The sequence below is a fragment of the uncultured Campylobacter sp. genome, assembly GCF_938015785.1.
Lineage (GTDB): Bacteria > Campylobacterota > Campylobacteria > Campylobacterales > Campylobacteraceae > Campylobacter_B.
In genome coordinates this window covers 1-101,073 of the sequence record NZ_CALLWC010000010.1, presented here as the reverse complement: position 1 = coordinate 101,073, position 101,073 = coordinate 1, and the positions used below count along the sequence as shown (strand labels likewise).

General features: G+C 47.2%; 96 protein-coding genes, 5 tRNA genes and 2 pseudogenes. 63 read left to right on the top strand and 40 right to left on the bottom strand.

The features are described 5' to 3' along the window. Positions 1–193: 193 nt before the first annotated feature. Genes Q0393_RS01120 through serS form a run of 4 tightly spaced genes read right to left on the bottom strand, consistent with a single transcriptional unit; the run spans position 194 to position 5,170 of the window. Positions 194–1,561, bottom strand: coding sequence for a sodium-dependent transporter (locus Q0393_RS01120; protein ID WP_298977245.1), 1,368 nt, complete (start codon positions 1,559–1,561; stop codon positions 194–196). 9 nt (positions 1,562–1,570) lie between these two features. Further along, positions 1,571–3,190: a ribosome silencing factor gene (gene rsfS / locus Q0393_RS01115; RefSeq protein ID WP_298977243.1), complete on the bottom strand. Its 1,620-nt coding sequence runs from the start codon at positions 3,188–3,190 to the stop codon at positions 1,571–1,573. Next, on the bottom strand, positions 3,187–3,912 hold the full coding sequence (locus tag Q0393_RS01110) for a hypothetical protein (RefSeq protein WP_298977242.1): 726 nt from the start codon (positions 3,910–3,912) through the stop codon (positions 3,187–3,189). Before Q0393_RS01110 ends, rsfS begins: the two co-directional genes overlap by 4 nt. 7 nt (positions 3,913–3,919) lie before the next feature. Continuing rightward, the gene (gene serS / locus Q0393_RS01105) at positions 3,920–5,170 is read right to left on the bottom strand and encodes a serine--tRNA ligase (RefSeq protein WP_298977240.1); all 1,251 of its coding nucleotides are present in this window, start codon (positions 5,168–5,170) and stop codon (positions 3,920–3,922) included. A gap of 140 nt (positions 5,171–5,310) precedes the next feature. Here serS and Q0393_RS01100 point away from each other — a divergent pair, with 140 nt between their 5' ends. Genes Q0393_RS01100 through Q0393_RS01075 form a run of 6 tightly spaced genes read left to right on the top strand, consistent with a single transcriptional unit; the run spans position 5,311 to position 9,427 of the window. Continuing rightward, the gene (locus Q0393_RS01100; protein WP_297942313.1) at positions 5,311–6,060 is read left to right on the top strand and encodes a DUF4198 domain-containing protein; all 750 of its coding nucleotides are present in this window, start codon (positions 5,311–5,313) and stop codon (positions 6,058–6,060) included. A gap of 12 nt (positions 6,061–6,072) precedes the next feature. Next, on the top strand, positions 6,073–6,780 hold the full coding sequence (locus Q0393_RS01095) for a hypothetical protein (RefSeq protein ID WP_298977238.1): 708 nt from the start codon (positions 6,073–6,075) through the stop codon (positions 6,778–6,780). Beyond that, on the top strand, positions 6,770–7,372 hold the full coding sequence (gene cbiM / locus Q0393_RS01090; protein WP_298977237.1) for a cobalt transporter CbiM: 603 nt from the start codon (positions 6,770–6,772) through the stop codon (positions 7,370–7,372). Before Q0393_RS01095 ends, cbiM begins: the two co-directional genes overlap by 11 nt. Further along, positions 7,369–8,010, top strand: coding sequence for a hypothetical protein (locus Q0393_RS01085; protein WP_298977235.1), 642 nt, complete (start codon positions 7,369–7,371; stop codon positions 8,008–8,010). The genes cbiM and Q0393_RS01085 overlap by 4 nt, the downstream gene beginning before the upstream one ends. Further along, entirely contained in the window at positions 8,007–8,654 is a 648-nt protein-coding gene (locus Q0393_RS01080; RefSeq protein ID WP_298977233.1) for an energy-coupling factor transporter transmembrane component T, read from the top strand. The genes Q0393_RS01085 and Q0393_RS01080 overlap by 4 nt, the downstream gene beginning before the upstream one ends. Next, positions 8,651–9,427, top strand: a complete 777-nt coding sequence (locus Q0393_RS01075; RefSeq protein WP_298977231.1) for an energy-coupling factor ABC transporter ATP-binding protein — start codon at positions 8,651–8,653, stop codon at positions 9,425–9,427. The genes Q0393_RS01080 and Q0393_RS01075 overlap by 4 nt, the downstream gene beginning before the upstream one ends. 57 nt (positions 9,428–9,484) lie before the next feature. Here the strand turns inward: Q0393_RS01075 and Q0393_RS01070 are convergent. From Q0393_RS01070 to Q0393_RS01050, 5 genes and pseudogenes are all read right to left on the bottom strand, one after another. After that, positions 9,485–9,561, bottom strand: a tRNA-Glu gene (locus Q0393_RS01070). 160 nt (positions 9,562–9,721) lie between these two features. Then, the gene (locus Q0393_RS01065) at positions 9,722–10,159 is read right to left on the bottom strand and encodes a PH domain-containing protein (RefSeq protein WP_298063939.1); all 438 of its coding nucleotides are present in this window, start codon (positions 10,157–10,159) and stop codon (positions 9,722–9,724) included. A gap of 506 nt (positions 10,160–10,665) precedes the next feature. Further along, the gene (locus tag Q0393_RS01060; RefSeq protein ID WP_298977248.1) at positions 10,666–11,424 is read right to left on the bottom strand and encodes a hypothetical protein; all 759 of its coding nucleotides are present in this window, start codon (positions 11,422–11,424) and stop codon (positions 10,666–10,668) included. Continuing rightward, a pseudogene (locus Q0393_RS01055) lies at positions 11,407–11,832 on the bottom strand (3-deoxy-8-phosphooctulonate synthase); the annotation flags it as partial. The gene Q0393_RS01060 and the pseudogene Q0393_RS01055, both read right to left, overlap by 18 nt. Positions 11,833–11,883: 51 nt before the next feature. Then, entirely contained in the window at positions 11,884–12,471 is a 588-nt protein-coding gene (locus tag Q0393_RS01050; RefSeq protein ID WP_297881650.1) for a transglycosylase SLT domain-containing protein, read from the bottom strand. Between the two features lie 128 nt (positions 12,472–12,599). On the opposite strand from Q0393_RS01050, the gene Q0393_RS01045 reads away from it, so the two are divergent. The 12 genes from Q0393_RS01045 (at position 12,600) to Q0393_RS00990 (ending at position 16,842) form a co-directional block, all read left to right on the top strand. Continuing rightward, positions 12,600–12,675: transfer RNA gene (locus tag Q0393_RS01045), tRNA-Val, on the top strand. Between the two features lie 60 nt (positions 12,676–12,735). After that, a tRNA-Asp gene (locus tag Q0393_RS01040) sits at positions 12,736–12,812 on the top strand. A gap of 11 nt (positions 12,813–12,823) precedes the next feature. Beyond that, positions 12,824–12,899, top strand: a tRNA-Lys gene (locus Q0393_RS01035). A gap of 94 nt (positions 12,900–12,993) precedes the next feature. Further along, a complete protein-coding gene (locus Q0393_RS01030) occupies positions 12,994–13,329 on the top strand; it encodes a hypothetical protein (RefSeq protein ID WP_298977230.1) in 336 nt (111 codons plus the stop codon). A gap of 76 nt (positions 13,330–13,405) precedes the next feature. Beyond that, positions 13,406–13,792, top strand: coding sequence for an Imm41 family immunity protein (locus tag Q0393_RS01025; protein ID WP_298977229.1), 387 nt, complete (start codon positions 13,406–13,408; stop codon positions 13,790–13,792). A 4-nt stretch (positions 13,793–13,796) separates the two neighbouring features. Beyond that, positions 13,797–14,276: an Imm41 family immunity protein gene (locus Q0393_RS01020; protein ID WP_298977228.1), complete on the top strand. Its 480-nt coding sequence runs from the start codon at positions 13,797–13,799 to the stop codon at positions 14,274–14,276. Next, positions 14,269–14,607 carry a hypothetical protein gene (locus Q0393_RS01015; RefSeq protein ID WP_298977227.1) on the top strand — a complete coding sequence of 113 codons (339 nt, stop codon included), beginning with the start codon at positions 14,269–14,271 and terminating at the stop codon, positions 14,605–14,607. Before Q0393_RS01020 ends, Q0393_RS01015 begins: the two co-directional genes overlap by 8 nt. A 32-nt stretch (positions 14,608–14,639) precedes the next feature. Further along, positions 14,640–15,137, top strand: a complete 498-nt coding sequence (locus Q0393_RS01010; protein ID WP_298977226.1) for a hypothetical protein — start codon at positions 14,640–14,642, stop codon at positions 15,135–15,137. A gap of 231 nt (positions 15,138–15,368) precedes the next feature. Beyond that, positions 15,369–15,641 carry a hypothetical protein gene (locus Q0393_RS01005; protein ID WP_298977225.1) on the top strand — a complete coding sequence of 91 codons (273 nt, stop codon included), beginning with the start codon at positions 15,369–15,371 and terminating at the stop codon, positions 15,639–15,641. Between the two features lie 23 nt (positions 15,642–15,664). Beyond that, positions 15,665–15,937, top strand: coding sequence for a colicin immunity domain-containing protein (locus tag Q0393_RS01000; protein WP_298977224.1), 273 nt, complete (start codon positions 15,665–15,667; stop codon positions 15,935–15,937). 93 nt (positions 15,938–16,030) lie between these two features. Then, positions 16,031–16,417: a phytanoyl-CoA dioxygenase gene (locus Q0393_RS00995; protein WP_298977223.1), complete on the top strand. Its 387-nt coding sequence runs from the start codon at positions 16,031–16,033 to the stop codon at positions 16,415–16,417. 35 nt (positions 16,418–16,452) lie between these two features. Continuing rightward, positions 16,453–16,842 (top strand): phytanoyl-CoA dioxygenase, encoded by a 390-nt coding sequence (locus Q0393_RS00990; protein ID WP_298977222.1) that lies wholly within the window; start codon positions 16,453–16,455, stop codon positions 16,840–16,842. 266 nt (positions 16,843–17,108) lie between these two features. On the opposite strand, the gene Q0393_RS00985 is transcribed toward Q0393_RS00990, so the two are convergent. From Q0393_RS00985 to Q0393_RS00960, 6 genes are all read right to left on the bottom strand, one after another. Beyond that, positions 17,109–17,996: a hypothetical protein gene (locus Q0393_RS00985; protein ID WP_298977221.1), complete on the bottom strand. Its 888-nt coding sequence runs from the start codon at positions 17,994–17,996 to the stop codon at positions 17,109–17,111. Between the two features lie 15 nt (positions 17,997–18,011). Further along, positions 18,012–18,785, bottom strand: coding sequence for a GNAT family N-acetyltransferase (locus Q0393_RS00980; protein ID WP_298977220.1), 774 nt, complete (start codon positions 18,783–18,785; stop codon positions 18,012–18,014). 135 nt (positions 18,786–18,920) lie between these two features. Then, the gene (locus Q0393_RS00975; RefSeq protein ID WP_298834929.1) at positions 18,921–19,211 is read right to left on the bottom strand and encodes a YciI family protein; all 291 of its coding nucleotides are present in this window, start codon (positions 19,209–19,211) and stop codon (positions 18,921–18,923) included. Positions 19,212–19,290: 79 nt separating this feature from the next. After that, positions 19,291–20,544 (bottom strand): ComEC/Rec2 family competence protein, encoded by a 1,254-nt coding sequence (locus tag Q0393_RS00970; RefSeq protein ID WP_298977219.1) that lies wholly within the window; start codon positions 20,542–20,544, stop codon positions 19,291–19,293. Between the two features lie 130 nt (positions 20,545–20,674). After that, a complete protein-coding gene (glnA, locus tag Q0393_RS00965; protein ID WP_298977218.1) occupies positions 20,675–22,102 on the bottom strand; it encodes a type I glutamate--ammonia ligase in 1,428 nt (475 codons plus the stop codon). Between the two features lie 194 nt (positions 22,103–22,296). Further along, positions 22,297–23,085 carry a histidinol-phosphatase gene (locus tag Q0393_RS00960; protein WP_298977217.1) on the bottom strand — a complete coding sequence of 263 codons (789 nt, stop codon included), beginning with the start codon at positions 23,083–23,085 and terminating at the stop codon, positions 22,297–22,299. Between the two features lie 71 nt (positions 23,086–23,156). Between Q0393_RS00960 and Q0393_RS00955 the strand changes: the two genes are divergently transcribed. The 17 genes and pseudogenes from Q0393_RS00955 to Q0393_RS00875 all read left to right on the top strand — a co-directional run bounded on the left by Q0393_RS00955 (position 23,157) and on the right by Q0393_RS00875 (position 39,005). Beyond that, entirely contained in the window at positions 23,157–24,419 is a 1,263-nt protein-coding gene (locus tag Q0393_RS00955) for a peptidase U32 family protein (RefSeq protein ID WP_298977216.1), read from the top strand. Beyond that, a complete protein-coding gene (gene purE / locus Q0393_RS00950; RefSeq protein ID WP_298977215.1) occupies positions 24,416–24,916 on the top strand; it encodes a 5-(carboxyamino)imidazole ribonucleotide mutase in 501 nt (166 codons plus the stop codon). Before Q0393_RS00955 ends, purE begins: the two co-directional genes overlap by 4 nt. 3 nt (positions 24,917–24,919) lie before the next feature. Next, positions 24,920–25,312, top strand: coding sequence for a hypothetical protein (locus Q0393_RS00945; RefSeq protein ID WP_298977214.1), 393 nt, complete (start codon positions 24,920–24,922; stop codon positions 25,310–25,312). Between the two features lie 109 nt (positions 25,313–25,421). Further along, a pseudogene (gene glyQ, locus Q0393_RS00940) lies at positions 25,422–26,255 on the top strand (glycine--tRNA ligase subunit alpha); the annotation flags it as partial. A 221-nt stretch (positions 26,256–26,476) separates the two neighbouring features. Beyond that, the gene (locus Q0393_RS00935) at positions 26,477–27,199 is read left to right on the top strand and encodes a Nif3-like dinuclear metal center hexameric protein (protein WP_298977213.1); all 723 of its coding nucleotides are present in this window, start codon (positions 26,477–26,479) and stop codon (positions 27,197–27,199) included. A gap of 9 nt (positions 27,200–27,208) precedes the next feature. Beyond that, a complete protein-coding gene (locus Q0393_RS00930; protein ID WP_298977212.1) occupies positions 27,209–27,916 on the top strand; it encodes a zinc ribbon domain-containing protein in 708 nt (235 codons plus the stop codon). Beyond that, complete coding sequence (locus Q0393_RS00925) at positions 27,913–29,256, top strand: 3-deoxy-D-manno-octulosonic acid transferase (RefSeq protein ID WP_298977211.1); 1,344 nt, start codon at positions 27,913–27,915, stop codon at positions 29,254–29,256. Before Q0393_RS00930 ends, Q0393_RS00925 begins: the two co-directional genes overlap by 4 nt. Beyond that, the gene (locus Q0393_RS00920) at positions 29,256–30,005 is read left to right on the top strand and encodes an RluA family pseudouridine synthase (RefSeq protein WP_298977210.1); all 750 of its coding nucleotides are present in this window, start codon (positions 29,256–29,258) and stop codon (positions 30,003–30,005) included. Before Q0393_RS00925 ends, Q0393_RS00920 begins: the two co-directional genes overlap by 1 nt. Before the next feature lie 66 nt (positions 30,006–30,071). Then, positions 30,072–31,412, top strand: a complete 1,341-nt coding sequence (ffh, locus tag Q0393_RS00915; RefSeq protein ID WP_295153284.1) for a signal recognition particle protein — start codon at positions 30,072–30,074, stop codon at positions 31,410–31,412. Positions 31,413–31,490: 78 nt separating this feature from the next. Further along, positions 31,491–31,721: a 30S ribosomal protein S16 gene (gene rpsP, locus Q0393_RS00910; RefSeq protein ID WP_297901685.1), complete on the top strand. Its 231-nt coding sequence runs from the start codon at positions 31,491–31,493 to the stop codon at positions 31,719–31,721. A 1-nt stretch (position 31,722) separates the two neighbouring features. After that, a complete protein-coding gene (locus Q0393_RS00905) occupies positions 31,723–31,965 on the top strand; it encodes a KH domain-containing protein (protein ID WP_005873158.1) in 243 nt (80 codons plus the stop codon). Continuing rightward, entirely contained in the window at positions 31,958–32,488 is a 531-nt protein-coding gene (rimM, locus tag Q0393_RS00900; RefSeq protein ID WP_298977209.1) for a ribosome maturation factor RimM, read from the top strand. Before Q0393_RS00905 ends, rimM begins: the two co-directional genes overlap by 8 nt. Next, positions 32,485–33,186, top strand: a complete 702-nt coding sequence (trmD, locus tag Q0393_RS00895; protein WP_298977208.1) for a tRNA (guanosine(37)-N1)-methyltransferase TrmD — start codon at positions 32,485–32,487, stop codon at positions 33,184–33,186. The genes rimM and trmD overlap by 4 nt, the downstream gene beginning before the upstream one ends. Then, positions 33,183–33,539, top strand: a complete 357-nt coding sequence (rplS, locus tag Q0393_RS00890) for a 50S ribosomal protein L19 (protein WP_298977206.1) — start codon at positions 33,183–33,185, stop codon at positions 33,537–33,539. The genes trmD and rplS overlap by 4 nt, the downstream gene beginning before the upstream one ends. Before the next feature lie 294 nt (positions 33,540–33,833). After that, on the top strand, positions 33,834–36,788 hold the full coding sequence (locus tag Q0393_RS00885; RefSeq protein ID WP_298977204.1) for an acyl-CoA dehydratase activase: 2,955 nt from the start codon (positions 33,834–33,836) through the stop codon (positions 36,786–36,788). Further along, the gene (locus Q0393_RS00880) at positions 36,788–38,005 is read left to right on the top strand and encodes a 2-hydroxyacyl-CoA dehydratase (RefSeq protein ID WP_298977203.1); all 1,218 of its coding nucleotides are present in this window, start codon (positions 36,788–36,790) and stop codon (positions 38,003–38,005) included. Before Q0393_RS00885 ends, Q0393_RS00880 begins: the two co-directional genes overlap by 1 nt. A 370-nt stretch (positions 38,006–38,375) precedes the next feature. Next, positions 38,376–39,005: a hypothetical protein gene (locus tag Q0393_RS00875; RefSeq protein WP_298977202.1), complete on the top strand. Its 630-nt coding sequence runs from the start codon at positions 38,376–38,378 to the stop codon at positions 39,003–39,005. 51 nt (positions 39,006–39,056) lie between these two features. Here the strand turns inward: Q0393_RS00875 and Q0393_RS00870 are convergent. From Q0393_RS00870 to Q0393_RS00860, 3 genes are all read right to left on the bottom strand, one after another. Beyond that, positions 39,057–39,147: transfer RNA gene (locus tag Q0393_RS00870), tRNA-Ser, on the bottom strand. 622 nt (positions 39,148–39,769) lie between these two features. Further along, positions 39,770–40,186: a polymer-forming cytoskeletal protein gene (locus tag Q0393_RS00865; protein ID WP_005873147.1), complete on the bottom strand. Its 417-nt coding sequence runs from the start codon at positions 40,184–40,186 to the stop codon at positions 39,770–39,772. Then, on the bottom strand, positions 40,138–41,058 hold the full coding sequence (locus tag Q0393_RS00860; protein WP_306528386.1) for a M23 family metallopeptidase: 921 nt from the start codon (positions 41,056–41,058) through the stop codon (positions 40,138–40,140). The genes Q0393_RS00865 and Q0393_RS00860 overlap by 49 nt, the downstream gene beginning before the upstream one ends. 165 nt (positions 41,059–41,223) lie before the next feature. Between Q0393_RS00860 and Q0393_RS00855 the strand changes: the two genes are divergently transcribed. After that, positions 41,224–41,667, top strand: coding sequence for a DNA starvation/stationary phase protection protein (locus tag Q0393_RS00855; protein ID WP_298977200.1), 444 nt, complete (start codon positions 41,224–41,226; stop codon positions 41,665–41,667). Positions 41,668–42,212: 545 nt separating this feature from the next. Here Q0393_RS00855 and Q0393_RS00850 read toward each other — a convergent pair. Then, positions 42,213–42,569 (bottom strand): histidine triad nucleotide-binding protein, encoded by a 357-nt coding sequence (locus tag Q0393_RS00850; protein ID WP_291939653.1) that lies wholly within the window; start codon positions 42,567–42,569, stop codon positions 42,213–42,215. A gap of 129 nt (positions 42,570–42,698) precedes the next feature. On the opposite strand from Q0393_RS00850, the gene pheS reads away from it, so the two are divergent. The 6 genes from pheS to serA all read left to right on the top strand — a co-directional run bounded on the left by pheS (position 42,699) and on the right by serA (position 51,530). Next, positions 42,699–43,694 (top strand): phenylalanine--tRNA ligase subunit alpha, encoded by a 996-nt coding sequence (pheS, locus tag Q0393_RS00845; RefSeq protein WP_298977198.1) that lies wholly within the window; start codon positions 42,699–42,701, stop codon positions 43,692–43,694. Beyond that, the gene (gene pheT, locus Q0393_RS00840; protein ID WP_298977196.1) at positions 43,691–46,021 is read left to right on the top strand and encodes a phenylalanine--tRNA ligase subunit beta; all 2,331 of its coding nucleotides are present in this window, start codon (positions 43,691–43,693) and stop codon (positions 46,019–46,021) included. The genes pheS and pheT overlap by 4 nt, the downstream gene beginning before the upstream one ends. After that, complete coding sequence (gene aroA / locus Q0393_RS00835) at positions 46,018–47,292, top strand: 3-phosphoshikimate 1-carboxyvinyltransferase (RefSeq protein WP_298977194.1); 1,275 nt, start codon at positions 46,018–46,020, stop codon at positions 47,290–47,292. Before pheT ends, aroA begins: the two co-directional genes overlap by 4 nt. After that, positions 47,282–48,109: a 4-hydroxy-3-methylbut-2-enyl diphosphate reductase gene (locus tag Q0393_RS00830; protein WP_298977193.1), complete on the top strand. Its 828-nt coding sequence runs from the start codon at positions 47,282–47,284 to the stop codon at positions 48,107–48,109. Before aroA ends, Q0393_RS00830 begins: the two co-directional genes overlap by 11 nt. A gap of 121 nt (positions 48,110–48,230) precedes the next feature. Next, on the top strand, positions 48,231–49,898 hold the full coding sequence (locus Q0393_RS00825; RefSeq protein WP_297902399.1) for a 30S ribosomal protein S1: 1,668 nt from the start codon (positions 48,231–48,233) through the stop codon (positions 49,896–49,898). Between the two features lie 54 nt (positions 49,899–49,952). Next, a complete protein-coding gene (serA, locus tag Q0393_RS00820; RefSeq protein WP_298977191.1) occupies positions 49,953–51,530 on the top strand; it encodes a phosphoglycerate dehydrogenase in 1,578 nt (525 codons plus the stop codon). Between the two features lie 38 nt (positions 51,531–51,568). Here the strand turns inward: serA and Q0393_RS00815 are convergent, their stop codons facing one another. The 4 genes from Q0393_RS00815 to Q0393_RS00800 all read right to left on the bottom strand — a co-directional run bounded on the left by Q0393_RS00815 (position 51,569) and on the right by Q0393_RS00800 (position 56,565). Beyond that, positions 51,569–51,769 (bottom strand): hypothetical protein, encoded by a 201-nt coding sequence (locus Q0393_RS00815; RefSeq protein WP_298977190.1) that lies wholly within the window; start codon positions 51,767–51,769, stop codon positions 51,569–51,571. A 393-nt stretch (positions 51,770–52,162) separates the two neighbouring features. Next, positions 52,163–53,113 carry a DUF3137 domain-containing protein gene (locus Q0393_RS00810; protein WP_298977188.1) on the bottom strand — a complete coding sequence of 317 codons (951 nt, stop codon included), beginning with the start codon at positions 53,111–53,113 and terminating at the stop codon, positions 52,163–52,165. A 239-nt stretch (positions 53,114–53,352) separates the two neighbouring features. Next, positions 53,353–55,635, bottom strand: coding sequence for a DUF1007 family protein (locus tag Q0393_RS00805; protein ID WP_298977247.1), 2,283 nt, complete (start codon positions 55,633–55,635; stop codon positions 53,353–53,355). A gap of 3 nt (positions 55,636–55,638) precedes the next feature. Next, positions 55,639–56,565 (bottom strand): zinc ABC transporter substrate-binding protein, encoded by a 927-nt coding sequence (locus tag Q0393_RS00800; protein WP_298977187.1) that lies wholly within the window; start codon positions 56,563–56,565, stop codon positions 55,639–55,641. 113 nt (positions 56,566–56,678) lie between these two features. Here Q0393_RS00800 and Q0393_RS00795 point away from each other — a divergent pair, with 113 nt between their 5' ends. Further along, entirely contained in the window at positions 56,679–57,032 is a 354-nt protein-coding gene (locus tag Q0393_RS00795; protein WP_298105288.1) for an HTH domain-containing protein, read from the top strand. A 134-nt stretch (positions 57,033–57,166) separates the two neighbouring features. Further along, on the top strand, positions 57,167–57,607 hold the full coding sequence (locus Q0393_RS00790) for a hypothetical protein (protein ID WP_005873131.1): 441 nt from the start codon (positions 57,167–57,169) through the stop codon (positions 57,605–57,607). Between the two features lie 871 nt (positions 57,608–58,478). On the opposite strand, the gene Q0393_RS00785 is transcribed toward Q0393_RS00790, so the two are convergent. From Q0393_RS00785 to rpmB, 4 genes are all read right to left on the bottom strand, one after another. Next, positions 58,479–58,709 (bottom strand): YdcH family protein, encoded by a 231-nt coding sequence (locus Q0393_RS00785; RefSeq protein WP_005873127.1) that lies wholly within the window; start codon positions 58,707–58,709, stop codon positions 58,479–58,481. 247 nt (positions 58,710–58,956) lie between these two features. After that, positions 58,957–60,150, bottom strand: coding sequence for a bifunctional glutamate N-acetyltransferase/amino-acid acetyltransferase ArgJ (gene argJ / locus Q0393_RS00780; protein ID WP_298977185.1), 1,194 nt, complete (start codon positions 60,148–60,150; stop codon positions 58,957–58,959). Continuing rightward, the gene (locus Q0393_RS00775) at positions 60,143–61,273 is read right to left on the bottom strand and encodes a potassium channel protein (RefSeq protein ID WP_298102124.1); all 1,131 of its coding nucleotides are present in this window, start codon (positions 61,271–61,273) and stop codon (positions 60,143–60,145) included. The genes argJ and Q0393_RS00775 overlap by 8 nt, the downstream gene beginning before the upstream one ends. Before the next feature lie 18 nt (positions 61,274–61,291). After that, entirely contained in the window at positions 61,292–61,483 is a 192-nt protein-coding gene (rpmB, locus tag Q0393_RS00770; RefSeq protein ID WP_040304421.1) for a 50S ribosomal protein L28, read from the bottom strand. A 144-nt stretch (positions 61,484–61,627) separates the two neighbouring features. On the opposite strand from rpmB, the gene rpe reads away from it, so the two are divergent. Together rpe and Q0393_RS00760 are read left to right on the top strand one after the other, a co-directional pair. After that, positions 61,628–62,269 (top strand): ribulose-phosphate 3-epimerase, encoded by a 642-nt coding sequence (gene rpe, locus Q0393_RS00765; RefSeq protein ID WP_298977184.1) that lies wholly within the window; start codon positions 61,628–61,630, stop codon positions 62,267–62,269. 21 nt (positions 62,270–62,290) lie between these two features. Beyond that, positions 62,291–63,097 (top strand): 3'-5' exonuclease, encoded by an 807-nt coding sequence (locus Q0393_RS00760; RefSeq protein ID WP_298977182.1) that lies wholly within the window; start codon positions 62,291–62,293, stop codon positions 63,095–63,097. 454 nt (positions 63,098–63,551) lie between these two features. Here Q0393_RS00760 and Q0393_RS00755 read toward each other — a convergent pair whose 3' ends face one another. From Q0393_RS00755 to Q0393_RS00740, 4 genes are all read right to left on the bottom strand, one after another. Beyond that, on the bottom strand, positions 63,552–63,785 hold the full coding sequence (locus Q0393_RS00755) for a hypothetical protein (RefSeq protein ID WP_298977181.1): 234 nt from the start codon (positions 63,783–63,785) through the stop codon (positions 63,552–63,554). Next, a complete protein-coding gene (locus Q0393_RS00750) occupies positions 63,754–63,918 on the bottom strand; it encodes a hypothetical protein (protein WP_298977180.1) in 165 nt (54 codons plus the stop codon). The genes Q0393_RS00755 and Q0393_RS00750 overlap by 32 nt, the downstream gene beginning before the upstream one ends. Positions 63,919–63,947: 29 nt before the next feature. Continuing rightward, positions 63,948–65,084: a glycerate kinase gene (locus Q0393_RS00745; protein ID WP_298977178.1), complete on the bottom strand. Its 1,137-nt coding sequence runs from the start codon at positions 65,082–65,084 to the stop codon at positions 63,948–63,950. 395 nt (positions 65,085–65,479) lie between these two features. Further along, positions 65,480–66,856 (bottom strand): GntP family permease, encoded by a 1,377-nt coding sequence (locus Q0393_RS00740; protein WP_298977176.1) that lies wholly within the window; start codon positions 66,854–66,856, stop codon positions 65,480–65,482. Between the two features lie 127 nt (positions 66,857–66,983). Here Q0393_RS00740 and Q0393_RS00735 point away from each other — a divergent pair, with 127 nt between their 5' ends. Then, on the top strand, positions 66,984–67,295 hold the full coding sequence (locus Q0393_RS00735) for a hypothetical protein (protein ID WP_298977174.1): 312 nt from the start codon (positions 66,984–66,986) through the stop codon (positions 67,293–67,295). Further along, positions 67,282–67,428 carry a hypothetical protein gene (locus tag Q0393_RS00730; protein WP_298977172.1) on the top strand — a complete coding sequence of 49 codons (147 nt, stop codon included), beginning with the start codon at positions 67,282–67,284 and terminating at the stop codon, positions 67,426–67,428. Before Q0393_RS00735 ends, Q0393_RS00730 begins: the two co-directional genes overlap by 14 nt. Before the next feature lie 530 nt (positions 67,429–67,958). Here Q0393_RS00730 and Q0393_RS00725 read toward each other — a convergent pair. From Q0393_RS00725 to Q0393_RS00705, 5 genes are all read right to left on the bottom strand, one after another. Beyond that, a complete protein-coding gene (locus Q0393_RS00725; protein ID WP_298977169.1) occupies positions 67,959–68,381 on the bottom strand; it encodes a Sua5/YciO/YrdC/YwlC family protein in 423 nt (140 codons plus the stop codon). 13 nt (positions 68,382–68,394) lie between these two features. Continuing rightward, entirely contained in the window at positions 68,395–69,294 is a 900-nt protein-coding gene (locus Q0393_RS00720; protein WP_298977168.1) for a DMT family transporter, read from the bottom strand. 361 nt (positions 69,295–69,655) lie between these two features. Continuing rightward, positions 69,656–70,291, bottom strand: coding sequence for a GyrI-like domain-containing protein (locus Q0393_RS00715; RefSeq protein WP_298977165.1), 636 nt, complete (start codon positions 70,289–70,291; stop codon positions 69,656–69,658). Positions 70,292–70,558: 267 nt separating this feature from the next. Continuing rightward, positions 70,559–73,069, bottom strand: a complete 2,511-nt coding sequence (lon, locus tag Q0393_RS00710; RefSeq protein ID WP_298977163.1) for an endopeptidase La — start codon at positions 73,067–73,069, stop codon at positions 70,559–70,561. Positions 73,070–73,077: 8 nt separating this feature from the next. Continuing rightward, the gene (locus Q0393_RS00705) at positions 73,078–73,725 is read right to left on the bottom strand and encodes an outer membrane protein assembly factor BamD (protein ID WP_291939567.1); all 648 of its coding nucleotides are present in this window, start codon (positions 73,723–73,725) and stop codon (positions 73,078–73,080) included. A gap of 252 nt (positions 73,726–73,977) precedes the next feature. Between Q0393_RS00705 and Q0393_RS00700 the strand changes: the two genes are divergently transcribed. From Q0393_RS00700 to Q0393_RS00665, 8 genes are all read left to right on the top strand, one after another. Further along, positions 73,978–74,718 carry a type II secretion system protein gene (locus Q0393_RS00700; protein WP_298977162.1) on the top strand — a complete coding sequence of 247 codons (741 nt, stop codon included), beginning with the start codon at positions 73,978–73,980 and terminating at the stop codon, positions 74,716–74,718. Between the two features lie 12 nt (positions 74,719–74,730). Beyond that, entirely contained in the window at positions 74,731–75,789 is a 1,059-nt protein-coding gene (locus Q0393_RS00695) for a type II secretion system protein (protein ID WP_298977161.1), read from the top strand. Next, a complete protein-coding gene (locus Q0393_RS00690) occupies positions 75,789–76,322 on the top strand; it encodes a hypothetical protein (protein ID WP_298977159.1) in 534 nt (177 codons plus the stop codon). The genes Q0393_RS00695 and Q0393_RS00690 overlap by 1 nt, the downstream gene beginning before the upstream one ends. Positions 76,323–76,337: 15 nt before the next feature. Next, positions 76,338–76,880: a ribosome-associated translation inhibitor RaiA gene (gene raiA, locus Q0393_RS00685; protein WP_298977158.1), complete on the top strand. Its 543-nt coding sequence runs from the start codon at positions 76,338–76,340 to the stop codon at positions 76,878–76,880. A 271-nt stretch (positions 76,881–77,151) separates the two neighbouring features. Then, a complete protein-coding gene (locus Q0393_RS00680) occupies positions 77,152–83,352 on the top strand; it encodes a hypothetical protein (RefSeq protein WP_298977156.1) in 6,201 nt (2,066 codons plus the stop codon). Positions 83,353–84,011: 659 nt separating this feature from the next. Continuing rightward, a complete protein-coding gene (gene lepA / locus Q0393_RS00675; protein ID WP_298977154.1) occupies positions 84,012–85,808 on the top strand; it encodes a translation elongation factor 4 in 1,797 nt (598 codons plus the stop codon). A gap of 674 nt (positions 85,809–86,482) precedes the next feature. Beyond that, complete coding sequence (locus Q0393_RS00670) at positions 86,483–87,013, top strand: DUF6882 domain-containing protein (RefSeq protein ID WP_367179157.1); 531 nt, start codon at positions 86,483–86,485, stop codon at positions 87,011–87,013. After that, positions 87,006–87,128, top strand: a complete 123-nt coding sequence (locus Q0393_RS00665; RefSeq protein ID WP_298977151.1) for a hypothetical protein — start codon at positions 87,006–87,008, stop codon at positions 87,126–87,128. Before Q0393_RS00670 ends, Q0393_RS00665 begins: the two co-directional genes overlap by 8 nt. Before the next feature lie 69 nt (positions 87,129–87,197). On the opposite strand, the gene Q0393_RS00660 is transcribed toward Q0393_RS00665, so the two are convergent. Next, a complete protein-coding gene (locus Q0393_RS00660; protein ID WP_298977149.1) occupies positions 87,198–87,368 on the bottom strand; it encodes a hypothetical protein in 171 nt (56 codons plus the stop codon). After that, positions 87,343–88,086, bottom strand: coding sequence for a hypothetical protein (locus Q0393_RS00655; protein WP_298977147.1), 744 nt, complete (start codon positions 88,084–88,086; stop codon positions 87,343–87,345). Before Q0393_RS00655 ends, Q0393_RS00660 begins: the two co-directional genes overlap by 26 nt. A 306-nt stretch (positions 88,087–88,392) precedes the next feature. Between Q0393_RS00655 and Q0393_RS00650 the strand changes: the two genes are divergently transcribed. Then, positions 88,393–88,911, top strand: a complete 519-nt coding sequence (locus tag Q0393_RS00650) for a hypothetical protein (protein WP_298977145.1) — start codon at positions 88,393–88,395, stop codon at positions 88,909–88,911. An 868-nt stretch (positions 88,912–89,779) separates the two neighbouring features. Here Q0393_RS00650 and Q0393_RS00645 read toward each other — a convergent pair. Next, positions 89,780–90,709 (bottom strand): ribose-phosphate pyrophosphokinase, encoded by a 930-nt coding sequence (locus Q0393_RS00645; RefSeq protein ID WP_005873085.1) that lies wholly within the window; start codon positions 90,707–90,709, stop codon positions 89,780–89,782. A gap of 791 nt (positions 90,710–91,500) precedes the next feature. Continuing rightward, on the bottom strand, positions 91,501–93,573 hold the full coding sequence (locus Q0393_RS00640) for a DNA polymerase III subunit gamma/tau (protein WP_298977144.1): 2,073 nt from the start codon (positions 93,571–93,573) through the stop codon (positions 91,501–91,503). Between the two features lie 92 nt (positions 93,574–93,665). Between Q0393_RS00640 and Q0393_RS00635 the strand changes: the two genes are divergently transcribed. The 6 genes from Q0393_RS00635 (at position 93,666) to hemE (ending at position 100,481) form a co-directional block, all read left to right on the top strand. Next, positions 93,666–94,214 (top strand): YajG family lipoprotein, encoded by a 549-nt coding sequence (locus Q0393_RS00635; RefSeq protein WP_297949356.1) that lies wholly within the window; start codon positions 93,666–93,668, stop codon positions 94,212–94,214. Beyond that, the gene (locus tag Q0393_RS00630) at positions 94,215–94,832 is read left to right on the top strand and encodes a ComF family protein (protein ID WP_298977142.1); all 618 of its coding nucleotides are present in this window, start codon (positions 94,215–94,217) and stop codon (positions 94,830–94,832) included. 38 nt (positions 94,833–94,870) lie between these two features. Beyond that, positions 94,871–97,615, top strand: a complete 2,745-nt coding sequence (gene gyrA / locus Q0393_RS00625; RefSeq protein ID WP_298977140.1) for a DNA gyrase subunit A — start codon at positions 94,871–94,873, stop codon at positions 97,613–97,615. Continuing rightward, positions 97,608–98,639, top strand: coding sequence for an aspartate-semialdehyde dehydrogenase (locus Q0393_RS00620; RefSeq protein ID WP_298977139.1), 1,032 nt, complete (start codon positions 97,608–97,610; stop codon positions 98,637–98,639). The genes gyrA and Q0393_RS00620 overlap by 8 nt, the downstream gene beginning before the upstream one ends. 301 nt (positions 98,640–98,940) lie before the next feature. After that, a complete protein-coding gene (locus Q0393_RS00615) occupies positions 98,941–99,432 on the top strand; it encodes a YqhA family protein (protein WP_298977137.1) in 492 nt (163 codons plus the stop codon). Positions 99,433–99,434: 2 nt separating this feature from the next. Further along, a complete protein-coding gene (gene hemE / locus Q0393_RS00610; protein ID WP_298977135.1) occupies positions 99,435–100,481 on the top strand; it encodes a uroporphyrinogen decarboxylase in 1,047 nt (348 codons plus the stop codon). The last annotated feature ends 592 nt before the right edge of the window (positions 100,482–101,073 follow it).

Sequence of the window (101,073 nt, the reverse complement as noted above, 5' to 3'; positions counted from 1 at the left end):
CCTAGTCGCAAGACCGCCGTGCCGCAAGTTTCAATACAATGTGTCGCACCGAGTAAAAACTTACGCCGCAGCGTATGCAACGGAACGAATGAAATTTTAAAATTCTACACGCCTTGGCATAAAATATATTGCGGCGAAGTGAGCCGCAGCGCCGCGGGTAAATTTAAAATTTAAAACTCTCGCGGCTTTAAATTTAGCCGAAAATCCCGTATCCGAAGATCACCGCGATGATAAGCGGCAGGATAAATTTGACGTACAAAAACCAAACTCCCGCGAGCCTCGCGCCGAGATCGCCTTCGTTGGTGAGCTCGTAGATCGCGTCCTTTTTCAGTACCCAGCCCACGTAGATGCAGCACAGCAGCGCCGTTAGCACGAAAAATACGTTCGCGCTTACGAAGTCGAAGGCGTCGAAAACCGAGCGCCCCAGAATTTTAACGTCCGCAAGCACGCTGCTTGAGAGTATGCAGGGCAGGTTGCCAAGCACGAAGACGCCGCCGAGCGTTAAATTTACCGCCTTTAACGTTGAAAATGAAAAGCGCTCCTCGACGAAATTTATGATGACCTGATAGATCGTGATCGACGTCGTAAGCGCGGCGATGAGCAAAATCGAGAGAAAGACCACCGCGACGGCGTTGCCGAACGGCATGTGCGAAAACGCGATCGGCAGGCTCTTAAAAACCAGCGACGAGCCGCTGCTCGGCTCAAGCCCCGCGCTAAAGAGCGACGGGAAGATCATAAAGCCCGCAAGTACGGCGATGAGCGTGTTTACGACTGCGGTGATGGTGGCCGTTTGCATCAGCTTCTCGTCTTTATTGAGGAAGCTGGACAGCGTGATCATCACGCCGAATCCGAGCGAGAGCGCGAAAAAGACCTGACCCAAAACGTCGATCAAAAGCTTGGGCGTGATCTTGGCAAAATCGACGCCGAGATAAAATTTCACGCCCTCCTTTGCGCCATCAAGCGTTAAATTTGTAAGGATTACCGCGATGAAGCACAAAAATAGCGCGGGCATTAGAAATTTTACGAATTTTTCGATTCCCTCGATGATGCCGTTTTTCAAAATATACCAGTTGATCGCTATGAAAACGATCGTGTAGCCACCGACGCTAAGCGGGCTATTTTCGATGTGATCTGCGTAGAATTTCTGCGTAAATGCGGGGTCTGTGATCCGCGCGGAGAGGTCGAAGTTGCCGCTTACGATGTTTACGATATAGGTTAGCACCCAGCCACCGAGAACCATATAGTAGGCTAAAATTCCAAATGCGCCGATTACGCCCATGATGCCTACGATTTTCCATGCGGGCTTTATGCGCGAGCCGTCCTTTTTAGGCGCTGCGAAAGCATCGACGCAGTTTCTTAGCGCGCGACGTCCGATGACATTTTCTACCAAGATCATCGGGATTCCAAGCACGATCATTGCGATGCAAAATATGAGCACGTAGGCGCCACCACCATTTTCGCCGACTAAATACGGGAACCGCCACGTGCAGCCAAAGCCGATCGTGGCGCCCGCGACGGTTAAAATATATGTGAGCTTGCTGCTCCAGGTCTGTCTCGGCACGCTCCCTCCTTAAAATTGCTCTTTTTTGAGCTTGTCGAGGAAGTCCTCGATATTGTATTTGGCGCGGTATGTCTCGCTGATGAGATGGACTATGATGTCGCCGAGATCGACGACACTCCACTCATCGCCGCTTTCGATAGCCAAAAACTCCTCGCCGAGCGGCTTAAGCACGCTTTTTAGCTCCTCGATGAGCGAGGCTGCGTGGCGGGCGGTCAGCATAGTGGCGATAACTACGAATTTCGCGATGTATTCGCGCCCCTCCATATCGATGATCTGGACGTCTTCGGCTTTCTTTTCGTTTAAAATTTCGGCGATCCGCTCCGCCCTTTGCTTTGGATCTTGCATATCTTTCCTTTTATAAAATTTTATGACCTCTGCTGCGATCTTGGGCGGGATTTCGCCTTTGAAATCTCGCCTAAAACCGCTTGAGCTCGCATCTACGGCAATCTCGATGCGCCTTAGGCTCGCCCACTGCCGCGGGATCTCGTAGCCGGGCCTCGTAAGCACGACAAACTCTGCTAATTTCTGCAGCTCGCTAAAGTTGCGCCATTTATGAAGCTCCGATAGGTTGTCGGCACCCACGACGATGTAGAGCTTTGGTATTGTATCCGTGCCGCTTGCGCTACCTATGCAATTTACTGCGTTGCCTGCGCTATGCGCGTCGTTCGTATCATTTATGTCGCTTATGCCGCTCGCATCGCTTACGTTGTTTGCTTGGCCTGCGCCGTTTGTATCATTCGCGCCGTTTGCGTTATCATTTGCTTTACTTGCGCTGCTTACGTTATTTGCTCTACCCATGCCGTTTGTTTCATTTGCGCTACCGCTTACGTTGCGTACGTCGTTTACACTACCGCTTGGAATTTTATTCGCGCCCGAAATTTCATCCGCATCCGAACTCTCGCTCGCTATGCTACTTGGAATTTCGCGGTTTTTTGCGTTTAAAATTTCGCTCGCATTTGAAATTTTATCTGCGTTTTGGATTTTACTCGCGCCGTCCTCGCTGCCCGCGTTACTTTGTGAAATTCCGTCCATTTCGCTTTTGCTACCAATCGAAATTTGATCCGCTATTCCGCCTTGCAGAGCTTCGTTTTTTGCGTTAGCGGGGATGCTAGTCCCGTCCGTAATATCGGCGGTGCAGGCATCGTCGCTTGAAATTTTAGCTATGCCGTACGACAAAACCCTATCCGCCTTGCCGGGCAAAATTTTGCCCGCGCTGCCCAAAATATGAGCACCGGCAGAAATTTTATTCGCAATATTTGCGCCGTTAGGTAAAGCCCTATCCGTTACGGCTGTCGGGGTTTCGCCCGTTCCGCCTGCCGTTTCCGACGTGATTTTGCCGCTTGCGCCGTATTTTTCGAGCAGAAATTTCACGCTTTGTATCGTGGGTACCGGGCGGTTTTGCGAAATTTCATAATCACTCACCTCCACATGCGGGGCATCGCTCCACAGCGCGCGGCACCATCTAAGCCGCAGCTGCGGCGGCGCCGAAAAGCTCTTTTTAAACGGGTTTAGAAACGACGGCATTATGACCAACAAATCAGGCTTTAGGCCAGATAAGATCGCCTTTACCGCGGCATCGTGTCCTGCGTGTGGCGGATCGAAACTGCCGCCGAAAAGCGCGATCTTCACGCGTCCGCTCCGCGCCGTTTCATGCCGCAAAATTTCTCGCCCTTCGCCGCAAATTTTGTGGCATAAAATTTTTTGCGGCGTGATCTTGTTTTATGAAATTTCACGCCGTAAAATTCCGCTTCGTCAAATTTTGTTGCAAAAAATCCTGCGTTTTGCAGCGCAGTAAATTTAAAAGGCGCAGCGGCGCAAAGACTAGGACTGCGTCGTAGCCCTTTTGCGGCGATAAATTTAAAAAGCGCGCCGCTACGAAATTTTACCCCGAGGAATTTCGCTGCGTTAAATTTCATTTTAAGCTCTAAATTTGGCGTCCGAAACTTCATCTCACTAAATTTCATGCCGTGAAATTTGGCCGCATAAAATTTCGCAGCGCGAGCTAAAAAACCCGTCTCGCGCAATCTTGCTTTGTAAAATTTAACGCCGCGCGCCCTAAATTTCGACTTGCAGAATTCCGTGCCGCGAAAGTTCGCTCCTAAAAATTCTGTTCCGCAGGTCGCAAATTTCGCGCCATTAAATTTCTCGTCGCGAAATTTAAAACCGCCAAGCGCGGCAACGTGCGCCTCAGGCTTTGCGTTACAAAATTTCGTGTTACTAAATTTTGTTGCAAAAAATCCTGCGTTTTGCAGCGCGAAAAATTTAACGCCGCGATCCATAAATTTTACCGCGCAAGACCTCGCGGCTACGAATCGGGCGTTAGAATTTGGGTTTTTGTAAGGCTTTTGCACGGGCCGCCTACATATATTTTTCTAAAACGCGCGGAATTTCGATGCTGCCGTCTTTGCGCTGGTAGTTTTCCATCACCGCGATCAGTGTGCGGCCGACTGCGAGCGAGGAGCCGTTTAGCGTGTGAACGAGGCTGTTTTTCTTGCCGTCTTTGAAGCGGATCTTGGCTCTGCGCGCCTGAAAATCGCGACAGTTGCTGATCGAGCTGATCTCTCTGTATTGGTTCTGTCCCGGTAGCCAAACCTCCAAATCCACGGTCTTTGCAGCGCTAAAGCCCAGATCGCCGCTGCAAAGCAGCATGTGTCTGTGCGGAAGGCCAAGGCTAGCTAGCAGATCGCTCGCGCACGAAATCATCTCCCCAAGCATCTTTGCGCTATCTTCGGGGCGCGTGATGGCGACGAGCTCGACCTTTTCAAACTGGTGCTGGCGGATCATGCCGCGCGTATCGCGCCCCGCCGAGCCCGCTTCCTTGCGAAAGCAGTGGCTGTAGCTGGTGAGTTTGATCGGCAGCTCCTCGCTGCGTAAAATTTCATCGTTAAAGAGATTCGTCGCCGTAACCTCGCTCGTAGGGATGAGGTAGAGGTTTTGCTCCTCGTCGTCAACGCGGTAAAGATCGTCTTTAAATTTAGGCAGCTGGCCCGTGCCGTAGAGGATCTGATCGCGCACCAAAAACGGCATATTTACGAGCTCGAAGCCGCGCGAGTTATTAAATTCGATCATGTAGTTGATGAGAGCCATATTCAGTTTCGCGCCCAGCCCTCGGATCGCGGTAAAGCGGCTGCCGCTGAGTTTGACGCCGCGCTCGAAATCAAGCCATCCCAGCGCCTCGCCGAGCTCGAAGTGCTGCTTGGGCGCGAAGTCGAACGTGCGCGGATCAAGCACCTTTTTGATACAGACGTTTTCGTTCTCGTCCGCGCCGATCGGCACGTCGTCGTCGATGATATTCGGCACGCACGCGGCGATCGCTTCTAAGCTTTGTTCGCGCTCGTTTAAGAGCTCGCTTAGGCTTTGGATCTTTTGCTTGTTTTCCTCAAGCTGCGATTTTAGCGCGCCTACGTCTTTGCCTTCGCGCGCGGCGAGGCCGAGCTCCTTGCTCTTTGCATTTTGCACGGCTTGGAGGTTTTCCAGCTCCGTCTTTTTAGATTTTAGCTCGTTGTAGGCATTCAGTAGCGTTTGCAGGGTTTGCGGCGGGACTTTTTTGGCGATAAGTTTTTTATTAAATTCGTCGAAATTCGTCTCGATAAGTTTTAAATTTATCATTTTCTGCCTCTTTTTGGTAATTTAAATTGCGACATTTTAACCAAAGTTTGCTTTAAATACTCAAAATAAACCCACATTTAAGCAATACGGATGAAAAAAAGTGATACAATTCCGTAATATTTTATTATGAAAGGTATTACATGAAGGCAAAATTTGCTTTTTTGGGAATTTTCGCGGCGAGCCTTGCGTTCGCACATTTTGGCATTCTTACGACGGATAAAAATGTCGTAGAGGATCAAAAAAACGCTATCGTGAAGCTAAATTTGGAATTCTCCCATCCGTTTTTACAGGAGTCTATGAATCTACAAAAGCCCGCAGAATTCGGCGTTTTTATTGACGGCGAGAAAAAATCGCTCCTAGGCAGCCTAAAAGAGCAGAAAAAGGGCGAAAATTCCTATTTTGCGGCGGAATTTAAAGCTGACAAGCCATCACTTTTGGCGTTTTATTTTGATCCGAAACCCTATGCCGAGCCGGCTGAGCGCAAGATGATCCGCCATATCACCAAAACCTACGTCGATGCTTACGGCGCGGGCGAAGGCTGGGATAAGCCGCTCGGGCTAGAGGCGGAGATCGTACCGCTAGTGCGGCCTTATGCGCTGTATGCGGGAGAGATATTTAGCGGAGTTTTTTTATTGCACGGAAGGCCCGTCCCGGGCGCGGATGTGGAGATCGAGCTATATAACGATAAGGGCTACAAAGCCCCTAGCGAGGCGCATGTCACGCAGGTCGTTAAAACCAACGGCGCGGGCGAGTTTAGCTTCGTGATGCCGGTTGCCGGCTGGTGGGGCTTCGCGGCTCTTAGCGAGGAGGAAGCCGCCAAAGGAAGCGAGCAGCCCGTAAATGAGCTGGGCGCCGTGCTTTGGATCAAGGCGGACGAGCTGAAAAAATAGGGGAGCGGCTCGGTGAGATCTCTTTTTTCAGGTAAAATTTGCACCGCTGCGGATAAATTTACGCTTGGGCAGAGCTTTGAAATTTTATTTTCGCGCGTTTTGCTTGGCGGTGTAAAATTTCAAGCGAATTCTGCGGCTAAAATTTTAAATGTCAAAATTCCGCCGAGCAAAATTTTAAGAAACGGAGCTCTGCTGCGTGGAATTTTGCTCGGTAGGAATCCGCTCTTAGTAGCTTCGAGCCGTAAAATTTCACATCCGTGGATTTACGAGCGTAAAATACCAGCACGTAAAATTTCGTTTTTTGAAATTTTAAAAACCCTGACTTTTGAAATTTTGCAGGCTCTGTTTTACCGCGCAAGCACCGCACCAAGATCGCTCGGAGCTTTAAATTTTACGTCGCGAAATCCGCTTGCCGCTCTTACAAAAGTAGCAAGCGAAAATTCTTGCGCCATGCAAGCCGTAAAATTTATCAAATTTACTGGTTCCGCAAGCAGCTCCGAGGCTGCTTCGAGTCTTGCGCTAACAGCCGCCGCAAATAGGACGCAAGCCGCGAGTTTTACAGCCGAAAATTCTGTCGCGGCAAAAGCCGTAAAAGTAAGACCTGTAATAATCAAAGCGATTATCGCAAAGGTCGAAAATGCCTTAAATTTAGCTACTTCGCGCGTTTTTGCGCGTCTAAAAAACAGGGGCGATTTAAAGGGGGCGAGCCGTGCACATTAGTGAAGGAGTTTTGAGTGCGCCCGTGCTGCTCGCAGGCTGGGTGGTTACGGCGCCTGCAGTAGCGGTGATTTTATGGCGCGTAAGGCAGTCTGAGATCCCGAGGATCGCATGTTTTAGCGCGCTATTTTTTGTCGCATCTTTTGTACACCTGCCCGTGGGCGTCAGCTCCATGCACCTGATGCTAAGCGGGCTCGTAGGCGCGTTTTTGGGCTCGCGAGCGATCTTGGCGATTTTCGTCGCGCTGTTTTTGCAAGGGGTATTTTTCGGCTTCGGGGGGCTTAGCGTGCTCGGCGTAAATACCGCAGTCATCGGCTTTCCAGCGGTTTTAGGCGGGCTCTTTACCGCCACCGCCTCAAAAGCGCAAGAGCTAAAAGCGCGCACGCAAAAAATTTATCTATTTTTGGCGGGTTTCGTGCCGATCGTTTGCTCGATGCTGCTTCTTGATCTCGTGCTTTTCATCAGCGGACGGGAGTTTTTTGCTATCGCGACGCTCATCTCGCTCGAAGGCGCGATCCTGGCTGTTTTGGAAGGGATCATCACCCTTTTTGCGCTTAGCTTTATTACGAAATTTTACGGCGGACAGAGACGATGAGAACGCTATTTTTCTTAGCGGTTTTTACCTCCTTCGCATTTTCGCATGCGCTTCATCTTTTCGCGACGCAAGAGGGCGATAGAGTGGAGATTTATAGCTATTTTTATAAAAATTCTCCCTGCATGGAGTGCGAAGTTTTAATCAGTGCGGACGGGCGCGAAATTTTGCGCACTAGGACCGATAAAGAGGGACTTGCGAGCATAAAGATCCCGGCTAAAAATTTTACTATTCAAATTTACGGAGGTGCAGGACACGGCGCGCAGATGGAATTTAGCGCCGAGAACTTTGCGCCGCAGAATTCCGGCAGCTCCGAAAATTCCATGCCACAAAATTCTGACGTTTCTAAAAATCCTGTGCCGCAAAATTTGAATGCCGCTAAAAATTCCGCGTCCGAAGACAGCGCGCCCGAAAATATCGCGCCGAAAGCTAGTACGCCTGAAAATAAAATTTCAAGCGTTTCTGAGCCTTTGGAAAATTCCACCTCGCAAAGCATCTTGCCAAAAGAAAGCCCTAAGAGCGATATTAGGAGCATGGCGTTTCAAAGCCAGTCCGCCGAGGCGCCTAAAATCGCGCTTTGTTTGGCATTGATTTTCGGCTTTTTTGCTTTGATGTGGCTAGCGAAAAGAGCGCGCAAATGAGCCCCGCCGTATCACTACTCGCGTTTTTCATCTTCAGCTTCGGTGTCGGACTTAGCGGGCAGCTTTATGCGGCGTTTTTTGCCCCGCCGATGCTTCTTTTTGCGCTTAAAATTTCGATTGCGCGCGCGGTTTGCACAAGGCTTGCGGTATTAAATATCTTTGCGATCTTAAGTGCGTTAAGCCCCGCTATAGTCGGCAACTACGAGCTTGCGGGCGTGATATTTTTGCGCGCGAATTTGATAATGGCGTTTGCGATTTTGCTATTTTACGGCAAGGATGAATATTTTTTCGCGCGCGGATTTTACGGGCTCGGGCTCGGCGAAAAGCTAAGCTCTTTGGTGTATTGCTGCGGGCGATTCGTAAATTTTTTACGCTCGGATCTAGCGAGGCTGCAAGCACTTTTGCGGATGCGCGGATTTGTAGGGACGAGCGGAATTTTCACCTATAAAATTTATGCGAATTTAGTTGGAATTTTAGCGATTTCGGCGCTTGAGCAGGCAAGAAATTTAAGCCTGGTAATGAGCGCGCGAGGGTTTTGCGGTAGGCTATTTTACGAACGTCGCGAGGGCTTTAGCATCTCGGAGGCCTCGTTTTTGGCGTTCGTGCTGGCGTGCGTATCTGTTAAAATCGGAGCTATCTTATGAGCTGTTCGCTTAAGGCGTATGGGATAAGCGCTAAAAACGGTGAGCGAGAAATTTTTCGCGGCGTAAATTTGAGCGTAGGGCATAAGGAAAAAGTGGCGATCTTGGGCGCGAATGGACAGGGCAAGACGAGCCTGCTTCAAATTTTAGGCGGCCTAAGGCAATGGGGCGAGGGCGAGATTGAGCTTTTCGGCGAGAAGCTTGATTGTGCGGAAGATTTTGTAAAATTTCGCCACGAGATTGGGTTTTTGTTTCAAAATAGCGACGATCAATTTTTGTGCGCGAGCGTGTTTGAGGACGTCGCATTTAGCCTGCGTGCGCAAAATGAGCGGTTAAAACGAGCACAAAATGCGGAGCAAAGGCGTGGAATTTTTTCTAAATTTTTTGGTCGTAATTCGCAAATTTTAAGGCAGGGCAGCGAAAACGACCATCTAAAAAAGCTTGAAATTTTAAGCGAAGAGCAGATCAAGCGCAAGGTACTGGAGACGCTACGGCGCCTGGGAATCGAGCATCTGTGCGAGCGGGTGCCCTTTCATCTAAGCGGTGGTGAGAAAAAGCTGGTGGCGCTTGCGGGCGCGTTGGTGTGCGAGCCTAGGATACTACTGCTGGACGAGCCTACGACGGCGCTTGATGAGGCGATGCAGGAGCGCGTGGCGGGGATTTTGGCGGAGCTTGACGTAAGCGAGATCATCGTCTCGCACGATAAAAACTTCATCGATAAAATCGCGGATAAAATTTATTATTTAAAATCTGATGGGCTGTATGAAAGTCCATGATAAAATCATAGATAAATTTATCGTTTAAAATCAAGAGGCTTGTATAAAAGTCCATAATGGCGACCCTTGCGGGATTTGAACCACGCGTTTTCGCACTGAGAATGCAACGTCCTGAGCCACTAGACGAAAAGGTCAAGAAGTCGCATTATAGCGATAAAAACAAAATTTTAGATAAAATGCCGGCGGCGGTGCAAGCATAAATCGCTTGGAATTTTAAAAGCCGGCGCGGCATAGAGTAAAATTTGCAACGTAAAATTTTATGATTTGGCTGAAATTTTATATGCAAGACGGAGCCTAGCCGATCTTTTCCATCGCCTTGTTTTTAAACGCTACGGGATTAGCGATAAATTGGAAGCTAACCGCGGTGCCGCCGGTGCCTCGCACCACTATGGTACCGAATTTTAAAATTCGTCCCAGGATACTCTGCATTACGGATATGCTTTCGATTTTTTCATATTTTAGTTCCACCGTTTCACGGCTAATAAGACCCTTTTTGCCGATTATACGTTGATTCGTGATAGCGAGCTCGTTTGTTTTTAAAACAATAAACCCATGAATTAGCGCCGCTATAAAACCGCCAAAGCATATGAATGAAAGTCTATCGTCTTTATTTATGATTCCAACTATCGCGGGAATCAATATGACGATAGCGGAGATAAAAACCGCCCAGTGAATTTTGGCTTTAGCAATCACATTTTCGCTATTTAGAAGGTTAGACTCTACGTAACCCATAAATATCCTTTAAAAGAATTTTAGGCTTAAATTATATCCCCGCCTCATTAATCTTGACTTAAATTTTATGCGGCAGCAGCTCGTGTAATGACAGATTGGACGATCGGGATTTGCGCGTAAATTTAGATTAAATTTTACGCGGGCGGTTGCGAAATTCAGCGCAAAATTTATGGTTAAATTCTGCGCACTAGGCTTTTAAAATTGTAAATTTAGCGGCGCGAAACTGCCCTGCTCGCGGCCTGGCTATCGCCCTATACTACGTAAATTTTATCAAAACACTAAGGCTTAGTGAAGCTCGCGGGGTAAATTTATAAATGCGCTAAATTTTATTGCAATACATTTGAAATTTTTAGCGCGCGATATGCAAACTCGCTACGGTTGAAGCTCTTCCTTGTGAATATAAAATTTGTTAGCGCAAAGTGCGAAAATCGGCTAGCGTGCGCAACGGTGCGAAATTAAAATTTAAGCTTGCTAGCCTAAATTTGAAATTTTTATAGCCGCCCGCTCTAAAATCCGAGCGCTTTTTGAATCGCGAGCGTCTGCGCTACGACGCGCTCTAGCTGCTGCAAATTTAGCATATTCGGTCCATCCGAAAGTGCGTGGGCTGGATCAGGGTGCGTCTCGTAAAAAAAGCCGTCTACGCCCACAGCCGCCGCCGCTCGCGCGAGATACGGCACGAAGCGCGAGTCGCCGCCGCTCGTAGCGCCGATACTAGGCATCTGCACGCTGTGCGTCGCGTCGAAAATGACCGGCGCAAACTCGCGCATAATCGGCAGCGAGCGCATATCGACGATCAAATTTCCGTAGCCGAAGGTACTGCCGCGCTCGGTGAGCCAAACGCCATAACGGCGCGCCAGATCGTGCATCCCTTCGCCGCTCGGCTGTGGGGCGTCTTGCGCGGCACTTATCGAGCCGTCTTGTGCGTTGCAAGTATGAGAGAAGTTTCGCTGCGAGGCGCTTTGCGCTTCGCTTTTGTTATCGCTTTGTGCGGCACAAGGTGTCGCCGTGCTTTGAGTGGCACTTTCTCTTTCGGCACCGCTTTTAGCGCCGCAAGTATGAATAAAATTTTGTGCGTCCTGGGCGGTACTGCAAGAATTTTGCGTGCCTAGCGCCGAAGATCCGTCATTCGCACCGCCTCTGACGCCGCTTTGCGCGCTGTAAATTTCGGTATCGCTAGAGCAGGCGCTGTTTTGAGCGGCCTTTGTATCGCTAGATGCCGCGCCACTTTGCGGGGTATAAGCCCGCGCACCGCGGGTTTGCAGCACCTTTTCGACGCTGTGTTTCATCGCCTGCGGTGATAAAAACTGACCTTTTTTGATGTTTACTACCGCTTGCGTGCTGGCTGCGGCGACGAGCAGATCGGTTTGGCGGCACAAAAACGCGGGTATTTGCAGCACGTCGGCGACGCGCGCGACGGGCTCTGCCTGGTAGCTTTCGTGGATGTCGGTTAAAATTTTATAGCCGAACTTTTCCTTTACTTCGGCTAAAATTTCGCAGCCGCGCTCAAGCCCCGGGCCGCGGAAGCTTGAGATACTGGTGCGGTTGGCTTTATCGAAGCTGCTTTTGAAGTAAAATTCCACCCCGCTCATTTCGTTAAATTTGCGTAAACTTTCCGCGACTTTCATTATTAGCTCGCGGCTTTCGATCACGCAGGGTCCTGCGATCAATATCATGAAATGTCCTTTTTTAAAATTTGCGCGATTTTAGCGAAATTTTACTAACTCTTAATAGGGCTTGCCGAAAAATTTCTCGTAATGCTCGTAAAAGCGCTTGTAGTAAGGGTTTGAGTAGCGCTTGCGCATGCCGTAGTTGTAGCACTCGATCGTGTCTTTTATATTTTTATTTTTGGCGTTCCAGCATTTGCGCAGGATTTTGGCGCATTTGGTGAGGTTATACATCGGGTTGAATATATAATCTATCTCATTTTGGCTGAAATTTACGGCGTTTAGCTGCCCGAGTCCTACGTCGATGCTAAAGCCGTCCTCGTACAGGTACTTGGCGATCTGCACGGCGTAAATTTCGTTTGCTGGTATGATCGTAACGACCCATTTGCTGGAATTTAGGCTGTAGTTGCTAGTTTTGATGCGGATATTTTGATTGCGCAGGCCTGCAAAATAATCGGCGTTTGCTTTGTTTGTCAAAAAGGAGATCGTGTATGGCTCAAAGTCGCTTTCGATTTTGACGATGGTGTAGAGGATCTCGGGCTTGACGCCTTCATTTTGCGCTACTGCGGCGATGGCATTTACGATCTCATTCGGCGAGTAAGCGGGAGCTTGAAGCGCTAAAAACAGGGCGAAAACCAACTTTTTCATCTAAATTTACCGAGCCTTTGATAAAATTTTATGTCGCAAGTATAGCACAATTTCAGTTTTTTCATCATTGTTTAAGTGAAAATTAATCGTATTGGATATATAATCACATTTCTTTTTTAAACCCAAACGGTCGCTTAGCTCAGCTGGTAGAGCGCCACCCTTACAAGGTGGATGTCGCAGGTTCGATCCCTACAGCGACCACCATTTTGAAATCATTGGATTTCATACTTCTTTAGCACTTGCGTTGCGAGTGTAATTTTTGGTGCGACGGTAGTTCAGCTGGTTAGAATGCCGCCCTGTCACGGCGGAGGTCGTGGGTTCGAGCCCCATTCGTCGCGCCACTTCTTACGATGTCTTGCTAGCTCAGTAGGTAGAGCATCTCACTTTTAATGAGGGGGTCGTTGGTTCGAATCCAACGCAGGACACCACTTTTATCACTAATCAAATCGGCAAATTCTATGATTGATCGTTTATATCTAAAAGCCAAAAATAAGTAAGGATATAATAAAAATAAGAGATTTCATGAAAAATAAAATTTACTTTATTGCCGCCGCTATAATATTATTTGCGTGGATATTTTATCTATATAAAGAGCAAAGCGCCTCTTGCGATATAAAAGATTTTTTCACGGGCGATACTGAAATAACAAAAGAGTGCAGAATTGCTATAATAAGGCAATTTGAAAAGAACGGCAACCCGCGCGCATATAAAAGGCTGAGTTTGGTTTATGGAAAAATTTTAAGCGAAAAACCTATAGAAGAGGTTTTAAATGAGCTAGACCGAGAAGAGATAGAATTTTTAAAAAAATTGTATCCCGATTCAAAAAATTTATCTAAAGAGTTGCCAAGCAGAAAATAATCAATTTTTATAAATATAAATTTGTCATAAAGATGGCTAAATGTTTAATAAAGAATGAAAAAAAGGTAGGTGATTAATGGAGTTAGAACTTTTATGCCAGAATTCAACGAATTCTGATAAATTCAGCATCAATTCGTTTGTCGGGAAATTTATATATCAAAGAACCTGGTCGGATTGCGACTATTGGGAGTTAGATAAAACTTTAATGCAGATTTTGAGCTTTTATCATAAAAAAACGCTTCCAAGAGAAATTTTCATCGCAATACTAGCGATATTTAATGATGTTATCGGCGTGGAGGACAAATCGGAAATTTATGTAAGCAATATATTGTGTGCGAAAAACAGCGACGGCGTAGTGCCTAGCATATATGATAGATTTGAAAGATTAAAGGTTCTGTGCAACAGCATCGTATTCAAAGAAAAGCTTAGCAATAGCGGTTTTTGGTATGCTCCAAAGGATTGATGCAATGAATCTTGTAAATTTTTATAGAAATACCGCATTTGATGATAGATATGATGCAAATTCCTTTATAGGTATGATTTTGGATAATAATCTATGGTCCGATGATGAATATTGGAAATTAGAAACCGATTTAAAAAAGATTTTGCGGCATTATAAAAACAAAGAGTTGGACCCAGAAATAATGCAAGGCATTATTTCTATCTCTAATGATATATTTCTAAACGGAAGTTGGCGCGACGTAGATATAGACGCAAAAAGCGAATGTTTTAAAACGTATAAATATCAAGAAGATACAAAGCCGAATATTTTCGATAGATTTCGCCGTATAAAAAGCTTATTATTGGCGGTTGCATCGGGAGATGAAAATTTTTATAAAATCAAATTTTTCTATGAAAATTGTACGCTGGAGTCTTATGCTAAAAATAGCAAAGACGGTGCGGTAGTTAAAATTCCATTAAAAGGAAATGCGGTTTTAAATGAATAAAAAGACGTTTTTAACTATTTTATCGGTAATAATCGAAGATGGCGATTATATCTCTTTATGGGAAATCGTTTGGGAATTAAATTCTATTAACATTGCCAATTCGCTTAAAGTAGCGAAAAAAATTTTATTGTCCTTATACGAGCAAGGTTATATAAGATTGTTTAGTTCAAATTGGGGTTATGATACAGAAACAAAAGAGATATGTGATAAATCTGAAATTTTAAATATTTTAAGGGATGATAAAAATTATGAGCCGGTCGGCGTAAATAGCAAATACTTTTGTGTGACCGAAACGCAGCAAGGAAGAGCTTATTACGCAAAACAATACTAAAATGTGAAAAACAGTAGTTTGGACGGTATGCAATGAGAATAAAAGCGCTTGATCTAAATTTAAGTCCATACGTATATTTCTTTAGCGAAGCGGAAGATTTTAGGTTTAAGATTTTTAAAGATTTTCAAGCCGCAAGCGAGAAAAGATCGCTGGATTTTTATGAGCTTGAGGCGTTTAGCCTAATGAAAAGTACCGAAGTCTATGAGACCGACTCTATCGTCAGCACATTAATTCATAATTTTAGTTTATGCGATGAGGATGTAAGAGATATTTTAATAATGCTCTCTGGGCAGTTTTATCTAAATAATTTTACAAGTACCGACATAAAATATAAAACTAGCGCTAATATAAATTTAAATATAAGAAAATTTGAAGAATGGAAAATTTTAAGAGAAAATTTCTTTTATAATTTAGATAATTTTATAGCTTGCTCATACGAACCTCTAAAAAATTATACTCACGCAAACTGCGCCTTTTGGGAGGAGCCTAATCGGTGGTGCCATCATAATATGTATTATGTTTATCACTGAATGTGGCAAAAATATTATGATGAAATTTTGATTCCTAGCCTCCGCAACAAATACGAACACATAGAGGTTGATACCGACGAAGAGGGAAATGTAACAAAGTGGTACGGGACATGAAATTTAGGAGAATAAGCATTTTTAAGCCATTTTATTCTAGCCGTATAAAATTTGTAGTATTAAATTTAGATTTTCAAAATGGACGGCGATGAGAAATAAATTCGAGAAAAGAAGCGAATGAGATATAACGATCCGATATTTTTAAATTTGTTCCATAATTACGAAGATGAATTTGCGGGAGTCGGTCGGTGCGACTTTGTAATTTATTTGGAAGAGCTGGTTAAGGCTGGAGAATATGGTATAGCGCTGGAAGATTTTTTAGTTCAAATGTATGAATATGATATAAAAATTTCTTCTAACGACTTAACAATTATAAAAAATTTATGCGAAGGCGTGAATATAGGTAGTGATTTATGGTCAGTTCTAAGCATTAGAGCGGCGGGCGATTAAAAATATATCTGAAAGGGGCTCTTATGATAGAGGAATATATAAAAATAATAGAGGATTTTTTGCAAAACAGAATCGACGTATTTGAATTTGAAAAGATATATTGGGATAAATTTATGAATGATAAAAATTTTCCCGATGAATATTATGAGCCGCTTAATAGGCTTCTTACTGACATCGATGAATTCGAACCAGACGAAGAGTTGAGGGGTGATGATACGGTAGGCAATTCATTAAGTGAAGAGGATCTAAGGGAGTGCGCGAAAAAGGCTTTAAAACAAATTGCGCTTTTAAAATAGTAGTTTTATAAAATGATAATTTCTGCGAGAATTTTAAAAATATATTACGATATAATACGGGCAAAACCCACATTCCAATAAAAGGAAACCCAAATGCAAATTGACGGAAAAGAGATATTTAAAAAGGGCGATCTTATGTTCCATTTAACTCGAATGGCTTCTTTGGAACATCAAGATAAATATATCGTTCATCCTACGGCTAAACATTACGAAAGTCCTTCGGAAATGGCGGAACTTTTATATACCGAATGCAAAAACGCTTTATTGGAGCAATTTAAATTTTGCTTCCTGCCATACGAGAGGGATGCGCTAAGAGAACTTTTGGAGCTCATAGATAGATACTTTAAAGATCAAAGCTTGCTAGAAGGTATAGGTGAGTATTTGGTATATCAAAATAAATCCTGGATAGAGGTCAGAGAATTAGCTTTAAAAACTTTACATATTTTCGGCTATGATTTGGACGACTTCGACTATGATTAAGTCCGAGAAACCATATACAATAAAAGGAAGTTTAAATGCAAATTAACGGAAAAGAGATATTTAGAAAAAGCGGACTTATGGTTAATCTATGCCGTATGGCTTCTTTGGAATATCAAGTTGATCACTTGATACATCCTGCGGTTGAATATTACGAAAGCCCATCTGAAATAGTAGAATTTTTATATACCGAATGTAAAAATGCCTTATTGGAACAATTTAAATTTTGTTTCCTGCCATACGAAAGGGATGCACTAATGGTGCTTGTGGAACTTATAGATAAAAATTTTAATAACCGCAGCTTATTAGAGGCAGACGGTTACGAATACCTAGTCTATCATAATAAATCATGGGTAGAAGTCAGAGAGCTAGCCTTAAAGACTTTGTATACCTTCGGGTATGATTTGGAAGACTTCGACTATGATTAAACCCATATTAGACTTAGCAGAATGAAATTTATCCTACATATCTTTACTCTGCTGCTATGCCTAAGAGCTTAGATTTTACTTGGTTATATGCAGCAAAAATAAGACGACATGCCGCGCAAGCAAATAGTTTCATTTCGGGCACATTTATGCTGCGCCGTACCATACCGCGCGCCGCAACGATGCATCTTAATGCCGCCAGGCTGTGCTTTAGCCGCTACGTCGCGATGCATACTATCGCTGCGCCTCAAACCCTTGCGCCGAAATGCCTAGATCATCTTTCCGACAAGTTTTTCTTTAAATTCTTTATAAATTTCAGGCCCCGCGTGTTTGTATTCGCTCGTCAGCTTATTGTGAAATTCCGCCATATCGCCGCCGCTTTCGCGGTAGAGCTTGATCGCGTTTCGCCTTACGGCGCCGTCTTTTAGATCGCTATCGTAGGTAATGCTCGTGTACCTTGCTCGCGCGCCGTCCTTGATCTCGCGGTAGGCCTCGCAGCCTTTGGCTCTGCCGAGTTTCGCGACGCACGCGGCATAGAGGGCTTGCAGGCTCACGCACTGGGGTATCAGCGCCTCCGCCGCGGCGAGGTCTGCTTTGATGATTTTAGAATTTGCAGCCTTTTGTTCCTGTTGCGCGGCCTTCGGCTCCTGCTTCGCGGTTTTGGACTCTTGTTTTGCGGATTTTACCCCTTGCTTTTGAGGTTTTGGCTCCTGCTTTGTAGCTTTCGGCTCCGCTTTTTGGGCTTTTTTCTCCGCCGCGCTGCTTGTTTTGCCTTGCTTTGTGCCCGCTCCTGCGGCGTGCGAGGCTAGACTGATCTTTTCAAATTTAGGATTTTTGCGGTAGTTTAGATTGTTAAAGAATTCTATCACGTCGTCGTAAAATTTATCGTTGCTGACGATGCCGATCTTGCCCTCCTGCCCGCAGAGTTTGCCCATCAAAAACACGATGATCTTATCGGCGAAGTCCTTTCTTTGCTTGCCGATCGTAAAGACCTCGCCTATGCTAACGCCCATCTTCGATAGGCGCGCAAGGGTCAAGGCGCCGATCTTTTTGGCGGTGTTGGAGACGATATTTAGCTCGTCGCCCTCTTTGAGATTTACGACATCGAAGATATTATCGACGTCGATATTTTCGTCGTCTATGATAAAGTGCGTCAAAGTTTTTCCTTTAAATTAAATTTCAATGCCCGCGCTCGCGCAAATTTCATCTCTAAAGCGCGCGAAAGGCCTCATCGCAGGCTGATTTTGCAGATGCTCGCCGATCGGCTTTTGCATCCACGCCATATCGTACCAGCGGCCGAATTTATAGGCGCAGCGCTCGAATCTGCCGACGAAGCGAAAACCCATACGCTCGTGAAATCGCACGCTCGCGCCGTTTAGATATTCGTCATCCCCGTAAGCGATGCAAGCGTTCATATCTACGATGTTTTGAGCCTTGAGTGTGCGTTGTAGCGCCTCGTAGAGCAGCCTGCCGATACCCAGAGCGCGCACGTTTTGTGATACATAAACGGAGCTTTCCGTCGACCAATCATATGCCGCTCGCTCTTTGAAAGCCGAAGCGTAGGCGTAGCCGAGGATTTGTCCGTGTTTTAAATTTGCGCCGCTTTGTTTTACTGCGACGATTAAATTTGCGCTATTTTGTTTCGCCGCACCGCTTGCGCAATTTCGCGCCTCGTCTGCGGGCAGAATTTCATTCCCTGCGCCTGCCGCGCTCGCAGAAATTTTAAAATTTCCATTCCGTTCGTCGTTCGCGCATGCCGCCTCATCGCTTACGTAAGCGAGCAGATAGGGGTATCTATGTAGCGTCTGCTCGATGCGCTCCGCAAATTCCGCGGCACTGGGCACGTCGTATTCGAAGCTGATCGCCGTTTGCTTTACGTAGGGCGCGTAAATTTCAAGTAGCGCATCCGCATCTTGCGGCGTTGCGAGCCGTAGTTTTATCAGCACCCGATCTCCTTTAAATTTAGCCGTTTTTACATAATTTCAGTTTTAAGCTTATCTAAATTGGCCGCCGCGTTTCGGCTTTTAATTCGGGTCAAAATTTCATCTCGCACGCAAATTTTAAAATTTAACCCGCGTCTTTTATTCGCCGAAAAGTCGCCAAAACTCGGGCGCAAATTTCGTCGGCGCAAATTCTATGATCTCGTATTTTGCGACGCCGTTTTGAAAGAACGGATCTTGCGCGATGATCTCATCAAGCTCCGCGCGGTCTTTGGCGTTGATTAAGATGATGCCGCCCGTGCGAGGGACTTTGCGCCCCGAGCAGATAAATTTATCCGCCGCGAAGAATTTATCCAAAAACGCGTTATGCTCGTTGATAAAGCGGTCCGCTTCGCTTGCGTCCTTGACATAGGTGAGGTTTGCAATAAACATTTTGATCCTTTGTGAGATTTGAAGCGCGATTTTAGCATAAAATTCCAACGGATAAAATTCCCGCTAGAATTTTCGCGCGCTACGTTATAAAAAATATCGGCGAAATTCCGATTATCGCGCAGCCAAGCGCTGCGTAGCGAAGCTTTATCGCAGCAAGCGCGCAGATGTTTGCGAGCGCGAAAAGAAGCGGCGGAATTTGCGCCTGAAAGCTCGGCAGAGTAAAGTTTAAAAACGCAAGCAGCGGCGTATCGAGCGCGCCGCCGAGCCCGAATAGATGCAAAAATATGCTTAGCGGATAAAAGATCACGAACACGTATCCCAGCGGCATTACGCTAAGCTGCTGCAGCGAAGCGGTCGGGAAGAAATAATATACCGCCGCGTTCATGCTGAGCCAAACGTAGAGGTTAAAAAGTATGACGTTCTGCCAGAGCTTAAATTTAGGCGCGAAGTGGTGCAGGTAGAGGAAAATATACAGCACGCCCAGACAGGAGAAATAAAATCCGATCGAAAAGGCTAAGTGCGGGAAAAACGCAAGCAGAAGCGCGATCGTTAGGAAGAGGTTTGTAAATTTAAGTACGTAGAAATTTCGCATCGCGAGGTAAAACCCCACGCAGCACATCGCAAGCGAGCGCAGAAAGCTCGGCGTGAAATCAAGCACAAAGAGATATCCGCTCATCAGCACTATCACAAAGACGCTAAGATCGCGCTTAGCGCTGCGGTACGGAAAGTAGCGATCCTGAAAATAGCGGTAGATCGGCATTGCAAGCAGAAAGACCGTGCTAAAGATAATGCCCAGATGAAAGCCGCTGATCGAGATGATGTGCGCTATGCCCCAGTTCGTCACGCTAGCGCGCAGCGGTTTTGAAATTTCGGTCACAAAATACAGCGCGGAGTAAAGATCCGCCGTCATCTCATCTTCGTGTTGGGCGCGAATGAATTCTATAGCGCGCCATTTTGCCCCAGAGGGCGCGGTCTCAGCTGAAATTTTAAAATTTGGCGCGTAAAAGCGCTGCTTTAAAAAATCTAAAAATTTTACGTTTTTGGTTACGATGCCGATATTTACGCGCGCGAAGCGGTGAAATTCCCGCTCGAGCCCGGCAGTCGTGTAGAGGGTGAAATACGCCGTTTTGAGCTTTAGCACCGTGTAGGTGCGGCCGCGCTCGTTGGTTTTGGCGTAGGCGTTTAAAATTTGCGCGTCGTAAAAGGCGTAGTTTTTCTCGCGGAATTCTTGGAATTCATAAAATTTCAGACCTAAATTTAGCGATAAAATTCCAAGCAAAATGAGCAGAAAGTATAAAATTTCACGTTTTCGGTAAAAGAGCTGAAGCTTCACGGGCAGTATTTAAGTTCGCAGTTCGCGCGACGGAATTTTAAAAGCTCGCGCGCGGCAAAATTCTAAAATTCCAAAGCTCTGTAGCCGTGCCGCCTCGTAAAAACCGGGCGGCGCGGCATAAAATTTAGCCTTAGCACGAATAGTTCGTCGCAAACTCAAACGGCGTAGGGCGCGCCTCGTAAGGCCAAACCTGAGTTTCAAATTTAAAATGCTGATAGGTCTCGATAAAAAGCTCGCTCATTATCGGGCGCAGATACTCATTATCGCGGATTACCGCTTCTAGGCTGCCGCGAAGCGTGTGCGGAAGCTGCTCAATACCGCGCTCGCGGATCTCATCTAGGTGCAGCTTGAATAAATTTTCATCCATCGGTCCGACCGGTTCGGTTTTGTTTTTGATACCGTCGATGCCGGCCATCAGCATCGCCGCAAACGCCAAATACGGGCACGCGGTGCTATCTGGGAAGCGCATCTCGGCTCGCACCGAGTGCTCGCCGCTGCCGTAAGGGATGCGGATCGAAGCGGAGCGGTTTTGGCTCGAATAAGTTAGAATGGACGGCGCCTCAAAGCCGGGGATTAGGCGCTTGTAGCTGTTGGTGCTAGGATTCGTAAACGCCGCGACGCTGCGCGCATGCTTTAGCACGCCGCCGATATACCACCTCGCCGCGTCGCTTAAATTTGCGTAGTTGCCCTTTTTGTAAAAGGTGTTTTTGCCCTTTTTCCAGATCGATTGATGCACGTGCATTCCGCTGCCGTTATCGCCGTAGAGCGGCTTTGGCATAAAGGTCGCGGTCTTGCCGTTTAGGTGCGCGACCATCTTTACGACGTATTTATATTTTTGCACGTTGTCGGCAGCCTCGACGAGAGTGCCGTATTTAACGCCGATCTCGCCCTGTCCTTGCGCTACTTCGTGGTGACAGATGAAGGTCTCAAGCCCGATCTGCTCAAGTACCTTTAGCATTTCGGCGCGCAGATCGACCATCGAATCGACTGGCTGGACGGGGAAGTAGCCGCCCTTTACGCCCGGGCGGTGGCCGCTGTTAAAGCTGTCTTTGTAGTTTTTGCCGCTGTTCCAATGCCCTTCTTCGGTATCTACCTTAAACATCGCGCAGTTCATATCGTCGATGATCTTTACGTCGTCGAAAACGAAAAACTCATTCTCCGGCCCGAAGTAGCAGGTGTCTCCAAGGCCTGTGGTTTGCAGAAACTGCTCGGCTTTTTTAGCGATCGAGCGCGGGCATTTTTCATAAAGCTCGTTTTTATAGATGTCGTAAACGTTGCAGATGACGATGATCGTAACGTCCGCGGTGAACGGATCCAAAAACGCCGTTTCTACGTCGGGCTTTAGCATCATATCGGATTTATCGATCGGCTGCCACGCCGCTACCGAGCTTGCGTCGAATGGAATTCCGTCGGCGAAGTCCTTCGGCAGGCGCTTGTAGTTGTAGGAGACGTGGTGCCAGGTGCCTTTTAGATCGGTAAATCTGAAATCTACGAACTCGACCTCGTTTTCATCGCAAAATTTAAAAAATTCCTTCACGTCATTAACAAATTTTCCCATATTTTTTCCTTTTTTCCGCCCGTATTCGGGCTAAATTTAACGGCGGATTTTAACATTATTTAGTTGAAATTCGACTTTATCTGCGCCGTTTTGCGCGCCGTGATTTTTAAAATTTTGCGCCGCCGAAGCTTTTGAAATTTTAAAATTTCGCGCCGCCGCGTCTTTTTAAATTTAAAAGCGGCTGCCGTTAAAATTTACGCCAGACTTACAAACTGCCGCTCGCGATTTTTGAAAACTGCGATCCGCTCGTAGCCGAACTCGCGCGCTTTGGCGTAAATTTTATCGTAATTTAGCGCCACTTGAGCTACCGAATGCGCGTCCGAGCTAAGCGTGATCGGCACGTCCGCATCCGCTAGCATAGCCAAAAGCGCGTCGCTTGGATAAATTTCATTCGCGGGCTTGCGAAGCCCCGCGGAGTTTAGCTCCACGACGATGCCGCTTTTTTTGATCGCATTTATCGCGCCGCCTGCTAAAACTTTGATATCTTTTTTCGGAGTAAATTTAAAAATTTTAATCAGATCCATATGCCCTAAAATGTCGAATTTTCCGCTTCTGCACAGCGCGCAGATCAGCGCAAAGTATTCTCGATAAACGTCGTCTATTTCGCGCCCGCTCCACTGATCTAAAAATTCCTCGTTATCAAAGCCCCAGTTGTTTAAAAAATGCACCGAGCCGATGAGATAATCAACTTCGCGCGCGAAAATCCGCTCATCCATTAGCTCTTTTTTCGTCATAAAATCGACCTCATATCCGAGCCGCACGTCGATCCGCCCGCTAAACTCGTCCCGCAGACCCCTAATCATCTGCTCGTAAAGCTCCATCTGCTCGAAGCTCATTCGGTATTTTTGATCGAAGTTCATCGGCGCGTGATCCGCAAAGCCGAAAATTTCTATGCCTCGTGCGATCGCTGCTTCCAAATACTGTCGCGGCTCGCCGTTAGCGTGGTTGCAAAGATAGGTGTGGTTGTGCAGATCGGCTCGCATCAACTGCTCCTTAAATAAAATTTTGGCTAAATTGTAGTAAAATCGCGCTTAAAAAATCACTAGGAATGTATTTGAAAAAACCCGAACTCTTAGCTCCTGCTGGGAATTTAACGAAACTAAAAATCGCCCTCGCGTACGGCGCGGACGCCGTGTATGCAAGCACGGGCTCATTTTCGCTGCGCCAGCGAAGCGCGAAGGAATTTAGCAAAGAAAGCTTTGCAGAAGGCGTCGCGTACGCGCACGAGCGCGGTAAGAAGCTCTACGCGACCGTAAACGGCTTTGCGACCAACGGCCAGCTAGGAAACATCGAAAGGCATTTGGAATTTCTTCGCGATCTGCGCGTGGATGGAATTTTAATCGCCACTTTAGGCGTTGCGAGCCTCGCGCGAGCCGTAGCGCCTGAGATTCCGATTCACGTCTCTACTCAGGCTAACGTGCTAAATTATCTCGACGCGCAGGTTTGGGCGGAGCTCGGCGCCGTCCGCATCGTCGCGGCGCGGGAGATGACGCTCAAAGACGCCGTGGAGATTAAAGAAAAAATTCCGAACCTCGAGATTGAAATTTTCGTGCACGGCTCGATGTGTTTCGCATACAGCGGGCGCTGTCTTGTTAGCGCGGTGCAAAGCGGACGCTTCAGCAACCGCGGAAGCTGCGCGAACGACTGTAGATTTAACTACGAGCTTTACGCGAAAAATCCCGAAACCAGCGCGCTTTTCCGCTTACAAGAGCGCGAGGGGGAGGGGACTTTCGTAATGAACGCGAAGGACCTTAGCCTCATTTCGCACGTGCAAAAGATCATGCAAACGGGCGCGATCGATAGCTTCAAAATCGAAGGGCGCACCAAGAGCGAATACTACGTCGCATGCGCTACAAATGCCTACCGCGCGGCGATCGACGATGCCGCGGGCGATAAATTTGAGGCCCGTGTTTACGAGCGCGAGATTGCGACGCTTAAAAACCGCGGCTTTAGCGACGGATATTTGATAAAGCGCCCGTACGAGCGAGAGGATACGCAAAATTTAGACCGCAGCATCGAGCTTGGTACGCATCAGGTCTGTGCGATCTCGCAGGATGGCGAGTTTATAAGCGTCAAAGATAAAATTTTGCCAGGCGTTTCGTATGAAATTTTTGCTCCGCACGGCTTTAAAATTTGCGCTTGCGATAATGAAATCGGCGAAATTTTTGAGCTTGACGGAAAGCCATATTTAAAATTTAAGAAGCTGCAAAGCCGCAGCGGTAAGGAATTTAGTGAGATTCACAGCGGCAATCTGAATGAGATTAAGCTGCCTGCGAAACTCGCGGAGTTTTGCTTTTTAAGAAAGGAGATAGAATGAAATTTGTTTCTATAATAATGGGTTCAAAGAGCGATTACGAGGTCGTTTACGAGGCGGCTAAAATTTTAAATGAATTCGGCGTAGCGTACGAGATGATCGTATCTTCGGCGCACAGAAGCCCCGCCCGCACGGCTAAATACGTCGCGGACGCCGAGAAAAAGGGCGCACAGGTTTTCATCTGTGCGGCGGGCATGGCGGCGCATCTTGCCGGAGCGGTCGCTGCGAATACGACCAAGCCGGTGCTAGGCGTCCCGCTCGGCGGTAGTGCGCTTAGCGGCGTAGATGCGCTGTATTCGACCGTGCAGATGCCTGCGGGTATCCCCGTCGCGACGCTTGCGATCGGAAAGGCGGGAGCGAAAAACGCGGCGTATCTGGCGGTGCAAATTTTAGCCCTAAGCGACGAAGTGCTAAGCTCGAAGCTAAAGGCGGATCGCGCCGCAAAAGCGGAGGCTCTGAAAAAGGACTCCGAGCAGATCGAAGTGCTGCTTGAAGATTAATCTATGAAAATTTTAAAATTGAGCGAAGGCTTTGAAATTTGTGGGCTAAAGGCTCGCACGAATAACGCAGATGAGATGAGTGGGCGAGGGGTGATCGCAAATTTGTGGGGCGAGTTTTTAAAATTTAACGCTAGCAGAAGCAGCGCCGAGAAAAACGAAATTTACGCCGCATATTACGACTACGAAAACGGCGCGCATGGCGAATACTCCGTGCTAATAGGCACTTGCTCGAAGGAAGGGCACCATAAGAAAGCCACGACGAAGCTTGCGAATCCGCAAATCAGTGCTACAAAAATGAGCGCGATGAAACCGGCGAAAAATTACATGTCGAAGCGGGCGATTACGCGGTTTTTGATTTTGCGAACAAGCCTACGAGAGCTGGCGAATACTGGCTGAAATTTGGAAATTTTTTGAAAGCTCAAAACTTCAAAGAGCTTTTAAAACGGACTTTGAAAAGCTCTTTGGAAGATAAAATTTAAATTTACATATCGATAAAAGGATAAAAATGACGTTTTCACAGATTATTTTGACGCTTCAAAATTACTGGCACGAGCAGGGCTGCTTGCTCGTTCAGCCCTACGATATGCCCGCGGGCGCAGGCACCTATCATCAGGCTACCTTTTTGCGCAGTCTAGGAAGCAAACCTTGGCGCGCGGCATACGTAGCACCCTCGCGTCGCCCAACAGATGGGCGCTACGGCGAAAACCCAAACCGCCTCGGCGCGTATTATCAGTTTCAGGTGATCTTAAAACCGAGCCCGGACAACATCCAAGAACTCTATCTAAAAAGCCTAGAGAAGCTCGGGTTGGATCTTAAAAGTCACGATATCCGCTTCGTAGAAGACAACTGGGAGAGCCCGACGCTGGGAGCCTGGGGGCTTGGCTGGGAGGTTTGGCTGGACGGCATGGAGGTGACGCAGTTTACATATTTTCAGCAAGTAGGCGGCATCACGTGCGAGCTCATAAGCGGCGAGATCACCTACGGGCTTGAGCGCTTGGCGATGTATCTGCAAAACAAAGACGACGTTTACGACATCGTCTGGGACGACAAGGCGGGGCTCGTAACCTACGGCGACGTGCATAAAAGGGGCGAGTTTGAGTTTAGTAAATACAACTTCGAGCTTGCGGACACCGCGATGCTTTTTAATCAGTTTGAAAACTGCTTCGGCGAGTGCAAAAGCATCCTAAAGCACGGCCTGGCGCTTCCCGCGTATGATTACTGCATGCTCGCGGCGCACACGTTCAATGTTCTTGACGCGCGCGGAGCGATCTCAGTTACGCAGAGGCAGGATTATATTTTAAAGATCCGCGATCTTGCCAAAAACTGCGCGCTTTGCTATGCAAATCCGCAAAAATATGTCGCCGAGCTGGACGCTGCGGCGTGCAGCGATAAAAAAGGCGGCAAAGACGGTGACGCAGCAAATGAGGGTAAAAAGAGCGAGAAGTGCGGCGTTAAAGGGGCTGTCTCGACGCCCGCTTCCTCCGCGAGTGCAAATTTAAAAAACGCTTGCGGCAAGCAAAATTCCGCAGACAAAGCGGATAAAAGCGCAGAGTAAAATTTATGAAAACTGGCGAAATTTATGAAATTTTAAACGCCGCCGCGCCCTTTTGCGACGCAGAGACGTGGGATAATAGCAGGCTAATGCTTGGAAACTTGGATGATGAAATTTCAAAAATCTATCTAAGCCTCGACGTTACTAGCGAGCTGGTGCGCGAGGCAGAGGCGGGCTCTCTTTTCGTGGTCCACCACCCGCTGATTTTCAGTCCGCTAAAATCGCTCGATCCGCAGCTATATCCTGCAAATTTGATCTATGAGATGATCCGCAAAAATATCTCGCTTATCGCGATGCATACGAACTTTGACAAGCACGTTTTAAACGGATTCGTAGCGCGCGAAATTTTAAAATTTGAAATTACGGACGAGCGGGAATTTTTGATTTTCATGCGCGCGGATTTGAGCTTTGAGGCTCTGTGCGCGGATATAAAACGCAAGCTTGGCATCGAGCACCTGCGCGCCGTAAAGACGAAAAATTTCATCCGAAATATCGCGCTTTGCACCGGTAGTGGGAGCGAACTAAATCAAAGCTTGGGCGTGGATTGCTTTATCACGGGCGATATAAAATATCACACGGCGCTTCAAAATTTAGAAAACGGCATGAGTTTGATCGACATAAACCATTTTGAAAGTGAGCGCTATTTTGGGCGCGCGCTCGCACCTTTCTTGCAAAAAAGCGAAATTGAAGTTATAATAAGCGAGCAAAAAAATCCATTTACGTATTATTAAAGGAAGAAGATGAACAAATATTTAAGCCAATTGGTAGAGCTTTGCGAATTCGATAAGCAGCTGGACGGATTTAAGCCTAAAATCGAGGCCGCGCAGGAGAAGCTGGGCAAAAAAAGCGGCGAAATTTCAGGCGCAAAAGAGCAGATCGAAACTCTAAATGCGGAGATCGCCGAGCTAAAATCTCAAATTTTACAAGCAAACGCGCAGCTTAGCGCCTTTTCGTCCAAGCTAAAAAGCACGGGCAAAAAAAGCGGCGCGGCAAAAACCGAAAAGGAGATCAAAGCCCTTAGCGTCGAAGAGGATATCGCAAAAGAGCAGCTCGAAGCCACAAACGAGGAGATCGAAAGGCTAGAAAAGATCATAGCCGCAAAAGAGGCGCTCGTAAAAGAGCAGAGCGAAAAGCAAGAGGCGTTTGAAGCCGAGCTAAAAAGCCTGCAGGAGCAGGTAAGCGCCGAGATGGGCGAGGTCGAGGTTGCTCGCGGCGCGATCTACGCCAAGCGCGATAAACTAATGCAGGCGATGAACCCCAAAACTGTCTCATTCTACGAAAAGATCCGCAAGTGGGCGGGTAATACGGCGGTCTCGCCGGTGCGCAAACAGGCCTGCTACGGCTGCTTTATGCGCATAAGCGATAAGACCTATTCTGCGGTCATCAAAAGCGATGACATCGTAACCTGCCCGTATTGCGGCAGAATTTTATATAAAGAAGCCGAGTGATCTACACCGCCTTGGCGTTTTTGGCGTGGCTTGCAGCTGCGCCTTTTATTTTTATCCTAAGCTTTAAAAAAAAATACCGCACGAGCCTGAAGGCACGATTTTTTCTGTACAAAAACCCTAAATTTAGCCCCGCTGCGGTGCATTTTCACGCTTGCAGTTTGGGCGAGGTAAACGCTCTTGCGCCACTAATTTCTAAATTTGAGAGCGTCGCGCTTAGCACGACCACGCAGACGGGCTTCGGTGCGGCGTACGCGCTCACGCCGAACTCTCGCTACCTGCCGTTTGAAAACTGGCTTCCATTTTGGCTTACGGGCAGCCGCGTGCTGGTGATCTTCGAAGCCGAGCTGTGGCTAAATTTGATACGTTCCGCTAAATCGCGCGGAAGCTACGTGATCCTGCTAAACGCGCGCATTAGCGACCGCTCGTACGCGAGCTATCTGCGCTTTAAGTTTTATTATCGCAAAGCGTTTGAAAATATCGATCTGGTGCTTGCGCAAAGCGAGCTTGATGCGGCGCGGCTGCGGGAGCTCGGCGCAAAAAATATAAAGGTCGCGGGCAACGTGAAAAGCGCGAATATCGCCGTTGCGACGAAGGACTATTCCGCCGCGTCCGCAAATAGCTTCGTGCTTACGATCTCAAATACTCACGAGGGCGAGGAAGAGCTTGTTTTATCAAATTTAAACGATTTTATAAAATTTCGCAGTTCGCAAAATATACCCGAAAAATACCCGCGCGCAGCGAGTATCCGCGACGAAACGGACTTGCCTACGGCCGAGCTTCACGACGAGCAGGGCTCGACCGAGCCGGTAAATTTAAACGCAACTTCTTTGGATGCGGCGACTTCAAGCGACGCTTCATTTGCCGTACCGAATACGACGTCTTCGACTGCCGCGCCGCAAAAGCTAAAAATCATCCTGGCGCCGAGGCACCCGGAGCGCTTCGAAAAGGCCTGCGAAATTTGCAAGGCTTGGGCGCGCGAGCATGGGCTTAGCTTTGAGAGATTTAGCGACGGCGCGGGGCTTGAAAGCGATTTTATCTTGCTCGATGCTTTCGGGGAGCTAGCGAACTTTTATAAAATTTCAAACGTCGTGATCTTGGGCGGCAGTTTTTTGCGCAATATCGGCGGGCATAGTCCGATCGAGGCGGCGAGCTTCGGCGTACCGATCATCAGCGGGCGATTTTTTCATAATCAAAAGGCGCTGTACGCGCTCGTGCAAAATATCGCTCTGTGCGACGCGAATGAAATTTCAGGCGCTTTAAAAGAGCCGCCAAAGGGCACGCGGATAGATAAAATTTGCGATCTGCAAGAGATAGAAAATTTAATTAAGGAAAGAATTTAATGCAAGAAAAAGCCTACAAACTGCTGGCGGCGCAGGAAAACATCTCGCACAACGAAGCCAAGGCCCTCATCGACGCTGGGCTTGTGAGCGCGCGCGGCGCAAAGATCGCTCTAGCGCGCGAGACGCTCGGCGAAAATACTAAATTTAGCGTGACGAAGCCCGCAAAACCCGCGATCATTTACGAGGATGAGAACGTTTTGGCGGTCAATAAGCCGCCCTTTATGAGTAGCGAAAATTTGGAAAAAATCTATAAATTCGGGCTTCTAAACCGCCTGGATAAGGAAACTAGCGGCGTCGTGCTGCTATATAAGAACGAGGAATTTCGCGAAGCGGCGATTGCGGAGTTTAAAAATTTACGCGTGAGGAAAAGCTACATCGCGATCGTGAAGGGGATCGTGAGCGAAGAGATGAAATTTGACGAGCCGATTTTGACGATAAAGACCCGAAGCGGCGCGTTTTCTAAAATTTCGCCAAACGGCAAGAGCGCATTTAGCGAGGTTTATCCGCTTATGGTAAGCGGCAAAAAATCGCTCGTAAAGGTGCGGATCGAGACAGGCAGAACGCATCAGATCCGCGTGCATCTAGCAAATGCGGGATTCGGCGTAATAGGCGATGAAAAATATGCTAAAAGCCGCGCAAAACGGATGTTTCTGCACTCATACGAGACGGAAATTTTGGGGCTAAAATTTAAAGCTCCGCTAGGTACAAGCTTCAACGAATTCGGCTTTGAAATTCCTAAAGAGCTCTGATATTCAATGGCTTTTAAGTTAATTTTAGGTAACATCGCAAGTTTAAAAATTTTATAAGGGATCAAAGTGTTTGAGATCATAAGCGAGTCGTTTAAAAACGCGGTCAATAAATTAAAAACAATCGATGACGAAAAAGCTTTAAAAAACGCCTTGGAGACGCTAAAAAAGGCGCTTTTAAAGGCCGACGTGCACCACAAAGTCGTAAAGGATTTTTTGGCGCTTGTCGAAGCCGATCTTCGTATCGGTACGATAGGACAGAAGCCGTTTTTGCAGTCCATTAAGACAAATTTGACTAAAATTTTAACGGCGCCTAGGGGCAGCAGTCAGGGGTTTGTATTCGCTAGCACGCCTCCTACGGTAGCTTTGATGACGGGACTTCAAGGAAGCGGAAAATCCACAAGCACGATAAAACTCGCGAACTATCTGAAACTTCGTAAAAAAAAGGTCTTGGTCGCAGCATGCGACTTGCAGCGTCTGGCCGCGGTCGAGCAGCTCCGCCAGCTTTGCGAAGCAAACGAGATTGAGCTGTTTTTCATCGAGGGCGAGAGCGATCCGCTAAAGGTTGCCGAAAAAGCGCTAAGCAAGGCTAAAAGCGGGCTTTATGACGTACTGCTCGTAGATACGGCGGGGCGTCTTGCGATCGATGAGGCTCTGATGGCACAGCTTGCGGAGATGAAAAAAGCTCTAAATCCGCATGAAATTTTTTACGTAGCGGACGCCATGAGCGGTCAAGACGGCATTAAAACGGCCGCTAAATTTGATGAAATTTTAGGCCTTACGGGCGTGATCTTAAGCAAATTTGACGCAGATACCAAAGGCGGCGTAGCTCTTGGTATCGCGCAGCAACTGGGCATCCCACTTCGCTTTATCGGAACCGGCGAAAAGGTTGCCGATCTGGAGGGCTTTATACCCGATAGAATCACCGGCCGCATTATGGGCGAGGGCGATTTAGCGACGTTAGCCGAGAAAACAAGCGCCGTTTTTGACGAAAGAGAAGCTAAGGCTCTAAACAAAAAGATCAAAAAGGGCGAATTTAATTTCAACGATTTCGTAAATCAGCTCGAAAGCGTGAAAAAGCTCGGCAATATGAAAAATTTAATCGGCATGATCCCCGGGCTTTCCGGCATGGCGAATAAGATAAAAGATATCGATTTGGAAAACTCCAAAGAGATACTTCATATCAAAGCGATGATCAATTCTATGACGCCGAAAGAGCGCGAAAACCCCGATCTGCTAAATAATTCGCGTAAGCGCAGACTTGCTGCCGGCGCGGGGCTTTCGCAAGTGGAGGTAAACCGCTTTTTAAAGCAGTTTGCGGGCGCTTCAAAGCTTGCGAAGAAATTTTCGGGAAAGGGCGGTATGCAGGGGCTTGCCTCAATCGCTCAAAGGCAAAATTTACCGAGATAATTTCTCGGTAGAGTTTGCAGATGTTTAAGTTTTAGCCATCTGCAAGTTCTAAAACTTACAAAAATTTAAGGAGAAAAAATGGCAACAGTTGTTAGGCTTACAAGAATCGGAAGAAAGAAGCAGCCTTTTTACCGCATCGTGGTAACAGATAGTAGAAAAAGACGCGACGGCGGCTTTATCGAGACGATTGGCTTTTATAATCCGTTAAAAGAGAGCGATAATATCAAATTCGACGCGGAGCGTTTGGCATACTGGAAGAGCGTAGGCGCGAAGTTAAGCGATAGGGTCGCTCAAATCACAAGCAAATAAAATGGTAGAAAATTTTATAAAAGAATACGCAAAGTTGATCGCCGACTATCCGCAGTCCGTCTCTACGCAAAAGCGGGTCGGTGAAAACTTTACCGAGATCATAGTCTATGCCGATAAGGCCGATACAGGCAAACTCATCGGCAAGGACGGCAAAATGATAAACGCCATAAAGACCGTCATCATCGGCTATAAAGCAAAAGATCCGATCAATTATAAAATTACCGTCAAAGCCAAAGATGCCTGATGATCTTTTAGAGGTCGCAAAGCTCGGTCGGACTATCGGCCTAAAGGGCGCGGTTAAAATTTTCGATCGCAGCGACTTCCCCTCTCAGTTTAAAAAAGGCGCCAAATTTTATCTACGAAACGGCGAAATTTTAGAAATTCTATCCTTTAGCGGCGCAAATTTTAGCGCTATTTTTAAAAATTACGAAAGCGTAGAAACGGCGGCAAATTTAACTAACCAAATCCTTTACCGTAGCAAAGAGGACACGCGAAAATTTTGTAAATTGCAAAAGGGTGAGTTTTTTTACTTCGATATTATCGGGCTTGAAATTTACGAAGACGGCGCGATTTTGGGACGCGTAAGGGACATATCGCAGATAGGAAGCGGCTATCTTTTTGAAGTAGAAACGGATGAAAGCTTAATCTCGCAGGCTTTGCCGAAAGAATTTTTCATCCCCTACGTGGACGCCTATGTGAAAGAAATTTCGCTTAGCGAGCGTAAAATTTTTACGCAAAACGCGCGCGCGATTTTGGAAAACTCATGAATTTTATCTTCGTTTCGCTGTTTGAAAATCTCATCGCGCCGTATTTTGAGGACTCGATTTTAAAGCGCGCGGTCGATAAGAAAATAATTGCGACGCATTTTTTTAATCCGCGAAATTTCACGGAAAATCGGTATAAAAAGGTAGATGATTATATGATCGGCGGCGGTGCGGGGCTTTTGATCGGCACGGAGCCGCTTGCCGGAACGATCGAGCAGGTAAGAGCTAAATTTAAAAATGCCAAGTTTATATACCTCTCGCCCTCCGGTAAAAAATTTAACCAAAACGATGCTAAGCGCCTAAGCAGCCAAGATAATTTATGCTTTATCTGCGGGCGCTACGAGGGGATCGATGAGCGCATAGTCGAAAGATATGTAGATGAAATTTTTTGCATCGGCGATTTCGTTCTTACCGGCGGCGAGCTCGGCGCGCTTTGCATGTGCGATGCGATAAGCCGCAATATAAGGGGCGTTTTGGGCAACGAAAGCTCGCTCGTCGAAGAAAGCTTTGAAGGCGGAATTTTAGAGGCACCCGCGTTCGCAAAGCCTGATATTTTTGAAAATTTACCTATAGTTTCAGAGTTTTTAAAGGGTAATCACGCTAAAATGCGCAGCCTAAAAAATCAAATGGCGCTATGCAAAACGAGGTTCTTCCGCCCGGATATGTACCGAAAAATCGCCAGAAATAAAGGAAATTTATGAAAAACAAGTATATCCAAGCGTTTGAGGACGCTCAGATCACAAGCAAAAGTGTGCCTGATTTCCGTGCCGGCGACGCCTTAAAGGTAGCCATCAGGATCAAAGAGGGCGATAAGAGCAGAATTCAAAATTTTGAAGGTACCTGCATTGCGCGCCGCGGAAACGGCGTAAGCGAGACCTTTATCATCCGCAAGATCGGTGCAAATAGCGTCGGCGTAGAGAGAATTTTCCCGATCTACAGCGAGAGTATCGAAAGCATCGAGGTTCTAAGAAAAGGACGCGTTCGCCGCGCGAAGCTATTTTACCTACGCGACAGACGCGGTAAAGCGGCTAAAATCAAAGAGCTTCGAAAATAATCCTTTAAATTTACGCTTCCCAATTCAAAGGGAAGCTCTTTTTATAATGCGCGAGATTTGAAAAAATTTCGCGCAAAATCTACTCGCATTAAATCTAAAATTTTACAACTTTTCCATTAAAATTTTTAATTTTGAATTACCTAAAAATCGCCTTTTTCTATAGAAAAAGATAAAATATATCCTGATTTTATTTGCGTTTAAAAATATTACTATAAAATGCAAATTTTAATTTAGAAAGCTCGCGCTAAATTTGAGAATTCGGCCGAGTAAAATTTATTCAGTAAAGAGCGAGATGTGATTTTTTTAGGCATTGACGTAGGATCAACCACTGTTAAAACGGTAGTTTTAAACGATAAATATGAAATTTTAAGCAAGAGCTACGAGAGGCATTTGGCAAAGCCCAAGGAGCTGGTGCTGGATAAAATTTTGCAAATTCAAAAAAGCTACGCAGGCGAGCAATTCAGCGTCGCCATAGCGGGTTCGGCGGGCATGGGCATCGCCAAAAATTGCAAAATTCCGTTCGTCCAAGAGGTTTTTGCTACCTCGCTCGGCGTCAAACGGATGTTTCCGAAGACCGACGTCGTCATTGAGCTCGGCGGCGAGGATGCTAAAATTTTATTTCTCACGGGCGGGCTTGAAGAGCGTATGAACGGCTCATGCGCGGGCGGTACCGGCGCATTTATCGATCAGATGACCAATCTTTTGCATCTGGATATCACGGAGCTCGACCGCCTAAGCTTTGCAGCGAATAAAATTTACCCGATCGCCTCACGCTGCGGCGTGTTCGCCAAAAGCGACATTCAGCCGTTACTAAATCAGGGCGTTAGAAAAGAGGATATTTGCGCCAGTATCTACGCCGCTGTCGTCGAGCAGACGATCTCGGGGCTTGCGCAAGGTCGCGAGGTCAAGGGCAATATCCTATTCTTGGGCGGCCCGTTGTTTTTCCTAAAAGGTCTTCAGGCGCGCTTTAAAGAGGTGCTAAAGCTCACCGACGAGACCGCGACGTTTCCAGACATTGCGCCTTACTTCGTGGCTTACGGCAGCGCGCTATATGCAAAAGATACGGGCGAGACGTTAAATTTGGAAGAGACGATCGCGCTTTTGAAAAAGGAGCCCGATAGAACCGCGCTGGAAGCCGAGCCGCCGCTTTTCAAAGACAGAGCGGAATTTGACGAGTTCACCGCTCGCCACGCCCGCGCCAGCGTGCCTAAGGTGGATATCCACACCTACAGCGGAGATGCATATTTGGGCGTGGATTGCGGCAGTACTACGATCAAAGTCGTGTTGATGGGCGCAAACTATGAGTTATTGTACAAATTTTACTCCTCCAATAAAGGCGATCCAGTCGACATCCTGCTGCCGCGTCTTAAGGAGCTATACGATCTTTGCGAAGGTCGCATTAAAATCAAAGGCAGCGGCGTTACCGGCTACGGCGAGGATCTCATAAAAACCGCCTTTCGCTTCGATTACGGCATCGTCGAGACGATCGCGCATTATAGCGCTGCGCGCCACTTCAATCCAAAGGTCGATTTCATCATCGACATCGGCGGGCAGGACATCAAGTGTTTCTCTATTAAAGATGGCAATATTGATTCTATTGTGTTAAACGAGGCGTGCAGCTCGGGCTGCGGCTCGTTTTTGCAAACCTTTTCAAATTCTTTGGGCTACGACATTAAAGATTTTGCAAACCTAGCCCTTTTTGCAACCCATCCCGCTAAGCTTGGTAGCCGCTGCACGGTCTTTATGAACTCCTCGGTTAAGCAGGCTCAAAAGGACGGTGCTACGATCGAGGATATCAGCGCAGGTCTTGCTATTAGCGTCATCAAAAATGCGATTTACAAGGTTATCCGCGTGCGAAACGCCGACGATTTAGGTCAAAACATCGTAGTGCAGGGCGGGACATTTTTAAACAACGCTGTGCTACGAGCTTTTGAAAAAGAGCTCGGCAAGGATGTGATCCGTCTAGATATCAGCGAGCTTATGGGTGCATACGGCGCGGCGCTTTTTGCCAAAAATAACGCAAACGAGCACACTGATATGATCAGTCGTGCAGAGCTTGAAAGCTTTACTCATCGCAGCGAATTTAGCGTCTGCAAGCTCTGTACGAACAAATGCCCACTTACGATCAGCTACTTCGGCGATACTAAATTCGTCTCGGGAAATAAATGCGAGCGCGGCGCGGGCAAGGAGATCCGCCACGACATCACGAATTTATTTGAGTTTAAAAACGAGCTTTTGAAAAAATATCGCAAGCCGCCGAAGCAGGACGCACCGCGGGTTGGAATTCCGTTTGTTTTGAATATGTTTGAGATGATCCCATTTTGGAGCGCGTTTTTTGAAAATTTAGGTATGAGCCTCGTGCTGTCGCAAAAGCCGCGAAAAGAGACGCTGTTTTTAGCAAGCCAGAGCATCCCGAGCGATACCGTCTGCTATCCGGCTAAAAGCGTACACGGCCACATCTACGATCTGTTAAATAAGAGCGTCGATTTTATTTTCTATCCGTGTATGAGCTACAGCCTAGATGAAAATATCAGCGAGAACTGCTACAACTGCCCCGTAGTCGCATACTATCCCGAGCTGATACGCGCGAACGTAGGCGCACTGGAGGAGAAAAAATTCCTCTACCCGCATGTGGATCTTAACATGCAAGATTCTTTTTGCAAAACGATGCAGGCTGAGCTCGCGGACGCCGGTTATAAATTTCACTCCGACGCCGTGAAAAACGCCGTCTTGCAAGGCCTTAAGGAGCTGCAAAACTATAAAAATACCGTTTTAATAAAAGGCGAGGAGACCCTAAAAGAGATACAAAGCAGCGGTGCCAGCGCCATTGTGCTAGCGGGTCGTCCGTATCATATCGACAAGACGATCAACCACGGCATCGATCGCTATCTAAATTCATTGGGCTTTATAGTGCTTAGCGAGGACGCGCTGCCGCTTAGCAGAGTGCAGACGAAAAGCCTTAATCAATGGACCTACCACGCCAGGCTTTATAGCGCGGCGCGGTTCATCTGTAAATACCCGCGCATGCAGCTGGTGCAGCTAGTGAGCTTCGGCTGCGGGATAGATGCGATCACAGGCGACGAGGTGCGCGACATACTGCGCCAAAACGGTAAAATTTACACTCAACTTAAAATCGACGAGGTTACGAACCTAGGTGCGGTCAAGATCCGCCTGCGTAGCCTAAAAGCGACTATGATAGAGCGCGAAAGGCAAGGCGCGCAACAAGAAGCAAGAAAGGATGCGCGCTAATGTTTGCTAAATTTACGAAGGATATGAAAGCGACCCACACGATATTAATCCCCACGATGATTGATCCGCATTTTCGCTTTATGCAAGGCGTGTTGCGCGACGAGGGCTATAAGAGCGTCTTGCTCGGCGAAAATCGTCAAAATATCGTCGAGGAGGGGCTTCGCAGCGTGCATAACGACATGTGCTACCCCGCGCTGCTCGTCATCGGGCAGTTTATTGACGCGCTAAAAAGCGGCGAGTTCGATACGCACAAGGTAGCGCTTCTCATCAGCCAAACGGGCGGCGGCTGCAGAGCGAGCAACTATATAAATTTGCTTCGTAAAGCGCTTGAGGACAGCGGCTTTAGCTACGTCCCCGCGATCTCGTTAAATTTTGGCTCGCTAGATGAGAATGAATTTAGCCTCGGCAAAAAATCGCTTCTAAAGCTCTTTGCTGCGATATTTTACGGCGATTTGATGATGGGGCTGTATAATCAGTGCAAGCCCTACGAAAAGATCAAAAATCAAACGAATGAAATTTACGAACTCTGCGCCGAGCGGGTCAAAAATTTGACCGATCAAAGATCGTTTTTCAATCTCAAGAAAAATTTCAAATTTATCCTCTCGCAGTTCGCTAAAATCGAGCGCGACGATAAGCCGCGAGTAAAAGTAGGCATCGTGGGCGAAATTTATCTCAAATACTCGCCCATCGGCAACAACGGCCTAAACGCCTACCTCATCCGCGAAAACGCTGAGCCCGTAAATACGGGGCTGATGGACTTCGTGCTTACCTGCATCTACGATGCGGTCTACGACAAGCAGCTCTACGGCAAGGGTGGCGCGGCGTATTACGGCTCGCTTGCGGTCGCTAAGGTAGTGGAATTTTTCCAGCGCATGATGATTAAGCAGATGAAGCGTTTCGGCTTTCGCGCGCCGAGCCCATTTAGCGAGGTTCGCGCCGCCGCCGACGGCTACATCGGTCACGGCGTGAAGATGGGCGAGGGCTGGCTGCTGACGGCGGAGATGGTCGAGTTTATGCGCCACGGTATACAAAACGTCGTGTGCGCGCAGCCCTTCGGCTGCCTGCCAAACCACATCATCGCGCGCGGAATGATCCGAAAGATCAAACAGAACTACCCGCAAGCAAACATCGCCGCTATCGACTACGACCCGGGCGCAAGCGCGGTAAATCAAGAAAACCGCATAAAGCTGATGCTTGCTAACGCAAATCGAAAGTAGCCCGCCACATATCAAAAATGGCTTTGGAATTTTAGATTCTAAAGCCTACCGTAAAATTTTAAAATTTAAAAGCAAGCTCGCGATGACGGTTAAATTTTGACGCGCAAATAGCTCGCTTCCTTTCGCAAAATTTCCTCGAGATTTTAAAATTTTAAATTTCAACAGCGCCCTTACGCTTCTTTTGCCTCTTCCGCACATTCCGGCTTCAGCTCTTACGAAATTCATCGTAATTTTATACAAATCCGCGCGAAATTCTACGCGTCGCCGCCATGGAATTCTGCCGCATAATTCTATTCTGCCGCACCGTAAAATTCCACTCTCGTTAAGGCAAAATTTAATACAATCCGTCTTTAATTTACAAAGGAAGTTTATGAAATTTTGGATTTATGGCGTGGTTTTAGTGCTATGCTGTGGAGTTTTTAGCGGATGCGCGAGTAAGAATTTGCCGGGCTACATGCAAGGGCGCGAGCACATCGTCGCGATGAGCGCGGCATCTGGCGGTCAGCTGCGAATGAGCGGCGAGATTTACGATTATGTATTTGATGCAAATCTTAGTGCCGTGCGCGCCAAGGTTGCGAGTCTGGCGTCGCTAAATAAAAATGCGATAAGGCGCAACGTAAGCATGCTCACGATCGACAGATACAACGAGGGCATCGATGCCGCATATATCCAGCATGAAATCGAGCTCGTAAAATACGATCTGCCGCTATCCGTGCAGGCTAAGCTGATGGACGACCCAGAGCAGCTGGAGCCCGCGTATAGTTCTACGTTTCGTTACTCTTATCTGATCGAAGGCAAATATTTTAAGCGCCTAAAAGATCACGACGAGCTACGCAGATCGCACCGCCTAGGCGTGCCAATCGAGTACCCCGCGCGTATAGCGGTCGATAGCGGGATCAAAAGTGAGCGCGATGCCAAAATGGATACCGACATGCAAGGACTCATCGTAATGCCGCTAATGATGCCGGTGCTGCTTTTAGGCAGTATCCTAGGCGGCTAGAATCGACTGAACCACGGAAGTGAAATTTTATTGATTTAAATTCTAAAGTAGTGGCGGACAGAGAGGGATTTGAACCCTCGAGCCCCGGTTAGAAGCTGCACCCTTAGCAGGGGTGTGGTTTCGGCCACTCACCCATCTGTCCACAAAAAGAAGTCGCATTATACATAACTAATCTAATAATGGGCTTAAATTAGCCTAGCCCGCAGAATTTATCGCCGCGCGGATATTTTGAGCTAGCGGCACAAAGAGCTATAATGAGTCAAAACATTCGGCGTAGATAATTTATACTTACTTACATAGCTTCTGCGAAACTTTAAAACTTTTTAAAGTATGTGCGAGCAGAAATTTTACGTCCATGCGTTATTCTGCGGTGAAATTTTAAAATTTTAAATTCAGTCGGGCGCGAATTTTAAAATCCGGCTTACAAACAAAATTTCAAAACCCCGTGCAAGTGCAAAATTTTAGAATTTAGGGTTTTACGATCTGCGTAATTCTGAAATTTTAAGCATAGTTAAGCTTTAAAATTTCGAAAATTTCAAAGCTTAAAAATTTCAATAATTTTGGTTGCGAGGATCTTAAAATTTGGAATTTTTTAAAATTCCAAATTTTAAGATTGATGACACTCTAAGATCTCGCAAATATAAAAATCTTTAAAATTCTAAGAATTCCAAAGGCTAGAAATTTTAAAATTTTAATATCAATCAGATTCTAAAACCCCGTTAGCTAAAGCGTTTTAAATTCCAAGAATTCCAAATGTGCGTGATTTATTCGCCTAAAGCTTTGTCGATGAGCTTGACGTCTTCGCTTGCGCTGCCGTCGATGACTAGGGCTTGATCGCCGCCGCTTACAGCGCTTTTTCCATTAAATTTTGCGCCCACTTCGATGCCGAAGCTTTGCGATAGCACGTCGCCTACGAGCACGCCGCCGCCTAGCAGCTCGACGAGCTCGGCTTCGATATTGCCGAAAAATTTGCCGCTGATTACGATATGTTTAGCCCTGATCGAGCCGCGCGCGGTACCATTTTTACCGATGACGACAGTATTATCGGAGATCACGTCGCCTTCGACATTGCCATCGATATGCAAAATGCACGACAGGTGTAGCTCTCCTTTGATGAGCGTGCCTGACGAGATTATTGTTGTTTGAGCGGTGTTTGCATCGCCTTTATTAAAGATTGCCATGGGACATCTTCCTCCTTAGTAAAAATTTCTTTGTAATTTTTTTCGTTCCAGTTGATGAAATTTAGCGGATCTAGCGGCAGCTGCAAAAATCTAATCTCGTAGTGCAGATGAGGTCCGGTGCTAAGCCCGGTGTTGCCGCTAAAAGCAATAAGATCGCCTTTGTTTACGAACTCTCCTACTTTGCGAGTTAAATTTGAATCCAGATGTGCATATCGTGTCGTAAAGCCGTAGTTGTGGCGAATCTCGACTAGATTGCCATAGCCAGTAGCGCCAGCGCCGCTGTATTGGATGATGCCGTCTGCAGGCGCGTAGATAGGCGTTTTAGGCGGCGTACGTAGATCAACGCCCGGGTGAAACTGCTTGCGCTTTAAGATGGGATGGTTGCGCCAGCCAAATTTCTCGCTGAGTTGATGAGTGCGCATGACCCTGCCGTTTGGGATCTGCATAAAAATTTCTTTTATCAGTGCGTCGGAGAATTTTTCGTTGATGATCTTTTGCGCGCGCTCTTTGATCTCTTGTTCGGAAGTAGGTTTGATGTGAGATAGGCGGTCGATCGCGCGCTCATCCTCCTCAGGATCAAGCCCAAACTGATGCTCCAAATCCGAAATTTTACCCTCGATGGCTTCAAATTCCATCTGACTTGCCGCGATACCGTCGCGAAGTTTTTGATTTAGCTCGTTAAGTTCGGTTTTGGTTCGCGAAAGGCTGTCGATTTTAGAGCCCAGATACCTGATATATAGCGCACCTGTGACGAAAACAGTGAAAACAAATAGTACCAAATATAACGCGATCTTTTTGATGATTTGCGAAAGCAAAAAATTCCTAGAGCCGTTAAGGTCGGTTATGGTTATCATAAATTTGTTTTTCATAATGCGGCATTATAATGCAGCATAGCTGAAATTTCAAAAAAATTGTAGATAAATTTAAAAGCTATTTAATTTCAAAATTTCACTAAAAGATAAAATTTATTACTTAGTATAATTATAATTTAAGCAAATCTTGCTATAATTACAGCAATTTTAAATAAAGGAGACACAATGTCAAAAACAGTAAAACAACTAAACAAGCTTCAGGCGGACGCTCATGCGTTCTTTGTTGCATTCCACGATTATCACTGGAATGTTAAGGGCTTACAATTCGCGCAGGTTCACGCTTATACCGAGAAAGCATACGACGAGATGGGCGAGCTCTTTGACGATATGGCTGAGCGCGCGCTTCAAATAGGTGGCAAGGCCGTAACTAAGACTAAGGATCTAATTGAGCTTTCAAAAGACGCTCCGATTAGCGTAAAAGACAGCTATAGCGTATCTGAGGTACTTGAGGATGTTAAAAAAGCCTACGAGTATTTGGTAAAAGAATTTAAAAAGCTTCAAGAGATTGCTGAGGAGGAGGGCGACGATACGACTTCAAATATCGCGCAGGATCACTATGGCGATTATGAAAAACGCCTATGGATGCTAAGCTCAATGCTAAGCAAATAATCCTCGCAAATCCTTTCAAAATTATTAGGGGCACATGCCCCTAAAATCTATTAAAGTTAATATTGAAATTTCAAAAAATTTTAAAATTCTAAGATTGTAATTTTGCGCTAAAATTTTAAATTCTGCTTGAAAACTGAAGCTAAATCGCTCATTCAAAGTAAAATTCATGTAGGTTTTAAATTTAACATCATCGAAATTTAATTCATTCGCCATGTAAAAACATAACTCTTTTTATAAAGCTCGGTTTCATTTAAAATTTTGCTGCGTCGTTAAAATTTCTTGTCGATTTCAAATTTGAAATTCTAAGAGCTAAAGCTTTGTAGCTCAAGAATGGCATTTGCTAAGAGCTAGTTTGTGATAAATTTTATATTGCTCTTTAGTATCTGATGATAAATTTTAGCTTATAGTTTTACTATTTTGATTATTTTTAAAATCTCGGTGCTTATAAATGAAGCGGAATTTTAAAAATTTCAAAGAATTTCGCAAATTCCGCAAAATTTTGCAATTTCACGGAATTTTAGTTTTTATAGAATTAAGCTCTAGCCTTAAAAATTCTCTTCGGTATTGCGGTCACTTACGCGGTCCCATGGTAGCTTCATTCCGCCCAGGATATGAAAGTGCAGATGCATCACCTCTTGACCTCCGTTTTCGCCGCAGTTGCAAACAAGACGGTATCCGCTCTTATCAAGCCCCATTTTGCGAGTTACTTCTTGGATAAAAGCGCTCATCTTCGCCATCACTTCAGGAGGCGTTACTTGGAAGTTTTCGTAGCATTTCTTAGGGATCGCCAGGATATGGATCGGCGCTTTTGGGTTGATGTCGTGGAAGGCCAAAAATTCATCGTTCTCTAACACTTTGTTGCACGGGATTTCGCCGTTTACGATCTTTTCGAAGACGTTCATTTTAGATCCTTTTATAAGGTTGAAATTTAGCCGCGATTATAGCCAAAAAATCCAAACACGCAAATTTACCTAGCTTTTATCAAATTTTAACTACAATCGCGCCATTAAATTTAACCACAAGGATAGAATTTGCAAGAGATTAAAGCAAAAATCGACGCCGCATCGAGCCTAAGCGAGCTAGAAGCCGTGCGCTTGGAGCTTTTCGGCAAAAAAGGCATCATAACGGCGCTTTTTTCCGAGCTCAAATCCGCAGCGCCCGAGCATAAAAAAGAGCTTGCCGTAAGCGCGAATGAAAAGCGTGATTATTTCAGCGAGCTCATCGCCGCTAAAAAGGCGAGCTTGGAAGAGGCGGAGCAAAAAGAGGCGATGAAAAATGAAGCAAGCGACGTCACGCTTTTTAACGAAAACGTAAGCTGCGGCGCGCTGCATCCGGTGATGGAGACGATGGATAAGATCATAGACTACTTTATCGCGCAAAATTTCAGCGTCGAAAGCGGCCCGCTCATCGAGGACGACTTCCACAATTTCGAGGCGCTAAATTTACCCAAATACCACCCTGCGCGCGATATGCAAGATACGTTTTATCTAAATGACGGGCGGCTGCTGCGCACGCACACCAGCGGCGTTCAGATCCGCACGATGGAGAAATTTAAAGCTCCGCCGGTGCGCATGATCGCCCCGGGCGCGGTCTTTCGCCGCGATATGGATCTAACCCACACGCCGATGTTTCATCAAGTAGAGGGTCTCGTAGTCGAGCAGGGCGATCGGGTGAGTTTTGCAAATTTAAAATACGTTTTAGAGGAATTTTTGCGCTATATGTTTGGAGACGTGAAAGTGCGCTTCCGCCCGAGCTTCTTTCCGTTTACGGAGCCGAGTACAGAGGTCGATATCAGCTGTATTTTCTGCCACGGCGAGGGATGCCGCGTCTGTAAGCAGACGGGCTGGCTCGAGGTATTAGGCAGCGGCGTGGTCGATCCTAACGTCTTTAAAGCGGTGGGCTGGAAAAACGTCAGTGGATACGCATTCGGGCTCGGCATCGAGCGTTTCGCGATGCTGCTGCACGGTATTCCCGATCTGCGCTCGCTATTTGAAGGCGATATTAGATTATTGGAGCAGTTTAAATGATAATAACGAGAAATTGGTTGCAGGAGTGGATCGACATAAGCGAAATTTCAAGCGAAAGGCTGCTTTCTACGCTAAATTCCATCGGTCTTGAGGTTGACGCTCACGATAAAATTTCATTTCCTAAAGGCGTCGTAGTAGGACTCATAAAAAGCAAGCGTCGACACGAGAATTCTGATCATCTAAATGTCTGCGAGGTTGATGTCGGTAAGCAGAGCCTGCAGATCGTCTGCGGCGCGAAAAATGTTGAGGCAGGGCAATATGTCGCGGTTAGCCTCGTCGGCGCCGTGCTGCCTAGCGGTCTTGAGATAAAGCCTGCCAAACTTCGCGGCGTGGAGAGCTTTGGCATGATCTGTTCGGCAACCGAGCTTGGGCTTGCCAAGACGAATGACGGCATTATGGTGCTTGATAGCAGTATCGGCGAGCTCGTGCTGGGCAAGGAGCTGCGCGAGTATGAAATTTTTAACGACGATCTTATCGAGATCGAGCTTACCGCCAACCGCGGCGACTGCCTTAGCATCTTAGGCATAGCGCGCGATCTAAGCGCAGCGCTTGATCTGCCGCTAAAGGAAAAGCACGAGTTTGAAGATGCCGACGGAGCGCCTGGTATCGGTAGAATTTTAAGCGTGCGTGCAAGCGATGAGGTAAGCGCTAAATTTGCTTTTCGAGCTTATGAGATCAAAGGCGAGCTGAAGTTAAATTTAAAGCAGACCTTGCGTCTTGCAAGCGTTGGTATTTTGCAAAGCTGCGCGGTGCAAAATTTCATCAACTATGCTACTCACTCTACCGGAGTATTGCTGCGCGCTTATGATTTTGAAAAGATCGCTTCCACAGATGGCAAAGTAGCGCTTGACATAAAGCCTATGCCAAACGGCGAGTTCGGCGTTTATGCGGGCAAGAGATTGCTTAGCGTAGCAGGGATTTGCCAAGACGCGGAGCTAAAGGCGTGTTGCAGTAGCAAAGTGGTGCTATTAGAGGCAAACTACACCGCGCCACTAATCATTGCTAAAGCAGTAAACGAAAACAAAAGCCTAAAGGGCGACGAGCATGTGTATCGCTCAAGTAGAGGCAGCGAGCCAAAGCTTAGGCTGGGGCTAGATCTGCTATTTAGATTGCTACTTAAAAATAAAGCCGTTAGCCTATATGCGGGCACACAAAAGATTTCAAATGCTTTGGAGCCGCTTATAGTGGGCTTTAGCGAAAAAGAGATAAACTCAATGATCGGCGCGCAAATTCCGCGCGATAAGATAGTAAAAATTTTAAAAAGGCTGGGCTTTGATGTGGGCGTCGAAGCCGATCTTATCACCGCCAAGGTGCCGCCTTTCCGCCACGATATCGTAAATTCTCACGACGTGTGCGAGGAGATCGTGCGTATCGTGGGTATCGATAATATCGCCGCCGCGCCGCTAAGCTTCTACGAAAAAAACCGCCTAAACGATACCTACGTAAGCTTATGTAATGGACGCAAGCTTCGCAGCAAGGCGGCAGCAGTGGGATTTTTCGAGTGCGTGCATTATGTATTTGACGATGACAAGGCGCTAGAAAGCTTAGGCTTTAAGCCGTGCAAGGTTAAAATTTTAAATCCGATCAACGGCGAGCTGGACGCGCTAAGACCGACGCTGATTAATCATCTGCTGGAATCTGCTGAGCGAAATTTAAAGAATTCTCGCAGAAGCGTCAAGCTTTTTGAGCTAGGAGAGGTCTTTGACGAAAGCGGCGCGCAGAGCCTAAGGCTGGGCTTTATCGCTAGCGGACTAAAGGCGGAGCCCTCTATCGCTGCCGGCGCAAAACCTGCCGCAGTGGATTTTTTGTATTTTGCAAATTTAATCCAAAGCGTCATCGGTAAATTTAAGGTCGGGCTTCCTGGCGAAAATTTGAAATTTTTAAGCGAATTCGAGCAAGCTCAGATCGAGCAAGGCGGCGAGATAGTGGGCTTTATCGGGCGCGTGGATTACGCCGTAGAAGCAGGGCGTGATCTGGATAAAAGCTATCTGTGCGAGATCGATTTTTCCAAGCTTAAATTTAAAAATATCGTAGCGGACGTTTATTCGAAATTCCCTAGCGTATCGCGCGATCTAAGTATTTTGGTGCCGAGCGGAATGCGTTTCGAGCAGATCAAGCAGTGCATAGATGCCCTTAAAATTGAGGCGCTAAAGGAATTTATCCCGAGCGATCTTTACGGCGACGAAAGCCTGGGCGATTCAAAGAGCCTGACGATCAGGCTTGTTTTTCAAGACCTTCAAAAAACCCTCTGTGACGAGGAAGTGGCGGGCTTTACCGATAAAATTTTAGCCGCGCTTAGCAGCGAGTTGGGACTTGGGCTGCGATGAGAATTTTTGCGCAAGCGGGCCCTTTGCGAGCGGAGATCTCAAATATCGCCGCGGATAAATCGATCTCGCACCGTGCGGCGATCTTTTCGCTGCTAGCGGATGGGACGAGTAAAATTTCAAACTATCTAGCCGCCGAGGATACGCTAAATACTCTAAAGATCGTGGAGCTTTTGGGCGCTCGCGTACAGCGCGTAGAGGGCGAAATTTTAATCACTCCGCCGGAGGTTATTAAAGAGCCGAACGTCCCGCTTGATTGCGGCAACTCAGGCACCGCGATGCGGCTATTTATGGGCTTTTTGGCGGGACGCGAGGGCTTTTTCGTGCTATGCGGCGATCGGTATCTAAGCGAGCGTCCGATGAGGCGCGTTGCGGATCCGCTTTGCAAAGTAGGCGCTAAAATTTACGGACGAGCAGGCGGCGAAAAGGCGCCTATCGCGGTGCTCGGGCAAAAGCTCGGATATTTTGAATACGCGAGTAAAATCGCGTCCGCACAGGTAAAGACCGCTCTTATTTTAGCGGCCTTGCGCGGCAGCGGGTGCAGGTTTAGCGAGCCCGAGCTTAGCCGCGATCATAGCGAGCGGATGCTAAAAGCGATGGGCGCGCAAATTTCGCAAAATGGCCTTGCGATCGAAGTTGCGCCGCTTAGCTCGCCGCTTAAACCGCTTGAAATTTTTATCCCAAACGATCCTAGCTCGGCGTTTTTCTTCGCGGTCGCCGCAGCGATAACCCCGGGCTCGCGCATAGTGCTAAAAAATATGCTGCTAAACAAAACCCGCATAGAGGCGTATGAAATTTTAAAACGCATGGGCGCCGAGGTTAAATTTAATAAAACGAGCGAAATTTACGAGCAGATCGGCGATATAGAGGTCGCTTACGCGCCGCTTCACGCCGTGGAGGCGAGCGAAAATATCTCGTGGCTGATAGACGAAGCGCCTGCGCTTGCGATTGCCTTTGCATGCGCGCAGGGAAGCAGCGTGCTTAGAAATGCCGCCGAGCTGCGCGTAAAGGAGTGCGACCGCATAAAGGTAACCTGCGAAGGGCTTCGCGCCTGCGGTATTAAGGCGCGCGAGCTGCAGGATGGCTGGCAGATCGAAGGCGGCGAGGCGAACGCGGCGATCATCACGCCGTGCGGCGACCATCGTATCGCGATGAGTTTTGCGATTTTAGGCTTAAGATCGGGGATGATCATCGAGGATAGCGATTGTATCGCGACGTCGTTTCCGAACTTCGCCGCGATTTTAAGACAGATCGGAGCCTGCGTTGAAGATTGAGATGGCTAAAAGCTACGGCTTTTGCTTCGGCGTCAAGCGCGCGATCAAGATCGCAGAAAGCGCCGGCGAGGCCGCAACGATAGGCGAACTGATACATAACGCCGAAGAGATTAACCGTTTAAAACAAAATTTCGGCGTCAAAACCTTAGAGGGCGTTAGCGAGATCAAGGACGAGCAAAAGCTCATCATCCGCACCCACGGCATTCAAAAGGACGATCTGCAAAGATTAAAGGCGCAAAATAAAGAGCTCATCGACGCTACCTGCCCTTTCGTGACCAAGCCGCAGCAGATCGTAGAAAAGATGAGCGCGGAGGGCTATGATATCGTGATTTTCGGCGATAAAAACCATCCCGAGGTAAAGGGGGTGAAATCCTACGCCAAAGGAAGAGTTTACGTAGTGCTGGAGCCCGCGGAGTTGCTACAGATCAAGCTTGGGACTCGCGTCGCGCTCGTTTCGCAGACTACGAAAAAGATAGAAAATTTTACTAAAATCGCGGATTTTTTGATGCAGCGTGCGAGAGAGCTGAGAATTTTTAATACGATTTGCAATGCGACGCTGGAAAATCAAGAGGCGGTAAAAAGCCTGTCGCAAAAGGCTGACGTGATGATAATCGTAGGCGGGAAAAATTCCTCCAACACCAAGCAGCTTTTTTTAATTTCGCAAAATTTTTGCAAAGACAGCTACCTTATAGAAAATGAAAGCGAGCTTGAGCACTCGTGGTTTGAAAATAAAAGCCTCTGCGGCATCTCCGCAGGAGCTAGCACGCCTGATTGGATCATCAAAAAAGTAGTAGCGAGAATCGAAAATTTAACGTAGAATTTATAAGCCCTCTTATCAAATTTACTCTTAGAAATTTATCAAATCGAAAGCAAATTTTGGCTAGAATCGCGCATTTTAGTTCTTTTCAAAAAAGCACAAATAAATTTAAAGGAAGCATATGGCTGAGGTGAACGAGAAGGTTCAAAACCACGCAGAGGAAGATTTTGCGACATTGTTAGAGGAGTATGACGCCGGGAAGTCTCGCGACGAGGTCGTCACAGGTAAGGTTATCGCCCTTAAGGACGGCGAGGTTTTCATAGACGTAGGCAGGAAGTCGGAGGGCATTTTAGACGCCGCCGAGGTTAGCGACGAGCAAGGAAATCCGCAGGTTAATGTAGGAGATGACATCAAAGTCGCTATTATCGGAAGCAGAGGCGGTCGCCCGGTCGTATCGTATAAAAAGGCCCTAAAGAAGGAAAAAGTAAAGGCATTCATCGACTCCTATGATGAAAATGCAGAGAATGTCTATGACGTTAAAATTCTATCGTTTAATAAGGGCGGTTTCGTTTGTGCTAATGCAGACGACGTGGAATTTTTTATGCCGCGCTCGCAAAGTGCGCTTAAAAATCCAAATGGCGCCGTCGGTAAAAATTTCAAGGTAAAGATCATTAAAGTTGATAGAGACGAACAAAGCATCGTAGTATCGCGTAAGAAGCTACTTGATGAGGATCGCAAAGCAAGCAAAGAGGCGATCGAGAAAGTAATCGCTACCGAGGGCATCATCGAAGGCGTCGTCAAAAAGATTACCACCTACGGTATGTTCGTAGACGTAGGCGGCGTGGACGGGCTCGTGCACTACAGCGAAATTTCATACAAAGGTCCGGTAAATCCAAGCTCGCTCTACAAGGAGGGTGATAAGGTTCCGGTTAAGGTTATCAAATACGACAACGATAAAAAGCACCTCTCCCTTTCGATCAAAGAGGCGATGCCCGATCCTTGGAACGAGATCAAAGATAGCCTGGAAGTGGGTGATACCATCCGCGTAAAAGTAAGTAATATCGAGCCTTACGGCGCGTTTGTCGATCTTGGCAATGACATCGAGGGCTTTTTGCATATCAGCGAAATTTCGTGGGATAAAAATATCAAAAATCCGAAAGATTTCATCAGCGAGGGCGAGGAGCTCGACGTCGAGGTCGTAGAGATCAACCCTAGCGAACGCAGATTACGCGTGAGCCTTAAAAATTTACTCACTAAGCCTTTTGACGAGTTCGTTGCTAAGCATAAAGTGGGCGATGTGCTAAAAGGCAGCGTCACTACAATTACAAATTTTGGTGCGTTTGTGAGGATCGACGGCGTAGAGGGGCTTTTGCATAACGAGGACGCTTCGTGGGATCGCGGCGAGAAGTGCAAAAATTTATTCAAAGTAGGCGACGAGATCGAGGTTAAGATCATCAAGATCGACAAAGATACTCAAAAAATTTCTCTAAATCACAAAGAGCTCGGTGATAGCCCTATTAGCGAATTTGCCAAGAGTCACAATCAAGGCGATGTTGTAAAAGGTAAGATCCGCGATATCAAAGAGTTCGGAATTTTTGTCGAGCTTGGAGGCGGTATTGACGCGCTTATCCGCAAGGAAGATCTCGGCAACGTAAGCGTAGATAGCCTAAAAGTGGGCGACGAGATCGAGGCTGCGATCGCTTTTATCGACGAGAAGAAAAATAGAATTCGCCTAAGCGTGCGCAGGCTGGCTCATCAGAAGGAGCGCGAGGCGCTAAACGAGATCAATAGTAACGACGACGAGAAGCAAAGCCTAGGGGATCTAATCAAAGATCAACTAAATAAATAATTTCTCCCGCAAGGCATCCCCGCCTTGCGGACCTACTTCAAAAGGTTAAATTTAATGAAAACTATCATAGTCTGCGACGCAATCCACAAAATCGGTTTTGATATGCTTAAGCAAGAATCGGACGTTAAAGTAATCGACGCTACGAGCGTGCCAAAGAGCGAGCTTTACGGAATTTTAGGCGATGCGGATGTTGCGATCACCAGAAGCTCTACGGCGGTGGATGAGAAATTCCTTGGCGCCGGCACCAAGCTAAAAGCGATCGTGCGTGCTGGCGTGGGCGTCGATAACTGCGACATCGACGGCTGCTCCAAACGCGGCATTATTTTGATGAACGTACCTACGGCAAACACCATCGCTGCGGTCGAAATGACGATGTGCCATCTGCTAAATGCGGCGCGCAAATATGTAAATTCCTGCAACGATCTGAAAATTAATAGAATTTGGAAGCGCGAGAAATGGTACGGCACCGAGCTTTATAAAAAGAGCCTCGGCATCATCGGCTTTGGAAATATCGGTTCGCGCGTGGGGGTTCGCGCACTTGCGTTTGGGATGAACGTCATCGCCTATGATCCCTATATCGAGCCTGAGAAGGCCACGAAGCTCGGAGTAAAATATACGAAAAATTTCGACGAAATTTTATCTTGCGACTTTATCACGATCCATACGCCGAAAAATCAAGAGACGATAAATATGATAGGCGAGCCGCAAATAGCGAAGATGAAGGGCGGCGTGCGCCTAATAAATTGCGCCAGAGGCGGGTTGTATAATGAAAAAGCGCTCGCAAACAATCTACGCAGCGGCAAGATCGCGTATCTCGGCATCGACGTTTTCGACAAAGAGCCTGCGACCGATCATGAGCTTTTGGATATCGAAAATTTAAGCGCGACTCCGCATCTTGGCGCAAATACTCTCGAATCGCAAAGCAATATCGCCCGGGAAGCCGCAGAGCAGGCGATCAGCGCCGCACGCGGCTTAAACTATCCAAACGCTTTAAATTTGCCGCTTAAGCTCGAGGATCTGCCGCGCGGTATCGAGCCGTATATAAATTTGGTCTCGAAAATGGCCTATCTTGCGGCGCAAATCAACAAAGGCCCGATCAAATCGATTCGCATCGAGGGCAGCGGCGAGGTGGTGCAGTATCTAAAATCGATGCTCGTTTTTGCGATCGTAGGCGCGCTGCACGATTCTTTGGGCGATTCGCTAAATTATGTCAATGCAAAATTCCTCGCGGATGAAAAGGGGATCGAGACGAGCTTTGGCGAGCTTGCGCTAAGTGTTTATAAAAGCGAGATCTCGGTTAAGGTTACGACCGACAAAGCGATCTCAAACGTCGCGGGCACCGTATTTGATGGCAGCGAGGAGCGTATCGTAAATATCGGCGGATTTAAGACCGATTTTAAGCCGAAAGGCAAGATGATAATCTTCAAAAACACCGATGTGCCGGGCGTTATCAAATCCGTAAGCACGATCCTAGCCGACGAAAACATCAATATCGCGGACTTCCGCTTAGGCAGAGGCGAGGAGGGAGACGCTTTGGCGGTCATTTTGGTCGATTCCGAAGTGCAAAAAAGCACGCTTGATAAGCTGGCGGCGCTTCAAACCTGCCTAATGGTGCGCTACGCGGCACTTTAATCCTTTTCCGCTTAGGAGGCGAAATTTTAAATTTCGCCTCATCCAAATTCTTTATAATTTAAATTTACAATCCTGCGTGTAGAGCCGTCGCTTGAGGTCGTTGCAGTATGCGCTAGGCAGATATGTTTTGGTGCACAGCTTTTTTTGTAAGCGCCGCACGTTCTAAATTTAACTCTCATCGCGGTTTTGTTTTTAAATTTAAATTTCGTCCTTGCGGATCTACTTTTAAATTTCATCATCGCGGGCGCCGCCGATTAAATTTCGTCGCTATGCGAGTTTGGCACTAAAAGCTAGAGGCTGCGATACGAGACGCGGTCAAATTTTATTTTGAGCATGAAGAGCTAAGCAAGAGTCGCTTCCAGGAAGCATCGGAGCGTTAAATTTTATTTATAAGACAACGGCAAGGCGTTTTTGCTTCAAATTTATGCGCGATAGGCACTTTCATCTCTAATCGTATCGCCGTTTAAATTTTGGGCAACCACCGAGCGATTTTATTGCTGATTAAATTTAGGACGGCTGCCGAGAGATTGCGCCGCTGATTAAATTTTACGTTTTTGCCGAAATTATGCTTCGCCGAAAAATTCCGCCCGGCCTAAATTTGGTCGATGCAAAATCAGCCGCAATGCGCCCTGCTAATTTGTGAGTTTAAGCGTTTCGATTAGGCTTAAAATTTTGCGGATCTGCGTTTGGTATTCGCGCGCGAGCTCTATGCTAGCGGGCCTATCAAAAAGCGTAGTTTCGAAAAGATCGGGCGCACCGTTTAAAAATAGATATAAGCACTCATCCATAAATACCGCGCTCAAGCTGAACTCGCCGCTCGTTTCGCGATTTATTTCGCGCAGACGCTCCATAAACGCGGGCGTTAGCAAATAGCGCGCTTCTACTTTGTCATCCGCAAACACGCGAAAATCGCGCATAAAATCCACATCGTCCATCATCTCTTTTGCGCCGAAGATCTTGGCGTTTAGCTCCCTGCTTACCACTATCGTTTTGCCCGAGGTTTTTTTCGCGAGCTCGCAGATCAGTACGTTGCCGTCAAAGTCCATATAGTTATCGTAGAATATTTTGATCAACATAATCGCCGCTATGAGCGGATTATCCGTTCCCATGTAAAACCTACTATTACTATGTACCTCGCTGAGGCTAAATTTAATCCCGCAGTACACGCCCGTAATCCGATCCTCGCTTTTGATCCTAGATTTCCTATAAATTCTAAATTTTTGAAATTCCTCTTCTTGCATGCCGGTATATGGATCGTATTTTAAACCGGCATCTATATCGTTTATTACGGCGCGGACGAATATCTCTTTATAAAATTTGTAGTAGCGAATTTCTGCTTCAGTTTCTTGACCGGCACAATGAAGAAGAAATATCCAAAAGATCTGAAAAAGGATCAATACGCCCAAAAATTCGGCAATTTTTATTAGAGGAGTGTCTGCTTTAACGCCGTCTAGATACATTGCTACGAACAGGACCGCAAAAAAGGCGGCTATACTGAGGTAGTAATATCTATTAAAAACTCTAGCGCACGCTTTTTGCTCGATTAAAGTCTGTGAAATAGCATCTTGCAAAGAAGGCGACATATCTATCCTTGAGAAAAATTTCGCCCGTATTGTAGCAAAATTTAGCGGAATTCATAAAGAGCGAATTCCGCCGCTTAATGAATAGTCGGGATCGAAATTTAATTTACGTGGGTCCGCAGCGTAAAATTTTAAAATCTTACTCTTTGAAATTAGATCCGCACCGGATTGAAATTTAACGCATTGCGTAAGCTTATATTTCACGCGAGCCGCTTTTGAAAATTTGCATCCGAAGCTTGCGATCACAGTATCCTGAGGGTGTCTGAGATGAAATACATAAAAACTCCGAGCCCAAACATCACGAAAAGCCCCGCAAATTCGATGTAAAGCTTCAAGCTTACGAGCCGCTTCGAGCTTAGTTCGTTTGCTTTCGCGCCGAAAAGCGCGGCTAGAAATATCACGACGCTCATTCCAAAACCGATGAAAAGCGCACTTGCGACGCTAAGTGCGAAGCTTCCGAGGCTGAAAGCAAGCACGAAAATCAGGATCGTACCGGGGCAGGGCACGAGCGCCGCTGCAAGCGCGATAAGCCACTCCCGCCCTTTCTCGCCGCCGCCAGTCGCGCTGCTTTGCAGCGAGCGAGACGAGATTTGGTTTTTTAAATTTGCAGAATTTAAAGCCTGTTTTTGCTTATTTTGGCTAGACGAGTTTTCTTGTAAATTTGCGGCTAAATTTGAATCCGAATTTGGCTCTGCCGCTGCGGTGCCTAAATTTTTGGCATCCAAATACTGCGCGGATTCGCCGCTAGGGGTTTTAAATTTAGAAAATTTATAGCTCTTTGACGCTGCGCCAGCGGAATCCCCGGCGTTTGCAAATGCCGTATTTTTTAAGTGCGCGTCCGTTTCTGCGGTGTTTGCGGCGGAAGCGCAAGCGGCGCAGGAGCAGCTCGCATCGTGGTGGGTGCCCGACGATCTTACGCGGCGAGCTTTGTCGTAGATGATGAGCGCAGTTATGACGATGATCAGAAGCGCCGAAATTTTCGTGGTGATCGAGGCGGAGTTTGCAGAGACAAGCCCTGCAACGTTTTGCAACACAAACATGCTCGCGCTTACTAAAACGAGCGCTCCTAGTACGTGCAGAAGCCCGATTTTAAGGGCAAATCCAAAGGCCTTGATGTAGCTGCCGCCATGGGCTAAGAAATAGCTAGCCGTTAGCAGCTTCGCGTGCCCTGGGCCTGCCGCGTGGAAAAAGCCGTATATGAAAGAAAGCGCCAAGACCCATAGGATGGTGCTTGCGCTTGCATGCTCGCTGCTTGCGCGAAACGCCGTTTTGAGACTTTTCATAAAATCCATCGTCTTTTGCGCGACAAATCCCAGCGAGACCTCTTTGTGCTGCTCGCTTGAAATGTCGCTGCTACCGGATACGGCGCCGTTTTTGCTCGCGCTATTTTGCGCTAAATTTAAAGAGCTCTCATCGGATGGAGTCGCGAAATTTTGCGTAGAATGCGCGGAATTTAAAGAATTGTCTCGGATCGCAGCAAAATTTTCACCCGCGCCTTTATCTGTAAGCGCCGCAGAATTTACGGGATCGTTAAAATTTATCGCAGCGCTTCTGTCGCCTCCGTTTTGCGCTAAATTTGAATTATCGCCTAAAGGTGCGGCGTTTTCGCTATTTTTCGCGGCGACCTCTAAGCTTTCGCTGCCGAAGCGGTTGGAATTTGCGGGATCATCTTTTACTTGCGCGCTATTTTTGGCGGCTTTATTGATCTGCGCGATAGCATCCGAAGCGGCGATATTTTTTTGCGCCTCTGCTGCAGCCTCCGAAACAATATCGCCAACCGATCTTTGGTTTGATCTGCGCGCCGAGCTGGAATTCGGTTTAGCTTGGCCGCCTTGCGCAAGTTTATCCTCTGAGCCCGCAAGACCATCCTGCGCTAAATCGGAGTTCGGCGTGCTTGAAATCAGCGGTTTTTTATCTGCGATCTTTGGTTTTTCGCCGCTAAATTCTATAAAAGTGGTGGCTAAATTTGAATTAGGCTTCGCTACAAAGCCATTGCCTAGATCAAAGGGCTTATCGTCAACCATTTTGAAATTGAAAAATCCCTGATCGTCGTTAATGGAAATTTTAAGAACGCGGCCGTTTCGCAGTTCGAAGCCGACTTTTTGATCGAACTCAAACACGAGTCTGCCCTTTTTGACGAGGCTTATTGCGTTTTTAAAATTTCCCTTAATTTGCGTGCCTACGAGGTTGCTAAGCGCAGGTTTTGCGTTTTTTGGCGCTTGATCGTAGAATTCCGCCTCGCAAAGGTAGTTTTTGGGGGTTAGATAATCGGTCATCGCCTTAGTTATCTCAGCAAGCTCGCTATTTTCAAGCTTGCCATTGGAATTTATATCGTAGGTCTGCATTATAACGTCGGTAAAATTTTGAGAGAAAAGCCACGAAAAATGCAGGCTTACGATCTTGCCGTTTTGTGCGACGGGAGTGATGCTAACGTGCGCAGTGGGCGTGTATAGGGCGCACAGAGCGCACGCAAATATCCGCGAGCTAAAGATCGCGGATAAAAGTAAAATTTTAATAAATTTCATCAACTACAAATTTTCTCCGAAAACGTCGATCGTCTTTTTCATCGTCTCGTACCAATCTAGCGGCAGCTGATCGATCTCCATTACCTTTGCGCCCGTTTGCGCGGCGATGGTTTGCGCTGCCTTTTTGGAAAACTGCGGTGCGACGAAAATCACCTTGATCTTTTCCTCTTTGGCTTCCTCGATTAGCTCGGCTAAATCCGCAGGCTTAGGCTCTTTGCCCTCCACTTCGACTGCGATCTGCTCCAAATCGTATCGGTGCGCGAAATAGCCCCAAGACGGATGATAAACCATAAATTTCTTTCCTTTGACGCCCGCTAATTTCTGCTTTGCGTAAGCGTCTAGCTCATCAAGCTTTTTAGCAAATTTATCGAAATTTGCTTCATAAATTTTAGCATCCTTAGGATACTGTTTGGTTAACGCGTCTTTAATATTTTTAGCTTGAATTTTTACAAGCTGCGGATCTAGCCAGATATGTGGGTCTAAGCCGTCGTGATGATGATGGTGCTCGTGCGCCTCGTGGTCTTTGTCACCATGCTCATGGTGCGCGTCATGATCGTGATCATCGTGATGCGCGCTATGAGCATGTTCGTCGTGATGGTGATGCTCTGCCATAGCCATTTTGGTAATGCCATCTTCGGTGTGGATTATCTTCATCTTCGGATACGATGCGGCAAGCTTTGGTAGCCAGACTTCATCAAATTCTATACCGACTGCAAAATACAGATCGCTATTTTCTAGCATTTTCATCTCCGAAGGCTTAGGCTCGTATGTGTGCGGATCAGCGCCTTTGCCGACCATCGTATTTACCTGCAAAGTATCACCTGCGATCTGTTCAACAAAATACTTCGTAGGAAGTATGGTCGTGGTGACCGTAGGTTTGGCGAATGCTACGCAACTAGCTGCTAAAAGCGTGAAAACAAGCTTTTTCATAAAATTCCTTTCCAAAAAAATTGCGGAAGTATATCAAAAGCAACTTAGTTGCAACTTAATATAAATTTATCTAAATTTCGCTATCATCGCTTAAATTTTAAAAAAGGCGTAAAATGGATCCCAAAGATTTTTTAGCGAGTCACGATATCGCTCCTACAGCACTTAGAGTGCAGATCGTGCAGATCCTAAGCGAGAAAAAATGCCCGGTAAGCTATGATGAACTAGTAGAACAAACGGGTGCTAATAAAACCACGATATATCGCAATATAGCGCTTTTGGAAGAAAAAAATTTGATAATTACCAGCGAAAATAATCATAAAAGCTTTTATGAGCTCACCGACGGCGCCAAAGCGTATTTTATCTGCGAAAGCTGCCATAAAATGGAGGAGATTTCGATGCCAGCTTTGCCACAAAAAAATGTCAAAAGTGTGCTTGTGCGAGGATTGTGCGAGAAGTGCGGCGGCTGAGGCGGGAAATTTAATCAAAAGCGCTCAGGGAAATTTAGCTAAAACGCTAGGGCAAAATTTAACCGATTTTTAACGGATTTTTATAAAACAAACGATATAATCCGAGCGTTTCATATTTTAAAAGGGAAAATTTAGTGAATAAAAACGATACGATAAAAGCAATAGAGAAGTTTGTAAGTTCTCAAGAGATGACGATGTTCCGCCTGAAAAAGGGTATCTACGGCGATGCGATGAAAAACCTGGATCAGGTTTTTACGCCGTATAAGGAGTTTGCCGAGTTTTTCAAAAATCCCGCAAATAGGCTGCAGGAGCTGTTAGGCAATATCGCGTACGAATCGATTTTAAACTACACTGAAGCAGGGCTATCGCACTGCGAGAAGATCCACTCGATCTATTTTGTGGAATCCAAAGGATTTTTCAAAAGCGGGCTAAAGTATATCGAGCCCGATGCGACCGCGAGAGAAAGAGCCAAGAGCTATTACGACAAATTGCTGGAAAATAATGAGAAGCTTAACGAATATATCGATATCGGCTTGCAAAGGCTACATGGCTTAGAAGCGAAGGTTTTCGAGTAGGCCAGGTTAGTTTTGGGATTTGATTTGCGTGGCGAAATTCTATCGCAAATCCTTAGCGCTTAAAATTCTATGATTAAATTTCACACCTTTTACAGATCTCACTTATACTATTTAATTCCGCGTTAGCGCCGCTTTTAATTGCGCATATAGCAAATAGGGTGGCTTGAGCAATTCCGTGCCGGTAGGCATTATCCGATACGATCAAAGAAATAATCTAAATTTTTAAAGCTCAATGAAGTGGGTTCTAAACAAACAAGCTTGGCTAAATTCCGTGGAGCTACCAAAAAGCAAGCTCTAACATAAACTAGCGCTTGGTCGGAGTCTGCGAATTTGAAATTTCGCGGCTAGCGCGAACGGGAATTTAAAATTCTAGCGCCACTTTAGATTTCTGCGAAATGCGGAATTTTAAAAGTAGGTACTGCGCCCGCAATAAGCAAAACGCAAGATTTGAAATTTGCTAGAAAATACTCACTGCAAAGTAAAATTTAAGAGCCAGGCTGCAAGGTGATGCGGCGTAAATTTTAATTTACTCTGTAGCGCAAAACCGCATTCAGCAAGAGATATTTTCGGAAACAGAAGGGGCGATAGAGAGCCGTAACGAATTATATTTGATTGCGCTAATACCGTATTGTTTGGTATATGCAGTGATGTAGCCGATGCGTAAAAATTATTTAGCGGTGTCAATATGGTAAAGCGTGTGGTATAAATTTTTAACTCGTTTTGGCACGCTGTTTTAATATCTCTATCGCGCGCGGCAAATTTAAGCGGTTAAACTTATTGAGATTAGAAAATTCTAAACGCGGATTAAAGCTTGGCGGCGAAATAAGCCTTGCTAGCACTCTGCTGCATCTTAATTTCGCCGCAAGCAACTTTATTTATCTGCCTTTTCGGCTTTATATTGCGCTAGTAAGCTGCCTAGCTCATCTTTTATGCGAAGCTTTTCTTTCTTCATCGCATCGATCTCCAGATCGCTCATATGCACTCTGCCGGCCTGCGCGTCGGCGATCTTGTGATCCAGCTCGTCGTGTTTCTCAAAAAGCGAATCAAATCGTGCGTTTTTGCCTTTTAACTCAGTGATTAAATCTCTGTATTCATGAAACATGCCTTACTCCTTTGAAAAATTTATTCAAGTATATCAATAAAGCGCTTAAAACCTAATTTCAGCTATCAAATTTAGACTGAATTTCACGCATGAGATTCCAGATTTTAAGAGGTAGAATTTTTAGCCTTTAAAAATTTAAAACAGGCAAATTTAAATGATAAAATTTTAAGAGCAGAGCTTTAAAGCCCTGCTGCTATTCGCTATTTTCGAGACGAGATTTTTAGGTTATGAAGCGAGCTGTGAATCTTTATGATCTATAGTCGGCGTTGATTTTTACGTAGTCGTAGCTAAGATCGCAGCCGTACGCGCTAAACTCGCCCTCTCCGAGCCCCAAATCGCACCAGATCGTAAAGCTTTTTTGCTGCATCACGGCGTGAGCCGCAGCCTCGCGCGCGGCGTCCAGCTCGCGATTTTGCGCGTCATAAAGCAGCACATCGTCGTATTTGATGCGCAGCTTTTCTTCGTCGCATTCGATGCCGCAGGCGCCTATGGTCGAGGCTATGCGACCCCAATTCGGATCTTCGCCGAAGATCGCCGTTTTAACAAGCGGCGAATTACTTAGCGCCTTTGCCGCCGTGCGGGCATCCCCAGCATTTGCGGCGCCGCTTACTCTAAATCGCACCAGCTTGTTTGCGCCTTCGCCGTCTTTTACAAGCATTAGCGCAAGCTCGCGCGTAAGGGCGTTTAGCGCGGAGGCGAAGGCGTCTTTTTCGTAAGCGCATTTAGCGCTGCTGCAGAGCATAATCGTATCGTTGGTGGAGGTATCACCGTCGACGCTTACGGTGTTGAAACTCTGCTCCGCTGCCTTTTTTAGCAGCTCGTCCATATCCGCGCGCGGGATTTTTGCATCGGTTAGAATGAAGCAGAGCATGGTCGCAAGCGCAGGATTGATCATGCCTGCACCCTTGCAAACGGCTGCGATGTGAAATTTCTCGCCGTTTTCTAAAGAAATTTCATATGCAAGCTCTTTTTTTATCGTATCGGTAGTCATAATGGCGGTGGCTAGGGCGTTCGAGTTTCGTGCCGAGAGGTTAAAATTTTGCGCGGCGGCGATAATTTTTTCCTTTTTGAGGCGGTATCCGATGACGCCGGTGGAGCTCATAACGGGGTTTATCAGAGCGGTCTTTTTACCAAGCTCGCTAAAAATTTCATCGATGTCTGCGATGCCTTGCTTCCCGGTCATCGAGTTTGCGTTTTTAGAATTTACGAGGATAAAATTTGTTTTAAGCTCCCCGCCCGCGCGCTCTTGCGCCCTTTTGAAATGCCTAATCGGCGCGGCTTGAAATTTATTGCTCGTAAAGATCGCGCTTACGGCAAAGGGTTCGTCCGCGCGGATAAATCCCAGATCGTTTCCCTCTTTTTTAAAGCCCGAATTTACGCCGTCAAAATAAAAACCCTCGACATTCTTCAAACCGCCCTCAAGCTTAGTTATTTTAAACATATCTCATCTCCTGCGGCTTGTATTTGCTGCGGATGAGCTTTTTGGTGTTGCGGATGCCCTCTGCCGTGCCGATGACTAAAAATTTCACCCCAGTACCGATGAGGTAGTCGCCATCTGGCATCGGGATAAAGCGACTGTTGGGCTCTTTGATTCCCACGACGTCGGCGTTTGTAAAATCGCGCAAGCGAGTTTCTTTTAGGCGCTTGAAGCGGATCCACGAAAAATCGGGCACCGTGATCTCCTCGATATCGATGAGGGAGTCTTTTTTATACAAAAATCGCTCCAAAATGTTCTCCATATCGGGGCGCACGCTTATCGCCGAAAGCCTTTGTGCGGCGAGCTTGGATGGTGAGACGATAGAATTTGCGCCGAGTTTTTTTAGCCTCTCGGTGTCGCTGTCATCATCGCTATTTGCCATGATGAAGTAGGGGGTGATGCGACCAAGCTCCTTTTCGTATAGGCGCACTAGCGAGATTATTGCGATATTATCGGCTAAATTTGGACTTAGCGTGATGACGGATTTTGCAGATGACAGATGCGCTTTTAGCATTGTAGTTTCTACGTGCGGCTCGCCTACGATGAAATATGGATAGCGGTTTTCTTCGGCGATTTTGGCTAGAGCGGGATCGGGGTCGATCACGACAAAAGGCAGATGATTTTCGCGAAACTGCTTGGCAAGCTCGGCGCAGTAGATGTTGTTATAACATATAATGTAGTGGTTTTTGAGCCTTGCGATGTTGTTGATCATTCGTTGCTCCCTAAGTAAATTTTGAAGTTTGCCGTTTTTTATGACCTCGACGACGACGCCCAGGCAAAACGAAAAGGTTCCAAAGCCCATGAGGATAAATAAGACGGTAAAAATTCTACCCGCGGGCGATATCGGCGCTACTTCGGTAAAACCTACCGTCGTGAAAGTCATGCCTGCTTGATAAAAGGCGTCTATGAGTGAAAAGCCCGCTATAAAGACATAGCCTAATGTGCCGATTAGCATCATCAGCACGATGGTTATCAGTGGTAAGCGAAAAGGGCGTAGCTGGTCGTAAATTTCTGTGTAGAGGTTGATGTCCGGCTTAGTCGAGCCGGACCAGTCGAGGAATCGCTTGATCTTGTCCAAAACAGACATAAATTCCTCTTTAAGAGGTTATTTTGATTGTTTTTTCATAGTTCGTAGAGTTGAGGCGGCTACTTTGATTCGTCTGGTTGAGCCGTCTTCTAGCTGAACGCGGATGGTGCGTAGATTGACCTGGAATTTCTTTTTGGTCCTGTTATTTGCGTGGCTGACGTTGTTTCCTACCATCGCACCTTTGCCGGTGATTGCGCATCTTCTTGCCATAATAAATCCTTGATGATTAAAATAAATGGCGATTATAGCGAAAAAATTTCAAATTATGCTTAAAATCCGCCGCGGTTTAAATTTAGCGAAATTTATGACAAAACTAAGTAAAATTCCGAATCTTGAAATTTTAAAGGAATCTTAATGTATGTCGCACCCAGCATTTTATCGGCGGATTTCGGCAGCTTAGGCGATGAAATTCGCGCAGTCTGCGAAGCGGGCGCCGATCTCATTCACGTAGATGTGATGGACGGGCATTTCGTGCCCAATCTCACGATTGGACCGCTCGTAGTAAGCGCCGCGGCAAAGGCGAGCAGCAAGCCTTTAGACATCCATCTGATGGTCAAAAACGTGCCGTTTTTCGTTGATCTTTTTTTGCCGCTAAAGCCGAAATTTCTTAGCTTCCACATCGAGGAGGAGACCCATCCGCTGCGCCTCATAGATCATATACGTCGCAGCGGCGTCTCGCCCGCGGTAGTGCTAAATCCGCACACTCCGCTTAGCGCGCTGGAGTTTATCTTGGGCGAGGTCGATATGGTGCTTTTAATGAGCGTTAATCCTGGCTTTGGAGGGCAGAAATTTATCCCCTCGGCGCTTGAGAAAATTAAACAGCTGCGCGAGCTGATCGATCGCAAAGGCGCAAAATGCCTCATCGAGGTCGACGGTGGCGTAAACGGGCTGAATATTGCAGATATCGACGAAGCGGGCGCCGACGTCGTGGTAGCGGGCAATTACATATTTTCTTCAAACGACTACGCGGAGGCGATCCGTGCGCTTAAAATTTAGGCGCGGCACAGGGGTAAAATTTTGACGCGTCAGATCGAAAATCTCATAAATTTGCTGGCTCAAAAGAGCATAAATTATTACGATTTTATCTCAAAAGCAAGCGACATTGCCGAGATTACCGAGCTTTTCGAGCCAAAAGACCTCTCGATGTGGCGGGCGCTGGGCATAGAGATAATAAAACTCGACAACGGCAAAATCACGCTCAAAACCCGCGAGACGGATATTTCGGATGAAATTTTTTGCTTCGTAGATATAGAGACGAACGGCGGGCTCTCAAACGGCCAGATCATCGAAATCGGCGCGATAAAAACGCGCGGCACGCAGGAGCTTGACCGCTTCGAGAGCTTCGTTTACGCGCCCGTCGTGCCCGAAAATATCACGGAGCTTACGGGGATCTGCGCGGACGATCTTGTGGGCGCGCCGCCGCTAGCTAGCGTACTGGAGCGGTTTAGGTTGTTTTTAGGCGATAGCGTTTTTGTGGCGCACAACGTCAAATTTGACTACGGCTTCATCGACGCGAGCCTGCAAAAATGCGGCTTTGGGATGCTTTTAAATCGCAGGCTCTGCACCGTCGAGCTCGCGCGCCGCACGATCGAGGCGCAAAGATACGGGCTCGGCTCGTTAAAAGAGCTTTTAGGCGTGCAAAACGTCCACCACCGCGCATTTAGCGACGCCATTTCCTGCTTTGAAATTTTCAAATCCGCGCTCTCGCGGCTGCCGTGGAGCGTGCAAAGCACCGAGGATCTGATACTTTTTAGCAAAACCGCAAAGAGCCTGGCGCTGCCTAAGCCGCAGATTTCGGGGCGCGACGAGGGCGAAATTTTATAAATCGCGCGCCGAATTAAGAGATGAAATTTTAGTGAAATTTCGCGCTGCCACCATCTTTGCAAGAAGCGCGATTTTGCGATTGAGCGACCTTTTTCGCCTCAAAAGGGGCATATCATGAGCTGAAATTCGAAAAGGAATTTCATAAAGCGGATCACTGCTTTTAAATTTACGTTGCAAATCTCATAGGCTACGAATACGGCATAAATTTTAAAATTCTGTCTGTCTTAATCATGCCTTGAGGTTATGTATTGCGAGGGTCCGCGAGCCGCTTGATTGGAAAATGAGTTTTAGATCGCGCCTTGCGTATGTATCGCGCGGTAAAATAAATTTTTGCGCCGTAAAATTTCGCGCCGCTATTTCACCGTCGAGCCGTCCACTGTCTTACCTTTCATCCGATCACCCCGTATTTCAAACGCGCTAGAATTTCGGAAAAGCTCCGCTTTAATGCAAAATTTTATCTGCCTACCATGGTCTGCGGCGGATGAAATTCTGCCGCCCGTCGTAAGCTGCGCGCAGTATTTGCTTGCCGCGCATGCACGTCATAGCCCGTATCCTTGCCGCAAGCCGCCGTTTTACCAACGTCCATCGTTGTGGCTCTCGCCTGCTTCTTCGCGTATATTTTTGTGCCTTGTAAGCTGCGCGTCACCGCATCTGCGTCAAGATCGCGCCGTGCCTTTAAAGCACGCAAATCCATCCTGCATAAAATTTAGCTTCTTTGCCATGCTCGCCTCCTGCCGCACTTTGTCGTGCTTGTCTGTTGCGAGTCGTCGCCGCGCCGTATCCCTACCCGTATGCGCCGTACCCGCTGCAAGCTTTAACATCCGCGTCTTAAAATTTCAGTCCAAAATCCCTATTTAGCGCCGCGTCCGAGCATAAACAATCTCACCGCTTGTTCGGCGACGCGGGCTAAATTTTGTGTTGCGATCTCTTTTTCCATCGCGCGCTCAAGGCTCATAGGTTCGTTTAGGATGCAAAAAAATGCGCCTATGCCCCGCTCGTTACAGCCGCCGGCACAGGGCGAGATGCCGCCTGCCAGCGCGATTACGGGCACGCCGTAGGAAGCGGCAATCTTTGCGACACCGCAGGGGGTTTTGCCCATCGAGCTTTGAAAATCTAGCCTTCCTTCGCCTGTGATGACGAGCTCGGCGTCTTTCATATCGCGATCTAGCCCGATCTCTTCGGTGATGATGTCGATGCCCGGCTTAAGCGTCGCGTTTAGAAAGCTTACAAAACCAAACCCCAGCCCGCCGGCAGCTCCTGCTCCGGGGCTATTCCAAAGCTCGCGTCCGAGGTGTTTGCTTATGACGCTTGCGAAATTGATAAGTCCCGCATCGAGTTGCTTTACCATCGCCGCATCCGCGCCCTTTTGCGGGGCGTAAATATATGCTGCGCCGTTTTCGCCAAAAAGCGGATTATCCACATCGCAGGCGATAAGAAACTCGCACTCTTTAAGATGCGGCAGCACCGAAGTGCAATCTATCGTGGCGAGTTTAATCAGATCCTCGCCCGCTCCCGCAAGCTCTGCGCCATTTGCATCTTTAAATTTAAAGCCGAGCGCGCGCAGCATCCCCATGCCCGCGTCATTCGTAGCACTTCCACCGATGCCGATGATAAACTTTCGCGCGCCGTGTGCGATCGCATGCGCTATCATCTCGCCAAAGCCATAAGTGCTCGTTTTTAGCGGATTGCGGCGCGATTTTTCGATGAGCGGCAGACCCGATGCGGACGCCATTTCTAAGATGCCTAGCTCGCCTTTTAAGGCGTAGCGCGCGGGCGTTTTTTCGCCTAAAGGGTTTGCTACGATAACGTCCATGAACTTAGCTTTTAGCGCGTCGGCAAGGGCTTCAACGCTTCCTTCGCCGCCATCTGCGATAGGTTTGACGAGCACCTCGCAGCCTAGCTTTTCGATGCCTGATTTTACGGCGTTGCCCGCCTCAAGCGAACTAAGCGAGCCCTTAAACGAGTCAATCGCGACTAAAACTTTCATATTTTTCCTTTAGCTGATATTTTAAAATTTTGGAATTTTACAGCGCGTAGGCTAAATTTACGATGACAAGACTGAAGCAAGAGTAGAATTTTAAAATCTCGTCGCCAAATTTATGGGGGCAAATTCTAAAATTTCATGTCGTGGAATTTTAAAATTCTGTAAGCCATAGAATTTCGGCTAAATTTTAAAATTCCGTAGCGATAGAATTTTAAAATTTCGCTCCTTGAGGCTTTGTGTGTAAATTTAAAACTATGTTAAGCGAAATTTTAATACTAAGGCATTTGCGCGACGCGGGCTAGCTACGTAAATTTAAAGAATTTTATGTAGCTAGCCGCTGGTAGATGCCCGTAGCGCTCCGCACTGATTTAGCGCGGTAGCGGCTAGAATAAGCTAACCTAGATCAAAAACAGCGACAAAACCCACACGCTGATCATGCCCGTAATGCCCATAATTAGGGTTAGCATGGTCTGTGTGCGGTAGCCTTGCTGCGGGTTCATCTTGCTGAAATTCGTAACGACCCAGAAGTAGCTGTCGTTAGCGTGCGAAACCGTCATCGCGCCCGCTGCGATCGCCATTACGACGAGTGCGCCGGACATTTCGGAGGTGAAGCCCAGCACCTGCATTAGCGAGCCGTCCGCGTTAAATGCGCCCATAATCGAAGCTGTAGTGATGATCGCCACGGTGGAGCTTCCTTGCGCTGTTTTTAGGACTGCCGAGATTAAGAACGGGAAGAAAATCCCCGCGGCTTTAATCGCGGTCGCATTGTCCTTGATGTAGGTTACGAAGCCGGCGTCGGTGATGACCTTGCCTAGCACTCCGCCCGCTGCGGTGATGAAGAGGATCGGGCCTACGATTTTTAAGGATTCGTTGGTGATCTCATTAAATTCGCCTAGTTTGCCGGTTTGCACGAGTAAAAATACCGCAAAAACTACGCCCAAGGCTAGTGCGATGATAGGATTTCCTAAAAATTGCGAAATTTCGCCCGCAAATCCGCCTACTTTTAGGATCTTGGCGACGGAACCCAGCGCCATAAATAGGATCGGGATCAAAATAGGGGCTAAGCTTAAAAATCCGTCCGGCAATTTGCCGTATTGTTTAAGCAGATCGTCGTAGCTTTTGGCGATGACTTCATTGGCTTCAGCCTCGCTTATATGCACGCTCTTGGCGACCTTTTTAGAAAAAAAGTATGTGGCGATCAGCACCGGCAAGGACACTACCGCGCCCATTGCGATTACGAGCAGCAGATTGCCGCCTAGACCCACGGCGCCTGCTGCGGCGATCGGTCCGGGAGTCGGCGGGATGAATACGTGTGAGGCATAAAGTCCGCCGGAGAGCGCTACTGCTAGAGCGACCGGATTTTCGCCGATTTTTTTGCTGATCGCTTCGCGGATCGGGTTTAAAACGACGAAGCCGCTGTCGCAAAATACGGGGATACCCACGATCCAGCCCATTATGAGCATCGCAAGCTCGGGGCGCTTCTGCCCGACTACGTTTACGACCATATCGGCGAGTTTGAGCGCCGCGCCCGTCTTTTCGAGCACGGTGCCGATGAGCGCGCCGAAGATTATGACGATACCGATACTCTTAAACGTGCCGCTGAAACCGTCGCCGATAATCGCGGGGATCTTGGCTAGCGGTATGCCCGCGACGATCGCGAGCGCCAGGGAGATAAGCATTAGCGCCAAAAATGGGTGAACGCCTGCCTTGGAGATCAAAAAAATCATCACGACGACCGCTATGGCGAAGCAGATGATTAACGCAACACCGCTCATAAAAGCTCCTTGAATGGATTTAATTTGCCCGCAAGCGGTTTAAACTTAAGCTCCGTTTGCGCCTCAAATTTAATGCGGTAATTTTAGCGAAATTTTAATATAAAGCAAGAAAGGCGGCGTTAAATTCATGAAAATTTATGATTTATGCGTGAATGAAGGACTAGTCGGCGGAATTTATCGGTACCGTGCGGCGAGAGGCGGTTTAAATTTTAAAATTTACGGCGTTTGCTTTGATGCGCTACGCGGCGGGCGGCGGAAATTTTATCGCGGATCGGTCGTCGTCTTGGTGCGGCAATGGAGACCGCTTGCGCTTTACGCGCAGCTTTGGCGGCTTGGGGGCGTGAGCGACGCGGACGGCTTTGCGGCGCTTGCTGCGGCGGAAGTAGTGAAGATAGAGTGCAATAGCTGCGGCGGCGATAGCGGCGATGAAAGGCGATAGTATCGGCGACAGCGGGATTTTTGATATACAAGGCGATGATAGAATTTTGATCGAAATTTACTCACGCGGCGATGAAATTTTAATTAAAACTATCGGCAGAAGCGGCGGAATTTTAATTGAGAGCAAGCGGTAGAGCTTTTATTAAAAGATCGGCGCATAGTGGCTCGGATAAAAACCAGCGGCAATGCCTGACCTACAAAATTTAGATCGAAAACACTCGGGATGCGAGAATTTCTAGCGATAATCTTAGCTCGCCCGAGTTAAAATTTTGATCGAGAATATTTGGGCAATAAAATTTCATTCAAAGACTATCTGCGGTGGAATCTTGCGTCTTTGAGAGCGGCAGGAATTTTACTGCTTGAAGGCAGCGGAGATTTGTGGCTTTTTATATGATTTTTCTGCGAGTTTTTCGTGAACTTTTCTGGATTTTTCAAAATTCCTGGCGGTCTTTGCGCGGTCTATCTGCGGCGGGATTTCACGGCTCGGCTAAATTTACAGAGCCATTTTAAATTTAGAAGGTCGTTTTAAATTGTGCAGAGGACAAAGTAGCCGAAACGAGGCATCCGGTTTTAAATTTGCAAAGCCGTTTAAATTTGTAAAGTTACTTCCCGCGGCGCCTCTTTTTTGTGTGCTCTTTGCGTGTTTAAATTTTAATCGACAGCTCTATCTAATCCGCAAAATTTTAGTTTTTGAAATTTTATAAATTTTCGAGCTTGCGTTCTGGCTGAAATTTTGATCCACGACCTGATCCGCCGCCGCTTTTGCCCAGGCTTCGTCGAAGTTTTGCCCGTTTAAATTTGCGCTACTGGAGTAGAGCCAGTCAAATTGCCTCAAAAACTCCTCATGTGCGCACTCTTTCACGACGCGCACGGCGGTGCCGTTCGGATATAAAAAGGTCGTTTTCCTCGCACGACGCACTAAATTTTTAAATTTAGCGGGCACGCGAGCGAGATTTTTTAGCTCGCTAAGCTTTGCCGTCGTTATGAGGCAGGGTTTGTCCGCAGGACGGTGTTTGAGCGCGTTTATCTCCCGAAAATCCTTACTCAAAAATCCGGCCGTCGTATCGGTCTGCGCCAAATAGATCATCTCTCCTCCAAATTCAGGTCTTTTTCCTATCTTTAGCCAGCAAAAATATGCACGAGATAATGAGCGTAAAGCCCGCAAAATCAAGAAACACGAACTCCGTCCCCAGCCAAAAATAGGCAAACGCCGCCGCGCTCACCGGCTCGATGCACGCGATCATGCTCGCCCTGCTCGCGCCTATTATCTTTAGCCCCGTCATGTAAAAGCTAAACGCGCATATCGTGCCAAGGATCACTACCGCGGCAAGCGCTGCAAAGCCCTGCGCGTCGCTCACGCCGCCTAGCTGCCAAACCCGCGTGTAAAGCGCGAGCGCGCCGCCGCCGATGACCATCCCCCAGCCTAAATTTAACGCGACGGGGTATTTTTGATTTAGCTTCGTGGGAATGAGGCTGTATATCACGACGCCAAGCGCGCTAATCAGGCACCAAACCAGCGCCTCCGCGCTGATAACCAGCGAACCCAGATCGCCGTGGGTGGCGAGCAGCACGACGCCCAGCACCGCGAAAATGAGCGCGATGAGCTCGACCTTTTTAGGCGCGCGCCGCTGTAAAAAGCAAACGACGCCGAGGATGAGCGCGGGCGCGGAGTACTGGATCACGGTCGCGACGGCGGCGTTTGAGAGCTCGACACCGCAAAAGTACGAATACTGCGTCATCATAAGCCCAAAAAACGCGTAGATGAGCAGCTGCGGCAAAAGCACGCGATCTTTTAGCGGCGCAAAGGCTAGGCGCGGCGAGCGAGCGATGTAATACGCTACCATCGCAAGCCCGGCGAGGCCTAGGCGATAGGGCACGAGCCAGTCGGCGCTGACGCCTTTTTGCGTGAACAGATACTGCCCGCAAACACTGCTAAATCCCCATAATACGCCGCCAAGAAGCGTGATGAAAACGCCAAAAAATTCGCTCTGTGATCTCATTTGCCGCCTTAAATTTAAAGCCAAAGTATACAAGCTTATGCTTAAGCTGGGGTTAAATTTGGGATTCTGCGGAGTTTGTTGGGCAATGTTTGCAACTAGTAAAATTTTGTAAATTTTAAAATTTAAACCGTACAAAGAGATAGCAAAATTTTACTCTGCTATAAGAATTTAATAAAACTACGCGAGAATAGTGTAACTTTGATTTAAGAATTCGTTTTTATCAACTCTCTTAAATTGTAAATCAAATTTAACTTAGCATTAGCGGCTTATGCAGTGAATTTGGCTTTGCATTACGTGGCGGCTTCGTAGTTTGCCTAAGCTATATTAAATCGCCGCGAGGCCAAATTTAGCCCAAAAATGGCTAAATTTTCCTAATCGGGAGTCTGATTATCGTTTTGCATTTTTGCGGCGCGGTTTTTCTGGGGTCGCTTAGGTAGATTTCGTGATGCGCTCTTTGCTCGCCAAAGTCCTTTGCGTAGCCATTCGCGGCGATAAACTCGTCTATTTTGGCTACGCTTTGCGGCTCGTCATCAAAGCTGCCGACGTGTAAAATTTGCGCGCAAAGCCCCTCATCTATCCTCAAAAACTCCGCCGCACCGCAGTCCAGCTTCTTTTTCTGCGTAGCCTGCTGCACCGCCCAGTCGAAATTTTCTCGCGCGATAAAATCAGGTAGTCTAATTGCGCTAATCCAGCTAAAATCGCTCTTTCGGGCGTAGTCCGCCGCTCCGTCAGCAGAGCCGCGCTGCCGCCAAAACCCCTCTAGCGGCGGCACGACGTACTCGAAAAAGCCATCGATTTTATACTCGGTTTTGTAGCTCATTTTTAGCGCGTAGCTCACGGCGTAGAGCACCTCTATCGCGCGCTGATACGCTCCGCCTGATTCGTTCGGGTCGCCCTCGCCTCGGACGCAGACGAAATTTGCAGGCGGGATAGTTAAAGTTTGCGGTGTCTGCTTTGGCGCGTAAAGCTGTCTAAACTCTTTTTTAAAATCAAACATTTTATTCCTTTTGCAAGGTAAATTTCATAAAATTTTGCGCTAAAAGCGAAGCTGAAATTTTAAACTGCTTTAAAATTTTACATCATTACGCGATCGCGCGTATGCGAAATTCTACGAAATTTTACGTTCGCCGCATCGTTACAAGAAATTTTGCCGCAAGCGCATCAATGTCCAGCTACGCAATAAAATTTAACGCCGCTATAAATATTTTAAAATTCTGCCGAAGCGCGCGGCTAAAGCGGCTAAATTTAAAACGGCGCTTTAAATTTAGACTAGCGCCAGCTTCAGTACCTCTTTGATCCGATCTACCGGCGTTATTTTCAGATCGTTTTTGACCTCGTCGGGGATCTCTGCCAGGTCGCGTTCGTAGTTTTTGCGTGGGATCAAAACCTCGGCGATTTTGGCTTTGTGCGCGGCGATGAGCTTCTCTTTAAGCCCGCCGATCGGCAGCACTTTGCCGCTTAGCGTGATTTCGCCCGTCATCGCCAGATCGGCGCGCACCTCGCGCTCGCTTAAAATCGACGCGATCGCCGTGCTCATCGTGATGCCCGCGCTCGGTCCGTCCTTAGGCGTCGCGCCCTCGGGCACGTGGATGTGAAGGTCGAATTTATTATAAATCTGCTCCGAGCTTTCGGAATTCTCCTCCTCGCCTAAATTTCGCGCCGCCGCAGGGCTTTTAGACGCGCCGCTATTTGCGCGCAATGCGGAGTTTTTGCCCGCGCGTGAGGCTTTTGCGGCGCCACTCTCCGCGTCTTGAGCGGCTTTGAGCTTGCCCTCGTCGATCAGCACCTTTACGACGCTAAAGGCGATCTGCGCGGATTCTTTCATCACGTCGCCGAGCTGGCCCGTGATCGTCATCGCGCCCTTGCCTTTGATCTTGACCGCCTCAATCTTGAGCACGTCGCCGCCTACCGCAGTCCACGCAAGCCCGTTTACGATGCCGATTTGATCGCGCTTTTCAACCTCGTCGATCTCGAAAACCTTTTTATTTAGAAATTCGCTTAAATTTTTCGTCGTTACGACGATTTTTTTAAACTCTTTGTCTTTTAAAATTTTAACCGCGACCTTGCGGAAGATCGCTGCGATTTGGCGGCGCAGGTTTCGCACGCCGCTTTCGCGCGTGTACTCTTCGATGATCTCGGCAAGGGCGGCGGGGTTGATCGCTACGTCGGCTGATTTTAGGCCGTGGCGCTGCAGCTCCTGAGGGATCAGATAGTCCTTAGCGATCTGAAATTTCTCCTGCGGCGTATATGAGCTAAGCTCGATAAACTCCATCCTATCGCGCAGCGGCGCGGGTATGAGAGATACGTCGTTTGCCGTGGCGATAAAGATGATCTTGCTAAGATCGATGTTGAAATTTAGATAATAATCCCTAAAGCTCGAGTTCTGCTCCGGATCTAAAATTTCAAGCAGAACCGCCGTCGGATCGCCCTTGTATGAGCTTGAAATTTTATCGATCTCATCAAGCACGATGACGGGGTCCATCTGATTTGCCTCGATGAGGCCTTGCACGATGCGGCCCGGCATAGCGCCGATGTATGTGCGGCGGTGTCCGCGCAGCTCGTTTACGTCCTCGAGCCCGCCTAAAGCGACGCGGATAAGTTTGCGCTTAAGCGCGGTCGCGATAGAGTTCGCAAGGCTCGTCTTGCCTACACCGGGAGGGCCGTAGAAGCATAAAATCGCGCCGTCTCCCTTGCCGTCCCCCTTACTCTGCTTGCCGTTTATGCCGCGAAGCTCTAAAAGCTGCTTTAGCGCGAAATACTCCTCGATGCGCGCCTTTGGCTTTTGCAGGGAGTGGTGGTCTTTGTTTAGCTGCGCGGTGACGCCCTCGATGGACATCTTGTGCTTTGCCGCTTTTTCGAACGGCACTTCGATCACCCAGTCCAGATAGCTCTGCACGAGCCCCGCATCGGCGCTGTCCGGATGGAGGCGGGCAAATTTATCGATCTGCTTTTTGATCTCTTTGTAGGCATCCTCGCCTAAATAGGGCTTTTTGGCCTCTAGTTTTTTGCGATACTCCTCGATCTCCGCGTCTCGGTCGGCATCGCCGCCGAGCTCCTTTTGGATCTGCTTGAGTTGCTCTTTTAAAAAATACTCTTTGTTCGTCTTATCGATCTTGGAATGAACCTTGCTTTTGATCTCCTTTTCGAGCCTCTGCGCTTCGATCTCGTCGGAGATGTAGTTGATGAGGTTGAAAAGACGCTTTTGCAAGTTGCTCTCGGTAAAAAATGAGTAGGCTACCTGCTTTTTTAGACGCAGTGCGCTTAAAATCAGGTCGCAAACGCGCGCGGCGTCGGTGCCGTCGTCGATGGTTTTTAGTAGATCGTTCGGGAAAAAATGCGTGAGCGTGCTAAGCGTCTTGGTTTTTTCTTTCAGCACGCTTACCAGCGCGTCTAATTTCTGGTCATTGCCGCGCTCGTCGTGGATGATATCGACGGTAGCGATTAGCGGATCTTGCGAAATTTCTTTTACGATTTTACCTTTTAGCGCGCCTTGAAATAAAATTTTAACCCGACCGTCGGGAAGCGGTACGGTTCTCATCACGGAGCCCACTACGCCTGCGTTATAGATACCGCCGAAGCTTCTATCGCCGCTAAATTCCGACTTGGAGCTTACGACCATTATCATAGATTCGTTTTTGGCGGCTAGATCGAGGGCTTTTTTATTATGCTCGTCGCCGATGAAAAGGGGCGCTATCATAAACGGATATAAAAATAGCTCGTCCTCGACGATGATAGGCAGATCGCTTGGGAAGGTTGTATTTTGAATCAGTTGCATCGCTCCTCCTACTCAAAAATCGCGCGATACCAAGGCGAGCGTGGTTTGATGACGTCGGTGCCGTTTAGCGGGGATTCCTCGATGCGTTGCTCGTAAATTTTGGCAGAACTTTCGCGGTCGGTGCGCTGGTAAAGATCCTTGATGTCGATATTTAGCTGATGCTCGGCAAGTCTGAGCTTCGTTAGCATCGTCTCAAGTAGCGGACGATACTCGCTCTGTGGATATTCAGCTATAAATTTTCGAATTTCGTCGATGCTGTTTAGCATTAGCTTTTGGTTGCGATTTGGGCGGCTAAAGGAATCGAAATTTGCTCTAATTTTTAGAAATCTTGCGTATTCGATCTTTTGCGTCGTGCCGTAGAGACGGATATATTCGTCTAGGTATTTGTTTGCTTTCTCGTAGTTTTCATCCTCCACAAAAGCCCACGCCATAATGAGTGTCATCTCCTCAAGCAGCGGAGAGGCGATGTGTTCGCTAGAAAAGCTAGTGTAGTGCTTCTCGGCATCCTCCATATTTGCGTTGTTGATATCTTCTAAAATTTTAGAATACCATGCCTCGGGGCTTAGATTAAAAAGCTCGCCGTCGCCTTTGCCACTGCAGCCGCCGATAAACGCGATAAATAGGAGAGCGGATAGAATTTTACTTAGATTTGTCATAAAAAATCCTTGGAATTTATTTAGCTCGTAATTTTATAGTCTTTGAGTAAATGCAAGCTTAAATTCCGCGTCCAAATTTAAAAATGGAATTTCTTTAAAATTTTTATGCGTTCGGGTTTAAAAATCTTTGTAAACCGAAAAAATTTACGCGATAAATTCTAAATTTAAGTTTAACAATAGTATAATTAGCGCCGATAACGCAGAGTAAGTTTGCGTTTCCGTAATTTCAGAATTTTAAAGAAAGGATGTAAGATGAAAAAAGGTTTTACTCTAATTGAGCTGATCTTTACCATCGTGATTTTGGCGATCACGACGATGGCGATCCCGCGTATCGTCGCGCAGACGACCGAGCTAAATGCCCTTGCGATCAAAGAGGAGCTCGTATATAACGCTAAAGCTTTTATGTCGCGTGTGTCTAAGGCGCAATGGGATAGCGCATACGCAGCAGATGCTAGCTGCGGAGGTGATGCGAGCTGCATGGATAGAATTTTAACGGTAAATCCGCCCGCTGACGGCGCTCCCGAAGTTAGACCCGGAATTTTAAATGAAGCTAGTAGGCGCGGAATTAGCGCTCAAGCTCCAGCTACAAAAAGACAATTCGGTAGAAATGGAATTTCTTTTGGTGGCGGTCGTTATAACGATATCGACGATTTCGACCAGTTCACGACCGATATAACAGTCGGTAATTTGGTGGGCTCTAGCAGTAGAGGTGATTTTATCCTCAATACTAGGATTAATGTCGATGTAGATTATGTAGCAGAGCCTTTTAGCGCGGCGGAGTATGCTACGGGTACCGATATAAGAGGTGTTCTTAGAGATCTACCTAACGACGAGTCCGCTGCCCCTACTAATATCAAGATGGTTAGTGTTGCCGCTACGGATCTAAACGACGCCGTAGCTAAAGATGGTACTGCTAAATCAGTTGTTTTAAAGGCATTTTTATCTAATATCGGCGTCGGCGTTCAGACAACCGTCACTAGACTACATAACTAATAGGAGCGCGAGATGAAAAGAGGTTTCACCCTTATAGAGCTTGTGTTTGTTATCGTAGTGCTAGGGATCATCTCAATGTTTGGCGCTGATCTATACACCAAGATCTATAAATCTTACGTGCATGTACGTGCGGTAAATCAGCTGGAAGCCAGAACGCAAAATGCGATGATGCTAATCACAAATCGTTTAGAAGATAGAATAAAAAGCTCTACCATAGGTAGAGATCTTGCCGTAAATGATTTTGTGCCGATTAGCGATCTTACCGATCCGAGATTTGATATATTAGAGTGGATCGGACAAAGCGTAGAGACTAGAAATATAAATCAGAGAAATCCTGGCTGGAGCGGCTTTATGTCAATGTCTCAACTCCGAGATAGCACATGGACGGCTGATACAAATAATGCCGGATATATCGCAGATACTAGGGCTGCATTTAATATGGTATCCTTGGGTAGTGATTTTCCGCAAGTAGCTAGGATAGTTGGAAATTTAAGGGCTACTGCTTACAATACTCCATCTAATAATACTCAGGTCGCCGTTATATTTAGAGCTGTTACTAATGATGCTTCGCCTACTAGCGTAGGCATAGGCTTCGGCTACGATAGGGCTGTTTGGGCAGACGGCAGAAACCGCGTGCTAATCGCCGTAGGCACTCCTAGTGCTGCGGGTAGCGGTAGTATACAAGGTGAAACTATCGCTATCAACCAATATCCGTTCAATCCAAATAATGCCAACTCACAGGAATTTTCTGAGCAGTACTATATAGCACATAGCGCTTACGCGATCGTTCCCGATCAGGTAGTAACATATACGAAAGACAATGCGGGCAATTTGAGTAAGAATTTTAATCTGCTCTTGAAATATAACTATCGCCCATGGAGCACTGTCGCAGGCGATGCGCACTCATATGACACTGCTAGTAGCTCGTTACTAGCAGAGGATGTGAGCTTATTTAGGTTTAAGGACGATAACGGCGCCGTTGCGCTTAAACTATGTATGAGAGACGACGGCAGAAATTTCGATCCGGCGGAGTTGGATCTAAACGTTTGTAAAGCACAGGTGGTGTACTAATGAAAACTATGCAAAAAGGCTTTGCTCTAGTAGCAGCCATATTTTTTATCATCATTGTAGCGACTACCGCGATTACGGCGCTATCTATCGCGTCTATGACGGCTCGCGACGTCAATAATATCCAAGGCAGAGAGCAGGCGCTACTGCTAGCGCAGAGTGCTACGGAGCTGGCAGTCCTTGCTATGCAAAAGCACCAGTATCTAACTACCGAGCTTAGGGCAGGAGGCGCTACGGCTGCGACCTATCCTACGTTAAATACGATTACTCTTGAGTATCCGTCAAATGATCCAGCTCAAAAGATGTTTGACATCACCGTAACATTCGGATATTTTGATAGACAGCTAGGTGCACCCGGTAATCATACCGTAGCTTATAGTAATTTTGGGCAAGGCTCGTCCGAAACACTTGCAAATGGTAGTGTAGGCAGAATTCTAAGTCATGCTGCGCTTGTAGACGTAGTAGTGAGATCTAACGTAGAAGTTATGGGCAGACCGCAGATTACGTATCACAGGCGCACTATTCAAAAACCATAATGTAAAGGAGAGGCGATGAATTTAAATATCGTAGGTAAGCAGTTTGAGCTAACGGAAGCTATCAAAAATTATGTCGAAAACGCATTTGAGACGCTAGAAAAATATAATCTCGACATCATCTCGGGGCGTTGTGTAATTTCTGCCGACGAGAAGCAAGGCAAAAAGGGCTTTGTGGTGGATTTCTCATTAAATTTAGCGCATCAAGACACTATAGTCGTGCGTCAAAAAGATAAAGATCTCTACGCTGCCGTCGATCTCATCGTCGAGCGCGCCTCAAAAGTGCTTCGCAGATACCACGATAAGGTAAATTCTCACAAAAATCGCGACGAAATGAAACAAAACGCCGTAGATAATGCAATCGGTGCTAATGAGCCAAATTTAAACGACGAGGTTGATGAAATCGTCCCTACCGAGCTAGAGCTTTATAAACCGCTAGAGATTGATGAGGCGCTAAATAAGCTTAAAGAAAGTACCGATCAGTTCTTGGTCTTTAACGATATGGATGCTAAAATGCGTGTGCTTTACAAGCGTAAAGATGGTAAATTCGGCTTATTTTAGAATTTTAGAATTTTAGAATTTTAGAATTTTAGAATTTTAGAATTTTGAAGACGCGGAATTCTCGCGCCTTTTATTGTTTGAGAGTCGTTGTTTATTTGTTGTTATATTATTTTTTAATGTAGCTCAAGATAAATAAAACCACATCTTATAAAATCTTTTTTTAGAAATTCTTTAAAATTTATTTATATTTGTTCTATATCCATATTAAATTTAAGCAAAAAAAATGTAAAATAGTAGTTAAAAATTATGTTATTGACCGGAGGGTAGTATCATGAAAGTTAAGAGTTTTAGCTTCGCGCCTATTTTGGCGCTGTTGTTTTGTTTCGTGGCGGGAGCCTTTGCGGATAATAGACCCAATATTAAGATCAATCCCGCCGTTATAGATCCTTGGGAATACCCTGATAGTGGCGTGATCAATAGTAGTGATCCGCATTGGTATTGGTATTCAAGCGGTGAATGTGGAGATGGCGCCGGTCATAATCATTGTGGAACATGGAATTTTAGTGGTATTCGAGATTGGAAAAATCAAACCCCTGTAGTTAGATTTGGTGGTCCCGGTACCTATGTATTTGGAGACTATGCCGTAGCTGGAAATACAGTGCTTAGTTTTGATTGGGACGGAGTTACAAAAGGAGTGGATAAAAACTTTATAGCTGGCGCAAACGGTCATTATTTAAAAGAAGATCCAGATACTTCGGCGGGTGCCTTTTATCTAAATAGCTCCAAATCGACTCTAAAACTACCTAAGGGTATTACTAAAGATGATATCGTTTTTGCAGCTTTGTATTGGCAAGGTAACGTAAGAGAGGCAAGAGAGCTTATCAATGAGGGATGGGATAAATACGTAGGAAATGGCGACGGAGTTAAGTTTGCGAAATGGTATAAATGGGCTAAGCTTAGAATGAAAAGCTCAAAAAGTGCAACAAGTACCGCTCCTATAGATATCCCAAGGGATAGATGTAACGGCGTAGCCGGCTGGAACTATAGGGAGAATGCTAGCTATAGAAATCTTCCTAACCCTCGGAAGGTAGAGATGCGTTTGGAATACGGCTGCTTTGCAGATATTACGGATAAAGTGAAGGCAAACTTTGTTGATTACTCTGATAGTATAGATTTTACCGTAGGAAACATAGTAGCCAGCGATGGTAGGGACAATGCTGGCGCGGCACTTATTAACGGTGAGCTAAAAAATATTCGACTTGGTATGTGGGGTGGCTGGGGTGTAATCATAGTATATGATAAGACCTTGGACTCTAGAAATAAGCTAATGGCAGATTTACAAAGCCCTGCTAATCCTGTAGGTGTAGCGAAACCGTTTACTTACGCAGAGGCTGCAAAATTTAAAAACGATTATTACAAGCCTAAAAACGTAACCGTATATGGTGATTTTATAGCTATTACACCTTGGGCAGGCGCAAATGAATCTATAAACGTAAAAGCCGAGTTAAAAGGCTTTTACACTCCTAGGAGCGGTCGCGTTAATGCTAAGCTTAGTTTTTTAGGTTTTGGTGGCGAGGCGAAACTTGGACCTGAAATGAGCGGCAATGATAAGACGAAGGAATTTTTTAGAGTAGAGAATAAAAAAGCGGGCGGTAAAATGGATACTTTATATACTCCTAATGCCGCTTGGTCTAATGGAATAAACGCATTGGCTCAAATCGGAAGCGAATGGTATTCTAATATATTCGGCGGTACCATTATGAGGCTAAGAAGCGAAAATGGTGGATATGCTGCGATACCGGAAATCCTAAGAGGTAAGCATTACGAGGGAGCGGATCAGGCAGCCGCCGTGGATTTAGATGAATTTGATATAAGCGATAAAATGGGCTACGGGCAATCAAGTATAAAGTTGGAACTGGGTGGTACGTATAACTCAACAAACAACCAATCCGATCAAAACTTTATAAGTATGATAGCAATATCAGTAGATCTGTATGTTCCTCAACTATGCTATCAGTATGAGGTATATAATGCCGCTAACTGGGTAAAATTCTTTAGAACTAAAGATGAAGATCCGCAGAATGGCAAAGTTATCGGTAGCAGATATAGTAAGACTGAGATTGACGACAATAAGCCAGAGCAGATCAAAAATCCAGTAGTTGCGGGCGAGCATATCTACTATAGAATGAAATTCGAAAACAGACTAAATGGTGGTAATAGCGAGGATGCTGTAGGTGCAGTAGTGTCAATCGATTTTGCTCAGGCAGGCGCTGCCTATACCAAAGATAGTTCTACTATAAATAATGAACTAGCCATAAACGATCCTATCACTACCACTACAAATACCATACCTGCAGCGGCTGCAGAGAAACTGGTCTATCTACGCGATGGTCAAAAGGGTGCATATAAGACGATGAAAGATGTCATAAATGGCGGCACCCCAAATGTTACGGATCCTATCTATAATGATAGGCAATTTACGACGCTAGATAATAATGTCTTAAAATTCTATATCGGCGAGGGTGCAGGAGAGATAAAAGCTGGCACGACTACTCCGGTGGGCGGTCTAATGAGACCAGGTAAGGCGGCGTATGGTGAGTTTAACGCTACCGTTAATACCGGTGCAAAAATTCTTCAAGCTCCTGCCGTGACATTAAGCTACAAGATGAGTCTAGATATCGGCGGCGGTCAGCGAGTCGTCCTAGATATGGATAGTGCCTCTGAACTTGAGCTATGCGATGCAACGAAGGTTTCTAAAAGTGTTGATATCCAGCCGCTAAGTGGTTTGCAAGTAGTAAATAAGAATTTTAGTAATAGCGACGACGATGATAGGCTATATACTCAAATCTCCGATAAGCCTTTTGATACAAAACTCATCTTTAGACCAGATTACGAGAGCCAATATTGTAAGTCTTATGACGATAAAACCGGTAAATGTACAGATTATATCGGTGCGGCTGCGAATTCTCCTTACTTTAAAAAAGATCCTAATACAGGTAAGCTCGTATATATCGGTAGCAAGGATAGAAAGCTTGAGAAATTTGGCTTGGGAGGAAAATTGTATTTATCTGTTATAAGAGCTAAAAATGCCGCTACTACCTCAGATAAAGTCAGCGAGGATGATAAGAAAAATAGCGTAGTTTATGCATGCCGATCAGTAACTGATACCTTAAAAATTCCGTTTAAGCTAAATGGTGATTCCTATTCTGTAGATAAGGAATTAGATTTTAAAAATAAGAGCATTTTGGCTCTAAATAATATAGAGATAGGTGATGCGTATCAAGGTCTTACGTTTATGCTTAGTTATCGTCCTGACGAGCAAGCTACTTCGAGATCCGATTTAGATAAGTATATAAAAGATAAGGACTTAAACAGCGAGGATCCTAAGGCTTACTATTTAGAGCTTAAAAAATGGGAGCTTAAGAAGCAATACGGGTATTGTGAAGCCAATGAAGATTTTGATTGGTGCAATAAAAGCCTGACTGCGGAACAAAAGAAGGATATCTGGGATAATATTATACAAAAGAAGCTGGATGAGCTTAAAAACAGTATAGATGTTGCCAGCAATGAGTTTGGCATTAAAATGTCAAAAGATGGATCATTCCACATATGCGGTAGCGATAACTTCGTACTCCGCCCTGCGTATTTCAAAGTAGATACCGATGCGCTAAATAATTCCGGTAAATATAGCAAGATCGTAGATACTACCGCTAGTGGCGATATAACTAAAAAAGGCGTTAGTACCGATGTTTATAATCCTGCCGAACTTCGCGTGGGTGGGGACTATGAGCAGAACGCAGATATTTTAGCGCACGTAATATCGGCTAGAAGTTATAGCGATAATGGCGTACCTAACTATACTGCAAGAATTGGCGGTGACCTAGGTAATCAGCGCTATCATCTACGTAAAAGCTACGGTACGGATTCCGACGATACTCAAGATATATCGACTAAGATCCGTGGCATCCAGACTTACTTGCGCCCATTCATATCTAATGAATGCGCGGCTAATGTAGATACCCAGTCCTACTATGTCGATAGAAAAACAGCCACTACTACATTAAAACGTGGTGTAAAGCAAGACGGCTGCTACGGCGGTACTGCAGTAGAGTATTCTGGTGCTAAATACAATGCCCAGACAGGCAAATATGAGATTGATCCGGAAGCTATCAAAAAGGGCTCTTTTGGCAAGAGTGATGATGTTTCGTGCGTGTTAAATGGTACAAGCTCAAAATTCGACGCATCGTATAGAAGAGTATGGGATAAAAATGCCGTAAGCTTATGGGCGGATTTTAATGCTAGAGATATCGTAGAGACTGGAGGTGTAGCAAAATTCAGCGGCAAGGGCAATTCTCAAGGCGCATATTTGATGACTCAGTCTAGAAAAGCTTCTGTGGATAAAGATAAAGAAAATGCCGTCATTTATACTGAAGGATTAGGTGCAAATGCCGATAAAATTTTCAATTACTACAATGTCGGTGATGTACTGGTAAGCGTCTATGATAACTCATGGACGGATGCTTACTCCGATCAGACCTACTCTAAAAAGTGGAAGAGTGCTAAATGTATTATCAATTCATCTAACAACACTCCGGACGCTAAAGGTATGGTGGGCTGCGACGTAGGTATGAGACTTGTCGCCAATAAAGATAAAGCGATAAACGACAATATCGTATTGCGTTATAAGCCGGATCGTATCAGAGTATCGCTCGTAAGCCTTGATAATGGTATAACAAGCGGCGTAGGTGATAATAATATCACCGGCGGAACATCCGCATATACATATTTTAATGATCCGTATATTGAGAATAATGTCGTAGTATATCCAGGCGAAAATCCCGCACAGAATTTAGCTGTAACACGTCAGATAAGCCAGCTTGCCAAACTTAAAGTCAATGCTGTAGCGTATCTATCTGACAAAGTTTATAAGGATGTCATCGCTACGCTTTATGACGGATATAAGCAAGATGTTGGCGGCGCTCCTCAAGCCGTGTGTGGATTTTCGAGCGATCTTGATTTTGCGCTAAATTTTGGATTTGATTGCGCTAGCAATAGTGCCGATGGACGTTGCTCCACAGCTACCGCTAACAGGACCGGCGGAGATACAAATTACGTGCCGTATCCTAATAGACCTACCGTTGTTTACAATATCCCTGGCGGTACACAGTTTTTCGCTAGGAATTCTAACGATTGCCTAGGCCCTACAGGATATGATAGCAGATGCTATACATATAACGCAAGGACCTTAAGCTCAACTGTTACCGGAGGTTGGGAAGAAGCTGCTTCCGCTGCTGATACGGGCTACGGCTTGCCTATACCGCTTGGAATAGCGCTTAATTATTATTCCGACGCTTCATTAATAGGCGGACTTATTAATAGACCAAAAGGCGGCACAGGAATTAATTACGATTCTAAGTCAACTGATTTTAGAATTTTGGCGCAAGGATTTAGAGAGGGGCAGACCCCTGGTTCAACTGTGTATTTTAATTTCGCTAGGATGCATAAAACCCCTAGCACTCCGGTGCTTATCTACGCTAGTGACTTTAATATCGGAAATGGCACGATTAGTATCGCCGAAAATTTTTGGCCGTCAAAATTTGATAAATCATACAATGCTATCTCGGATACAACTTCGGAGCAATATAAGAAGGATGATATAAAGTTATCCCAAGAGAACTTTGATACTTTCATCACTAGAAAGGTTAGCGAAACCGGAGCTGCAAGCAAAGCTGCTTATATAGCCGCTGCTAATTCCAATAGTAAGACCTATGCAACAGGTAAAACCGTTATAGACTATAGTGATAACGTAGGCACTTATGCGCTATTCGTCTATGGTACGTCATATGACAAGAGCCTGGGATCTAGAGTGTATCAAGCCACTACCAGAACTGGGGTAACCGTGCCTATTTATACGCAGATCTATTGCGGTAGAACCGATAGGTGCGCGAATATGCCTGCTCCTAGCGCGGAGCTTGCTTATGAAGCCCCTAGCTCAAATATATTTACCGTGCTAGCGGCTCAAGATCATAGCCTAACCGATTTTACGAAGTTCGTAGTAAATACTAGAGCTACTTTAAATAATATAGGAGCAGAATTCGTAAGCGCTTATACTAGCTTTACGCCTACTGGCGTAACTGTTCGCAGGGGTAATGTAGTAAGCGGTGGCAAGGAAGATATAACTATCCAGGCTACCGTACCAGGTCAGGCTAGGATACGTATTGAAACTAACCCATGGCTTATCCATACGCCTGCTGACAATCAGAGAACTATGTTTACTGTACCTCCTACTACTGGAGCTTACTCTAGCAGGTTCCCTGGTGTGCCACAGTATTTCAATCCTCTTACTGTAAACGTAAGAGCTGTTAGACCTACAGTCTGGGGCGGCGAGGGTCAAGTCAAATCCGGTACGGAAGATGATGTAGGATCGTTTGCCGGTGGTAGCACGTCAGATAATAGTACTAGTGATACTTCTACGAAGAAGCTAGGTACGGGCGACATTCGCGATATCTACAATCAAAAGACCGATTGGTAGTATTCGTGCGTTAAGCTCGCAACACAAAGGCTAGCTTTCGGGCTAGCCTTTTTTTATGGGCGAAATTTCGGTTTTCTTGGCGACAAATATTTTGAAATTTTGCTTTGCAAATTTTTTCCTAAAAATTCCATGAAATAAATTTTTTGGAATTAAATTGCGAAATTTTGCTGTAAGACGTTGGTGGTAAAATTTTACTTACCGAAGTTTGCATACTTGTAATGCCATAAAATTTTGTGTATCAAATCCTTCGTAGTAGAATTTCAAAATAAAATTTCATATGGCGATCCTCCTCCCGTTTATTAAAATTCTCAGCCATCAGCATTGCAAGTTTCGCGTAGCGTGATCATGCAAGGCTTATTGTAAATTTTTATTGCGCGAGATTTTGTATTTCAATGCAGTCGCAAAATTCAATTAGTAAAATCTGCTCCCAACTCTCATCCTAAAATTCTATCGCGGCAAACGCACCACTGATAAAACTTAAAATTCTATTGCTCAAAGCCGTCCGCATTTTCTCTTATCCTTTAAAATTTCGTTTTGTAAAATTCCAATCTGGCTAGATCTGCCGTATAAAACCGCTTTATAAATTCCACCTGCTCATTTACCCGTTTTTAAATGAAATTTCGGCACAATGCGGCATAAAATTTCATCAGGAAAGCCACTTGAAAACAAAAAATATCAGAAATTTCAGCATCATCGCGCATATCGACCACGGCAAATCCACGCTCGCAGACCGCCTGATTAGCGAGTGTAACGCCGTTGAGGCGCGCCAGATGAGCAGCCAGATCATGGATACGATGGATATCGAAAAGGAGCGCGGCATCACGATCAAGGCGCAGTCCGTGCGGCTCGAGTATGAGCTTGGCGGAGAGAAATACGTTTTAAATTTAATCGACACTCCGGGCCACGTAGATTTTAGCTATGAGGTCTCGCGCTCGCTGGCTAGCTGCGAGGGGGCGATCCTCGTCGTGGATGCGAGCCAGGGCGTGCAGGCGCAGACCATCGCAAACGTCTATATCGCGCTGCAGCACAATCTTGAAATCATCCCCGTACTTAACAAAATCGATCTGCCCGCCGCCGATCCGCAGCGCGTAAAAGAGGAGATCGAGCACGTCATCGGGCTTGATTGCAGCAGCGCGATCGAGGTCAGCGCCAAAACGGGTGCGGGTATCAAGGAGCTTTTAGAGGCGATAATCACTCGCATCCCCGCGCCCAAAACGGACGACGCTGCGCCGCTTAAGGCGCTTATCTACGACAGCTGGTTCGATAACTACCTAGGCGCGCTCGCGCTTGCGAGACTCTACGACGGCGTGCTGAAAAAGGGCGACGAGGTCTATATCATGGGTAGCGAGAACCGCCACGAGGTGCTTGATCTGATGTATCCCAACCCGCTCGCGCCTGCCAAAACCCGCGAGCTTAGCAGCGGCGAAGTGGGCATCGTCGTGATGGGGCTAAAAAACGTCGCCGACGTGCAGGTGGGCGATACGATCACACTTTTTAAAAAACGCGCCGCCGAGCCGGTGGGCGGATTTGAGAAGGCAAAGCCCTTCGTGTTTGCGGGCATCTATCCCGTGCAGACCGATAAATTTGAAGATCTGCGCGACGCTTTGGACAAGCTCAGCTTAAACGATAGCTCGCTTAGCTACGAGCCCGAGACGTCGCTCGCGCTAGGATTTGGCTTTCGCGTCGGGTTTTTGGGGCTACTGCATATGGAGGTCGTGAAGGAGCGGCTCGAGCGCGAGTTTGATCTCGATCTCATCGCCACGGCGCCGACCGTCACATACGCCGTGTATCTCACGGACGGCTCGTGCGTGCGGATACACAGCCCCAGCGAGCTTCCGGCGCCAAATTTCATCGAGCGCATCGAGGAGCCCTACGTCAGGGCGACCATCATCACCCCTAGCGAGTTTTTAGGCAATCTCATCAGCCTTTTAAATTTGCGCCGCGGCGTCCAAACCAAGATGGACTACATCACGCCGGAGCGCGTCCTGCTCGAATACGACGTGCCGACAAACGAGATCATAATGGACTTTTACGACAAGCTCAAGTCCTGCACCAAGGGTTATGCGAGCTTTGATTATGAGCCGATCGATTACAGGCGCGGCGATCTAGTTAAGCTCGACATCCGCGTCGCGGGCGAAGCGGTCGATGCGCTCTCGATCATCGTGCCCGCCTCAAAGGCCGAATCCAAGGGGCGCAATCTCGTCAAAGCGATGAAGGAGATCGTGCCGCGGCAGCTTTTTGAAGTCGCGATTCAAGCAAGCATCGGCAACAAGATCATCGCTCGCGAAAACGTCCGCGCCATGGGCAAAAACGTGACCGCCAAGTGCTACGGCGGCGACATCACGCGCAAGCGCAAGCTGCTCGAGAAGCAAAAAGAGGGCAAGAAGCGCATGAAGGCGATCGGCAAGGTAAATCTGCCGAGTGAGGCGTTTTTGAGCGTGCTGAAGATCGATTAAATTTTATACTTACGCGGATAGTCCAAATTTCATCTTTTGCCGCGTGGCCGTAAAATCCGCTTTTAAATTTTGACGATCGCTCGGGCGGCTTAAATTTAGCGGCTCGTCGTTCGGTATGAAATTTCGTCTTTAAATTTCACGATCTTAAGAGGCGATTTAAATTTTTATGACCGCACGGCTTTAACTATCGCTCGCTGCCTGGGCTGATACATTTGCTGCTGTGCGCCGGTTTTGCGCCGCTTAAAGCTCTAGCGTTCACTGCTCGGTCGTAGAATTCTGCTGCTCGCCGTTAGGCTAAAATTTCATCTTTCAAATTTAACATCCCGCGAGCGGTTTAAATTTTTGCAGTCTGCCGACCATTGTGGTCGCGTCCGTCATCTCCTGCAGTTGTACTCGCCGTGCCCGTCGTCTTCTGCAAAATTTTATCCGGGCGGCGTCCGCTATGAAATTTTATCTGCTGCGGATTTATAAAATTTGATTAAATTTTACTGCGCGCCGCATGAAATTCCATAGCGCGAGTGTTTTATAGCGAAACGGCGTGCACGGCGTATAAGAAGGCGAAGCGGGGAATCCCGCAAAAGCGCTAAATTTATCGGCGCGGCAAAAGGAGTAAAAATGAAATTTTTAGACCGCTTAGGCGTGGATAGCAGCAGCTTTACTGATCTGTTTTCGGCATGTTTGGGCCGCGGCGTAGTGATGCAAGAGGCGGGCTGAAGCTGATCGTAAAGGGCAGGCGCCGCTCTGTGGATTTTGAGCGCGGCAAGATCAGTTTCGGCGATGATGCGCCGCGCGCCATTTGGTATATCGGTAGCGAAGCGCGCGGCAGCCGGACGTGGCTGTGGGGGTACGAGAACATAAATCGCCTCGATGAGCGGCTGCTTGCCCTTGTGCGAGATGTGCGCGATTTTGACTTGCGGCACGGGCTAGCGGAGCTTGGCACGCCTAAGCTTGCACTAAGTGAAGAGATAAACGGGCATGCTCCAAGCGCGATCGCGTGCGGGCTATCGCAGGAGCCCGCAATCTACTACCGCTGCCCGCACGCCGGCGGAGCGGTGTTTGTAGCTTTTGAGGCAGGCGAGTGCGTGGCGCCAGATGGTACGAGCAAGCCCGGTATGGACGCAAGCGAGCTCATCTCTTTGGCGCGCCGATTACATAGGCGCGTTTCAGCTAAATCACGCCGTTTTATCGGGGGCGCTTTTGCTTAGAAACGACACGAAATTTAGCGAAGCGGCGGGCAAGATCGTAGCAAATTTTAAAAATGATGCGCTCTTTTCGTTTGATAATTTGGGGCGGCTAAGCGAGGTGAAGTTTGCCGTATAGAGCCGCAAATCTCGCGCCGTGCATTCGGGGGCTTTGAAATTTACGCCGCGAAATTTTGCCCTGCAAATTTTATATCGTAGAATTTTGCGTCTTGAAATTTTGTTGGGTAGAATTTGCATCGCGGAATTCTGATGTGTGAAATTTTGCCTTAAATTTTGCGTTGTGAAATTCTACTGCTTTATCCGCGCCCAAGCCTTTAAATTTTAAACCAAAATCAACTGCCGTCGATGTCGAAATCAAGATGCTCTTTGAAGTAGGCGCGCAGCCTGCGGCGGTCGTTGCGACCGGGCGTGATCGCAAACCACAGCACGCAGTCGTTCAGATCCTTACCGCGGATCAGCACGGTGTCGCGCAGCAAGATATCGTGAAAGTCGCCGTTTAGCCGCCATGACGAGAGCGCCTTGGCAAAGAAAAAGGCCACGACGCCCACGACCATTATCACGAACGCCATTCCCACGCGCTCGCTCATGGCGATACCCACTAGCCATAGCACGATCATCGATCCGATCCCGAATTTAAAGAGTCGCTCGTGTTTTACGTAGCGGGAGTGGCTAAGCGCCGTGTAGCCGGTGCAGGTGCGCAAAAAGCCTGGAGTGAGCCTAACGTAGTCGATGTTAAAGAGTAGAATTTCGCTCTTGCGCTCGTTTGAAACGAAGGTAATCGCGTGGTCGTTAAATTTAAACAGCCCGCCGCCGTCGCGCCCTTGATACCAAGCTACGCCGGCGATCAAAAGCCCTAAAATCCCGCCTCCACCGCGTCCGTGACCGTTTCCTAAAAAAATTTTATCTAAATCGAGACCTGCCGACATGCCGTAAAAAAATATAAAAGCCATCATCGTAACGGAGAAGATCACGATGAAGGAATTGTCGTTTTTGACGCTAAATCCGCCTGCGCTCGTGGTTCGTGAGCCGCGGCTGCGAAGGGCGGCTTTGTAGTCTTTGGTAGTAAAAGTAGGCATTAGCTTCCTTTATTTCAGGGTTTCAAAACAGCTTGCGCGCGCTTTTAAAGCCCGTTTAAAACGGTGGAATTTTATAAAATTTCAGATCAAATTCGGATTAAATTTTAAATTTGAATAGGCTTTGAAATTTAAGCTGGTTTCAAATTTAAAGGATTTGAAATTTGGCCGTCTAGCTACGCTTAAAATTTTTGCGCTTTCGCTCAAATTTATAAAAAATTCGACGTGCGTAGGCGCCGAAAGATCGTAAATTTAGCCCGGGCTAAACCCCGTTTTTGTATAATTGCACAAAATTTTAAAGGAGAAAAAATGAAAAAAATTTTTGCTTTGCTTTTTGCGGCGCTATTTTTTATCGGTTGTGGGCAGTCTCAGCCGAAAGTACCGATCGCAAGCGCGTATAAATTCAAGGGCATTACCTACTACCACATCCAAAACCATAATCCGAAAAAATTTGTCTATCAACCGCCGGAAGCGGTCGAGAAAAAGTACAACGAGCAGCTTTTAGCGGCGCTAAAAGAGGCGAACCTGCTGGATCAAAACTCTACCGATGAGCTTAAAATTACAATAAAGCACCACAGGGGCTTTACTGGTGAAGCTACTCCGTTTCCTAGCGATAGAATCGGTGGCATAGAGTTTATCTATGAGGTTAAACTAGTAAGAAACGGCCAAATTTTAAGAAGCTACGTGCAAAATGACATCGAGCATTACGATCCGGGATTTTTCGGCAATATGAAAACCATAGCGTTGCAAAATACAGACGATAGCTATGAAAATGCCGCAATTACGGCTCTTGTCAAGCATTTGATGGAGATTATAAAGAAATTTTAGCGGCCAGCTTGGGCGCAACGCACGTGCCCGATGCCGCATTTGACTAAATTATAAATGATTTTGACGCCTTGCTGGCTTTTAAATCGCGGGATTTTAAAAAATCGCTGCGAGCTTGAGTGGTAAAATTTAAAGAAGAGAATTGCTTGAGGGCTACCGATATATCGATAGCCCGTCGCCAATGAAGCTGCGAGCGCTAGATAAGCGCGGCATTTTGAGTCTTACAATACTCTAAAATATAAAGAATTTCGGCGCTAAAATTAAACGCGATCGGCGGGTGCATTCTTGCCGGCGCGTGCTGCGGATTTCGCGGCGAAATTTAAAAACGAGGTTTGCATGATTTAGCGGATGCGAGTTTTGCAGAAGCGCAGCTGCATATACAGACGCGAATGCGCGGCAAATTATTATAAATTTAAAGCGTAGCGGCGCTGTGCGATCTCATCAAATATGCAGAAAATTTTACGGCAAATTTAAAACGCAGTTTTTCGGAGTTAACATGGCGGATTAAAATGCGACTTGCAGCGGTTGGTGCGGTAAATTTGCTCTGCGATTGCAGTTAAATTTTTCCGCCGCGCGGAGTAAATACATTATATATTGAATAGCAAATAAAAGTATGAAATAGAGTTAAATTTTCCGCCGCGTGGAGTAAATGTCGCGCAGAGTTAAATTTGCCGCCTAGAAGCTAAATTTTGCGCCGTAGTTAAATTCCCGATAGTTAAATCGCAGCGAGCTCAAATGCTGTAAATTTAGAGCTCACAGGCATAAGCGCTTGACTTGCGGCTGAGCCGCGATCTTTTATTATAAGATGCCTATTGTTCGCATTCCTGCGGCTGTCTAAAACAAACCGCACAACGCTTTAAATTTTAAAATTTTATTTGAATAAGCTATTTACGCTCTCGTCGTGATATACGCGCCTGATGACCTCGCCGAAAAGCGGAGCGACGCTGATTACCTTGATGCGGTCGCTCTCCTGCTTTAGCGGGATCGTGTCGGTCACGACGAGGCCGTCTAACGCGCCGCTTTCGATGCGCTCGTATGCCGGGCCGCTTAGCACGGCGTGCGTGCAAAACGCGCTGACGCTCTTTGCGCCCTGTTCCTTAAACGCGCCCGCGGCCTTGACGATGGTGCCCGCAGTATCGATCATATCGTCGATTAGGATCACGTCCTTGCCCGCGACGTCGCCGATGATATTCATCACTTCGCTTTTGTTCGCCTCCTCGCGGCGCTTATCGACGATCACCAGATCGAGCGAGAGCTTTTTGGCGAAGCTTCTGGCGCGCGCGACGCCGCCAACATCGGGGCTAGCGATGATCGGATTTTTTAAATTTTTCTCTTTCAGGTAGTCCAAAAATATCAGCGAGCCGTAGAGGTTATCGACCGGCACGTCGAAAAAGCCCTGTATCTGCCCCGCGTGCAGATCCATCGTGACGACGCGGTCGATGCCTGCCGTCTGCATCATATTCGCCACGAGCTTCGCGCTGATCGGTACGCGCGGGGCTGCCTTGCGGTCTTGGCGAGCGTAGCCGAAGTAGGGCACGACCGCCGTGATCGAGTTCGCGCTGGAGCGCTTCAGTGCGTCGGTTAGGATCAGAAGCTCCATCAGATTGGAGTTTGCGGGCGCGCAGGTCGGTTGAATGACGAAGACGTCCTTGCCGCGCACGCTCTCGCCGATCTGGACGCTGATTTCGCCGTCGCTGAAGGTTTTGATCGCGCACTCGCTAAGCGGCAGCGAGAGATATTTGGAGATTTTTTTGGCAAATTCGGGATTTGCGGTGCCGGAGAAAATTTTATATCCGCGCATTTTGATGACCTTTGGATTGAAATTTGCTCTAATTCTACACCAAAAGCGCTAAATTTTAGCTAATTCGCCCGCCGCGTTCGCGTAAAATTCATAAGCGAGCATCGCGGACCGCCGCACGTTTGTGAGATAAATTTTTAAAATTTCAGGGCGCCTCGGCTCGCCGCGGCTTTACTTTTGGCGAAATTCGGCTTTGACTTACGGCGCCCGCGAGCGATCGGCGCCCGCGTTTTTGTACGAGCAGCCGCGCAGATTGCGGGCAAAACCGTATCGTAAAGTTTGATGAAAGTCTGAGAGAGCGCATCAGGCGGGAGCACGGTACAGCTAAAGTCGTATCACGGAGGGCAGGGTGCGGATGAGCGCGGAATTTTATATTCGCTATGCAAACGCGCAAATTTTATTTTTGAACTGCGGAGAGTGCGTTTAAATTTAAATTTTGAGCTCGCATGGGACAGACTGCGCGGATAATTGCGGTGCGCTAAATTTAGACTGCCGCGGCGTATGAATTTTGGATCGCCAGCGCGGTTAAATTTGAAGCCTGCTTTGCTTTGGTGAAAATTTAAAGCTCGCTTTGACGATCAAATTTAAAGCTTGCTTTTTAGAGCTCGATCGCGCGCCGCAAAATTTTAAAATTTATCGCGCAGTTTTGGTCTATCGCGTAAATTTAGACACCGCCTTTGCCGTTTAAATTTTAAAATCGCGCAGGCTTGCTTCGCCGCGTAAATTTCTATATCGTTTTGGCATGCTCAAATTTAAAATCGCGCGGCGCGGCGTAAATTTATCCGCAGCGAGCGCTATTCCGTGATTTTGGTGGGCTCGCCGAATAGTCTATTCATCTCGGAGATCAAAATTTCCTTGCCGTCCTGTGCGCCGTTTGCGAGCTCGGCGAGACCTGCCTTGGCGGCGCGTACGCTCTTACTCGTATCGCGGGGCTTTGCGGCGTAGTTTTGCGGATCGGTGGATCTTAACAGATCGTCCTTGGGCGGCTGTTTTTCGCCCTCGCCGCTAGCGCCGTTTTTTTGCGGTTTTGCCTCTTTCGGCACGGAATTTTCTTCGGAATTTTCGCCGCTGTTTGAAATTTCATTTTGCTTGGAGTTTGCGGTCTTGCTTGCGCCCGAGTCGGAATTTTGCGCGCCGCTTGTCGTGGCGCTAGAATTTTCAAGCGGTTTTTCTGCGCTACTTGCAGCGTCCTTTGCTGCGCTATCTTTGCTGCTTGGGGCGGAGTTTTCCGCGCCGCTCGGCGCAAAATTTTCTTGCTTCTGCGGCGCGCCCTGCTCGATCTTGATGGACGCGCTCTCGCCGAAGAGCGATTTTAGCACGCTATTTATCGCTCGCGAGCCCTTGCGCAGGTACTCTCTGTCCTGCCCCTGCGCGCGCGAGAGCAGATACAGCGTGCCGCGCTCGAACTTTAAAAATTCCACGCACTTGCTAAATTTCTCGCCCAGATCATAATCGCGGTCGTAAATTTTGGCTAAAAAATTCTCGTAAATTTCATTTTGAGCGCCCGTTTTGACGGAAGAGCTAGAATTTTGAGCCTGCGCCGTTGCGCCCGGTTTGATCTCACTGCTTGCGTCAGGGCTTTGTTTTGCCGCACCGAAGTTTTGCGCAGGGCTTGCGGGACGTTTTGCGCTTGCCGTAAAGCTAGGCACGCCGCTTGTCGCGCTACTCTGGTCGCTCGGTGCAAAAGCCGCGCCGTCCGGCTCACTATTTGGCGCAAATGCCGCGCTTTGGTTGAAATTTGACCTAAAATTCGGCGCGGAGCTTTGCGCGTTTAAATTAGGCGCCGAAGCGGAAGCATAGCCCTCGCCTTGATCCAGGGATCTGCCGACCTCGATCAGCTCGTCGATCTCGCGCAGATTGACCGCCTCCATCATCATAAAAATCATCATAGAGATCGCGTAAGTGTTGTCCGGGCTGATGGCGAGCATGCTCTTAGCGCCCGCTAAAATGCGGAAAAACCGCTCATACATCAGCAGGCTAAATTTCGCGTCGCGGCGCAGGAATTTATCCTTTAAATTTGCGATCATCTCGTCGATTATCGTCTCGGCGTTGTAGTTTTCGACCTCTTTGATGATCTCGATCGCGCCCGCACGGTCTTGGCGCAGCACGACGTCTAAAATTTCGCCTATTTTAGCAGGATCGAGCAAGCCCAACATATCGGCGATCGCGCGCTGCGTGATGCCTTCGCGGCTAAAGATAATCGCCTGATCAAGGAGCGTGAGCGTATCTCGTAGCGAGCCCGAGCCGCTGCGTGCTAGAATTTCGAGCGCGCCCTCTTCGTAAGCGATGTTTTCGGTTTTTAAAATTTGCGTGAGGTGCGCCACGACGGCGCTTTTGGCGATCGGCTTAAAGCGAAAGTGCTGCGTGCGCGATAGCACCGTGATGGGAAGCTTGAGCGGATCGGTAGTCGCAAGGATAAATTTTACGTAGCTAGGCGGCTCCTCAAGCGTTTTTAAAAGCGCATTGGAGGCCTCTTTGGTGAGCATATGCACCTCGTCGATGATGAAAATTTTAAAGCGCGCGCTTGCGGGATGATACTTCGTCTGCTCGATGAGCTCGCGGATATCGTCGATCTTGCGATGGCTGGCGGCGTCCATCTCGATGATGTCGATGTGGCGTCCCTCGTTTGCCATTACGCAGTTATCGCAGATCTCGCACGGCTTGCCGGTAGGGCCTTTATCGCATAAAAGCGCTTTGGCAAAAATCCTAGCCGTCGAGGTTTTGCCGCTGCCGCGAAGTCCGCTGAAAAGATATGCGTGGCTCAGTCTGCCCGAATCCAGCGCGTGCGCGAGGCTTTTGGCGACGGCGTCTTGACCGATGAGCTGCTCGAAGCTTTTGGGTCTGTATTTTAAAGCGAGTGCTTGCAAAATTTCTCCTTTGATCCCGCAATGATACAAAAAAATCTATAAATTTTAAATTTAGTGCTACAATGCGCCCGAATTTCAGAAAAAGGATAAAAATGAAAAAATTTTTAATCGGCGTATTCGCGCTATTTTTTGTCGCCTGCTCGCAAACCAGCAGCGTCATTAGCCTAAATCCGTATCTTTCTAAGGCCGATCAGACCGTAAGCGGCAAGTCGGTAAATATCAACGCGATCAACGATCAGCGCGAAAATCAGATGGTAATCGCCGTTATAAACGACAACGACGGCAAACTCGTCGATGAGGTGCTTTTAAAAAATAATCTCTCGGCGTGGTTCGACAAGGCTTTGCGCGCGGAGCTTGAGGCTCGTGGCGTAAGGATCGATCCGGCAAGCCCGAATATCGTAACCGTAAATATTAGAAGCATCTCGGCGGCGATCAACGGCTACTCGAAAGAAAATATGAGCGCAAGAGGCGAGATCGCGATCTCTATCGTGCAGGGCAACAAAACTACGACCAAGCGCGTTTCGCAGGATCAGAGCCAATTTACCGCGCTTCGCACGGCTAGATCGCTTAATCCTTTTGTGCAAAGCTTGCTTGGCGACATCGTCAAAAAATCCGCCGATCAAATCATCTTGACGCTTTAGATGCGCTGCGTAAATTGCGGCGCGTTTAGCCTGCGCACGATCTGCGCCGCCTGCGCCGCAAATTTAGCCGAATGCCACCTAAGTATGCGGCAGGTGGAGGGCTTTAGCGTTTTTTACTACTATGGCTACTCCGAAATTCGAGAGCTTATACTTTCTAAACATCACGAATACGGCGCTGCGGTGCTTGCGCGCATAGCCTCTTTAAGCTTAGCAAAATTCCCGCTTCATCTGCAGCGCGAAATTTCAGCAAATCCGCAAAACTACGAAGCGTTTAAAACGAACGGGGTTTTTAAATTTAACGCCGTGCCGCTAGATGATGACGCACGCAGTGGCTATTCACACACGGCGATCTTAGCCCGCGCACTAAAAAGCGAGCTTGTGGGGCCTAAATTTCACTGCCTGCGCGCGCAAAACCGCGTCAAATACACGGGGCAGAGTCTGGAATTTCGCCTAAAGCACAAGCGAAATTTTAAAATTTTAACCCCGCCGCAATTCCCCGTGATCCTGGTAGATGACATCATCACCTCGGGCCTTAGCATGCTGCAAGCGCGCGAGAGCTTGATCGATGGCGGCTTTATGCCCGTGTGCGGCTTGGTTTTAGCTAATGCAAAAGAATAATTCGCTATAATCGCTCGTTAAATTTTAAAAGGATTTTTATGCAAGAAAATATTTTTGAAAATCAAGAGATCATCGATATCGACGTCGAGGAATCGATCAAGACGAGCTATCTTGATTACTCGATGAGCGTTATCATCGGTCGTGCGCTACCGGACGCCAGAGACGGCCTAAAGCCTGTGCATAGGCGAATTTTATATGCGATGAACGATCTTGGCGTGGGCTCTCGCCAGCCATACAAAAAATCCGCTCGTATCGTAGGCGACGTCATTGGTAAATACCATCCGCACGGAGATACCGCCGTTTACAACGCGCTCGTGCGAATGGCGCAGAGCTTTTCGATGAGAATTCCTTCCGTGGACGGGCAGGGTAACTTCGGATCGATTGACGGCGACGGCGCGGCGGCGATGAGGTATACCGAAGCGCGTATGACGCCGCTAGCCGAGGAGCTTTTAAAAGACCTGGATAAAGAGACGGTCGATTTCGTACCGAACTACGATGAGAGCCTAAATGAGCCCGACGTATTGCCTGCGCGCGTGCCGAATTTGCTGCTTAACGGCTCGAGCGGAATCGCCGTGGGAATGGCGACGAATATCCCGCCGCACAGCCTAGATGAGCTTGTGGGCGGTCTTTTGATACTGCTTGAGAATAAAAACGCAAGCTTAGAGGAGATCATGGGCGAGATCAAGGGTCCCGATTTTCCGACCGGCGGCATAATCTACGGCAAAAAAGGGATTATCGAGGCGTATAAAACGGGCAGAGGGCGCGTTAAAATTCGCGCTAAAACCCATATCGAAAAAAAGGCTAGTAAAGACGTCATCGTAATCGACGAGCTGCCGTATCAGACCAATAAAGCGCGCCTGATCGAGCAGATCGCAGATCTCGTAAAAGAAAAGCAGATCGAGGGCATCTCCGAGGTGCGCGACGAGAGCGATCGCGACGGAATTCGCGTGGTAATCGAGCTTAAGCGCGACGCGATGAGCGAGATCGTGCTGAATAATCTATTTAAGCAAACCACGATGGAGGCGACCTTCGGCGTGATAATGCTCGCAATCGACGGCAAGGAACCGAAGATTTTCACGCTGATAGAGCTTTTGAAGCTGTTTTTGAACCACAGAAAAACCGTCATCATCCGCCGCACAATTTTTGAGCTTCAAAAAGCCCGTGCTAGAGCGCACATCTTAGAGGGCTTAAAGATCGCGCTAGATAATATCGACGAAGTGATCGACGTGATTAGAAACTCCGCCGATACAAACGTCGCGCGCGAAAATTTAATGAGCAGATTCGGCCTTAGCGAGGCGCAATCGGGCGCGATTTTAGATATGAGGCTAAGCCGCCTAACGGGACTTGAGCGCGAAAAGATCGAGGAGGAGCTAAAGGAAATTTTAGCCGAGATAAAGCGACTTGATGCGATCCTAAAGAGCGAGGAGCTGATTGAGGGGATCATCAAAGATGAGCTTTTGGAGATCAAGGATAAATTTAAATGCCCGCGCATCACCGAAATCGTCGATGACTACGAGGATATCGACATAGAAGATTTAATCGCGAATGAAAATATGGTCGTTACGATCACTCACCGCGGCTACATTAAGCGCGTGCCTAGCAAGACTTACGAGAAGCAAAAGCGCGGCGGCAAGGGGCGCGTGGCGGTCACGACATACGATGATGACTTCATCGAGAGCTTTTTTACGTCCAACACCCACGATACGCTTATGTTTATCACCGACCGCGGGCAGCTTTACTGGCTCAAAGTTTATAAAATTCCGGAAGGCTCGCGCACCGCAAAGGGCAAGGCGGTCGTAAATTTAATCCAGCTCGGCGCGGACGAAAAGATCATGGCGATCATCCCTACGACCGATTTTGATCCGAGCAAGTCGCTCGTATTTTTCACTCGCAACGGCATCGTAAAACGCACGAATTTAAGCGAGTTTAAAAACATCCGTTCACTCGGAATCCGTGCTATCAGCCTGGATGAGGACGATACGCTAGTGACCGCGCTTATCGCTCCAAACAGCGCCGAGGAGATGCAAAACTACAAAGGAGGCACTCTAAGCGGCGACGATCTGGACGGCGGCGAAGCCGAGGAAGTTTTAGAGCAGATCGAGCAGGATATTTTGGAGGGAAGCGCGGATGAAATTTCAGATGAAATTTCGCAAGGCGAGGGCGCTCAAGATGGCGAGCCGCAAAGCGCTAACGAAAATATGCTCTTCATCGCTACGAAAAAGGGAATGTGCCTTAAATTTAATCTAAATAAAATTCGCCAGATGGGGCGCATCGCTCGCGGCGTAAAGGGTATTAAATTTAAAGAAAAAGGCGACGAGGTTATCGGCGCCGCGTTTATTCTAAGCGATATGCAAGAAATTTTAAGCGTGAGCCAAAAGGGTATCGGCAAGCGCACGACCGCGAGCGAGTATCGCCTCACAAACCGCGGCGGCAAGGGCGTCATCTGCATGAAGCTCACCAACCGCACGGGCGAGCTCATCGGCGTCGTGATGGTCGATGAGGAGATGGATCTTATGGCGCTTACTACGAGCGGCAAGATGATCCGCGTAGATATGCAAAGCATCCGCAAAGCGGGCCGTAACACCAGCGGCGTCATCGTCGTAAATGTCGAGGGCGACGACGTCGTGAGCATCGCGACCTGCCCGAAAGCCGAGGAGGGCGACGAGGGCGAAACGGACGAGCTTGCGCAGGATGAAAATTTATTAAATTCAAATTTAGATAGCAAAGATTCGCAGAGCGACGGCCCTAGCGATGAAATTTTAAAAGGAGGAGAGGATGAGTAGTTACAATATCGCCATCGTAGGCGCTACCGGCGCCGTAGGCGAGGAGATTTTACGCGTCTTAGACGAGATGAACTTCCCCGTAAAGGACATACTGCCGCTTGCAAGCGCAAAGAGCGCGGGCGAGAAGGTGGAATTTCGCGGCAAAGAATACGTCGTGAGGGAGCTAACGGACAGCACCTTCGACGAAAACGAGATCGACATCGCGTTTTTTAGCGCGGGCGGCTCCATTTCGGCGCATTACGTGCCATTTGCGGCGGCAAGCGGCGCGGTGGTGATCGACAACACGAGCCACTTTCGCATGCAAGAAAATGTCCCGCTCGTAGTGCCCGAGTGTAATCCTCAGGATATAAAGCTATGGGAAGAGACAGGCATCATTGCTAATCCGAACTGCTCAACTATCCAGATGGTTCAAATTTTAAAGCCGCTTGATGACGCGTTTGAAATAGAGCGCGTGGACGTAAGCACCTACCAGGCGACAAGCGGTGCAGGTAAAGAGGGTATGAGCGAGCTTGTAGGGCAACTGCAGCAGTTTTTCGCTTTTAAGCTTGATGAGTGCGAGCCGAAGGTTTTCCCGCATCAGATCGCGATGAATGTCATCCCGCACATCGATGTATTTTTGGACAACGACTACACCAAAGAAGAGATGAAGATGGTGAACGAAACGCGGAAAATTTTGCATAAAAACTTCGCCGTTTCGGCTACTTGCGTGCGCGTGCCGGTACTTCGCAGCCACAGCGAGGCGATCACGATAAAATTTAAAAAGGATTTCGAGATTAGCCGCGTGCGTGAAATTTTAAGAAACGCGCCTAGCATCGTGCTTGTAGACGATCCGAGCAAAAACGAATATCCGATGCCGCTGCTTTCGAGCGACACGAACGAAACCTACGTCGGCAGGCTTCGCAGGGACAATTTCGACGATAAAATTTTGCATCTTTGGTGCAGCGCCGATCAGATCCGCGTCGGAGCGGCTACAAACGCCGTGCGCATCGCGCTTCGCTGGATCGATATGCAGCAAGACAAGTAGGATAAATTTAGCGAAGCTGCCGCTTTGCGCGCGGATACGGTCGCGTGCGTGATTTCGGCGCCGAGGCCGCGCGAATAAATTTGCAAATCAACTTAGTTAAAATTTAACGCCGCGAGCTGAAATTTTGCGCCTTTAACCTGGCGCAAAATTTTAAAGACTCAAATAGGCGCGATTAAATGGGGTAAATTTATGCGATTGCAAACGAGCGTAAATTTAAACGAACGCTTCGGCATGGAGCGGCTTTTAAATTTATACGTCCGTTTGCGGAGCGGCTAATCTCAGATTAAAATTTAAGGAAGAAATGAAAACTCTATTTGAAAAATTTTTACTTTGCAGCAAATTTTTAACCCTCCTGCCGGTACTTTTTTGCATCGCGGCAGGCGCAGCGATATTTGTGATGGCAAGCTACGAAATCTGTTCGGCGCTCTATAAAATCGTAGAATTTTTCCTAGCCTCGCAGAGAGAGGGAGCGCTTTACGTCGATATTTTAAGCGAGATAATAACGGCGATCGATCTGTATCTGGTCGCTATAGTGCTGCTAATCTTCGTATTTGGAATTTATGAGCTGTTTATTGACGAGTTTGTGGATCTAAATTTACAAGTTTTAAAGATCGCCTCGCTGGATGAGCTGAAGCACAAACTCGGTAGCGTCATCATAATGGTGCTGGTAGTGGATTTTTTCAAGCGAATTTTGCACACCGATTTTACTACCCCTTTGGATATGATTTTGCTAGCAGGGGCTATCTTTGCGGTTTGTTTGGCTTTGTATATTTTGAGTAAATTTAAAGGATAAAAATGGTTTTCATCGACGCATGCTTCGGCAAAGAGACCCCATACACGCCCATTTGGATGATGCGCCAGGCGGGGCGCTACCTGCCGCAATACATGGCGGTGCGCGAGAGGGCGGGCGATTTTTTGAGCCTGTGCCGCGACTATCGCGCCGCTAGCGAGGTGACGATCCAGCCCGTGGAGATTTTGGGCGTTGATGCGGCGATTTTATTTAGCGATATTTTGGTCGTGCCGATGCAGATGGGTATGGATCTGCGCTTCGAAGCGGGCGAAGGGCCGCACTTTAGCAATCCGATCCGCTCCCGAGGCGATCTGGCACGCCTTGATCCGCAAAAGGCCGCGGCGGAGCTTGGATACGTTTATGATACGATCTCGCTTACTCGCTCTCGCCTTGCCGCGGACAAAGCGCTTATCGGCTTTTGCGGCGCGCCGTGGACGATCGCTACCTATATGATCGAGGGCGGCGGCAGTAAAAATTACGCCGTTTGCAAAAGGATGCTTTACGAAAATCCGCAGCTTCTGCATGAAATTTTGCGCCTAGTTACGGAGGCGACGAAGCTTTATCTGGCGCGTCAGATCGGCTCGGGCGTCGATGCGGTGCAGATATTCGATAGCTGGGCGGGCGCGCTGGAGCCGAGCGCGTATGAGGAGTTCGGCTGGCGATACATCTTGGAAATCACGGAATTTTTAAAGGCGAAATTCTCGCATATCCCGCTCATCGTCTTTGCCAAGGGCACGGGCGCGCAGATGTCGCGGCTGAGCAGTATTGCGGCGCGGCGCGGCGCGGCGAGCTTTGACGTATGGGGTGTGGATTGGAGCACTCCGATCGGGCTTGCGCGCGAGCAGCTCGGGGGCAAATTTGCGCTTCAGGGCAACCTGGAGCCGATGCGGCTATACGATCGCGGCGCGATAGAAACGGGCGTGCGCGAGATTTTAGCAGCGATGAAGGGTGCGGCTCATATCTTTAATCTAGGCCATGGAATTTTGCCCGACGTAAGCGTGCAAAACGCCAAATATCTGGTGGATCTGGTGCACGAGCTAAGCGCGCGCTAAAACCTGATTTTACGAGAGCCCGCTTGCAGCGCGCCGCTGTGAAATTTCATAGAGCCGTAGTTTAAAATTTTGCTCGCTTGTGTCGCTTGTTTTGCTTCCGCGCGATTTTTCCGCTGCCCATAAATTTTAAATTTTGCGCCGCTTTCACGTCGTCAAAACAGCTCGCGGAACGCAAAGCTCTAAAATTTTAAAATTCTACGCCGTTTTGCGCGGCGGTATCGCTAAATTTTAAAATTTAGCCGAAATTTGAAATTTTACGTCGCTTTTACGCCGAGCGAGGCTTAAAATTTTACGCGCTATATATGCGGCGGCGTAAAATACCGCGAGCTCGCGAGTTTAAATTTAGCCCGCGCTTTAAATTTATAACTCGCACGCCCTAAATTTAAGGATAAATTTAAAGCTCTAAGCTTAAAATTTCGCCGTAGCGGGGCGGAGCGCGGAAGTGAAATTTCACATAAAAGCAGTGCTGAATTTCGGCGTGCGGAAGCAAAATTTAAAGCGCAATTTAAAGTAAAATTCTGCGCGCAAGCAAACTCCCGCAAATCAAATCATGGAGCAAAAATGAGATATATTTTCGGGCCCGTCGCCTCGC

What these genes read in the sequence shown, in the direction of transcription:
- Q0393_RS00650 (WP_298977145.1), top strand. Translation starts at nt 88,393, where the DNA reads ATGAAAAAAATTTTTGCTTTGCTTTTTGCGGCGCTATTTTTTATCGGT.
- Q0393_RS01085 (WP_298977235.1), top strand. Translation starts at nt 7,369, where the DNA reads ATGAGAACGCTATTTTTCTTAGCGGTTTTTACCTCCTTCGCATTTTCG.
- Q0393_RS01075 (WP_298977231.1), top strand. Translation starts at nt 8,651, where the DNA reads ATGAGCTGTTCGCTTAAGGCGTATGGGATAAGCGCTAAAAACGGTGAG.
- Q0393_RS00935 (WP_298977213.1), top strand. Translation starts at nt 26,477, where the DNA reads ATGAAAACTGGCGAAATTTATGAAATTTTAAACGCCGCCGCGCCCTTT.
- raiA (WP_298977158.1), top strand. Translation starts at nt 76,338, where the DNA reads ATGAATTTAAATATCGTAGGTAAGCAGTTTGAGCTAACGGAAGCTATC.
- Q0393_RS00815 (WP_298977190.1), bottom strand. Translation starts at nt 51,769, where the DNA reads ATGATGAAATTTAAAAGTAGATCCGCAAGGACGAAATTTAAATTTAAA.
- rplS (WP_298977206.1), top strand. Translation starts at nt 33,183, where the DNA reads ATGAAAAACAAGTATATCCAAGCGTTTGAGGACGCTCAGATCACAAGC.
- Q0393_RS00690 (WP_298977159.1), top strand. Translation starts at nt 75,789, where the DNA reads ATGAAAACTATGCAAAAAGGCTTTGCTCTAGTAGCAGCCATATTTTTT.
- purE (WP_298977215.1), top strand. Translation starts at nt 24,416, where the DNA reads ATGAAATTTGTTTCTATAATAATGGGTTCAAAGAGCGATTACGAGGTC.
- gyrA (WP_298977140.1), top strand. Translation starts at nt 94,871, where the DNA reads ATGCAAGAAAATATTTTTGAAAATCAAGAGATCATCGATATCGACGTC.
- Q0393_RS01015 (WP_298977227.1), top strand. Translation starts at nt 14,269, where the DNA reads ATGAATAAAAAGACGTTTTTAACTATTTTATCGGTAATAATCGAAGAT.
- Q0393_RS00945 (WP_298977214.1), top strand. Translation starts at nt 24,920, where the DNA reads ATGAAAATTTTAAAATTGAGCGAAGGCTTTGAAATTTGTGGGCTAAAG.
- Q0393_RS01065 (WP_298063939.1), bottom strand. Translation starts at nt 10,159, where the DNA reads ATGGGTTACGTAGAGTCTAACCTTCTAAATAGCGAAAATGTGATTGCT.
- Q0393_RS00700 (WP_298977162.1), top strand. Translation starts at nt 73,978, where the DNA reads ATGAAAAAAGGTTTTACTCTAATTGAGCTGATCTTTACCATCGTGATT.
- Q0393_RS00795 (WP_298105288.1), top strand. Translation starts at nt 56,679, where the DNA reads ATGGATCCCAAAGATTTTTTAGCGAGTCACGATATCGCTCCTACAGCA.
- Q0393_RS00620 (WP_298977139.1), top strand. Translation starts at nt 97,608, where the DNA reads ATGAGTAGTTACAATATCGCCATCGTAGGCGCTACCGGCGCCGTAGGC.
- Q0393_RS01100 (WP_297942313.1), top strand. Translation starts at nt 5,311, where the DNA reads ATGAAGGCAAAATTTGCTTTTTTGGGAATTTTCGCGGCGAGCCTTGCG.
- Q0393_RS00695 (WP_298977161.1), top strand. Translation starts at nt 74,731, where the DNA reads ATGAAAAGAGGTTTCACCCTTATAGAGCTTGTGTTTGTTATCGTAGTG.
- Q0393_RS00975 (WP_298834929.1), bottom strand. Translation starts at nt 19,211, where the DNA reads ATGTTTATTGCAAACCTCACCTATGTCAAGGACGCAAGCGAAGCGGAC.
- Q0393_RS00655 (WP_298977147.1), bottom strand. Translation starts at nt 88,086, where the DNA reads ATGCCTACTTTTACTACCAAAGACTACAAAGCCGCCCTTCGCAGCCGC.
- Q0393_RS00730 (WP_298977172.1), top strand. Translation starts at nt 67,282, where the DNA reads ATGAAAGGCGATAGTATCGGCGACAGCGGGATTTTTGATATACAAGGC.
- aroA (WP_298977194.1), top strand. Translation starts at nt 46,018, where the DNA reads ATGAGAATTTTTGCGCAAGCGGGCCCTTTGCGAGCGGAGATCTCAAAT.
- Q0393_RS01050 (WP_297881650.1), bottom strand. Translation starts at nt 12,471, where the DNA reads ATGAAAAAGTTGGTTTTCGCCCTGTTTTTAGCGCTTCAAGCTCCCGCT.
- Q0393_RS00720 (WP_298977168.1), bottom strand. Translation starts at nt 69,294, where the DNA reads ATGAGATCACAGAGCGAATTTTTTGGCGTTTTCATCACGCTTCTTGGC.
- Q0393_RS00715 (WP_298977165.1), bottom strand. Translation starts at nt 70,291, where the DNA reads ATGTTTGATTTTAAAAAAGAGTTTAGACAGCTTTACGCGCCAAAGCAG.
- Q0393_RS00995 (WP_298977223.1), top strand. Translation starts at nt 16,031, where the DNA reads ATGCAAATTGACGGAAAAGAGATATTTAAAAAGGGCGATCTTATGTTC.
- Q0393_RS00930 (WP_298977212.1), top strand. Translation starts at nt 27,209, where the DNA reads ATGAACAAATATTTAAGCCAATTGGTAGAGCTTTGCGAATTCGATAAG.
- lon (WP_298977163.1), bottom strand. Translation starts at nt 73,069, where the DNA reads ATGCAACTGATTCAAAATACAACCTTCCCAAGCGATCTGCCTATCATC.
- Q0393_RS00775 (WP_298102124.1), bottom strand. Translation starts at nt 61,273, where the DNA reads ATGTCTGTTTTGGACAAGATCAAGCGATTCCTCGACTGGTCCGGCTCG.
- Q0393_RS00630 (WP_298977142.1), top strand. Translation starts at nt 94,215, where the DNA reads ATGCGCTGCGTAAATTGCGGCGCGTTTAGCCTGCGCACGATCTGCGCC.
- Q0393_RS00785 (WP_005873127.1), bottom strand. Translation starts at nt 58,709, where the DNA reads ATGTTTCATGAATACAGAGATTTAATCACTGAGTTAAAAGGCAAAAAC.
- Q0393_RS01005 (WP_298977225.1), top strand. Translation starts at nt 15,369, where the DNA reads ATGAGATATAACGATCCGATATTTTTAAATTTGTTCCATAATTACGAA.
- Q0393_RS00850 (WP_291939653.1), bottom strand. Translation starts at nt 42,569, where the DNA reads ATGAACGTCTTCGAAAAGATCGTAAACGGCGAAATCCCGTGCAACAAA.
- Q0393_RS00635 (WP_297949356.1), top strand. Translation starts at nt 93,666, where the DNA reads ATGAAAAAATTTTTAATCGGCGTATTCGCGCTATTTTTTGTCGCCTGC.
- Q0393_RS00875 (WP_298977202.1), top strand. Translation starts at nt 38,376, where the DNA reads ATGAAATTTTGGATTTATGGCGTGGTTTTAGTGCTATGCTGTGGAGTT.
- Q0393_RS00705 (WP_291939567.1), bottom strand. Translation starts at nt 73,725, where the DNA reads ATGACAAATCTAAGTAAAATTCTATCCGCTCTCCTATTTATCGCGTTT.
- Q0393_RS00920 (WP_298977210.1), top strand. Translation starts at nt 29,256, where the DNA reads ATGCAAGAAAAAGCCTACAAACTGCTGGCGGCGCAGGAAAACATCTCG.
- Q0393_RS00750 (WP_298977180.1), bottom strand. Translation starts at nt 63,918, where the DNA reads ATGTTAAAGCTTGCAGCGGGTACGGCGCATACGGGTAGGGATACGGCG.
- Q0393_RS00805 (WP_298977247.1), bottom strand. Translation starts at nt 55,635, where the DNA reads ATGAAATTTATTAAAATTTTACTTTTATCCGCGATCTTTAGCTCGCGG.
- rpe (WP_298977184.1), top strand. Translation starts at nt 61,628, where the DNA reads ATGTATGTCGCACCCAGCATTTTATCGGCGGATTTCGGCAGCTTAGGC.
- Q0393_RS00735 (WP_298977174.1), top strand. Translation starts at nt 66,984, where the DNA reads ATGAAAATTTATGATTTATGCGTGAATGAAGGACTAGTCGGCGGAATT.
- rpsP (WP_297901685.1), top strand. Translation starts at nt 31,491, where the DNA reads ATGGCAACAGTTGTTAGGCTTACAAGAATCGGAAGAAAGAAGCAGCCT.
- Q0393_RS00865 (WP_005873147.1), bottom strand. Translation starts at nt 40,186, where the DNA reads ATGGCAATCTTTAATAAAGGCGATGCAAACACCGCTCAAACAACAATA.
- Q0393_RS00905 (WP_005873158.1), top strand. Translation starts at nt 31,723, where the DNA reads ATGGTAGAAAATTTTATAAAAGAATACGCAAAGTTGATCGCCGACTAT.
- Q0393_RS01080 (WP_298977233.1), top strand. Translation starts at nt 8,007, where the DNA reads ATGAGCCCCGCCGTATCACTACTCGCGTTTTTCATCTTCAGCTTCGGT.
- Q0393_RS00745 (WP_298977178.1), bottom strand. Translation starts at nt 65,084, where the DNA reads ATGAAAGTTTTAGTCGCGATTGACTCGTTTAAGGGCTCGCTTAGTTCG.
- Q0393_RS01000 (WP_298977224.1), top strand. Translation starts at nt 15,665, where the DNA reads ATGATAGAGGAATATATAAAAATAATAGAGGATTTTTTGCAAAACAGA.
- Q0393_RS00810 (WP_298977188.1), bottom strand. Translation starts at nt 53,113, where the DNA reads ATGTCGCCTTCTTTGCAAGATGCTATTTCACAGACTTTAATCGAGCAA.
- Q0393_RS01020 (WP_298977228.1), top strand. Translation starts at nt 13,797, where the DNA reads ATGAATCTTGTAAATTTTTATAGAAATACCGCATTTGATGATAGATAT.
- trmD (WP_298977208.1), top strand. Translation starts at nt 32,485, where the DNA reads ATGAATTTTATCTTCGTTTCGCTGTTTGAAAATCTCATCGCGCCGTAT.
- Q0393_RS00680 (WP_298977156.1), top strand. Translation starts at nt 77,152, where the DNA reads ATGAAAGTTAAGAGTTTTAGCTTCGCGCCTATTTTGGCGCTGTTGTTT.
- Q0393_RS00855 (WP_298977200.1), top strand. Translation starts at nt 41,224, where the DNA reads ATGTCAAAAACAGTAAAACAACTAAACAAGCTTCAGGCGGACGCTCAT.
- argJ (WP_298977185.1), bottom strand. Translation starts at nt 60,150, where the DNA reads ATGTTTAAAATAACTAAGCTTGAGGGCGGTTTGAAGAATGTCGAGGGT.
- Q0393_RS01010 (WP_298977226.1), top strand. Translation starts at nt 14,640, where the DNA reads ATGAGAATAAAAGCGCTTGATCTAAATTTAAGTCCATACGTATATTTC.
- hemE (WP_298977135.1), top strand. Translation starts at nt 99,435, where the DNA reads ATGGTTTTCATCGACGCATGCTTCGGCAAAGAGACCCCATACACGCCC.
- rimM (WP_298977209.1), top strand. Translation starts at nt 31,958, where the DNA reads ATGCCTGATGATCTTTTAGAGGTCGCAAAGCTCGGTCGGACTATCGGC.
- Q0393_RS01025 (WP_298977229.1), top strand. Translation starts at nt 13,406, where the DNA reads ATGGAGTTAGAACTTTTATGCCAGAATTCAACGAATTCTGATAAATTC.
- pheT (WP_298977196.1), top strand. Translation starts at nt 43,691, where the DNA reads ATGATAATAACGAGAAATTGGTTGCAGGAGTGGATCGACATAAGCGAA.
- rpmB (WP_040304421.1), bottom strand. Translation starts at nt 61,483, where the DNA reads ATGGCAAGAAGATGCGCAATCACCGGCAAAGGTGCGATGGTAGGAAAC.
- Q0393_RS00990 (WP_298977222.1), top strand. Translation starts at nt 16,453, where the DNA reads ATGCAAATTAACGGAAAAGAGATATTTAGAAAAAGCGGACTTATGGTT.
- Q0393_RS00880 (WP_298977203.1), top strand. Translation starts at nt 36,788, where the DNA reads ATGTTTGCTAAATTTACGAAGGATATGAAAGCGACCCACACGATATTA.
- Q0393_RS00825 (WP_297902399.1), top strand. Translation starts at nt 48,231, where the DNA reads ATGGCTGAGGTGAACGAGAAGGTTCAAAACCACGCAGAGGAAGATTTT.
- Q0393_RS01030 (WP_298977230.1), top strand. Translation starts at nt 12,994, where the DNA reads ATGAAAAATAAAATTTACTTTATTGCCGCCGCTATAATATTATTTGCG.
- glnA (WP_298977218.1), bottom strand. Translation starts at nt 22,102, where the DNA reads ATGGGAAAATTTGTTAATGACGTGAAGGAATTTTTTAAATTTTGCGAT.
- Q0393_RS00960 (WP_298977217.1), bottom strand. Translation starts at nt 23,085, where the DNA reads ATGCGAGCCGATCTGCACAACCACACCTATCTTTGCAACCACGCTAAC.
- serA (WP_298977191.1), top strand. Translation starts at nt 49,953, where the DNA reads ATGAAAACTATCATAGTCTGCGACGCAATCCACAAAATCGGTTTTGAT.
- Q0393_RS00740 (WP_298977176.1), bottom strand. Translation starts at nt 66,856, where the DNA reads ATGAGCGGTGTTGCGTTAATCATCTGCTTCGCCATAGCGGTCGTCGTG.
- serS (WP_298977240.1), bottom strand. Translation starts at nt 5,170, where the DNA reads ATGATAAATTTAAAACTTATCGAGACGAATTTCGACGAATTTAATAAA.
- Q0393_RS00800 (WP_298977187.1), bottom strand. Translation starts at nt 56,565, where the DNA reads ATGAAAAAGCTTGTTTTCACGCTTTTAGCAGCTAGTTGCGTAGCATTC.
- Q0393_RS00645 (WP_005873085.1), bottom strand. Translation starts at nt 90,709, where the DNA reads ATGCGCGGATATAAAATTTTCTCCGGCACCGCAAATCCCGAATTTGCC.
- Q0393_RS00615 (WP_298977137.1), top strand. Translation starts at nt 98,941, where the DNA reads ATGAAAACTCTATTTGAAAAATTTTTACTTTGCAGCAAATTTTTAACC.
- Q0393_RS00725 (WP_298977169.1), bottom strand. Translation starts at nt 68,381, where the DNA reads ATGATCTATTTGGCGCAGACCGATACGACGGCCGGATTTTTGAGTAAG.
- Q0393_RS00670 (WP_367179157.1), top strand. Translation starts at nt 86,483, where the DNA reads ATGTTTGGGCCGCGGCGTAGTGATGCAAGAGGCGGGCTGAAGCTGATC.